General features: G+C 70.5%; 107 protein-coding genes, 1 tRNA gene, 4 pseudogenes and 1 riboswitch (1 of these 113 running past the window's edge). Of the genes and pseudogenes, 65 read left to right on the top strand and 47 right to left on the bottom strand.

Annotation, left to right across the window (positions count from 1 at the left end; genetic code table 11):
- The first annotated feature begins 88 nt into the window (after nt 1-88).
- From fdxA to Vau01_RS05045, 3 genes are read left to right on the top strand one after another with little or no spacing between them, the layout of a single operon-like run.
- Nucleotides 89-415 (top strand): ferredoxin, encoded by a 327-nt coding sequence (fdxA, locus tag Vau01_RS63175; protein ID WP_239151308.1) that lies wholly within the window; start codon nt 89-91, stop codon nt 413-415.
- Complete coding sequence (gene dapC / locus Vau01_RS05050) at nt 412-1,512, top strand: succinyldiaminopimelate transaminase (protein WP_239151315.1); 1,101 nt, start codon at nt 412-414, stop codon at nt 1,510-1,512. Before fdxA ends, dapC begins: the two co-directional genes overlap by 4 nt.
- Nucleotides 1,513-1,521: 9 nt before the next feature.
- Nucleotides 1,522-2,187, top strand: a complete 666-nt coding sequence (locus tag Vau01_RS05045; protein ID WP_203987726.1) for an SIMPL domain-containing protein — start codon at nt 1,522-1,524, stop codon at nt 2,185-2,187.
- Here Vau01_RS05045 and Vau01_RS05040 read toward each other — a convergent pair.
- Nucleotides 2,184-3,092, bottom strand: a complete 909-nt coding sequence (locus Vau01_RS05040) for a DapH/DapD/GlmU-related protein (protein ID WP_203987722.1) — start codon at nt 3,090-3,092, stop codon at nt 2,184-2,186. The two genes, Vau01_RS05045 and Vau01_RS05040, sit on opposite strands and share 4 nt — an antisense overlap.
- Before the next feature lie 36 nt (nt 3,093-3,128).
- On the opposite strand from Vau01_RS05040, the gene dapE reads away from it, so the two are divergent.
- Nucleotides 3,129-4,199, top strand: a complete 1,071-nt coding sequence (dapE, locus tag Vau01_RS05035) for a succinyl-diaminopimelate desuccinylase (protein ID WP_203987719.1) — start codon at nt 3,129-3,131, stop codon at nt 4,197-4,199.
- On the opposite strand, the gene Vau01_RS64525 is transcribed toward dapE, so the two are convergent.
- Nucleotides 4,196-4,330: a hypothetical protein gene (locus Vau01_RS64525; RefSeq protein WP_275423914.1), complete on the bottom strand. Its 135-nt coding sequence runs from the start codon at nt 4,328-4,330 to the stop codon at nt 4,196-4,198. The genes dapE and Vau01_RS64525 overlap by 4 nt on opposite strands.
- Nucleotides 4,331-4,427: 97 nt before the next feature.
- On the bottom strand, nt 4,428-5,192 hold the full coding sequence (locus Vau01_RS05030) for a DUF3152 domain-containing protein (protein WP_203987716.1): 765 nt from the start codon (nt 5,190-5,192) through the stop codon (nt 4,428-4,430).
- 80 nt (nt 5,193-5,272) lie between these two features.
- On the opposite strand from Vau01_RS05030, the gene Vau01_RS05025 reads away from it, so the two are divergent.
- Genes Vau01_RS05025 through Vau01_RS05005 form a run of 5 tightly spaced genes read left to right on the top strand, consistent with a single transcriptional unit; the run spans nt 5,273 to nt 13,480 of the window.
- Nucleotides 5,273-6,076: an LOG family protein gene (locus tag Vau01_RS05025; RefSeq protein WP_203987713.1), complete on the top strand. Its 804-nt coding sequence runs from the start codon at nt 5,273-5,275 to the stop codon at nt 6,074-6,076.
- Nucleotides 6,076-6,633: an LOG family protein gene (locus Vau01_RS05020; protein ID WP_203987711.1), complete on the top strand. Its 558-nt coding sequence runs from the start codon at nt 6,076-6,078 to the stop codon at nt 6,631-6,633. The genes Vau01_RS05025 and Vau01_RS05020 overlap by 1 nt, the downstream gene beginning before the upstream one ends.
- A complete protein-coding gene (locus tag Vau01_RS05015; RefSeq protein ID WP_203987708.1) occupies nt 6,630-7,031 on the top strand; it encodes a hypothetical protein in 402 nt (133 codons plus the stop codon). Before Vau01_RS05020 ends, Vau01_RS05015 begins: the two co-directional genes overlap by 4 nt.
- A gap of 45 nt (nt 7,032-7,076) precedes the next feature.
- A complete protein-coding gene (locus tag Vau01_RS05010) occupies nt 7,077-10,223 on the top strand; it encodes an ATP-dependent helicase (protein ID WP_239151314.1) in 3,147 nt (1,048 codons plus the stop codon).
- Entirely contained in the window at nt 10,220-13,480 is a 3,261-nt protein-coding gene (locus Vau01_RS05005) for an ATP-dependent helicase (protein ID WP_203987701.1), read from the top strand. The genes Vau01_RS05010 and Vau01_RS05005 overlap by 4 nt, the downstream gene beginning before the upstream one ends.
- On the opposite strand, the gene Vau01_RS05000 is transcribed toward Vau01_RS05005, so the two are convergent.
- Entirely contained in the window at nt 13,477-13,713 is a 237-nt protein-coding gene (locus tag Vau01_RS05000) for a hypothetical protein (protein WP_203987698.1), read from the bottom strand. The genes Vau01_RS05005 and Vau01_RS05000 overlap by 4 nt on opposite strands.
- 198 nt (nt 13,714-13,911) lie before the next feature.
- On the opposite strand from Vau01_RS05000, the gene Vau01_RS04995 reads away from it, so the two are divergent.
- Entirely contained in the window at nt 13,912-14,139 is a 228-nt protein-coding gene (locus Vau01_RS04995) for a hypothetical protein (RefSeq protein ID WP_203987695.1), read from the top strand.
- A 10-nt stretch (nt 14,140-14,149) separates the two neighbouring features.
- Here the strand turns inward: Vau01_RS04995 and yidD are convergent, their stop codons facing one another.
- On the bottom strand, nt 14,150-14,458 hold the full coding sequence (yidD, locus tag Vau01_RS04990) for a membrane protein insertion efficiency factor YidD (protein ID WP_203987692.1): 309 nt from the start codon (nt 14,456-14,458) through the stop codon (nt 14,150-14,152).
- A gap of 797 nt (nt 14,459-15,255) precedes the next feature.
- On the opposite strand from yidD, the gene Vau01_RS04985 reads away from it, so the two are divergent.
- Nucleotides 15,256-18,072: a helix-turn-helix transcriptional regulator gene (locus Vau01_RS04985; RefSeq protein WP_203987689.1), complete on the top strand. Its 2,817-nt coding sequence runs from the start codon at nt 15,256-15,258 to the stop codon at nt 18,070-18,072.
- Nucleotides 18,073-18,187: 115 nt separating this feature from the next.
- On the opposite strand, the gene Vau01_RS04980 is transcribed toward Vau01_RS04985, so the two are convergent.
- The gene (locus Vau01_RS04980) at nt 18,188-18,382 is read right to left on the bottom strand and encodes a hypothetical protein (RefSeq protein ID WP_203987686.1); all 195 of its coding nucleotides are present in this window, start codon (nt 18,380-18,382) and stop codon (nt 18,188-18,190) included.
- Nucleotides 18,383-18,615: 233 nt separating this feature from the next.
- Nucleotides 18,616-18,963, bottom strand: coding sequence for a hypothetical protein (locus Vau01_RS04975; RefSeq protein ID WP_203987804.1), 348 nt, complete (start codon nt 18,961-18,963; stop codon nt 18,616-18,618).
- Nucleotides 18,964-19,272: 309 nt separating this feature from the next.
- On the opposite strand from Vau01_RS04975, the gene Vau01_RS04970 reads away from it, so the two are divergent.
- From Vau01_RS04970 to nudC, 4 genes are read left to right on the top strand one after another with little or no spacing between them, the layout of a single operon-like run.
- Nucleotides 19,273-20,289, top strand: coding sequence for a hypothetical protein (locus Vau01_RS04970; protein ID WP_203987683.1), 1,017 nt, complete (start codon nt 19,273-19,275; stop codon nt 20,287-20,289).
- 36 nt (nt 20,290-20,325) lie between these two features.
- Complete coding sequence (locus Vau01_RS04965) at nt 20,326-21,618, top strand: M16 family metallopeptidase (protein WP_239151307.1); 1,293 nt, start codon at nt 20,326-20,328, stop codon at nt 21,616-21,618.
- On the top strand, nt 21,615-22,937 hold the full coding sequence (locus tag Vau01_RS04960; protein WP_203987680.1) for a M16 family metallopeptidase: 1,323 nt from the start codon (nt 21,615-21,617) through the stop codon (nt 22,935-22,937). Before Vau01_RS04965 ends, Vau01_RS04960 begins: the two co-directional genes overlap by 4 nt.
- Nucleotides 22,937-23,833, top strand: a complete 897-nt coding sequence (nudC, locus tag Vau01_RS04955) for an NAD(+) diphosphatase (protein WP_203987677.1) — start codon at nt 22,937-22,939, stop codon at nt 23,831-23,833. The genes Vau01_RS04960 and nudC overlap by 1 nt, the downstream gene beginning before the upstream one ends.
- Before the next feature lie 4 nt (nt 23,834-23,837).
- Here the strand turns inward: nudC and Vau01_RS04950 are convergent, their stop codons facing one another.
- Nucleotides 23,838-24,068, bottom strand: coding sequence for a mycoredoxin (locus Vau01_RS04950; RefSeq protein WP_203987800.1), 231 nt, complete (start codon nt 24,066-24,068; stop codon nt 23,838-23,840).
- A gap of 80 nt (nt 24,069-24,148) precedes the next feature.
- On the opposite strand from Vau01_RS04950, the pseudogene Vau01_RS04945 reads away from it, so the two are divergent.
- The 5 genes and pseudogenes from Vau01_RS04945 to Vau01_RS04935 all read left to right on the top strand — a co-directional run.
- Nucleotides 24,149-25,517: pseudogene (locus Vau01_RS04945) on the top strand (ATP-dependent helicase); the annotation flags it as partial.
- Nucleotides 25,496-25,841, top strand: a pseudogene (locus Vau01_RS65160) (3'-5' exonuclease); the annotation flags it as partial. The pseudogenes Vau01_RS04945 and Vau01_RS65160, both read left to right, overlap by 22 nt.
- 11 nt (nt 25,842-25,852) lie before the next feature.
- Complete coding sequence (locus Vau01_RS65155; RefSeq protein WP_373320172.1) at nt 25,853-26,230, top strand: HRDC domain-containing protein; 378 nt, start codon at nt 25,853-25,855, stop codon at nt 26,228-26,230.
- 174 nt (nt 26,231-26,404) lie between these two features.
- Complete coding sequence (locus Vau01_RS04940; protein WP_203987675.1) at nt 26,405-26,689, top strand: hypothetical protein; 285 nt, start codon at nt 26,405-26,407, stop codon at nt 26,687-26,689.
- Nucleotides 26,690-26,818: 129 nt separating this feature from the next.
- The gene (locus Vau01_RS04935; RefSeq protein ID WP_239151313.1) at nt 26,819-27,166 is read left to right on the top strand and encodes a WhiB family transcriptional regulator; all 348 of its coding nucleotides are present in this window, start codon (nt 26,819-26,821) and stop codon (nt 27,164-27,166) included.
- 316 nt (nt 27,167-27,482) lie between these two features.
- On the opposite strand, the gene Vau01_RS04930 is transcribed toward Vau01_RS04935, so the two are convergent.
- From Vau01_RS04930 to Vau01_RS04920, 3 genes are all read right to left on the bottom strand, one after another.
- A complete protein-coding gene (locus tag Vau01_RS04930) occupies nt 27,483-28,811 on the bottom strand; it encodes an ABC1 kinase family protein (RefSeq protein ID WP_203987671.1) in 1,329 nt (442 codons plus the stop codon).
- Nucleotides 28,811-30,202, bottom strand: a complete 1,392-nt coding sequence (locus Vau01_RS04925; protein WP_203987670.1) for a hypothetical protein — start codon at nt 30,200-30,202, stop codon at nt 28,811-28,813. The genes Vau01_RS04930 and Vau01_RS04925 overlap by 1 nt, the downstream gene beginning before the upstream one ends.
- A gap of 307 nt (nt 30,203-30,509) precedes the next feature.
- Nucleotides 30,510-30,662 (bottom strand): DUF5679 domain-containing protein, encoded by a 153-nt coding sequence (locus Vau01_RS04920; protein WP_203930114.1) that lies wholly within the window; start codon nt 30,660-30,662, stop codon nt 30,510-30,512.
- 506 nt (nt 30,663-31,168) lie between these two features.
- On the opposite strand from Vau01_RS04920, the gene Vau01_RS04915 reads away from it, so the two are divergent.
- Nucleotides 31,169-31,696: a M48 metallopeptidase family protein gene (locus Vau01_RS04915; protein WP_203987668.1), complete on the top strand. Its 528-nt coding sequence runs from the start codon at nt 31,169-31,171 to the stop codon at nt 31,694-31,696.
- A 3-nt stretch (nt 31,697-31,699) separates the two neighbouring features.
- A complete protein-coding gene (locus tag Vau01_RS04910; protein WP_203987666.1) occupies nt 31,700-32,293 on the top strand; it encodes a hypothetical protein in 594 nt (197 codons plus the stop codon).
- Here the strand turns inward: Vau01_RS04910 and Vau01_RS04905 are convergent.
- A complete protein-coding gene (locus Vau01_RS04905) occupies nt 32,290-33,585 on the bottom strand; it encodes a zinc-dependent metalloprotease (RefSeq protein ID WP_506018237.1) in 1,296 nt (431 codons plus the stop codon). The genes Vau01_RS04910 and Vau01_RS04905 overlap by 4 nt on opposite strands.
- 165 nt (nt 33,586-33,750) lie before the next feature.
- Here Vau01_RS04905 and Vau01_RS04900 point away from each other — a divergent pair, with 165 nt between their 5' ends.
- The 3 genes from Vau01_RS04900 (at nt 33,751) to Vau01_RS04890 (ending at nt 38,073) form a co-directional block, all read left to right on the top strand.
- Complete coding sequence (locus Vau01_RS04900; RefSeq protein ID WP_203987663.1) at nt 33,751-34,767, top strand: YlbL family protein; 1,017 nt, start codon at nt 33,751-33,753, stop codon at nt 34,765-34,767.
- A gap of 135 nt (nt 34,768-34,902) precedes the next feature.
- On the top strand, nt 34,903-37,887 hold the full coding sequence (locus Vau01_RS04895) for a UPF0182 family membrane protein (protein WP_203987660.1): 2,985 nt from the start codon (nt 34,903-34,905) through the stop codon (nt 37,885-37,887).
- A 112-nt stretch (nt 37,888-37,999) separates the two neighbouring features.
- Nucleotides 38,000-38,073, top strand: a tRNA-Met gene (locus Vau01_RS04890).
- Nucleotides 38,074-38,203: 130 nt separating this feature from the next.
- Here the strand turns inward: Vau01_RS04890 and Vau01_RS04885 are convergent.
- Together Vau01_RS04885 and Vau01_RS04880 are read right to left on the bottom strand one after the other, a co-directional pair.
- Nucleotides 38,204-39,175: a nucleotidyl transferase AbiEii/AbiGii toxin family protein gene (locus Vau01_RS04885; protein WP_203987658.1), complete on the bottom strand. Its 972-nt coding sequence runs from the start codon at nt 39,173-39,175 to the stop codon at nt 38,204-38,206.
- Nucleotides 39,172-39,969: a type IV toxin-antitoxin system AbiEi family antitoxin gene (locus tag Vau01_RS04880; RefSeq protein WP_203987647.1), complete on the bottom strand. Its 798-nt coding sequence runs from the start codon at nt 39,967-39,969 to the stop codon at nt 39,172-39,174. The genes Vau01_RS04885 and Vau01_RS04880 overlap by 4 nt, the downstream gene beginning before the upstream one ends.
- A gap of 262 nt (nt 39,970-40,231) precedes the next feature.
- On the opposite strand from Vau01_RS04880, the pseudogene Vau01_RS65150 reads away from it, so the two are divergent.
- Nucleotides 40,232-40,642: pseudogene (locus Vau01_RS65150) on the top strand (nucleotidyl transferase AbiEii/AbiGii toxin family protein); the annotation flags it as partial.
- 441 nt (nt 40,643-41,083) lie between these two features.
- On the opposite strand, the gene Vau01_RS04870 reads toward Vau01_RS65150, so the two are convergent.
- Nucleotides 41,084-41,746, bottom strand: coding sequence for a hypothetical protein (locus Vau01_RS04870; protein WP_203987644.1), 663 nt, complete (start codon nt 41,744-41,746; stop codon nt 41,084-41,086).
- A gap of 48 nt (nt 41,747-41,794) precedes the next feature.
- The gene (locus tag Vau01_RS04865; RefSeq protein WP_203987641.1) at nt 41,795-42,916 is read right to left on the bottom strand and encodes a serine hydrolase domain-containing protein; all 1,122 of its coding nucleotides are present in this window, start codon (nt 42,914-42,916) and stop codon (nt 41,795-41,797) included.
- Between the two features lie 25 nt (nt 42,917-42,941).
- On the opposite strand from Vau01_RS04865, the gene Vau01_RS04860 reads away from it, so the two are divergent.
- Nucleotides 42,942-43,505, top strand: a complete 564-nt coding sequence (locus Vau01_RS04860; RefSeq protein ID WP_203987638.1) for a hypothetical protein — start codon at nt 42,942-42,944, stop codon at nt 43,503-43,505.
- Nucleotides 43,506-43,515: 10 nt separating this feature from the next.
- Here the strand turns inward: Vau01_RS04860 and Vau01_RS04855 are convergent, their stop codons facing one another.
- Nucleotides 43,516-43,986, bottom strand: coding sequence for an Rv1352/Rv1906c domain-containing protein (locus tag Vau01_RS04855; protein WP_203987635.1), 471 nt, complete (start codon nt 43,984-43,986; stop codon nt 43,516-43,518).
- A 375-nt stretch (nt 43,987-44,361) separates the two neighbouring features.
- On the opposite strand from Vau01_RS04855, the gene Vau01_RS04850 reads away from it, so the two are divergent.
- Nucleotides 44,362-44,781, top strand: a complete 420-nt coding sequence (locus tag Vau01_RS04850) for a hypothetical protein (protein WP_203987631.1) — start codon at nt 44,362-44,364, stop codon at nt 44,779-44,781.
- Here the strand turns inward: Vau01_RS04850 and Vau01_RS04845 are convergent, their stop codons facing one another.
- Nucleotides 44,782-45,534 (bottom strand): hypothetical protein, encoded by a 753-nt coding sequence (locus tag Vau01_RS04845; protein WP_203987628.1) that lies wholly within the window; start codon nt 45,532-45,534, stop codon nt 44,782-44,784.
- An 85-nt stretch (nt 45,535-45,619) separates the two neighbouring features.
- Between Vau01_RS04845 and Vau01_RS04840 the strand changes: the two genes are divergently transcribed.
- The gene (locus Vau01_RS04840; RefSeq protein WP_203987625.1) at nt 45,620-45,802 is read left to right on the top strand and encodes an antitoxin; all 183 of its coding nucleotides are present in this window, start codon (nt 45,620-45,622) and stop codon (nt 45,800-45,802) included.
- Between the two features lie 167 nt (nt 45,803-45,969).
- Entirely contained in the window at nt 45,970-46,659 is a 690-nt protein-coding gene (locus Vau01_RS04835; RefSeq protein WP_203987622.1) for a hypothetical protein, read from the top strand.
- A 1-nt stretch (nt 46,660) separates the two neighbouring features.
- Here the strand turns inward: Vau01_RS04835 and Vau01_RS04830 are convergent, their stop codons facing one another.
- Both Vau01_RS04830 and hisN read right to left on the bottom strand, forming a co-directional pair.
- Complete coding sequence (locus Vau01_RS04830; protein WP_203987793.1) at nt 46,661-47,515, bottom strand: hypothetical protein; 855 nt, start codon at nt 47,513-47,515, stop codon at nt 46,661-46,663.
- 87 nt (nt 47,516-47,602) lie between these two features.
- A complete protein-coding gene (hisN, locus tag Vau01_RS04825) occupies nt 47,603-48,406 on the bottom strand; it encodes a histidinol-phosphatase (protein ID WP_203987619.1) in 804 nt (267 codons plus the stop codon).
- Nucleotides 48,407-48,444: 38 nt separating this feature from the next.
- On the opposite strand from hisN, the gene Vau01_RS04820 reads away from it, so the two are divergent.
- The gene (locus Vau01_RS04820; protein WP_203987616.1) at nt 48,445-48,984 is read left to right on the top strand and encodes a DUF2087 domain-containing protein; all 540 of its coding nucleotides are present in this window, start codon (nt 48,445-48,447) and stop codon (nt 48,982-48,984) included.
- On the opposite strand, the gene Vau01_RS04815 is transcribed toward Vau01_RS04820, so the two are convergent.
- The 3 genes from Vau01_RS04815 to aroA form a co-directional block, all read right to left on the bottom strand.
- Nucleotides 48,966-49,331 carry a nuclear transport factor 2 family protein gene (locus Vau01_RS04815; protein ID WP_203987614.1) on the bottom strand — a complete coding sequence of 122 codons (366 nt, stop codon included), beginning with the start codon at nt 49,329-49,331 and terminating at the stop codon, nt 48,966-48,968. The two genes, Vau01_RS04820 and Vau01_RS04815, sit on opposite strands and share 19 nt — an antisense overlap.
- The gene (rsgA, locus tag Vau01_RS04810; protein WP_239151303.1) at nt 49,324-50,214 is read right to left on the bottom strand and encodes a ribosome small subunit-dependent GTPase A; all 891 of its coding nucleotides are present in this window, start codon (nt 50,212-50,214) and stop codon (nt 49,324-49,326) included. The genes Vau01_RS04815 and rsgA overlap by 8 nt, the downstream gene beginning before the upstream one ends.
- A gap of 173 nt (nt 50,215-50,387) precedes the next feature.
- Nucleotides 50,388-51,692 carry a 3-phosphoshikimate 1-carboxyvinyltransferase gene (gene aroA, locus Vau01_RS04805; protein WP_239151302.1) on the bottom strand — a complete coding sequence of 435 codons (1,305 nt, stop codon included), beginning with the start codon at nt 51,690-51,692 and terminating at the stop codon, nt 50,388-50,390.
- Between the two features lie 189 nt (nt 51,693-51,881).
- Between aroA and Vau01_RS04800 the strand changes: the two genes are divergently transcribed.
- The 7 genes from Vau01_RS04800 to Vau01_RS04770 all read left to right on the top strand — a co-directional run bounded on the left by Vau01_RS04800 (nt 51,882) and on the right by Vau01_RS04770 (nt 55,883).
- Nucleotides 51,882-52,619 (top strand): SOS response-associated peptidase, encoded by a 738-nt coding sequence (locus Vau01_RS04800; protein WP_203987608.1) that lies wholly within the window; start codon nt 51,882-51,884, stop codon nt 52,617-52,619.
- Nucleotides 52,620-52,789: 170 nt separating this feature from the next.
- Entirely contained in the window at nt 52,790-53,224 is a 435-nt protein-coding gene (locus Vau01_RS04795) for a WhiB family transcriptional regulator (protein WP_203987605.1), read from the top strand.
- A gap of 16 nt (nt 53,225-53,240) precedes the next feature.
- A complete protein-coding gene (locus Vau01_RS04790; protein ID WP_203987602.1) occupies nt 53,241-53,861 on the top strand; it encodes an alpha/beta hydrolase family protein in 621 nt (206 codons plus the stop codon).
- A gap of 64 nt (nt 53,862-53,925) precedes the next feature.
- Nucleotides 53,926-54,705 (top strand): sigma-70 family RNA polymerase sigma factor, encoded by a 780-nt coding sequence (locus Vau01_RS04785; protein ID WP_275423912.1) that lies wholly within the window; start codon nt 53,926-53,928, stop codon nt 54,703-54,705.
- Nucleotides 54,702-54,986 (top strand): mycothiol system anti-sigma-R factor, encoded by a 285-nt coding sequence (rsrA, locus tag Vau01_RS04780; protein WP_203987599.1) that lies wholly within the window; start codon nt 54,702-54,704, stop codon nt 54,984-54,986. The genes Vau01_RS04785 and rsrA overlap by 4 nt, the downstream gene beginning before the upstream one ends.
- Before the next feature lie 196 nt (nt 54,987-55,182).
- A complete protein-coding gene (locus Vau01_RS04775) occupies nt 55,183-55,374 on the top strand; it encodes a biotin/lipoyl-binding carrier protein (RefSeq protein ID WP_239151312.1) in 192 nt (63 codons plus the stop codon).
- Nucleotides 55,371-55,883 carry a GNAT family N-acetyltransferase gene (locus Vau01_RS04770; RefSeq protein ID WP_203987594.1) on the top strand — a complete coding sequence of 171 codons (513 nt, stop codon included), beginning with the start codon at nt 55,371-55,373 and terminating at the stop codon, nt 55,881-55,883. Before Vau01_RS04775 ends, Vau01_RS04770 begins: the two co-directional genes overlap by 4 nt.
- On the opposite strand, the gene Vau01_RS04765 is transcribed toward Vau01_RS04770, so the two are convergent.
- Nucleotides 55,848-56,321, bottom strand: coding sequence for a hypothetical protein (locus Vau01_RS04765; RefSeq protein WP_203987593.1), 474 nt, complete (start codon nt 56,319-56,321; stop codon nt 55,848-55,850). The two genes, Vau01_RS04770 and Vau01_RS04765, sit on opposite strands and share 36 nt — an antisense overlap.
- A gap of 40 nt (nt 56,322-56,361) precedes the next feature.
- On the opposite strand from Vau01_RS04765, the gene Vau01_RS04760 reads away from it, so the two are divergent.
- The 5 genes from Vau01_RS04760 (at nt 56,362) to Vau01_RS65145 (ending at nt 62,546) form a co-directional block, all read left to right on the top strand.
- Entirely contained in the window at nt 56,362-57,861 is a 1,500-nt protein-coding gene (locus Vau01_RS04760) for a sensor histidine kinase (RefSeq protein ID WP_203987591.1), read from the top strand.
- A gap of 284 nt (nt 57,862-58,145) precedes the next feature.
- Nucleotides 58,146-59,867 (top strand): nitrite/sulfite reductase, encoded by a 1,722-nt coding sequence (locus Vau01_RS04755; protein ID WP_203987589.1) that lies wholly within the window; start codon nt 58,146-58,148, stop codon nt 59,865-59,867.
- A 154-nt stretch (nt 59,868-60,021) separates the two neighbouring features.
- The gene (locus Vau01_RS04750) at nt 60,022-60,717 is read left to right on the top strand and encodes a phosphoadenylyl-sulfate reductase (RefSeq protein ID WP_203987587.1); all 696 of its coding nucleotides are present in this window, start codon (nt 60,022-60,024) and stop codon (nt 60,715-60,717) included.
- A 2-nt stretch (nt 60,718-60,719) separates the two neighbouring features.
- Nucleotides 60,720-61,418, top strand: a complete 699-nt coding sequence (locus Vau01_RS04745; protein WP_203987785.1) for a sirohydrochlorin chelatase — start codon at nt 60,720-60,722, stop codon at nt 61,416-61,418.
- 303 nt (nt 61,419-61,721) lie between these two features.
- Nucleotides 61,722-62,546, top strand: coding sequence for a TFIIB-type zinc ribbon-containing protein (locus Vau01_RS65145; protein ID WP_203987585.1), 825 nt, complete (start codon nt 61,722-61,724; stop codon nt 62,544-62,546).
- A 57-nt stretch (nt 62,547-62,603) separates the two neighbouring features.
- Here the strand turns inward: Vau01_RS65145 and Vau01_RS04735 are convergent, their stop codons facing one another.
- Together Vau01_RS04735 and Vau01_RS04730 are read right to left on the bottom strand one after the other, a co-directional pair.
- Nucleotides 62,604-62,861: a WhiB family transcriptional regulator gene (locus tag Vau01_RS04735; protein ID WP_203987584.1), complete on the bottom strand. Its 258-nt coding sequence runs from the start codon at nt 62,859-62,861 to the stop codon at nt 62,604-62,606.
- Between the two features lie 319 nt (nt 62,862-63,180).
- Nucleotides 63,181-64,155 (bottom strand): diacylglycerol/lipid kinase family protein, encoded by a 975-nt coding sequence (locus tag Vau01_RS04730; protein ID WP_203987582.1) that lies wholly within the window; start codon nt 64,153-64,155, stop codon nt 63,181-63,183.
- A gap of 59 nt (nt 64,156-64,214) precedes the next feature.
- Here Vau01_RS04730 and Vau01_RS04725 point away from each other — a divergent pair, with 59 nt between their 5' ends.
- The gene (locus tag Vau01_RS04725; RefSeq protein ID WP_203987579.1) at nt 64,215-64,589 is read left to right on the top strand and encodes a hypothetical protein; all 375 of its coding nucleotides are present in this window, start codon (nt 64,215-64,217) and stop codon (nt 64,587-64,589) included.
- Here the strand turns inward: Vau01_RS04725 and Vau01_RS04720 are convergent.
- Nucleotides 64,582-64,986 carry an ATP-binding protein gene (locus Vau01_RS04720; RefSeq protein WP_373320171.1) on the bottom strand — a complete coding sequence of 135 codons (405 nt, stop codon included), beginning with the start codon at nt 64,984-64,986 and terminating at the stop codon, nt 64,582-64,584. The two genes, Vau01_RS04725 and Vau01_RS04720, sit on opposite strands and share 8 nt — an antisense overlap.
- 89 nt (nt 64,987-65,075) lie before the next feature.
- Complete coding sequence (gene sodN, locus Vau01_RS04715; RefSeq protein WP_203987573.1) at nt 65,076-65,492, bottom strand: superoxide dismutase, Ni; 417 nt, start codon at nt 65,490-65,492, stop codon at nt 65,076-65,078.
- Between the two features lie 88 nt (nt 65,493-65,580).
- Here sodN and Vau01_RS04710 point away from each other — a divergent pair, with 88 nt between their 5' ends.
- From Vau01_RS04710 to Vau01_RS04700, 3 genes are all read left to right on the top strand, one after another.
- Nucleotides 65,581-65,907 carry a S24/S26 family peptidase gene (locus tag Vau01_RS04710; protein WP_203987570.1) on the top strand — a complete coding sequence of 109 codons (327 nt, stop codon included), beginning with the start codon at nt 65,581-65,583 and terminating at the stop codon, nt 65,905-65,907.
- 172 nt (nt 65,908-66,079) lie between these two features.
- Nucleotides 66,080-67,225, top strand: a complete 1,146-nt coding sequence (locus Vau01_RS04705; protein ID WP_203987782.1) for an NAD(P)-dependent malic enzyme — start codon at nt 66,080-66,082, stop codon at nt 67,223-67,225.
- The gene (locus tag Vau01_RS04700; protein WP_203987568.1) at nt 67,225-68,178 is read left to right on the top strand and encodes a zinc-binding dehydrogenase; all 954 of its coding nucleotides are present in this window, start codon (nt 67,225-67,227) and stop codon (nt 68,176-68,178) included. The genes Vau01_RS04705 and Vau01_RS04700 overlap by 1 nt, the downstream gene beginning before the upstream one ends.
- Here Vau01_RS04700 and Vau01_RS04695 read toward each other — a convergent pair.
- Complete coding sequence (locus Vau01_RS04695; RefSeq protein ID WP_239151301.1) at nt 68,175-69,092, bottom strand: alpha/beta hydrolase family protein; 918 nt, start codon at nt 69,090-69,092, stop codon at nt 68,175-68,177. The genes Vau01_RS04700 and Vau01_RS04695 overlap by 4 nt on opposite strands.
- 57 nt (nt 69,093-69,149) lie before the next feature.
- On the opposite strand from Vau01_RS04695, the gene Vau01_RS04690 reads away from it, so the two are divergent.
- Nucleotides 69,150-69,323: a hypothetical protein gene (locus Vau01_RS04690; protein WP_203987566.1), complete on the top strand. Its 174-nt coding sequence runs from the start codon at nt 69,150-69,152 to the stop codon at nt 69,321-69,323.
- A gap of 4 nt (nt 69,324-69,327) precedes the next feature.
- Here Vau01_RS04690 and Vau01_RS04685 read toward each other — a convergent pair whose 3' ends face one another.
- The 5 genes from Vau01_RS04685 to Vau01_RS04665 form a co-directional block, all read right to left on the bottom strand.
- Nucleotides 69,328-69,507 carry a DUF6104 family protein gene (locus Vau01_RS04685; protein ID WP_203987564.1) on the bottom strand — a complete coding sequence of 60 codons (180 nt, stop codon included), beginning with the start codon at nt 69,505-69,507 and terminating at the stop codon, nt 69,328-69,330.
- A 59-nt stretch (nt 69,508-69,566) separates the two neighbouring features.
- Nucleotides 69,567-73,307 (bottom strand): multifunctional oxoglutarate decarboxylase/oxoglutarate dehydrogenase thiamine pyrophosphate-binding subunit/dihydrolipoyllysine-residue succinyltransferase subunit, encoded by a 3,741-nt coding sequence (locus Vau01_RS04680; protein ID WP_203987562.1) that lies wholly within the window; start codon nt 73,305-73,307, stop codon nt 69,567-69,569.
- Nucleotides 73,308-73,446: 139 nt separating this feature from the next.
- Nucleotides 73,447-74,304 carry a DUF2705 family protein gene (locus tag Vau01_RS04675; protein WP_203987560.1) on the bottom strand — a complete coding sequence of 286 codons (858 nt, stop codon included), beginning with the start codon at nt 74,302-74,304 and terminating at the stop codon, nt 73,447-73,449.
- On the bottom strand, nt 74,301-75,212 hold the full coding sequence (locus tag Vau01_RS04670) for an ABC transporter ATP-binding protein (protein WP_203987558.1): 912 nt from the start codon (nt 75,210-75,212) through the stop codon (nt 74,301-74,303). The genes Vau01_RS04675 and Vau01_RS04670 overlap by 4 nt, the downstream gene beginning before the upstream one ends.
- 46 nt (nt 75,213-75,258) lie before the next feature.
- Nucleotides 75,259-75,657, bottom strand: coding sequence for a DUF3052 domain-containing protein (locus tag Vau01_RS04665; RefSeq protein WP_203987555.1), 399 nt, complete (start codon nt 75,655-75,657; stop codon nt 75,259-75,261).
- A gap of 83 nt (nt 75,658-75,740) precedes the next feature.
- On the opposite strand from Vau01_RS04665, the gene Vau01_RS04660 reads away from it, so the two are divergent.
- The 7 genes from Vau01_RS04660 (at nt 75,741) to Vau01_RS04630 (ending at nt 84,847) form a co-directional block, all read left to right on the top strand.
- The gene (locus Vau01_RS04660; RefSeq protein WP_203987552.1) at nt 75,741-76,487 is read left to right on the top strand and encodes a GNAT family N-acetyltransferase; all 747 of its coding nucleotides are present in this window, start codon (nt 75,741-75,743) and stop codon (nt 76,485-76,487) included.
- 1 nt (nt 76,488) lies between these two features.
- Nucleotides 76,489-77,340, top strand: coding sequence for a lysophospholipid acyltransferase family protein (locus Vau01_RS04655; RefSeq protein ID WP_203987549.1), 852 nt, complete (start codon nt 76,489-76,491; stop codon nt 77,338-77,340).
- A gap of 294 nt (nt 77,341-77,634) precedes the next feature.
- Entirely contained in the window at nt 77,635-81,015 is a 3,381-nt protein-coding gene (locus Vau01_RS04650; protein WP_203987547.1) for a cyclic nucleotide-binding protein, read from the top strand.
- Between the two features lie 266 nt (nt 81,016-81,281).
- Complete coding sequence (locus Vau01_RS04645; RefSeq protein WP_203987545.1) at nt 81,282-82,232, top strand: Os1348 family NHLP clan protein; 951 nt, start codon at nt 81,282-81,284, stop codon at nt 82,230-82,232.
- 90 nt (nt 82,233-82,322) lie between these two features.
- Nucleotides 82,323-82,793 (top strand): hypothetical protein, encoded by a 471-nt coding sequence (locus tag Vau01_RS04640; RefSeq protein WP_203987543.1) that lies wholly within the window; start codon nt 82,323-82,325, stop codon nt 82,791-82,793.
- A gap of 87 nt (nt 82,794-82,880) precedes the next feature.
- On the top strand, nt 82,881-83,783 hold the full coding sequence (locus tag Vau01_RS04635) for an ABC transporter ATP-binding protein (protein WP_203987541.1): 903 nt from the start codon (nt 82,881-82,883) through the stop codon (nt 83,781-83,783).
- A complete protein-coding gene (locus tag Vau01_RS04630; RefSeq protein ID WP_203987539.1) occupies nt 83,783-84,847 on the top strand; it encodes an ABC transporter permease in 1,065 nt (354 codons plus the stop codon). The genes Vau01_RS04635 and Vau01_RS04630 overlap by 1 nt, the downstream gene beginning before the upstream one ends.
- Here the strand turns inward: Vau01_RS04630 and Vau01_RS04625 are convergent.
- From Vau01_RS04625 to Vau01_RS04610, 4 genes are all read right to left on the bottom strand, one after another.
- Entirely contained in the window at nt 84,844-85,383 is a 540-nt protein-coding gene (locus tag Vau01_RS04625) for a GNAT family N-acetyltransferase (RefSeq protein ID WP_239151300.1), read from the bottom strand. The two genes, Vau01_RS04630 and Vau01_RS04625, sit on opposite strands and share 4 nt — an antisense overlap.
- Nucleotides 85,384-85,436: 53 nt before the next feature.
- Entirely contained in the window at nt 85,437-87,305 is a 1,869-nt protein-coding gene (locus tag Vau01_RS04620) for a bifunctional metallophosphatase/5'-nucleotidase (RefSeq protein WP_203987537.1), read from the bottom strand.
- A 113-nt stretch (nt 87,306-87,418) separates the two neighbouring features.
- Complete coding sequence (locus Vau01_RS04615; RefSeq protein ID WP_203987534.1) at nt 87,419-89,443, bottom strand: prolyl oligopeptidase family serine peptidase; 2,025 nt, start codon at nt 89,441-89,443, stop codon at nt 87,419-87,421.
- Complete coding sequence (locus tag Vau01_RS04610) at nt 89,443-90,147, bottom strand: SDR family NAD(P)-dependent oxidoreductase (RefSeq protein WP_203987532.1); 705 nt, start codon at nt 90,145-90,147, stop codon at nt 89,443-89,445. The genes Vau01_RS04615 and Vau01_RS04610 overlap by 1 nt, the downstream gene beginning before the upstream one ends.
- A gap of 481 nt (nt 90,148-90,628) precedes the next feature.
- Between Vau01_RS04610 and Vau01_RS04605 the strand changes: the two genes are divergently transcribed.
- Nucleotides 90,629-91,573, top strand: coding sequence for a sigma-70 family RNA polymerase sigma factor (locus Vau01_RS04605; protein ID WP_203987530.1), 945 nt, complete (start codon nt 90,629-90,631; stop codon nt 91,571-91,573).
- 88 nt (nt 91,574-91,661) lie between these two features.
- On the opposite strand, the gene Vau01_RS04600 is transcribed toward Vau01_RS04605, so the two are convergent.
- The 3 genes from Vau01_RS04600 to Vau01_RS04590 are packed head-to-tail and all read right to left on the bottom strand — an operon-like array spanning nt 91,662 to nt 95,466.
- The gene (locus tag Vau01_RS04600; protein ID WP_203987528.1) at nt 91,662-93,692 is read right to left on the bottom strand and encodes an Hsp70 family protein; all 2,031 of its coding nucleotides are present in this window, start codon (nt 93,690-93,692) and stop codon (nt 91,662-91,664) included.
- Between the two features lie 9 nt (nt 93,693-93,701).
- Entirely contained in the window at nt 93,702-94,508 is an 807-nt protein-coding gene (locus Vau01_RS04595) for a methyltransferase domain-containing protein (RefSeq protein ID WP_239151299.1), read from the bottom strand.
- 4 nt (nt 94,509-94,512) lie between these two features.
- On the bottom strand, nt 94,513-95,466 hold the full coding sequence (locus Vau01_RS04590) for a C40 family peptidase (protein WP_203987526.1): 954 nt from the start codon (nt 95,464-95,466) through the stop codon (nt 94,513-94,515).
- 13 nt (nt 95,467-95,479) lie between these two features.
- Nucleotides 95,480-95,642, bottom strand: a riboswitch (cyclic di-AMP (ydaO/yuaA leader).
- A gap of 240 nt (nt 95,643-95,882) precedes the next feature.
- Between Vau01_RS04590 and Vau01_RS04585 the strand changes: the two genes are divergently transcribed.
- Nucleotides 95,883-97,130, top strand: coding sequence for an ABC transporter substrate-binding protein (locus Vau01_RS04585; protein ID WP_203987524.1), 1,248 nt, complete (start codon nt 95,883-95,885; stop codon nt 97,128-97,130).
- 1 nt (nt 97,131) lies between these two features.
- Here Vau01_RS04585 and Vau01_RS04580 read toward each other — a convergent pair whose 3' ends face one another.
- Nucleotides 97,132-98,001, bottom strand: coding sequence for a helix-turn-helix domain-containing protein (locus tag Vau01_RS04580; protein WP_203987522.1), 870 nt, complete (start codon nt 97,999-98,001; stop codon nt 97,132-97,134).
- Nucleotides 98,002-98,871: 870 nt separating this feature from the next.
- Here Vau01_RS04580 and Vau01_RS64520 point away from each other — a divergent pair.
- The 4 genes from Vau01_RS64520 (at nt 98,872) to Vau01_RS04560 (ending at nt 103,289) form a co-directional block, all read left to right on the top strand.
- Nucleotides 98,872-99,099, top strand: a complete 228-nt coding sequence (locus Vau01_RS64520; RefSeq protein ID WP_203987520.1) for a DUF397 domain-containing protein — start codon at nt 98,872-98,874, stop codon at nt 99,097-99,099.
- Nucleotides 99,100-99,171: 72 nt separating this feature from the next.
- A complete protein-coding gene (locus tag Vau01_RS04570; protein WP_203987518.1) occupies nt 99,172-99,390 on the top strand; it encodes a DUF397 domain-containing protein in 219 nt (72 codons plus the stop codon).
- A 94-nt stretch (nt 99,391-99,484) separates the two neighbouring features.
- Nucleotides 99,485-102,817 carry a S8 family serine peptidase gene (locus tag Vau01_RS04565; protein WP_203987516.1) on the top strand — a complete coding sequence of 1,111 codons (3,333 nt, stop codon included), beginning with the start codon at nt 99,485-99,487 and terminating at the stop codon, nt 102,815-102,817.
- Nucleotides 102,818-102,839: 22 nt separating this feature from the next.
- The gene (locus tag Vau01_RS04560) at nt 102,840-103,289 is read left to right on the top strand and encodes a hypothetical protein (protein ID WP_203987514.1); all 450 of its coding nucleotides are present in this window, start codon (nt 102,840-102,842) and stop codon (nt 103,287-103,289) included.
- Nucleotides 103,290-103,326: 37 nt separating this feature from the next.
- On the opposite strand, the gene Vau01_RS04555 is transcribed toward Vau01_RS04560, so the two are convergent.
- From Vau01_RS04555 to Vau01_RS04535, 5 genes are all read right to left on the bottom strand, one after another.
- Nucleotides 103,327-103,821, bottom strand: coding sequence for a CAP domain-containing protein (locus tag Vau01_RS04555; protein WP_203987512.1), 495 nt, complete (start codon nt 103,819-103,821; stop codon nt 103,327-103,329).
- Between the two features lie 75 nt (nt 103,822-103,896).
- The gene (glgB, locus tag Vau01_RS04550) at nt 103,897-106,002 is read right to left on the bottom strand and encodes a 1,4-alpha-glucan branching protein GlgB (RefSeq protein ID WP_203987510.1); all 2,106 of its coding nucleotides are present in this window, start codon (nt 106,000-106,002) and stop codon (nt 103,897-103,899) included.
- Nucleotides 106,003-106,037: 35 nt separating this feature from the next.
- A complete protein-coding gene (locus Vau01_RS04545) occupies nt 106,038-107,369 on the bottom strand; it encodes a maltokinase N-terminal cap-like domain-containing protein (protein WP_203987508.1) in 1,332 nt (443 codons plus the stop codon).
- A gap of 69 nt (nt 107,370-107,438) precedes the next feature.
- Nucleotides 107,439-109,274: a maltose alpha-D-glucosyltransferase gene (gene treS / locus Vau01_RS04540; RefSeq protein WP_203987505.1), complete on the bottom strand. Its 1,836-nt coding sequence runs from the start codon at nt 109,272-109,274 to the stop codon at nt 107,439-107,441.
- A gap of 29 nt (nt 109,275-109,303) precedes the next feature.
- On the bottom strand, nt 109,304-111,271 hold the full coding sequence (locus tag Vau01_RS04535; RefSeq protein ID WP_203987502.1) for an alpha-1,4-glucan--maltose-1-phosphate maltosyltransferase: 1,968 nt from the start codon (nt 111,269-111,271) through the stop codon (nt 109,304-109,306).
- Nucleotides 111,272-111,401: 130 nt separating this feature from the next.
- On the opposite strand from Vau01_RS04535, the pseudogene Vau01_RS04530 reads away from it, so the two are divergent.
- The 4 genes and pseudogenes from Vau01_RS04530 to Vau01_RS04515 all read left to right on the top strand — a co-directional run.
- A pseudogene (locus tag Vau01_RS04530) lies at nt 111,402-111,694 on the top strand (phosphofructokinase); the annotation flags it as partial.
- A complete protein-coding gene (locus Vau01_RS04525) occupies nt 111,690-112,058 on the top strand; it encodes a 5'/3'-nucleotidase SurE (protein WP_308440433.1) in 369 nt (122 codons plus the stop codon). The pseudogene Vau01_RS04530 and the gene Vau01_RS04525, both read left to right, overlap by 5 nt.
- Nucleotides 112,059-112,178: 120 nt before the next feature.
- Nucleotides 112,179-112,544, top strand: a complete 366-nt coding sequence (locus tag Vau01_RS04520; RefSeq protein WP_203987496.1) for a hypothetical protein — start codon at nt 112,179-112,181, stop codon at nt 112,542-112,544.
- A 9-nt stretch (nt 112,545-112,553) separates the two neighbouring features.
- Nucleotides 112,554-113,350: the 5' portion of a hypothetical protein gene (locus tag Vau01_RS04515; protein WP_203987494.1), read on the top strand. The gene runs 70 nt beyond the window's last position; only the first 797 of its 867 coding nucleotides appear in the window; its start codon is at nt 112,554-112,556; its stop codon lies off the right edge, out of view.

Below are 113,350 nucleotides of genomic sequence, written 5' to 3'. Positions count from 1 at the left end.
TCCCTGCACGATCGACCACCCCCGAACCGGGATACTAAGCTCCGGATGGGCGTAGCGGACTGGTAGCGCCCTGGGAGGAACAGCAGTCGTGACCTACATAATTGCCGAACCGTGTGTCGACCTGCTCGACAGGGCCTGCATCGAGGAGTGCCCGGTCGACTGCATCTACGAGGGCAACCGGATGCTCTACATCCACCCAGACGAATGCGTCGACTGTGGTGCGTGCGAGCCGGTCTGCCCCGTGGAGGCGATCTTCTACGAGGACGACGTGCCGGAGCAGTGGAAGGACTACACGGCGGCCAACTACGAGTTCTTCGAGGATCTCGGGTCGCCGGGTGGGGCGTCGAAGGTCGGAAAGCTCGACAAGGACGCCACCTTCGTCGCGGCCCAGCCGCCGCGGGAGACCGAGCACTGACCGGCTCGCCGGCCGGTCGGCGTCGCCGCCCGCTGCCCGACTTCCCGTGGGATCTTCTCGCCCCGGCGAAGAAACGGGCGGCGGAGCACCCGGGCGGCATCGTCGACCTGTCGATCGGCACACCGGTCGACCCGGTGCCGGCCGCGGTGCAGGCCGCGCTCGTCGGTGCCGCCGACTCGCCCGGCTACCCGCTCACCGCGGGTAGCCCGGCCCTGCGTGCGGCGATCACCGACTGGGTGGTCCGGCACACCGGCGTCACCGGGGGCTTCGCCGTGCTGCCCACGATCGGCTCGAAGGAGCTGGTGGCCGGGCTGCCGACGCTGCTCGGGCTCGGCCCCGGCGACGTGGTGGTGATCCCGTCGGTCTGCTACCCCACGTACGAGGTGGGGGTGCGGCTCGCCGGAGCCGAGGTGGTCCGGTCCGACCGGCCCCAGGTCGAGGTCGATCCGGCCGGGGTGCGGCTGGTCTGGGTCAACTCGCCCGGCAACCCGACCGGTCGGGTGCTGCCGGCCGCCGACCTGGCGGCGATCGTCGAGTGGGGCCGGGCCGTGGGTGCGGTGGTGGCCAGCGACGAGTGCTACCTCTCGCTGGGCTGGGACCCGGCGGCCCCGCCGGTGTCGGCATTGTCACTTGGCGGTGTCGAGGGCGTGCTCGCCGTCCACTCGCTGTCGAAACGGTCGAACCTGGCCGGGTACCGGGCCGGTTTCGTCGCCGGTGACCCGGAACTGGTCGCCGACCTGCTCGAGGTGCGCAAGCACGGCGGGCTGATCGTCCCCGCGCCCGTGCAGGCGGCGATGGCCGCCGCCCTCGCCGACGAGGAGCACGTCGGTGCCCAGCGGGCCCGGTACGCGGCCCGCCGCGAGGCCCTGTCCGGCGCGCTCACCGCCGCCGGGTTCACCATCGACGACTCCGAGGCCGGCCTCTACCTGTGGGTCACCGACGGCAACCCGTGCTGGGAGACCGTCGACCGGCTGGCGACGCTGGGGATCCTGGCCGCGCCCGGCGAGTTCTACGGCCCGGCCGGCGCCAAGCACGTCCGGGTCGCGCTCACCGGCACCGACGAGCGGGTGGCCGAAGCGGTGCGCCGGCTGCGCTAGCGTCGGTCCATGACCGAGCCAGTCGTCGCCGTGCGCGGAGAGATCAACCGCGAGGTACCGCCGGAGATCGCGACCGTCAGCGTCACCGTCGCCGCGCGCGACCGGGAGCGCCAGGCGGCGCTGACCCGCCTGGCCGAGCGGTCGGCGGCGCTCGGGACGCTGCTGGACGGCTACGCCGAGGCGATCGAGCGCCGCGAGACGAACGGCGTGCACGTGTACCCGGAGACCCGGGGGCCGGGCGAGCGGGTCGTCGGCTACCGGGGCAGCGTCACGCTCCAGCTGACCGTGGTCGACTTCGCGGTGCTCGGTGACCTGATGCTCCGGCTCGCCGACCAGGACCAGACGACCGTCGCCGGGCCGTACTGGGCGCTGCGTCCGGACAGCCCGGCCCACCGGCAGGCCCGGCACGACGCGATCGGCGACGCCCTCACCCGGGCCCGCGAGTACGCCGAGGCGCTCGGTGCCCGGATCACCCGGCTGCTGCAACTGTCCGACGCGGGTCTCTCCGGATCGGCTCCGACGGCCGACTACGGCGCCCCGCAGACGATGCGCGCGATGGCCTTCAGCGCGGCCGGCGACTCCAGCGCACCGTCGTTCGACCTGGAACCCCGCCTCCAGCAGGTGTACGCGTCGGTGGAGGCGAGGTTCGCGATGACGGAGCCGGTACTCGACTAGTTCGCGTGCAGGGCCGCGTTCAGCTCGATCTTTCCGCCGGCCCGGTTACGGACCTCCAGGGCACCGGTCTGCGAGTTGCGGATGAACAGCAGGCCCGGCTGACCCGACAGGTCACGCGCCTTCACCACCGTGCCGTCGGGCAGCTTCACCTTGGCGCCGGCGGTGACGTAGGTGCCGGCCTCGATCACGCAGTCGTCGCCGAGGGAGATGCCGCACCCGCCGTTGGCGCCGATGAGGCAGCGCTCGCCGATGCGGATGACCTCCTTGCCACCGCCGCTGAGCGTCCCCATGATCGACGCACCGCCGCCGACGTCGCTGCCCTCACCGACGACGACGCCGGCCGAGATGCGGCCCTCGACCATCGATGCGCCCAGCGTGCCGGCGTTGTAGTTGACGAAGCCCTCGTGCATCACGGTGGTGCCGGCCGCGAGGTGGGCGCCGAGGCGCACCCGGTCGGCGTCGGCGATGCGCACCCCGGACGGCACCACGTAGTCGACCATGCGGGGGAACTTGTCCACCCCGAAGATCGTCAGGTGCTGGCCGGCGGCCCGCTGCGCGGCGCGCAGGTCGTCGACCCGGTCGGGCGCGCACGGGCCGGCCGACGTCCAGGCGACGTTCGGCAGCACGCCGAAGATGCCGTCCATGTTCGCGTCGTGCGGCCGGATGACGCGGTGCGAGAGCAGGTGCAGCCGCAGGTACGCGTCGTACGTGTCGGCGGGCGGGTCGGCCAGCGACTCGATGACCACCAGCTTTGCCGTCGGCGCCGCACCGGCTACCGGTTGCGCCTCCGCCGGCGGCGCGCCGAGGCCCAGGCTTCCGCCCGGGTACCACGCGTCGAGGATCTGTCCGTCGGTCGTAACGGTGGCCTGGGCGAGCCCCCAGGCGGCGCTGACGTTGTGGCCCACGCTCGAAGACCCTACCGACCTCGTTAGGGTCGGCCCATGACCACCCTGACCCCGGCCGTGCTGGCCGACCCCGTGGAGCTGACGCGGGTGCTGGTCGACATCGAGTCCGTGTCGGGCGACGAGGACCGCATCGCCACCGAGGTCGTCGCCGCGCTGGAGCCGCTCGAACACCTCACCGTCACGCGGTTCGGCAACACGGTCGTGGCGCGCACCGAGCTGGGGCGGCCGCAGCGGGTGGTGCTGGCCGGGCACCTCGACACCGTGCCGATCGCGGGCAACCTGCCGTCCCGCACCGAGAACGGGATCATGCACGGCTGCGGCACCTCGGACATGAAGAGCGGCGTCGCGATCGCGCTGCACCTGGCCGCGACGGTGCCGGCGCCGCGGCACGACGTCACCTATTTTTTCTACGACTGCGAAGAGGTCGAGAGCGAGCGCAATGGGCTGCGACGGCTCGCCGCCGAGCGGCCCGACCTGCTCACCGACGCCGCGTTCGCGGTGCTGCTGGAACCGACGTACGGGCTGGTGGAGGCGGGCTGCCAGGGCACGCTGCGGGCACAGGTCACCACGACCGGCCGGCGGGCCCACTCGGCGCGGAGCTGGCTGGGTTCGAACGCGATCCACGCGGCGGGCGCGGTGCTCGCGCGGCTCGCGGCATATGAACCCCGCACGGTGACGATCGACGGCTGCACCTACCGGGAGGGCCTGAACGCGGTGCGCATCTCGGGTGGTGTGGCCGGCAACGTGATCCCCGACGAGTGCGACATCGAGGTCAACTTCCGGTTCGCTCCCGACCGGGACGGCGCGGCGGCGCAGCGGCACGTGCGCGAGCTGTTCGAGGGGTTCGACGTGCGGTTCGTCGACGTGGCGCCGGGCGCGCTGCCCGGGCTGGACGCGCCGGCGGCGAAAGAGTTCCTGGCGGCCGCCGGTGGAGCGCCGCAGGCGAAGCTGGGCTGGACCGACGTGGCGCGGTTCGCCGCTCTGGGCGTCCCGGCATTGAATTTCGGCCCGGGTGACCCGAACCTCGCGCACACGCGCGAAGAGCACGTGGAGACGGACAGGATCGTGCGGGGCGCCGCAGTCGTGCGCGACTGGCTGGCGCTCTAAGCGGCCGAAGACGTCTCCGGCGGGTTCTCGGCGGTCGGCTGGCCGCCGGCTGCCTTCCGGATCGCGATGAGATCGCGGATCTGGCGGTTGAGCTGGCGCCGGCGACGCGCCTGCTCCAGTGAGCTGGTCATGGCGCTCATACTCGGTTAGACGCCTGTGCCGGGGTGTCAGGTTGCAGTCCAAGTGGCGACAAGCACGAGGAAGTTGTAACCGTTCGGGTACCCCGGGTTACGCCGTATACGGCCCGGTGACGTAGTTCCGCTGATCCGGGAAGGGCCATGAGTTACGGGTGCAGCCTTCCAGCCCGAACGTCTGCCGTTGCATCACCGGTGCCGGCGTGCCCGCCTGCCCGCATTTGACGTGCCCGTGCCCCAGGAAGTGGCCAATCTCATGGTTGACCACCATGTGTCGGTAGTCGTCGAGGGCGTCGGCGTAGTGGGGGACGCCGGTGAGCCAGCGCCGCAGGTTGATGACGACGTTGCGGCCGCCGCGGCAGGAGACCTCGCCGCGGGTCTCGACCCCGGCCGCGTCACAGAGCCGGTCGGTGGTCGCCGGCGTGGCGAGATGCACGGTGACGTCGGACGCGCCGCTCGACACCCGCTGGAATCCCCACCTCTTGCTGGCCGTCCAGCCACGGGGTTCGGCGAGGGTCCGCTCGACGGCGGCCGCGAACTGCTCCGGCGGCACGCCGGCACCGTCCTCGACGACCACCTGGTACCGGTAGATGCGGCCGGTGCCCACCGGAGCACTCCCGCCGGGCGCCGTGACGAACCGGCCCGTCCCGGACGCCGGAACGGTCACCGCCGAGGCCGACGCGGATGCGGCGGGGATCTCGACCGTCCCCAGTGGGGGCAACTCTTCGACAGCGGCCGGTTGCGGATCGTGATTCTGCGGGGTGGCGAGTTCGGCGTGCGCGACGTATCCGACCGTTGCCACACCCAGCAGGATCGCGATCAGCGCGAACGACACCCACAGTCCCCGAGAAATGCTCATGACTATGGCGACGTTACATGCCGGCCCCAACGTTGCGTCCTGCACAGGATGGACCGGACAACCGGCTAACGTGTGGCGTTATGACCAACGCCAGCCGCAGGCCGGAGCGCCACAAGGGCCCGGTTACGTTGCGCGGTGAAGCGATTCCACCGAGCACCGCCGACGAACGGCTCCTCGACAGCCGCACCCGCGACGAGTGGAAGACCAAGGACGCGTGGCGCGCGCTGCGCATCCTGTCGGAGTTCGTCGAGGGCTTCGAGGAACTCAGCGACCTGCCGCCGGCGGTGAGCGTCTTCGGATCGGCCCGCAACAAGCCGGGCACGCCCGAGTGGGATCTCGCCGAACGCGTGGGTACCGCCCTGGCGCGGGCCGGTTACGCGGTCATCACCGGTGGCGGCCCCGGGCTGATGGAGGCCGCGAACAAGGGCGCGGTCGACGCCGGCGGCCTCTCCGTGGGGCTCGGCATCGAGCTGCCGTTCGAGCAGAAGCTCAACGACTGGGTGCAGATCGGCATCGACTTCCGGTACTTCTTCGCCCGCAAGACGATGTTCGTCAAGTACGCGTCCGGGTTCGTGGTGCTGCCCGGCGGGTTCGGCACCATGGACGAGCTGTTCGAGGCGCTCACCCTGGTGCAGACGCGCAAGGTGACCCGGTTCCCGGTGGTCCTGATGGGCATCGACTACTGGGCCGGGCTGCTCGACTGGATCCGCCGGACGATGATCCCCGGCGGCAAGATCGGCGCGAACGACCTGGACCTGATCTGCCTCACCGACGACCCGGACGAGGCCGTCCGGCACATCCTGGAGGCCGACCAGGCCATGGCCGACCGCGCCGCCGCGAAGGCCGCCGCGGACACCAAGGCGGCCGAGAAGGCCGCCGACTGATGGCCGCGATCTGTGTCTTCTGCGCCTCGTCGAGCCGGCTCGACGAGCGCTGGCTCAAGCTCGCCGCCGAGACCGGTACCGCGCTCGGCCGCCGCGGGCACGCGCTGGTCTCGGGCGGCGCCCGCGTCGGGATGATGGGCGCGCTCGCCGACAGCGCCCGGGCCGCCGGCGCGCATACGCTCGGCATCATTCCGCAGTCCCTGGTCGACATCGAGGTCGCCGACCCCGCGAGCGACGAACTCGTCGTCACCACCGGGATGCTCGAACGCAAGGCCATGATGATCGACCGGTCCGACGCGTTCCTCACGCTGCCCGGCGGGCTCGGGACGCTCGACGAGCTGTTCGAGGTGTGGACGACCGCGACGTTGCGCATCCACGCGAAGCCGATCGTCCTGGTCGACGCCGACGGGTTCTACGGCGGGCTCGTCGACTGGCTCGACGGGCTCACGCGGCAGAACTTCACCTACGAGGGCGCGATGCAGCGGCTCCACGTCGTGCCGACCGTCGACGCCGCACTCGACGTCATCGAAAACCGAATCGAAAGCACGCTGCCGTGATCGATCCCGTGGCGCGGCACGTCGCGCTGTTCAACGAGGGCGTGCGCACCGGCGACCTCGTCCCGTGGTTCAACACGTTCACCGCCGACGCGGTGCTGACGATCCACGTCGCCTCGGTCGGCGACAAATCAGCTGTTGCCAGCGTGCCGATGGCGCCCGCGCACGGACGGCCGGAGATCGAGGCCGTCTACAAGGGACAGCCGCCGGGTTCGGAGATGTGCCTGACCGCCGGCTCCCCGATCGACCCGGACGCCGAAACGGTGTTCGGCGAGTTCTTCTGGGTCGACGCACCCGACACCGGCGGCCGCTTCACGCTGCACCTGCGCGGCGGCCAGACGGAAAGGATCGACATCGACCTGAACGCCCCACCCCCAAGAGCCGCGTATGGCGCTCCTTAGGTGAGCGCGCCGGCCCGGACCGGGGCTTCTTCCCCGGCATACCGCCTGGTCCGACCGGCAGCCCCCACAGCAGCACCGATCACCCCCGATCCGGTGCAGCATCACGTCATCTCGCACACGGCCGGCCCGCTGCTGGTGATCGGCGCGCCCGGCACCGGCAAGACGACGACCCTGGTCGAGTCGGTCGCGGCCCGCGTCGAGGCCGGCGCCGATCCCGCGTCGGTGCTGGTGCTGACGTTCGGCCGCCGCGGCGCCCGGCGACTCCGCGACCGCATCGGCGCGCGCCTGGGCGGCCCCGGATCTGGTTTTGCGGCCAGCGGCGAGGCGGTCGTGCGGACGTTCCACGGCTACGCGTTCGGGATCCTCCGGCTCGCTGCGGCCCGTGCCGGCATGGAGACGCCGCGCCTGCTCACCGGTCCGGAACAGGACCTCGTCATCCGGGAACTGCTGCCCGACGACGAGGAGGTCGGCTGGCCCGACCCGCTGCGTCCGGCGCTGCCCACCCGCGCGTTCGCCGAGGAGCTCCGCGACCTGCTGCTGCGGGCGGCCGAGCGGGGGATCGGCCCGGCGGCCCTGGCCCGGCTGGGCGAGCAGGAGAGAAGACCGGACTGGCAGGCCGCGGCCCGGTTCTACAACCAGTACACCGAGGTGCTCGCGTTACGCGACGCGACCACCCGGTCGGGTGCCGCCTACGACTACGCCGAACTGGTGCGCGCCGCCACCGCGCTACTACGGGCCGACGACGACCTGCTCACCGAGCAGTTGCGCGCCGTCGAACACGTCTACGTCGACGAACTGCACGACACCGACCCGGCGCAGATCGACCTGCTGTCCACTGTGGCCGGTCGCGGCGCGCACCTGGTGGCGTTCGCCGACCCCGACTCGTCGACGTTCGGCTTCCGCGGCGCCGATCCGACCATCGTCAGCGGGTTCCCGATGCGGTTCCGCACCGCCACCGGCGCGCTCGCCGAGACCGTCACGCTCGGGACCAGCCACCGGTCCGGCACCGCGTTGCTCGCCGCCACGCGTCGGGTCGCGGCGCGGCTTGGCGGCCCGGCCCGGCACCGGATGATCGCACCGCGCCCGGGGTCCGACCCCGGGATCGTGGAGATCCGCACGTTCCGGTCGGCGACGAGCGAGTCGGCGTTCGTGGCGCACCGGTTGCGGGAGGCGCACCTCCTGTACGGGGTGCCGTGGTCGCGGATGGCGGTGCTGGTCCGCTCGACGCTCCTGCAACTGGCGCCGCTGCAACGCGCGCTCCAGCAGGTCGGCGTGCCGACGGTGACCCGCTCCGACGTGCTGCCGTTGCAGGCCCACCCGGCCGTGGCGCCGCTGCTGCTGTTGCTGCGCTGCGCGCTGGAGCCCGAGCGCCTCGACGAGGACGCGGCGGTCGCGCTGCTGCACTCGCCGCTGGGCGGCGCGGATCCGCTGGCCGAGCGCCGGTTGCGGCAGGGGCTGCGGTCACTCGCGCTCGCGGCGGGCGATCGGCGTCCGTCGGGGGTGCTGGTGGTGGAAGCGATCCAGGACCCGGCGGAGCTGGCCGCGGTGGAGCGGCGCTGGGCGCGACCGGCGCGCAACGTCGCCGGATTGCTCGACCTCGCCCGGAAAGAGGCCGCCCGGCCGGAGTCCACTGTGGAGGATGTGCTCTGGGCGGTCTGGAACGCGAGCGGCCTCAACGGCCGGTGGGCCGCGCAGTCGGCCCGCGGCGGCCCGCGCGGCGAGACGGCCGACCGCGACCTCGACGCGGTGGTGGCGCTCTTCGACACGGCCGCCCGGTTCGTCGACCGGTTGCCGGGCGCCCGCACCGAGGTCTTCCTCGACCACGTCTACGGGCAGGAACTGCCGTCCGACGCGATGGCCCCGGTCGCCGACCGGGGCGAGGCCGTCCGCATCCTCACCGCCCACGCCGCGAAGGGCCTGGAATGGGACGTGGTGGCGGTGGCCGGCGTGCAGGAGGGGCTCTGGCCCGACCTCCGGCTGCGCGGCAGCGTGCTCGGCTCCGAGGCGCTCGTCGACCTCGCCGCCGGCCGCGAACTGGGCCTGGCCGGACGCGTGACGTCGACCCTGGCCGAGGAGCGGCGGCTCTTCCACGTCGCCTGCGCCCGGGCGCGGGACTGGCTGCTCGTCACGGCCGTGTCGTCGGGCGACGCCGAGGAGCAGCCCAGCCGCTTCCTCGACGAACTGGCCGAGCGCGTCGAGGAGGTCGAGCGCCCGGCGACCCTGCCGCGGTCGCACACGCTGCCCGCGCTGGTGGCCGAGCTACGGGTCGAGCTGACCGCGCCCGACACGCCGGAGAGCCGCCGCAACGCCGCGGCGGCGGTGCTCGCCGACCTGGTGGAGGCCGGCGTACCCGGCGCCGACCCGGCCCAGTGGTGGGGGCTGCGCGAGCTCAGCGACGAGCGGCCGCTGGTCGACCCGGGCGAGGCGGTGACGGTCACACCGTCCACTGTCGACAGTGTGCGCCGGTGCAGCCTGCGGTGGCTGTTGGAGCGGCACGGCGGCGGCACCACGCCGACGCCGGAGCAGGGCATCGGCAACCTGGTGCACGCCGCGGCGATGCTGGCCTCCGGCGCGTCGGTCGACCGGGCCTCGCTGGTGTCCTACGTGGCCGAACGGTTCGACGCCATCGAGCTGTCGGCCCGGTGGCTCGCCGGCCGCGAGCGCGACCGGGCCGAGGCGATGCTCGACCGGCTGATCGGCTGGATCGCGAAGAACCCGCGCCGGCTCATCGCGATCGAGCAGGATTTCATCGTGCGGCTGCAGGATCCCGAGGCGCCGGTGGACATCAAGGGCCGGGTCGACCGGCTGGAGCTGGACGAGAACGGCCGGCTGGTCGTCATCGACCTGAAGACCGGGAAGTCCGCGCCCATCAACGCCGACGTCGTGGAGCACCCGCAACTCGCCGCGTATCAGGCGGCGGTCGAGGCCGGCGCGTTCGACGAGTCCACCGAGACCGGCGGCGCGGCGCTGGTGCAGCTCGGCATCGACGGGCTGGGCGCGCGCGAGCAGGTGCAGGAGCCACCGTCCACATCGGACGATCCACAGTGGGCGGTCAACCTCGTGCGCGGGGCCGCCAAGGCGATGGCGTCCTCGACGTTCGAGGCGGTGGCGAACAACCGGTGCCGCGTCTGCCCGGTGAAGACCTCGTGCCCGATCACCGGATCCGGCCGGCAGGTGACGGACCCGTCATGACCCAGCAGGAGCTCTTCGAGATCGGTGCGGTGCCGCATCCCCGGGCCGCCGCCGGTCCCCGGTTCACGCCGGTCGAACTGGCGAAGCTGCTCCACCGGCCGGTGCCCACCCGTCAGCAGGCCGAGATCATCGCGGCGCCGGTGGAGCCGCTGCTGGTGGTGGCCGGCGCCGGCTCGGGCAAGACGGAGACGATGGCCGCCCGGGTCGTGTGGCTGGTCGCGAACGCGTACGTGCGTCCGGAACAGATCCTCGGCCTGACGTTCACCCGCAAGGCGGCCGGTGAGCTGGCGCACCGCGTCCGCCAGCGGTTGTCCTTGTTGGTCAAGGCGTTGGGACGCGACGACCTCCTCGCCGGCGAACCCACCGTGGCCACCTACCACTCCTACGCCGCACGCGTCGTGCGCGAGCACGGCGTGCGGGCCGGATACGAGCCGGCGACCCGGTTGCTCACCGAGGCGACGTGCTGGCAGCTGGCCGACTCCGTGGTACGCACGTACGACGGCGACATGACCGACGTGTCGTCCGCACCGTCCACAGTGGTCGATGCCGTGCTGCACCTCGCCGGCGACCTCGCCGAGCACCTGCGCACCCCCGACGACGTGGCCGCCTGGACCGGGCGCTTCTACGGCGAGGTGCAGGCGATCCCCGGCGCCCGGGTCCCGGCACCGGTCAAGAAGATGCTCGACCGGCAGAAGGCCCGGCTGCAGTTGCTGCCGCTGGTGCGCCGCTACGCCGAACGCAAGGCGACGCTGGAGGCGATGGACTTCGGCGACCAGCTCGCCCGCGCCGCGACGGTGGCCGTCGCGCACCCGGAGGTGGGGCTGGTCGAGCGCGACCGCTACGCGGTGGTGCTGCTCGACGAGTACCAGGACACCAGCCACGCCCAGGTGACACTGCTGCGCGCGCTGTTCGGCGGCGGACACCCGGTGACCGCGGTCGGCGACCCGTGCCAGTCCATCTACGGCTGGCGCGGCGCCTCGGCCGGCACCCTGACCCGGTTCCCGGCCGAGTTCCCGCGGTCCGACCGGGAACCCGCGCGCGAACTCTCGCTGACCACGAGCTGGCGGAACCGGCCCGAGATCCTCGACGTGGCCAACGCGCTGTCCCGGCCGCTGCGCGAGCACGGCGCCCGGGTGGCCGAGCTGGCACCGGCCGACGTGCTGGCCGAGCCGGCGTCGGTGGCTACCGTCCACTGTGGACTGTTCCCGTCCTACCTGGACGAGGCCGACTGGATCGCCGGCCGGCTCGTCGGCGCCTGGCAGCACGCGGCGCAGGCGCCCGACGCGCTGCCCTGGGAGATCCCGGTCGAGCAGCGGCCCACCACGGCCGTCCTGGTGCGGACCAGGGCCCAGATCCCGCCGATCGAGGCGGCGCTGCGGTCGGCCGGGCTGCCGGTCGAGGTGGTCGGTCTCGGCGGCCTGCTCGACACCCCCGAGGTCCGCGACGTCGTGAGCACGCTCCGGGTGCTCGCCGACCCGGCCGAGGGGTCGGCGCTGCTGCGGGTGCTCACCGGCCCGCGCTGGCGGATCGGCCCGCGCGACCTCGTCGCCCTGTACCGCCGGGCCCGGTCGCTGGCCCGCGAACGCCGCCTGGCGGTGGACTCCGAACCCGATCTGGCCGACGCCCTCGACGAAGCGGTTCTCGTGGAGGCGCTGGACAACCTCGGCGCACCGGAGCGCTACTCGATCGAGGGCTGGAACCGGTTCACCGCCCTGCGCGACGAGCTGCGCGCCCTGCGGTACCGGCTCGACCAGGCGCTGCCCGACCTGATCGCCGACATCGAGCGCACCATCGGTCTCGACGTCGAGGTGGCCGCCCGCAGCGGCGACGCCGGCCTGGCCCGCGCCCACCTCGACGCGTTCGGTGACATCGCGGCCCGGTTCGCCACCGAGTCGGAGGGCCCGACGCTGTCGGCGTTCCTCGCCTACCTCGCGGCCGCCGAGAACGAGGAGCGCGGGCTGGCGCCGGGCGATGTCGAGGTCGTCGAGGGCGCCGTCCAGATCCTCACCGCCCACGCCGCGAAGGGCCTCGAATGGGACGTCGTCTCGGTGGTCGGGCTCGCCGAAGGCGTCTGGCCCGGGCGGACCATGGCCTCCGACCACTGGCTGCAGGGGCTCGGCGTCCTCCCGTTCCCGCTGCGCGGCGACAAGGCCGGGCTGCCCGCCCTCGACCTCTCCCAGGCCACCGACCAGAAGGCGGTGGTGCGCGCCCTCGACGGGTTCAACTCCGCCTGGCGCGAGCACGACGTGCGGGAGGAGCGGCGGCTGGCCTACGTCGGGGTGACCCGGCCCCGACGGCTGTTGTTGTGCTCCGGCTACTGGTGGAGCGAGGGGGTCAAGGGCAAGCGGGGTCCGTCGGTGTTCCTGGCGGAGATCCGCGAGCGGTGCCTGGCCGGTGCCGGCGCGGTCGACGTGTGGACGCCGGATCCGGGTCCCAACGCCGAGAACCCGACGCTGGCGCACGTGGTCCGGGCGAGCTGGCCGGGTGATCCGCTGGGTCACCGCCGCCCGGCCCTGACCGCGGCCGCTTCCCTTGTCCGCGGCCCGCGTGCGGAGGGCGTCGACGAGAACCCGGACTACCAGCGGTGGGCCTACGAGGCGGCGCTGCTGATCGCCGAGCGGGACCGGTCCGCGCCGTCGTACGACGTCGTGCTGCCGGCGCACCTGTCGGTGTCGCAGCTGGTGCTGCTCCGCCGCGACCCGGCCCGGCTGGCCCGGGTGCTGCGCCGGCCGCTGCCGCAGAAGCCGCAGCCGCTGGCCCGTCGCGGCACCGCGTTCCACCGCTGGATCGAGGAGCGGTACGGCGCCGCCCGCCTGCTCGACCTCGACGAGCTACCGGGCGCGGCCGACGAGGGTGCTGCGCCGGACGCGGACCTGGCGGCGCTGCAGGAGGCGTTCCTGGCGTCGGAGTGGGCGGAGCGGACGCCGGTCGCGGTCGAGGTTCCGTTCGCGGCCGTCGTGGCCGGGGTGGTGATCAGGGGACGCATCGACGCGGTGTTCGCGTCCGCTTCAGGCTTTGAAGTGATCGACTGGAAGACGGGCGCTCAACCGGTTTCCGCCGCGGAAGCCTCGGCGGTGGCGGTGCAGTTGGCCGCGTACCGGCTGGCCTGGGCGAACCTTGCCGGCGTGCCGGTGGCCGAGGTGGGTGCCGGGTTCTGCTACATCCGGTCGGCAACGACAGTGCGCCCGGCTGACCTGCTCGACGAGGTTGGTCTCGTCGAGCTGATCACCGGGCTTCCACCGTCTGAGGTCATTTAGTAGGCGGCGACCTCGACGTCGGCCTCGCCGTAGGCCCAGTTGCCGTCGGCGTCCTCGGCGTAGACCTCGGTGTGCGCCTCGGCCTCGACGTAGTCGACCGTGCCGTCGCCGTCGAAGTCGTAGGCGGTGGCCTCGACCTCGGTGGTCTGGGCGAAGGCGTTGCCGTCCTCGTCCACGGCCCAGGTGGTCTCCTCGTAGGTCACTTCGACCGCGGTACCCTCGACGTCGCTCATTTCAAAACCCTCCTCGGTTTCGTTTCCGTTGTCGCCGCTGTGTTCCGGCGCTGAAACCAAACTATGGGGGCCGTTGATCAAGCGAATCCCGTGATCGTGCCACCGCCTCCGAAGGTGGCGGCCGTCACGTCAGGTGGACGCTTTGTCCGTTCTTCATATTTATTGACGCGCGCCGTTGGGTGACGGGATCATCGCCGGGTGGACAAGCAGGGTCTGCTCGTCGGCATCGTCGTCGGGATCATCTTCGGCGTCACCTACGAGAAGTTCGCGCGGGCGCGGCGCGACCTCAAGATCGCCAAGGCGGGAACCGCCGGCCTCGGGCGGATCTACCGGCGCTACTTCGTTCCCCGCATGCTCGTCATCGGGTTCATCTGCGCGTGCGCCGGCATCGCCGCGTTCCGGATCCTGCTGGGCACGGCGGAGTAGTCGGGGTCGCCTACGGAACCGGGTCGACCGTGCCGTGCGGGGTGGGTGCCTTGCAGCGGCGGATGCGGTCGGCCGTGAGTTGCGAGCCGGCGAGGAGGCCGTAGCGCTCCACCGCCTCCATGCCGTACGCGGAGCAGTGCGGCGTGTGGCGGCACTTCGCCCGCAGTCGCGGCGACAGCCAGCGCTGGTAACCGCGAATGGCGACCATGCCGGCCCGGCCGGGCACCGTGGGCCGGGACCGCGGCGGCCGGGTGGGGCGCGCCGGCGTGCCCGGCGTGTGACGGAAGAGGCGGCCCAGCGCGAGGTAGCTCACCATCATGAGGCCCAGATCGCAGCCCGGAAGATCGCAATCGCAACTCGGCGACCCGCAGTCCCCGCAGTCGGGCAAGCAGTCCTCCCAGCGGTTCTTCTTCTCTTCGTCGTCTGCGGCTCGCCTAGCCATGGACGCCCCCTCAAGACCGGATCACAGTGCCCGGCAGCGTACCGACCGCTGGCCAGAGGTGTCCTGATCTTGCTTACAGTGATCGTCTTCCCACACTCCGAGACGAAAGCCGCCCATCATTCAGAAACTTTCACATCAGCCACGTGGCGGATGTCTACCTGTCTTCGCTGGTCACAATAGAAATGAGCGGCGACCGGATGCCGCCGCTCATGCAAGTTGCAGATTCAGTTGTGGTCTGCCAGTTCCAAAAGGGTCCTGGGGAGGGGAAACTAGAAGTCGTGATAGGTGGATAGCGAAACGAGGGAGTTGGCCGTAGGAGAAATCCCGCCCGCAAGTGTGCTGCCAGGCCCCAGTGTGGACGGGAGAATGATCGCGGTAAGCGTAAGAGCTGCCGCGATGATACGTGCGGCGCGTCGTTTCATGGCATGAAGATCCCTTCCGAGCCGGGTCGGTCGCCTCCAACACCCCTGGCCAGGTAGGTCGGTTGCATAGAGTATCAAGCTCGTCACCGGCGAGCGCGAGATTCTTGTGTGCCAATCTCTATGCCAAATTTTCGCCTATACGACGTGACGTCCGCGGCCGTGACCGACGGTCGCGGACGCTTTCGTCACTATGTCCGGCCTTAGTGAGATAAAGCAGGCGATTTATCGGCGTATAGCGATGGGCTGGTGCTCATGACCGACACGGTGCACTCGGCCTCCCGCGTGGGTCGACATTCGCTTGTCGCTGAGGTACGGGGTTATATCTCGGATCTCGCCGATGGGCGTGGCCGGGCGATCGTGGTGGAAGGCGAGCCGGGTATCGGCAAGTCCGAACTGATGCGGATCGCCAGAGCCGAGGCGGTGCGCCTAGGCTGCCAGGTCTTCTGGTGTAACTGCGAGGAGTTGAGCGAGGCATTTCCGCTGCTCCCGCTGCTTGACGCGTTCGCACCGAACGGCTCCTTGAGCCGTTATGCCGACGCCCATGCCCAGATCGCCGAGTGGCTGCGTGCCGCCGCGATCCCGGGCAATCAGGTCAACGGCGTCGGAGCGGCCACTACAAGCATGCTGTCGCTGATCTCCGACGTGTGCGGAGCCGGCCCGGTCCTCCTGGTCGTCGACGATCTTCACTGGGCAGATTCGGCCACGGTTGGCGCCCTGAGCCGGTTGTTCCGGTCGACGCATCGTCAGCCGCTGCTGGTCGCCGGGCTGGCCCGGCCGGCACCCCGGCGCGACGATCTGGCCGCTCTGCGGCGTGCAGCCGACGCTCAGATCGTTCTGTCCGGCCTGTCGAACGACGAGGTCATCGACATGGTCGTGAAGGCCGTCGGTGGCAGCCCAGGCGAACGGTTGCGCCGGCTCGCCGCCGAAGCCGGTGGGAACCCCCTGTACGTCCGCGAACTGATCGACGCGGTTACCCGTACCGGCACTATCACGGTCGACGGCGGCCAGGTGGAGATCACCGGCGGTCGCACCCCAGCCTCACTGCACGCGGCCATCGCCGACCGGCTCGAGTTCCTGTCGACGCCCGTCCGCGAAGTGCTGCGCGTCGCGGCTCTGCTCGGCGTCGCGTTCCCGGTGTCAAGCCTGGCGAGCGTGTCGGGGAAGGGAGTCAGCGATCTGACGCCCGTCCTTGACGAGGCGATCGCGATGGGCGTGCTGTGCGAGCACGGCGCGGAACTGGCGTTCCGGCATCCGCTGATCCGCGCGGCCCTGTATGAGGAGATGCCAGCATCACTTCGGGCTGCCTGGCACCTCGACGCCGCGCGCGCTCTGGTGCGTCAGGGCGCGTCAGCGGAGAAGGTGGCGCGGCAGGTCCTGCCGGCCGTCGACGGCGGAAGTGCCGCCGTCGACGAGACGCTCGTCGAGTGGCTTAGCGGCGCCGCCCACAAACTTGCCGGTCAGGCACCGAACGCCACGGTTCGGCTCCTACATTGGGCGCTGACCGACACACCGCCGTATGCCAAGCACTACCAACTGTTGACGTGTCGGTTGGCCGATGCGCTCTTCCGTGCCGGCGACACACCTCAGGCGGCCCGCGTCGCGCACGGCGCTCTCACGTACGTCAAACGGGCCGACCTTATGATCGACTTGCACCAGACGCTGCTGGGCTGCCGGGCCATCGAGGGGCGCCGGGAAGAGACGTTGCGCGTAGTCGAGGCCGCTCTTCAACTGCCCGGGCTGGATGAACTGCACCGTGCCCGGCTGCTCGTACTCGCCGCGCGAACGCACCGCGGCCTGGGGTGGGTCGACCGAGCCGAAGAGGTCGCCCAAGCGGCGCTCGCCGCCGCGACCGCCGCTCACGACCGCTGGGCTACCGGCTGGGCGCTCGGCGTTCTGACGCTCGTCCGCGGCATGCGTGGTGAGGAGGAGGCGGCCCTGCCGCTGTTCGAGCGGGCGCTCGCCGTCGCCGAGGGCGATCCGTCGCTTGCCGACCTGCGCCTCATGCTGCTGCTGAACCAGGCGGCCGCACTGGGCGATCTGGATCGCTACGACGAGGCGATCGAGTCAGCCGAAAGGGCCTGCGAACAGGCCGATGCCAGTGGCAGCATGGTGCGGTTGGCGCAGGCGACGAGCGTGCTCGGTGAGTTGCTGTTCGACGTCGGACAGTGGGACTACGCCTTGAAGCGGCTCGATCTCGGGGGCGACGTGCCCGCCGAAGCGCTGGCGAAGTGCTGCGACTACGGCGTCGTCGCGACGATCCGACTGCACCGCGGCGACCCGGCGGCAACCCAGAATCTGCTCGACGCCCGCGTTCACCTCGCGCGACTCGGCGACGATCGGATGGTCGGTTCACTGACGCTGGCCTTCAGCCTGGAGCGTGAGCAGGCCGACGCACCGGCTGAGGCCCTCGCCGTGTTGGTCGACGGGCTCGCAAAGTGCGAGGAGGAGATCGAGCAGACCACGGATCTGCTGGCCGACGCGGTACGGCTCGCGCTGATGATCGGTGACGTCGAGCGGGCTCGGGCACTGGCGTTGCGGGCCGAGGCCGTGGCCGAGCCGTCCGAGGTGTTCCACCGTAAGGCGGTCGGGCTGCACTGTCGCGGGTTGGTCGACAACGACCCCGCGAAGTTGGTGGAGGCGGCCGGGCAGTACGAGAAGGCGTCCCGACCGCTGCCGCGGGCACAGGCGCTGGAGGCGGCCGGAGTCGCGCATGCCGACAACGGTGACGTGCCGGCGGCGCGTAACGCGTTCACCGAGGCGTACGAGATGTACTCCGCGTTGGGAGCGGCCTGGGATCTGGCCCGCCTGCAGGCGCGGTTCCGCGCGTACGGGATCCGGCGCGGTCCGCGGTTCCAGCACCGGCGGTCGCAGCAGGGGTGGAGCAGCCTGACGCCCACCGAGGAGAAGGTGGTCGGCCTGGTGGCCAAGGGCTTGTCCAACCCGCAGATCGCGGCCCAGCTGTTCCTCTCCCGGCGCACCGTCCAAACGCACGTGTCACACGTGCTGGCCAAGCTTGAACTGTCCTCGCGGACCGAGATCGCCCGGGAGGCGAGCCAGCGCGGCATCTGAGAAATCCGTAGACCCCCCAACCGCACGAAGAGATCGCCGTCCGCAACCACGGGCGGCGATCTCCTTTGGACCTGTTTCGAACGTGGCCTCGAACCTGGCCGTTCGCTCCGTTACGTCAGTGCCCTGAGGGCTCGCGATCCTGGAGAAACTGGATCACCAGGATCATGATCACGAGAGTGGCGCCGAAGGCGCTTGCCCCCGCGAGAACGGAGTTTGCGGTGTTGAGGCCGCCAAGCCACGAAAGCCATCCACCCACCGCTCCGGCAAATGCCGAGGTGAGCAGCGAGATGGCCTGACCGTGTCCGGTCATTTGTCATCCTCCGATTCGAGAAGAACCGGGAGGCGATCGGTTCTTCGAGTGTCACTCGGAGGATCTTCATGCGGTGAATCGACGACTGCGCGTGCCGAGAATACTACGCCAAGTGTCGGTTCGCCAAGTGGCGTAGTGCCTCGTTCCTCGGCAAAGGAGATCGCCGCCCGTGGCCGCGGGCGGCGATCTCGGCTTGGGGGAAATAGCGGCCAAGTAGGTCCCGGGGGTCGGATCTACTTGGCCGCCGCCCTGTCGCGACCGGGGTCGCGAGTGGCGTCGCGGGCGGGTCGGCCGACCGCCACGACGCGTTGGCCGGCGGACGCCGCTGTCCGCGCCGGCCTGGTACGTCGCACCGGCGGCGCCGCCACGCCGCGGCCGACGTGCGCCGGGTAGAGCTGCCGCGGTGGAACGCAGGCGCGGCTCTCGGTCGGCGGGGGGCCACCCATCGTCACCAGGTGTTCCTGCATGTGGGCCCGGACCTGAGCCGCCCAGATGCGCTGCTCGATCTCCGGAGGAGCGATCCAGCGGTGCGAATTGTCGCAATAGTGCATGTCGTCGTCGCCGGGGTGCAAATGGCTCATGGGAGAAGACTTCACGAATCGGGTGGCCGAGATAACGGCCAACATGCGTAGAAACGAATGGTGGCGTTCTGCCGCTCGTCGATACGCCACCTGGCGGATGTACCGGCACCGCTCCCGGACCACCATCGATGTCATACCTCGCTTCTGTACCGCCGGAAGGGCTGCGGATGCGGGCGCGACGCGGGTGCGAACTCCGGTGAGACCGGGGCCGCACCCGCTTCAACGGTGGGTGACGTGCGGGTGCACAGTTGGTCGAGTGGCGCCGTGTGGCGGCGGATGCTTGGTCATCGCTGGCACACTGGAAGCGTCATGGCTGAGGATCGTTCACCCTGGGCACACCCGGACACCCCGATCGAGGTGCCCGTGGTGGCGTCGGTCGGCGTCCCGGCGCAGGCCACCCGCGGCGTACCAGAGGCGGCCGCGACGGATCTGCGCTCGGCGGGCGAGGTGCGCAGCGCGTCACCTCGATCTTCGATCTCGGTTCTCCCCGCGCGGTCCCTGGGCGGCGCCGTCACCCGGACCACCGACCGCCCGGCGCCCGATGTTCTGCAGTTCGGTGACGACGACAGCGACGACCCGGTCAAGCGCAACAAGCTGCTCATGCGCTGGTTCGGCGGCGCGGCGGCGCTGGTGGTGCTGATCGGCGTGATCGCCACCCTGATCATGGTGCTCGGCAACGGTGGCGGCCTGCCGCTCCCGCGGGTGTTCGACGACCAGGCCGCCCCGCCCGACACCCGGCCCGAGCTGGTCAAGGACTGCCCGCCGCCGTCGTCGTACCCCGACCCGCAGCCGGCGCCGGCGGTGCCGCCGGGCCCGCGCACGGTCGACGACGAGTCGGGTGTCTCCTACCGGGCCTACGGCGATCCGTGGGAACCGTGGCCGATGGTGTGGACGGGCGGCAGCCTCAAGGTCCAGTACAAGGTCGGACAACACTTCGTCACCGAGAAGTACAGCGGCGGCGACTACCACGCGTCGATCCTGTCGAGCAGCATCCCGGCCACCAACAACGACTCGCTCGCCGTCGACCTGAAGTGCACCGGGCGGGTGGTCGCCACCGACGTGCGGGACGAGTACTACCCGAAGCCGAACCGGCTCGAGCAGCTCGACGAGAAGCTCACCACGTTGGGTGGCCGGCCCGCGTGGGTCACCAAGTTCCGGCTCCACTTCAACAAGTCCGACCTTGACGCCAAGAGCGAACTCGTCGGCCTCGCGCTGATCGACGTCGGTCGGCCGGAGGCGGCGATCGTCTACATCTCGATCCCCGACACCCACAAGCAGTACGACCCGGTGGTCGACGAGGTGCTCGACTCCATAAGGCCCACGTGAAGGGTAGGCATACCGCGATCGGCTAATGTCGGGAGCGTGCTTCCGGTAACGCACTACCCTGTCGAGCGTTTCACGCTTCCCAACGGCCTCCGGGTGGTGCTGACCCCCGATTCCAGCGCGCCGGTCGTCGGCGTGGCGGTGATCTACGACGTGGGCATCCGGTCGGAACCCGAGGGGAGAACCGGGTTCGCGCACCTCTTCGAGCACCTGATGTTCCAGGGCTCGGCCAACCTGGAGAAGCTCGCGCACTTCCGGCACGTGCAGGGCAGCGGTGGCACCTTCAACGGGTCCACCCACTTCGACTACACCGATTACTACGAGACGCTCCCGGGCAACGCCCTGGAGCGTGCGCTGTTCCTGGAGGCCGACCGCATGCGCGGGCCGCGCCTCACCGAGGAGAACCTGCGCAACCAGGTCGACGTGGTGAAGGAAGAGATCCGGGTCAACGTGCTGAACCGGCCGTACGGCGGGTTCCCGTGGCTCAAGGTGCCACCGGTCATGTTCGACACGTACCCGAACGCGCACGACGGGTACGGCTCCTTCGACGACCTGGAAGCCGCCACCGTCGCCGACGCGGCCGAGTTCTTCGACAAGTACTACGCCGCCGGCAACGCGGTGCTCGGGGTCTCCGGCGCGTTCGATGTCGCATCGGCGAAAGCGCTGGTCGAGCGGCACTTCGGCGACGTGCCGGCCCGCCCGGCGCCGACCCTGCCCGACTTCGCCGAGCCCGACCTCTCCGCCGAGCGGCGCGAGAGCTACACCGACAAGCTGGCCCCGCTGCCGGCCGTCGCGAGCGCGTGGCGGGTGCCCGACCCGCTGAAGGACCTCGTCGGCTACCTGCCGTACGTGGTGCTCGCCGAGGTGCTCACCGACGGCGACGCGTCGCGCCTGGTCGAGCGGCTGGTGCTGCGCGACCGCGCGGTCACCAGCGTCGGCGGCTACATCGGGTTCATGGGTGAGCCGTTCGCGGTCCGGGACCCCACCGCCCTGCTGCTGCAGGCCCACCTGCCGCCGGGCGGCGACGTCGAGAAGGTGCTGCGCACCATCGACGAGGAGGCCGACCGGCTGGCCAACGATGGCCTCGCCGAGGGCGAGCTGGCCCGTACGCAGGCCCGCATGGTCACCCACCTGCTGCGCGACACCGACGCGGTGCTCGGCCGGGCGATGCAGATGGCGGTGCTGGAGGTCCAACGCGGCGATCCCGGGTTACTGAACGACCTGCCGCGCCTCGTCGGCGAGGTCACCGAGGAGCAGATCCGGGCCGCGGCCGCCTCGCTCACCGTCGCGCGCCGGGCCACCGTCGAGGTCATCCCGGGAGCGTCCTCATGACCGTCCACACCCTTCCCGACCTCGGGCCGGTCAACGAACTCCGGGTGCCGTCCACGGTGGAGCGGACGCTCCCCAACGGGCTCACCGTGCTGGCGATCCGGCGCGCCTCGGTGCCGCTGGTGGAGGTGCGGCTGCGCGTCCCGTTCGCGCGGACGGAACTCGCGTCCAGTTCGGTGCTCACCCAGACGCTGTTCTCCGGGACGGCCACCAAGTCGACGGTCGACATCGCCGCCGCCCTGCAGAGCGTGGGTGGTGCCCTGTCGGCCGGTGCCGACCCCGACCGGCTGCTGGTGTCCGGCAACGCGCTCGTCACCGGGCTCGACCGGCTGCTCGACATCATGGCCGACGTGCTCACCGGCGCCACCTACCCGGGCGACGAGGTCGAGACCGAGCGGGCCCGCCTCGCCGACCGCATCCGGGTGGCCCGCAGCCAACCGGCGCACCTGGCGCGGGTCGCCCTGCTCAGGCGGATCTACGGCGAGCACCCGTACGCCGTGCAGACCCCGGCGGCCGACGACGTGCTCGCCGTCGACCGGGAGGCGCTCGTCGCCCTGCACGCCCAGCGGCTGCAGCCGACCGGCGGCACGCTGGTGCTCGTCGGCGACATCGACCCGGAGACGGCGATCGGCGCCGCCGAGCGGGCGTTGAAGGGCTGGGCCGGCGAGTCGGAGCAGGTCGACCTGCCGCCCGCGCCGCCGCTCGAGTCCGGCCCGCTCACGCTGGTCGACCGGGCCGACGCGGTGCAGTCGTCGCTGCGCATGTGCCTGCCCGCGGTGCCGCGCACGCACGCCGACCACGCCGCGCTGCAGCTGGCCAACCTGATCTTCGGTGGGTACTTCTCGTCGCGGTGGGTGGAGAACATCCGCGAGGACAAGGGGTACACGTACGGGCCGCACTCGATGATCGAGCACTCGGTGGCCGGATCGGCGCTCACCGTCTCGGCCGAGGTGGCCACCGGGGTCACCGCGCCGGCGATGCTGGAGACGATCTACGAGCTGGGCCGGCTGGCGACCCTGCCGCCCAAGCCCGACGAGCTGGAGCAGGCCCGTCAGTACGCGCTCGGCACGCTGCAGCTCGGCATGTCGACGCAGAGCGGGCTCGCCGGGCTGGCGTCGACGTACGCGGGGTTCGGGCTGCGGCTGGACTACCTGGCCGAGCACGCGGCCCGGCTGGCGGCGGCCACCGTCGACGACGTGGCCGCGGCCGCCGCGAAGTACCTGGCCCCGGCCGGTGCGGTCGCGGTGGTGCTGGGCGACGCGTCGAAGATCGAGGACTCGTTGGCAACGCTCGGCCCGCTGGTGCGGGCCACCGTGAGCTGATGGACCCGGGGCCTCTGCTGTTCGGCGGCGGCCTGGACCGGGCCGCTCACCGGCGGACCGATCAGGCCTGGCTCGACGAGGCGTGGGCGAAGGCGCGGGTGCTCGTCGTCGACGAGGGCCGGGCGCTGGTGCGTGATGACGCCTTGGTCTATCTCGATGCCGCGCAGGCACCCGAGGGAGAGCGGTACTTCCTCGGCGTCGACACCGACGACACGCCGTACTTCGCCGTGGCCGCGGAGACGCCCGAGATCCCCGACGCCAAGAAGCGCGACCTGCGTGGCGTCGGCCTCACGCTGAACCAGCGTGACGTGGCGATCCTCGCCACGGCGGTGGCGCTGGCCAACTGGCACGTGCGGCACGCGTACTCGCCGTTGTCGGGCCAGCCGACCACGCTCGGCGAGGCGGGCTGGACCCGGCTCAGCGACGACGGCTCCGAGACGTTCTGGCCGCGCACCGATCCCGCCGTGATCATGCTGGTGCACGACGGGGTCGCCGGTCCGGAGGGGCGGTGCCTGCTCGGGCACAACGCCGCCTGGACCGCGCCGGGCTGGGAGAACCGGTACTCGTGCCTGGCCGGCTTCGTGGAACCGGGCGAGTCGGCCGAGGCGTCGGTGGCCCGTGAGGTGTTCGAAGAGGTCGGCGTCGAGGTCCACGACATCAGCTACGTGTCGAGCCAGCCGTGGCCGTTCCCGGGGTCGATCATGCTGGGCTTCCACGCGGTGGCCGACCCGGCGGCGGAGCTGACCTTCGACGAGACCGAGATCAGCCACGCCCGCTGGTTCACCCGGGCGGAGATCCGGGCGGTGCTGGCCGACGAGGAATCAGCCGACTTCGGCCTGCCGACCCCGATCTCCATCGCCCACTATCTGGTGAAGACCTGGGCCGAGCAGGCCTGATCGTTCAGACGATCGCCGCCAGCGCCGCGGTGAGCTGGGGCAGCGTCGGGTTGGTGAGCGCCGTCCCGTTGGGGAGCCGGACCGTCGGCACGGTCTGGTTGCCGCCGTTCACCGACTCGACGAACGCGGTCGAATCCGGGTCGTCGGTGATGTCGATCTCGGTGAAGGGGATCCCCGCCCGGTCGAGCTGCGACTTGAGGCGGCGGCAGTAGCCGCACCACGGGGTGGAGTACATGATCAGCTGATTGTCGGTTGCCACGTCCTCAGAAACGTCGGACCGGCCTGCCATGATTCCTAGCTGTGGCGAATTCGTCTGTGCCGTCCTCGGCGCGCGCCGTCCTGGCCGGTCTCGACGACGAGCAGCGGGCGGCGGTCACCGCGCCGGCTGGTCCGGTGTGCATCCTCGCCGGTGCCGGCACCGGCAAGACCCGGGCGATCACGGCCCGGGTGGCCTACCGGGCGCTCAGCGGCGAGGTCCGGCCGCAGCACGTGCTCGCGGTGACGTTCACCAACCGGGCGGCGGCCGAGATGCGGTCCCGGCTGACCGCGCTCGGCGTGCCCGGCGTCCAGGCCCGCACGTTCCACTCGGCGGCGCTGCGCCAGCTGCGGTACTTCGCGGCCCGGTTGTTCGAGGGGCGCGAGCTGCCCGAGCTGGTCGAGAGCAAGGGCCGCCTGATCGGACTGGCCGCCACCCGGGCTGGCCTGCGGCTCGACCGCACGATGGCGCGCGACCTGGCGGCGGAGATCGAGTGGGCCAAGTCGTGCCTGATCGAGCCCACCGAGTACCCGGTCGAGGTCGCGAAGGCCGGGCGCGAGCCGCCGCTCGACGCGGAGCAGGTCTCCCGGGTGTTCGTCGAGTACGAGCGGGTCAAGCGCGCCGCCGGCACGATCGACTTCGAAGACATGCTGCGCGCCGCCGCCTGGGGCATCGACCTGCACTCCGACGTGGCCGACCAGATCCGGGCGCAGTACCGGCACTTCGTCGTCGACGAGTACCAGGACGTCAACCCCGTGCAGCAGAAGCTGCTCGACGCGTGGCTCGGCCACCGCGACGACGTCACCGTGGTCGGCGACGCCAGCCAGACGATCTACTCGTTCACCGGTGCGTCGTCGGAGCACCTCGTCGACTTCCCGCGCCGGTTCCGGGGGGCCACCGTGGTGCGCCTGGTGCGCGACTACCGGTCCACTCCGCAGGTCGTTGGGCTGGCCAACGACGTCATCGGGCAGGCGCGGGGCGAGCTGGCCCGGTTGCGGCTGAAGCTGGTGGGGCAGCGGGCGCCCGGGCCGGAGCCCGACCTGCGCGGCTACGCCGACGAGCCGGCCGAGGCGGCCGCCGTCGCCCGGCGCTGTGCCGAGATGATCTCGGCCGGCACCTCGGCGAAGGAGATCGCGATCCTCTACCGGGCCAACTCCCAGTCGGAGGCGTACGAGGAGGCGCTGTCCGAGGCCGGCGTGCCGTACGTGGTGCACGGCGGCGAGCGGTTCTTCGAGCGCGGCGAGGTGCGGCAGGCGATGGTCGCGCTGCGTTCCGCGACGCGCTCCGCCGTCGCCGGTCCGTCATTGCGCGACGCGGTTGTGGCGGCGCTGGAGGCGGTGAACTGGCGGCCCGACCGGCCGCCCGGCGGCGGCGCCGCACGCGAGCAGTGGGAGGCGCTGGCGGCGCTGGTCGCGCTCGCCGACGAGCACGCCGACCTGAACCTCTCCGAGTTCTGCGTGGAGCTGTCCCGGCGGGCGGCCGCCCAACACGTCCCGGTGCTCGACGGCGTCACGTTGTCGTCGCTGCATTCGGCCAAGGGCCTGGAGTGGGACGCGGTGTTCCTGGTGGGCCTGGTCGAGGGCATGCTGCCCACGGCGTACGCGAAGTCGCCCGAGGCGCTGGAGGAGGAGCGGCGGCTGCTCTACGTCGGCATCACCCGCGCGCGGCAGTCGCTGTGGCTGTCGTACGCCGGAGCCCGGGCGCCCGGCGGCCGGCAGCGGCGGCCGTGCCGGTTCCTGCCGCACCTCGACCCGGACCGTCGCGTGACGCGGGCGGCCGGGGGTCGGGCCAAGCGCGATCCCGACGGCACCAGCCGCCGGGTGCTCGTGTCGTGCCGGGTGTGCGGTGCGGCGCTGCTCAGCGGTGGCGACCGCAAACTCGGCCGGTGCGCGGGCTGTCCGTCGGACATCGACGAGGAGTTGCTGGAGCGGTTGCACGAGTGGCGGGCCCACCGGGCCGGTGCGCAGAAGATCCCGGCGTTCGTGGTCTTCACCGATGCGACGCTCACCGCGCTCGCCGAGCGCCGGCCGGCGACCACCGAGGAGCTCGCCGTGATCGGTGGCATCGGGCCGCGCAAGCTCACCATGTACGGCCCAGAGGTGCTGGCCATCGTGAGTGGATCCGGGGTCGAAGACCTGTGACAGCCGCGTTCGGTTGCGTCTGGCCGCTGTCAGAAAAGTGTCTCCAAGTTTCCTCCGTAATTCGTTTGCCTTGATCGTGGGGCCGGGCTTAGCCTGCCAGTACGCCTTGCACCGCTGGTGCCTGGCGACCAGAGGAAGAAGTACTACGAGAGCGTTCGGAAGGGGGTGCCTCCCATGGAGAAGAACATGACAGAGATGAGCATGACGACTTGGGCGCGGGCGCTCCCATTGTCGCGCGCTCAGGTGCTCGAACTGTCGCTGGCTGCCGCCGGAAGGGCCCACAAGACCGTGGGTTACGGCGCGTTGGCCTTCGGCGGCGCGAGCGCTCCGCTGGCGCAACTTGCCCGGCCCCAGGTCCAGGTCCAGGGGACCAGTGTGCCGAATGGCAAGCAGAGCGTCATCGGAACGGACCCGGTTGGCGGAGTCCGCGGAATACCACCTCGAGGATGGCCGGTCTAAAAGACCGACAGCCGGCTCACCTCGAGGCCGCGGAACCCGATACCCGGGATCCGCGGCCTCTTTAGTTTTTGCACGACCTTCCGTCCACAAGAACGTAGGAAGCGAGGTGACCGGGTAATGAACCTGGTCATGACCCCTCTCGGCGCTGCCGGAGCGGGTGCTGGTGTGTCGGCGAAGTCGGCTCTTCCGTGCCGCAACTTCGACCCGGACCTGTGGTTCGCTGAGTCTCCGGCCGAGCTGGAGCTGGCAAAGGCGATGTGCGGGGACTGCCCCGTCCGCGTCGAGTGCCTGGCGGCCGCACTGGACCGGCAGGAGCCCTGGGGCGTCTGGGGTGGCGAGATCTTCGAGCGTGGTGCCGTGGTTCCGCGGAAGCGGCCGCGGGGTCGTCCGCGCAAGGAGGACGTCGCTCGTGACGCGGCTCTGCGTGTCGAAGCCACTGCCCGGGCAGCCGCGGCCGTCGCCATCGTGGCGGCCTGAGATGACCACCATTCCCAACACCGTTCAGCCCACTCACACCGTCACGATTCGATCGAAGGACTCCGTCATGAAGCTCGTCCGCTCCGTACAACTCCTCAACGAAGCTCTATCAAGAGCGCGAATGCGTTCGCCTCAGACCGCTAACTCTGAGGCGCACCGACCGGCCCGACGGATCATGATGGCTTCGCGCCGCGAACATGACCGCATGACCGGCCTGTAAGACATCACAACACTGGTAACCGCGATACTCGGGCGCCCCGCCTCTCCTTCTCTCGGAGGCGGGGCGCCCGCTCGCTTACTTCGAAAAAGCGGCCGCTTACTTCGACAGTGCGGGACCGCTGGCGAAGCCGGGCAGCCACTCCAGGAGGATGCCCCGGTACGGAGCCTTCGCCTCGAGCTGGCACAGCACCCCGATCGAGCCGAGCGTCACCCGGTGGATGAGCAGGTACGACGGGGGCAGGTTGAGCTGGCGGCCCAGCGCGTAGGCGGGACTCTTCGGGCTGGCGATCCGGGTGGCCTCGGCACGTAGCCAGGCGCGGGTGAGCCGGAACTCGTCGACCGCGATCGGGTCGAGCATCGGACGCAGGTACTCGAGCACCGCCTCCGCGTCGATCTCGAGGTCGGGCTTGATGAAGCCCTCGCCGCGCAGGCCACCGACGACGCCCTCCGCGTCACCGGCCAGCGCGAGCCGGGTGAGCCGGCCGATCACCTCGGGGTGCCCCTCGGGCAGCCGGGCGACCGCTCCGAAGTCGAGGACGCCCAGCCGGCCGTCGGCCAGGATGCGGAAGTTGCCGGGGTGCGGGTCGGCGTGCAGCATGCCGGTCTTGGCCGGCGCGGAGAAGTGCAGGTAGGCGAGCCGGCGGCCGGCGTCGTCGCGGGCGTCCTGCTCGCCCTCCCGGATGAGGGCCGACATCTGGACCCCGTTGACCCACTCCGTCACGAGCAACTGCGGCGCGGACGCGACGACCTCCGGCACGAAGATGTCGGGATCGTCGGCGTAAGCGACGGCGAAGGCCGCCTGCGCGGCGGCCTCCAACTCGTAGTCCAGCTCTTCGGTGATCCGGGTGCGTAGCTCGGCGATCAGCGGTTTCACATCGAGGCCCGGCTGGATGATCTTGAACATCGAGGCCAGCCGGCTGAGCTGATTGAGGTCGGAGACCAGCGCCTTGCCGGCACCCGGGTACTGCACCTTGACCGCGACCTCGCGACCGTCCTCCCAGATCGCCCGGTGGACCTGTCCGATGCTGGCGGCCGCGGCCGGCGTGTCGTCGAAATCGCGGAACCGCGTGCGCCAGTCCGGCCCCAACTGGCCCACCAGCACCTTGTGCACGGTGGCCGCCGGCAGCGGGGGAGCGGCCTCCTGCAGCTTGGTGAGCGCGGCGCGGTACGGCCCCGCCAACTCCTCCGGCAGGGCCGCCTCGAACACCGACAGCGCCTGGCCCATCTTCATGGCGCCGCCCTTGAGCTGACCCAGGACGCTGAACAGATGCTCGGCGGTGCGCTGCTGCACCTCGGCGGAAATGACCTCGGACGCGAGCCCGGTGACCCGCTTCCCCAACCCCCACGCGGCGCGCCCGGCGAAGCCCAACGGCAGGGCCGCCAACTTCGCGGTGCGGGTGACGGCACGGCGCGGGATGTCTGTCATTAAGAACCATTGTTACTCGGCAGGTCCGACTGCCGGCCCGAGCCGGAAGATCGACGTCGGCGAGAACAGTCACACCCGGGGTGTGCCGGCCAACTGCGGCGGCGTGCGGCACCCGGTCCGGAGATCTCGACGGTGGCACCCAGCGTGCGGACCGGTCGCCCGTCGGTGTGCCGGAGCACCTCCTCCACGGCGTACGCCGCACCGGCCAACGCGGTGGTGACCGCGCACGCCTCGACGGTGTCGCGGCCGGTCGCCAACTGCGCGGCAATGACCGGCCAATCGCGGTCGCGGTCGCGTCTGTGCAGCTCAAGGCACTGGCCGCAGGGGCTGGCGCCGGGCCGCACGAGCGGACCGACCACCACCACGCCGTCACGCAGGTAGACGTCGAGCCGCGGGGCGCCGCGCTCCCGGACCCCGCGGGTGGCCAGCGCCGTACCTGGCCGGGACCCGACCCGGACGACGAACGTGGCCGTCCCCTCACGCAACTGCGTCAGCACGGCCTCGGGCGCGACGCGGCGCACGGCGTCGGCGGCCGCGCTGGCCCGGGACCGGTGCGCGTCGGCGGGCAGGAGCCCACCCACCATGGCGTCGTCGATCCGGGTCCAGCCGTCGAGGGCGGGGTCGAGCCGTCCGATGCCGGCCGCACCGAGCGCGGACGCCACCAGAGCACCGAGCCACGCATGACCGGCGACGAGCACCCGCGCCGCCGCCCGCCGGCGGAGCATCTCGGCGGGGGTGCCGGGGTCGGGCGGGAGCGCCAGGGAGGTCGCGCCGGCCCGCGGACGGGACGACGGGCCCCGGCCGGCCCGCCCGGTACGGGACGGAGCCGGCTGCGTGGCGCGATCGGTCTGGGCGGCGTCGGGCAGGGCGGCCTTCGTGGCGCGACCGGTCAGGGCGGCGTCGGGCGCGGCCTTCGTGGCGCGGTCGGTCTGGGCGCCGCGCGGCGGCGGTGCCGGCTGCGTGGCGCGATTGGCCGAGTCGCCCGGAGAAGGGACCGGCCTGGCGGGCGTGGCTCGGGCAAGTGCCTCCGCCCGCGGAGGCGGACCGGCGCGCAGCCTCGCCAGCGCGAGCGCGCCCGCCTCGCGGGCCATCCGCTCGCGCTGGTTGTCGGTGAGCCCTACCGGCAGCAGCGCCCGTCCGGCCACGAGCAGCCCGCCGTCGTGGAGGGCGGCCAGGAGGGCCTCCGCCTCGTGGGCCTCGACCTTGTAGTCGGCCGCCGCGGCGATCACCACGGGCTCGCTGCGCGTGCCGTCGAGCAGGTCGAGCACCCGGGCCATGGCCGGGTTGCCGAGTTCGAGGACGGTGGCGAGGCTCGGGTCGGTGCCGAGTTGGAGCGTGTTGGGGTCGCGCCACAGGCGGCGCATGTGCGGGATGAGGAGGGGGCGTCGCATCGACGCACCCTGGCACGCCGGCGCCGGTAGCGGACGCGTTGTCCACAGCGGTACGCGCATGAATACCGGGGTTGTCCACAGATCATGCGGGGTTATCCACAGAACCTGTGGATCACGCCGGCAGGTCTGTCCGAGATCCGACACCAGCGGAGCCGGCGACCCCCACGAGGGTCGCCGGCTCCGCGCGATCTGTATGGCTGCGGGACGGCGGGCGTGCGTACCGGAAGCGTGTCGAAGCGGGCCTGCGAGGTTCGTTAGCCGGTACAGGTGGGCGGGCCCGCCGTCCCGCATCCGACGACGGGGGCGATCAGGCCTTGCCGAGGATCCGGTTGACCGTGGTGCCGCAGACGGGGCACTTGCCCTTCGCCATCCGCATGCCGGTCTTCGTCTCGGCGATGTCGCCCTCGAAGTCCCGCTTCTCCTTGCACTTGACGCAGTAGCCGTTGTAGGTGTCGGCCACTTCTGCCCTCCTTGAGTCGCGCCGGGCCGTCGTTGGCGCCGGCGTCGTTGACGGCCCGCACGTGCGTGTGACCGTTTCCAACGGATCGCGGGCGAAAAGCCCGACGAACCTGCCTGAACAGGCTGATCCCTGAGTGAGTGTGCCTTGTCCGACTGCTGTGGCAGTTGTGCTCAGCCGGGACACGCCGATCTAAGGTGCGTAAACCTCCGTTTCCACAACGTGTGGACGGTCGTGTGGGTACCGTGTGGGTGACCGGTGGACAACCGCCCTCTCAACCGCGGAAAACTGTGTAATCGACCAGACCACCGTCCACTCTGACCTGCGCGTCCTGCGTTCGCATCCCGGGAGCGGGCCGAATGGCGATCATCTGATGGCCGTCAGGGGAATCTTTCCGGCGATAAACCACCAACTGGCGCGAATCATCCGGGTGTCGGGATTTGACTCTTGCGGAACAAGGGCTGTCGAGCGCTAGGTTCCGTCCGTGGGCGGTTTCCAGGCCGGCCGGCATGGCGCGTAAGCCGGTCGTAGAAGTGCGGCGCAGTCAGCGTCGCAGGCGCACCGTGTCGGCCTATCGAGACGGCGAGCGCGTGGTCGTACTGATCCCGGCCCAGTTCTCGCGTGCCGAAGAGCGCGAGTGGGTCGACCGTATGCTCGAGCGGCTGGCCTCCCGAGATCAACGCGCCCGCCGGGGCGACGCCGATCTGCAGGCCAGGGCCACCAGGCTGGCGCTGCGCTACCTGCACGAGTATCCGGGCGCGGCCCGGCCGGCGAGCGTGCGCTGGGTCAACAACCAGAACGGCCGGTGGGGCTCCTGTACCCCGGCCGACCGCACGATCCGCCTGTCGCACCGCGTGCAGGACATGCCCGACTGGGTGCTCGACTACGTGCTCCTGCACGAGTTGGCGCACCTCGTCGTCCCCAGTCACAACAGTGCCTTCTGGGATCTCGTCTCCCGCTACCCGCGGGCCGAGCGGGCCAGGGGATTTCTGGAGGGGGTCAGCGCGGCCTCCGGACTGGAGATGTCAGACGATTGACCGGTGACCCGCCGCGTCGTGATCGTTCTGCTCGGGCCGGTGCCGTGGGCGCCGCCCGGTTCCGACCCGCCCACCTGGCGCCGGGCCCTGGCCGAGGACGTGGTCGATCTGGTCGCGGCGCTTGCGGCCGCGGATGGGGCAATAGCTATCGGACGCGGTGAGCACGCTCTCGCGGCCGCCGTCGCCTGGCCCCGGATGCCCGTGTACGAACTCGAGGTGCCGACGCCCCGGGCGGCCCTGGTCGCCGCCGCTGCTGACGGCTACGAGCAGGCGGCCGTTCTCGCCGGCGACGCTCCCGACGTGCCCGGCCTGCTCGTGGGCAAGCTGCTGCAACCGTTGACCACCCGGCACGCCGCCGTGGCGCCCTCGACCAGTGGCGGGCTGCTCGGGGTGGCCGCGCGCACGCCCGTCCCGGACTGGTTTCCCGATCTTGATCTCGACGACGCCGAACCCGCCGATGTGCGCGACGCGGCACCGCGCCGCGCGCTGGTGGCGGTGACGCCGGCCTGGCACCGCCTGCGCGGACCCGCCGACCTGGCCCGGCTGGACCCGGCGCTCGACGGCTGGGACACCACCCGGGCCCTCTTGGGCGGCTAGCCTTCGGGGTTCTCCTCGGGCGGGTCGTTCTTGCTGAGCTCCTCGAACAGCTCGTCGAAGTTCACGTCGGCGCCGCCCTCGTTGCGGGCGTAGGCCTCCGGGTCGCCGAACGCCTCGGCGTCGGGCATCAGGTCGGGGTGGCCCCAGAGGGCGTCGCGGCCGGCGATGCCGCGGTGCTCGGTGAGCGCGGCCCACAGCGCGGCCGCCTCCCGCAGCTTGCGCGGACGCAGTTCGAGGCCGACCAGCGCGGCGAAGGTCTGCTCGGCCGGGCCGCCCGCCCCGCGCCGGCGCCGGAACGCCTCGCCGAGCTTGACCACGTCGGGCAGCCGCTCGCCGGCGGCCCGGTCGACCACGTGGCTCACCCAGCCCTCGACCAGCGCCAGCGCGGTTTCCAGGCGGGCCAGCGCGGCCTGCTGCTGGGGGCTGTCGTCGGGCGTGAAGATGCCGTCGAGCGCGATCTCCTGCATGCCGCCGGGGTTGGTCGGGTCGAACTTGCCGATGGCGTCTTCGATCGCCTCCCGGTCGACCCGGATGCCGGCCGCGTACGCCTCGACCGCGGTGAGGATGTGGCCGCGGAGCCACGGAACGTGGCTGAAGAGGCGCTGGTGGGCGGCCTCACGCAGGGCCACGTAGAGGCGGACCTGGTCGGCCGGCAGCTCAAGCCCGTCACCGTAGGCCTTGATGTTGGCCGGGACGAGCGCGGCCGTGCCGGCCGGACCGAGCGGGAGCCCGATGTCGCTCGCCGAAAGGACCTCGGCGGCGAGCGAGCCGAGCGCGGTGCCCAACTGGCTGCCGAAGAGCGCGCCGCCGAGCGACGTGACCATCGCCGACATCGGCCCCATCTGGCCGCGCATCTCCTCCGGGACCAGCTCCGACATCGCGCCGACGATGCGGCCGGCGACCGGGTCGCACAGCTTGCGCCAGACGTCGAGGGTGGCGGCCAGCCACTCGCCGCGGGTCCAGGCGGTGGGGACGGTGAGCCCCGACGGAAGCTCGGACTCCGGCTCCAGCCACAGGTCGGCCAGCCGGAGCGCCTCGATGAGCTCGGCCTTCTCGGCGGCGCCGACCGGCGGGTCGCCGACCGGGGCCTCCTTCTCCTCGCCACCGGGCAGTTCACCCGCCTGCGGCATGCCGATGAGGTTCGGCAGGCCGAAGCCGAGAATGCCGCCGGGCATGCCCCGGCCGCCGGTGAGGTGGGCCTGCGCGACCTGGCGGGCCAGGTCCCAGTTCACCGGGCCGCCACTGGTGGGCGCGGTGAACATCTGCTGCAGCTGACTCATGAACTGCTGCATCTGCTGCGGGTCGTTCGGGTCGGGTGCGCCGCCGAATCCGAAGCCGAAGGGAGAGTCTGGCACGTGTCAACGGTACGCCGCCGACTTCGCGTCGGCTGTGCCGCGCCTGTGAATACGCTCAGGGCTTGACCATGTGTTGTGCGTGTGACGGATAGAGTCGCCGCCATGGGACGTCGCGGAGCCACCCTTCTGCTGGGGGCCGTGCTGCTGTTGCTGCTTATCTGGCAGGCCGGCACCGCGCCGGTCCCGTATGTGGAACTCGGCCCGGGGCCGACCGAGAACACGCTCGGCCAGCACGACGGTAAGCCGATCATCACGATCGAGGGCCGTGCGGAAACGTCGTCGGCCGGGCAGTTGCGGCTGACGACGGTCAACGTCCGCGACAATCTGACGCTGGTCGACGCGGTTCGCGGCTGGATCAGCGGCGACAGCGCGGTGGTGCCACGCGACCTCGTCTACCCGCCGGACAAGACCGAGGAGCAGGTCGACCAGGAGAACGCCAACTCGTTCAAGGCGTCGCAGACCAGTGCCGAGACGGTGGCGCTGCGCAAGTTGGGGTTCCCGGTGCTGGTCACGGTCACCGAGGTCGCGAGCGGCGTGCCGGCCGAACAGACGCTGAAGCCCGGCGACGTCATCACCTCGATCGACGGCACCACGGTGACCTCCAGCCAGAAGTTGCGTGATCTGGTGCGGGCCAAGCCGGCCGGCACGGTCCTCCAGGTCGGCTACACCCGTGACGGCGTGGCGGCGGTCGCGGGCGTGGCGACGGCGAAGGCGGAGGACGGCTCTCCGCGGCTGGGCGTCGTCATCGAGCACAAGCAGCCGGCGCCGTTCGAGGTGAAGTTCGACCTGGACCGGATCGGTGGCCCGTCGGCCGGGTTGATGTTCACGCTGGGCGTAATCGACAAGATCGACCCGGTCGACCTCACCGGCGGCATCCGGATCGCCGGCACCGGCACGATCGACGACGAGGGCAACGTCGGTGCGATCGGCGGTATCCCGCAGAAGTTGCGCGGAGCCAAGCGCGACAAGGCGACCGTGTTCCTCGCACCGGCCGCGAACTGCGCCGAGGCCAAGGCCAACGCGGTGCCCGGTCTGCCGATCTACCGCGTCGCGACGATCGACGACGCGCTGAGCGCCCTCCAGGCACTGCGGGAGAAGCGCACGCCGCAGCTCTGTTGAGACCGTTTTTCCGTCCTGATTTCTGGCGTTTTATGCACTTCCTCGACCATGCGTACCGGCACGGCCTCCCGCTGTCAGACTGGGTGGCTACGCTGGTGCCCGTTCGGGGAGCCTCTGCAGGGAGTCATCGTGGTAATGCGCACCCCCTTGTCCCGCGTCAGCCGGCGGGGCAGGGTCACCCTGGTCGTTCTCGCCGTGCTGCTCGTCCTCGTTGCGATCACCGATCGTGCTTTCGACATCTGGGCCGACTGGCTGTGGTACGACGAGACCGGCTACACCGATGTCTACAGCGGCATCCTCACCACCCGCGCCCTGCTACTGGCGACGTTCGGGCTCGGGGTCGGGTTGATCGTGGCGGTCAACCTGTACCTGGCGTACCGGATGCGGCCGTTGCTGCGTCCGCACTCGGCCGAGCAGCACGCGCTCGACCGCTACCGGATGTTCCTGCTTCCCCGCATGGGCACCTGGATCGCGGTCATCGCCGGGCTGGTCGGGCTGTTCGCCGGCATCGCCGCGCAGAACCGGTGGCAGCAGTGGCTGCTGTTCATCAACGGCGGCTCGTTCGGCGTCAAGGACCCGCACTTCGGCGTCGACGTCAGCTTCTACGTCTTCGAGTACCCGTTCTACCGGTACCTGCTGGGCGTCGGGTTCTTCGCGGTGGTCGTCTCGCTGCTCGGTGCCCTCGGCCTGCACTACCTCCTCGGCGGCGTGCGCCTGCAAGGTGCCGGCGACCGCATGACCCCGGCGGCCCGCGCCCACCTCACCGCGTTGGTGGCCGCGTTCGTCCTGCTGAAGGCCGCCGCGTACTTCCTCGACCGGCGCGGCCTACTGCTCGGGCAGAACCCGAGCGTCGACAACCTCAACGGCGCCTCCTACACGGCGATCAGCGCCCTGCTGCCGGCCAAGGAGATCCTGGCCTGGATCTCGCTGGTGGTGGCCGTCGCGATCCTCGTCTTCTCGAACGCGTTCGCCCGGAACCTGGTGTGGCCGGGTGTGGCGCTGGCGCTCCTCGGCATCTCGGCGGTGGTGATCGGCGGGATCATTCCGGCCGGTGTGCAGTCGTTCACCGTCAAGCCGAGCCCGCGCGAGAAGGAGAGCCCGTACATCCAATACAGCATCAACGGAACGCGGGCGGCGTACGGCATAGCCGACGTGAAGACGGAGCAGTACTCGTCCAACGTCACGGTGCCGCCGGGTGATCTGCTCACCGACACCTCCACCGTGCCCAATGTGCGCCTGCTCGACCCGGCGGTCGTCAACGACACCTACACGCAGAAGCAGCAGGTGCGCGGGTTCTACGAGTTCGCCGACAAGCTCGACATCGACCGCTACGAGGTCAACAAGACCACGCAGGACTACGTGGTCGGCGTCCGCGAGATCAACTACGACAAGCTCAGCCCGACGCAGTCGAACTGGCAGAACAAGCACACCGTCTTCACCCACGGCTACGGCTTCGTGGCGGCGCCGGCCAACCGGCTCGTCTGCGGCGGCCTGCCGTACTTCGTCTCCGGGTTCCTCGGTGAACAGCAACGGGCGGCTGGCGAGGAGTGCCAGTCGTCCACTGAGCAGATACCCACCTCGCAGCCCCGGGTGTACTACGGCGAACGCATGAGCGAGTACGCGATCGTCGGCAAGTCCGGCGGCAACGACTCCGAGTTCGACCGGCCGAGCGGCAACACCGACCAGTACTTCACGTACGACGGCAAGGGCGGCATCGGCGTCGGCTCGCTGTCGCGTCGCATCCTCTACGCCACCCACATGCGGGAGACCAACTTCCTGCTGTCGAGCGTGTTCAACGACGACTCGAAGATCATGTACGTGCGTGAGCCGCGGGAGCGGGTGGAGAAGGTCGCGCCGTTCCTCACGATCGACGGCGACCCGTACCCGGCCGTCGTGAACGGCCGCGTCCTGTGGATCGTCGACGGCTACACCACCGCCTCGACCTACCCGTACTCCACGAAGGTCGACCTGCGGGCCGCGACCACCGACGCCACCACCGGCGAGGGCACGTTCGCCCAGCAGCGGCAGGACATCAACTACCTCCGCAACTCGGTGAAGGCGACGGTCGACGCGTACGACGGCACCGTCACCCTGTACTCGTTCGACGACAAGGACCCGGTGCTGAAGGCCTGGAACAAGGCGTTCGGCGGCAAGCTGGTCAAGCCGAGCAGCCAGATTCCCCCGGATCTGCAGAACCACCTGCGGTACCCGGTCGACCAGTTCAAGGTCCAGCGCGACCTGCTGTCGCGGTTCCACGTCACGGCGCCGAACGAGTTCTTCTCGCAGCAGGACTTCTGGCAGGTGCCGGCCGACCCGGCCAACAGCGGCCAGGAGAAGCAGCCGCCGTACTACGTGCTCGCCAAGATGCCGGTGCAGGACGAGCTGAACTTCCAGCTGACCGCAGCCGTGGTGCCGCGCAACCGGGCCAACCTGGCCGCGCTCGTCAGCGGCTACTACGTCGACGGCAAGCCCGTGCTGCAGGTGTACGAGCTGCCCGACAACACCAACATCCAGGGCCCGGCCCAGGTACACCAGAAGATGGTCAACCAGGACCAGGCGCGGCAGGACATCACCCTGCTCGAGTCGAGCGATTCCAGACCGGTGTTCGGCAACCTGCTGTCGCTACCGATCGCCGGCGGCATGCTGTACGTCCAACCCCTGTACATCCGCTCGACGTCGCAGGACAACTCGTTCCCGTTCCTGAACAAGGTGCTGGTCAACTTCGGCGACTACGCCGCGTACGCCAACAACCTCCAACAGGGGCTGGAACAGCTGGTGGCCCAGGCCAACAACGGCCGAACACCGGGCGGCGCCCAACCGCCGACCGGCGTCACCCAACCACCGGGCACCGGCACCCAACCCGGCGCCAACGACGCCCTGATGGCCGCCGCCGCCAAGGTCCAGTCGGCGATCACCGAAGTGAGAGCCGCCCAACAGTCCGGTGACTTCGAACGCTACGGCCGCGCCCTGAAGGCCCTGGACGACGCGATGAAGGCCTTCGAAGACGCCCAGAAGGCCGCCGCGGCGGCGGGCGGCACCCAGCCCTCGACGAACCCGTCGGGTTCGCCACCGGCATCGGCACCACCGTCGGCGCCGGCCAGCTCCGCCCCGCCGGGCTGATCCTGGTCCTGGACCCCTGGACATGTGTTCCGGGGGTCCAGGCGGTCCGCTCACGTACGTGGCGAGGCCGGTTTGGCGTTGATCTGGCGGTGCGCTAGAGTTATCGAAGCGACGCGGGGTGGAGCAGCTCGGTAGCTCGCTGGGCTCATAACCCAGAGGTCACAGGTTCAAATCCTGTCCCCGCTACAAAGAAGTGCAGGTCAGAGGCCCTACTCAATCGAGTGGGGCCTCTTTCGTTTCTCGCGTTCAAATAGCGCGAGACGGCGCTTCTCCGGGGTGGGCAGGCGAATTCGGGATCCGGCTCGTGCTCCACGAGTCAGTACAGTCCAGCGTTAGCCAGCCGCCCGCCAGGCAGCGCGGCCAGGACATGTAGCGCGAGAGGCCGGTCCTGCTCGCGCGCCTGAGCGAGAGTGCGCTCATCGTCGTCGAGGTCAGCGAGGAACCGGAAGTGGATGCGCAGCGCATCGGATAGTTCACCAGCGGTTGGGACGGGAACGGCAAGTGCGCCGATGTCCTCCTCGTCGAACTCGCCGACGCCGCGATCGCGTAGCCATCTCTCGGGGTCGAAGGCTGGACCTTCGTGGCCGGGCTTCCAGAACGTGTCGCCAGCGTGGACCCCGTTGGCGTCGACCCAAATCTTCAAGACCGCGAGGCGCCGGATCAGGGCGTGATCCAGCGCGCCGGTGACGCGGGTGTTGGTCATCACCCAGCGCAGGTCGTACATGTCGCGGGCGGGGGTGGCGCGGTTCAGGCGGGCGATCTTCTCAGCGATGTTCTCTTCGAGGCGGATAACCTGCAACTCAGGCAGAGCGGGCGGTCCGTATCGGATGTGGACGGGCAGGGGCTGCCATCCGCGCCGCACGGGCGGCAGCCAGGGCGGCGGGTTCAGGTCGAGTTTGCTCTGCAGGGCGCCAGTGTCACCGCCGAACGAATGATCGTAGGTGAGCGTCCACTTGCTGCGCCGCTCGATGACGCCGTAGCGGAACGGGCCGACCACGAGGCCGTCGATCGCGGCGATCAGGTCGGTGAGTGCGTCGTCGGGATTGGCGCCGATATCGGTGCTGGAGAAGTCAAGGTCGAGGGAGAATCGACCTGCATTGCCGGCGTAGAGCTTGCGCAGTGCGGTTCCGCCTTTGAACGCCAGCGCGTTCAGCACGTTCGTGCCTTGCAAGTGACGCAGCAGCAAGTCTTGGGCGATGTCGACGATTGCGGCGTCCCGGCCCTGGGCGCCGGCGCCGCGCGGTGTGTGCCGGGCAATGTGCCCGACGGTGAGGGCGACGCCGCTCATGCGACCGCTCCTAGGGTGCGTGGGTCGAAGGGGAGGCTCGTGTCGGCGACCTGCCAGGCGTTGTCGTGGCGGCGTAGAGGCGCGCGCGGGCCGAACCAGGTCTTGCCGTGCGGCGGGCCGAGCTCTCGGACTGCGCCGGCTAGATCGGGCCGCATTCCCTGGATCAGGTAACCCGTGCGGGCGCGGATTGCAGCAGATCGGTCGGCGAGCTCGCGGGACAGCTGCTCCCAGGACAGCTCGGCGGCAAGGTCCGGGAGCCACTCGAGCGTGCTCGTCCAGGAGCGGACCGCGCGGGGACGCGCCGTCATATGCACAAGCAGGCTCTCTGGGGCGAGTACGGGCACACCGCGCAGGTGCTGGAAATCGAGGCGGGGATCGAACACGGATGCGGCGATGCTGGCGGGCAGCTGACGGGCGAGCTCAGGCGTGGCTGCGGCAACCTCGATGTGGGTCGGTGCACGGTCGGCGATGCCGTGCGCCCAGGCTGCGGCCTGGAAAGTCAGCGCGCAGCGCGCAGCCGGCTTCTGGGCGAGGAACGCCCGTAGGGGCGTGACTGGGTCGTTGCGCGAGTAGGCGCCAGCCACGGCAGCCGGCGCGAACTCCCAGACACCGCGCTGTCCGGTGGGCAGCAGCCAGCCTCGCTCACGCAGCCGCGCGGCGACGATCCGGGTGGGTGTATGCAGGCCGTAACGCTCGACGAGTTGCCCAAGCTGCTCACTAGTGACCAGCATGGGCTGTTCGAGTTCCAACTCCTCAAGAATTCCGGCCATCGAAGGCGGGATCGTCCGTGTCATTATGCACGCCTTTGTATCCGGATCAGTTACTGCTCTGTAAGAGTGACACCACCTCTCCGAAGTGTCAAACAGGGGCATTGGTTACTGATTCAGTTGCTTGGCTGCGAATTTGACACCGTCCAACCGTCCAACCGTCCAGGTGACGAGGTAGCGACGGCTCGCCAAGTCGGTGGCGCCACTTGCGCGGCGGTACCACGTGAGCGATGGCACGGTGCTCGCTGACCAACTGCTGGGTGATGTCGAGTGAAGGAATCATTTCCGTATGGATCGCCCGCGGCGTTGCGGGGCGGCCCTGACGAACCGGCTGAAGAACCTGGCTGCCTCATCTCCGTTCACGGTGACCGAATTGCATCGCCAGTTCGCCTGCGACCGGCTGTTGGCTCGGATATTCAGCGCGCCAGACGCAGATCGTTGGGTGCTCAAGGGCGCCGCCGCGCTGCTAGCCAGGTTGGACGTTGCGCGACATAGCAAGGACATTGACCTGTCTTGGCAGTCCGCTGTGGATCTCGACGAGGCGGAACAGGCTTTTCGTGCTGCTGCCAGGTGCAACGTCGGTGACTTCTTCGTGTTCGAGATCGGGCCGGCGGCTCCGCTTGTGGGCGGTAAGGGCCGACGGTTTGCCGTGGTGGCCGGGCTTGGCGGGCGGCCATTCGCGGCTTTCTCGGTCGACCTGGTCGCTGGGCAATCGATGACCGTTTCGCCGGAAGCTGTACCACCCTTGGTAGCGGTGGAGATTCCCGGTCTGCTCCGGGTGGACTATCGGGCATACCCGCTCGTGGTGCTGATCGCGCGAACTCAGCGGCCAGCGGCCTCTGAACTGCGGCGTGCGCTGCTGTCGGAGACCGGGCGCCGCGGTGTCGGACCACCGCTGGAGTTCGTCGCACCAGGTCCCTTATGGCCAGCCGGATACGAGGCGAAGGCCACCGAGGTGCCCCACTTGGGAGAGCTGGGTCGACACCCAGCAGCGTTGGCTCTGGTGAAACGATTCTCGACCCGGTGTTGGCGGGGACGGCGGTCGGGCGATGGGATCCGTCGCGGGCGGCGTGGGTCGCATAGGCGTGAGGTCGGCGTATCGGGAAGGATTGGCAGCGCAGCCGACGGGTGTGACAAGTCGCTATGTGCCGATGACTGGTCGCAGCAGCGGTCGCCCCGCTCGTGCCCAGCTCACCGCCCGCTCCGCGTCCACCCAACGGTTCTCGTCGTACAGGCCGTCGAGCAGAAGTGCCGGCACCTCGGCCCGGCTCAAGGTGATCGTCGGCTCGGGGGCGGGGCCTCCGCCGTCGAACCGGCTTTCGTGGACGCGGCACACGATGTAGCCGGTGCTGTGCAGGTTCAGGTCGCCCTCGTCGCAGATGAGCAGGGGGCAGTCGGTGGTTCCGGCGATCGACAGTGTTCCGTCGGTGGTCGTGAAGTCGATCAGGCGGGACACCTGGGCGCCGTTGACGACGAACAGCATCGTCGCGTCGAGGGTGAGGACCTGGGCTCGCAGGGTGCCGGTCACGATCAACGCGAAGCTTTCCTTGGCGCCCGCATCGAGGTCCAGGGTGCCGTCGACGGTGAGGTCGCCGTCGATCACGAACGCGGTGAGTTCGCCGAGGTAGCGGCCGTCCGGGTCGAGCCCGCACCGGCGGAACAGGTCGCCGCCGCTCCAGTCGCCGCCGACGTGGACGGAGCCGGTGTTGACGTACGCCGTGTCGAAGTCGACGTCGAACTCGAGTTCGCTCAGATCCAGCGCGGCGTCGGCCTCGTCGAACGGCATCCTGGACCACGCCGGCATGTCCGCTCCTGTCCCGTCAAGAAATCGAGCGGCGCCAGTGTACATAAGCTAGAGCAGGCCCTGCGCCTTCCATACCGCCATCGCCATCGCGAACCCGCGCAGGTCTCCCGTAGTGGCCCCGCCCATCCGGTTCATCGCATAGGCGATCGTCGTTCTCGCGTCCAAATCGATTATTACCAGCGATCCGCCCAGCCCGCCCCAATACATGGTGTTGGGATTGGGCATGATTCCGTCCGAGACGGCGAAACCCAACCCGAACCGCAGGTTCATGTCGAGAACCAGGTCCCGCCCGTCCACCTGCGGTTCCAGCGCCCGGCGGCACCCCGCCCCGGACATGAATCGGCGGCCATCGGCAACCCCGCCATTGGCGAGAATGGCGTGAATCTCGGCCATCGAGCGGGCATTTCCGGTTCCACCGGCAGCGGGGATCTCCGCGCCGCGCCAGGCCCGGGTCCGGGTTGCGGCCACATTCACCAAGGGATTATTTGACGCGTTTTGCTGTAACCGCGTCTGCGCAGATCCGTCGGGTGGGTGGTCCGGTGGGGGAATCAGGTCGGCCACGCGGGCGTCCTCGGACTCGGGGAGGCCGATGTGGAAGTCGGCGCTCATCGGGTCGGCGATTTCCTCGCGGAACACCGTGCCCAGCGAGCGGCCGGTGATGCGGCGGACGACCTCGCCGATCAGGTACCCCTGCGTCAGCACGTGGTAGCCCGACGCCGTGCCCGGTTCCCAGTCCGGCGCCTGCGCGGCCAGGAGGGCGGTGACCTTGTCCCAGTCGTACAGGTCGGTCGCCTCGATCGGCGCCGACCAGGCGGCCAGCCCCGACGAGTGGCTCATCAGGTGGCTGACCTTCACGGCGTCCTTGCCGTTGGCCGCGAACTCGGGCCAGTACCGGGCCACCGGCGCGTCGAAGTCGAGGTCGCCACGGTCGGCCAGCAACAGGGCGGTGAGCGCCGTCATGGTCTTGGTGGACGAGTAGACGTTGACGATCGTGTCGCGCTCCCACGGCCGCGTGCGGTCGGCGTCGGCGAAACCGCCCCACAGGTCCACGACCGTCTCGCCGTCGACGGTCACACAGAACGACGCACCGACGTCGGCACCGCTCGTGAAACTGTGCTCGAACGCGGCCCGCACCCGCGCGAACCGCTCGTGCGTGAAACCCTCGACCACCTATGCCCCATCTACGATTGTCGCTGTGGGCAGAGTGTGGGCGGAGCGGATCGTCGATGTAAAGCTGTTTCACTATCTCGACAGCAGCCACCAGGGCCCCCTCCGGACCGACCGCTACCGCACCCAGGCCCTCCAACTCACCCGGCCCCCGGGCGCCGTGTACTCGGCGAAGACCACGATCTCCTGCCGTACCTGCGGCCACCGCGTCTCCTACCAGGTCCTGAGCGTGCTCGCCGCTCGCCTCCGCTGGACCCTGTGGATACTGCTGGCCGTGGCGAGCACCGCCGCGGCGGTGTGGGGCCTGGTGCTGATGTTCGGCAACGACCAGCCGGTCGCCCGGGGCGAAGACCCGCCCGGCGTGTGGTCCCTGATGCTCGGCCTGGCCCTGCTGGCCGCGTTCAGCCTGCTGCTGATGACCGAGACCGGGATCAGCGGCCCCGGCGTCCGCCGCACCGCCCGTCCCCACAGCCTGCGCCCCGTCGCCGACGAACCCGACACCGGCGCCCTGACATGCCAACACTGCGGACACCAGGAACCCGTCGACGGCGATGGCTACCTACGGATGCGACAACACGAGTGCCGCACCTGATCGCAGGGGTCTACTTCTTGGACCAGGTGCCGCACCGCTGCGAGGTGAAGTCCTGGCCCGCTTTCAGCGTCACGGTCAGGTTCCCGCCGCCAATGTGGTTGTCGATGATGTCGGAGCCGTTGGTGCCGGACTTGGTGATCGCCCAGTAGCAGTCGGAGCCCGCGCCGATGGCCCGGTACGTTCCCGGCTGAATGTCGACGCCGACGGAGTAGGTGCCCTCCTCGATCGTCGCGCCGGCGCCGGCCGGTGGCGCGGCGTTCGCGGGCGGCGCGGCAGTAACGGTGACGGTCGAGGTGGCTGGTGCCGGTGCGGCCGCGGAGGCGGTCACCGTCTCCGTGACCGTGTTCCCGGCGGGGGACGGTGTCGCGGACGTCGCCTTGGCCGATGTGTTCTGGCTTCCCGCGGCGCCGATTCCGACACCGGCGAAACACGAGACGAGCACCGCGGCGATCCCGCCTCCGATCGCAAGAGGCAGCGGCACGCCACGACGGGATGGCCCCGGTGGAGGCGGCACCGGTGCGGGCGGCGGTCCCATCGGCGCCGGGCTGATCGGCAGGCCTGTCGGCGCCGGGCTGATCGGAAACTGGTGTGTGGTGGTCTGGTGGTCGTGGGCGGTCTCGCCGTATGCGTTCGTCACACGCGTCATCATTGCGATACGTGTTTTGACGATCACCCTACGTTCGGGCGTCGGTTCATCGTGCTCGGTTGATATTTTCCGGCCGACGGCCCGCCAGCCCCGCCTTCCGGTGAAGGGCGCGGGTGTCCGGTCGACCCGACATCGGGCGTCCACTGTGGACAGGTAACGAATCGGGTGGCTGAGTTGCCGAATCGTCCGATCGGGGTCACAGTGCCCGGCATGAACAGCTTTCTGGTGCTCCTCAGCCAGGTGAGCGCCGAGGTCGCCGTGGCGACCGATCCCGACGATGTCGGGCCTCGGCAGGCACTCCTGCTCGCCATCCACGCCGGGGTGAACGCCCCGCGCGGGCACGACTCCCGCGTCGGCTGGGACCAGTTCGCGTCGACGCTCGCGGAAGCCGACCGTGAACTGCAGGCCGGCCTCCGCGACCCGGTCGACCTGGTCACGGCCAACGTGCCGCCGATCGATCCGGTGGACGAGAACGGCGAACCCTTACGCACCAACGTGGTCGTGCTGACGCGTCAGCTCAGCGACCTCTTCGACGCGGCGGCCGTGGCCGGCCAGGGGGCGCCGTGGCGGCAGATCGTGTGGGCCAAGGTGGCCCAGTGCCTGGCCGATGCCGCCGACGACCTCGCCTAGTCAGGCCTTCCAGAAGTAGAGGTTGTCGAGGTCGCCGTGGAACTGGTCGGTGTCGACATCGGACTGGGCGGCGTTGATCCGTTTGCCGCCGATCACGGGCGACCCGGTCGGCACGATCGGACCCATGGCGAGCATCTGCCGGACCGGCGGCACCACCGGTCGGCCGGTCGCGGGACGGGTGACCCGCGTCTCGAACCGCGTCCCCGTCCGGGTGCACCGGATGCGGTACCACGTGTCCACCGACAGCGTGACGTCCGCGATCAGCAGCACCACGGCGGCTCCGTCGGACCAGCGGCATGACGGCCGGCCGGCGTCGACCTGCACCTTCCACTGGCTCAGACCCGCGGCCGCCGCTCCCAACTGGAACACGTTCATGCCGGCCGACGTGGGCGGCGGTTCGGTGAGCCGGACGTCGGCGCCGAAGCTGAACATCGCGTCGGCGGGCGTCAGCGGGACGCCGTCGACCGGGCGCACGATTCCCTGGGGACACGGCGCGACCGGGCACGACCCGCCGGGGAACCGCAGGAAGCGGGTGTTGCGGGGGCCGCGCACCGAGGTCACCGTGCCGCCGCCACCCGTCTCGATCGTGCCGTCGAGGCCGTGGCCGCTGCCGTCGGCGACGGTGCCGGGCGCCCGCAGGTCGCCCCGGTAGAGCAGCTCGGCCGTAGGGGCGCCGGCGGCCGGGGACGGCGCCGCCAACGGCAGCAGGACCATACCGAGAGTGACCGCGATCGCGGACAGGTTCCTTCTCACGCCGAAAAGTCAAGCGATGGCCACGCTTCGTGGTCAATCGCCGGATCGGGGTCGGCGCCCCGGTGGACTCCGTAGGCTTGACCCCATGAGTTTCATCGACCGCGTGAAGGACCTCGCCGACCGCCACGACGACAAGGTCGACCAGGCGCTGGACAAGCTCGGCGACGAGGTCGACAAGCGCACCGGCCACAAGCACACCGGCATGATCGACAAGGTCGTCGACGTGGCGCAGGAGAAGACCGGCGAGGGCGACACGACGCGGTCTTGACGGGCCCGCCGGGCATGGCGGAAGCTGTGCCCAGCGCGCACCAGGGCGCCTCCTGTCCGCGGCAAGCACCGAGTGCACCTGGAACACATCGACAACACTCCCGCACGCGTACCTTCCGTCGCGTCCGGTTGTCAGCGGACCCCGGGCGCGGTTACGGAGACGTCCCCATGACCATTGAACTTCCCGCCCGGGCCGACCTTGCCCAGCTGCGCGGCCAGGCCAAGGATCTGCGCCGCGCCGTCGTCGGAGGCAACCCCGCCGCGCTCAAGCGCATCGAGGCCCTCGACCGTCGGCCCGAGGATTTCACCCTCCGCGACGCCCAGCTGATCGTGGCCCGCGAGTACGGCTTCGCCGGCTGGCACGACCTCATGACCGAGGTCGGCAAGAAGCAGGTCGCCGAGCGCGATCTCCACCGCTGGTTCGGCGTCCACCTGAACAACGACACCTGGGACCTGCTGGAGCAGATCGGCCCGCACAGCCCGCTGGTCGACCGGGAGCGGCTGCTCTACGCCGCCTACGCGTCGACCTACCACTGGCTGGAGGCCGGCAACACGGCCAACCACGCCCGCGGCGAGCACCTGATCGCGTCGGTGGCCGTGCGGATCGGGGAGGGTGGGATCGCGCTGAAGCATGCCAGGAGGTGTGCCCAGCTCGTCGACGAGAACCCCGACGTGATCGCCGACTGGGACCGGCCGCTGGCGGCGGAGGTCATGGCCCGGGCGCTGGCCGCCACCGGCGACGGCGCGGCCGCCCGCACCTACTGGCAGCGGGCGAAGGACCTGACGGCGGAGGTGGCCGAGGAAGGCGACCGCAAGGCGGTGCTCGATCTGATGGAAACCGAGCCGGACTGGCCGTGAGTCAGCGGGCGTGCACCCGCTCGCGGAGCGGCGGCGCCGGGTGGCTGATCTCGTGGTGGTGCTGCGGCTCCGCGTAGAAGCTCAGCCCGATCACCGAGGCCAGGGTCGCCACGAAGCCCAGCGCCGCGATCCACTCGCGACCCGCGTGGATGCTGTCGCCCAGGAACAGCAGGCCGATCACCGCCGCCGGTACGGCGGCCGCCGCGTCCATGGCGGCCACGGCGGCGGTGGTCGAGCCGCGCTGCATCGCCAGCCCCAGCAGCAGCTGGCCCACCACCGAGTGGCCGACCAGCAGGTACAGCAGGGGGTCGGCCAGGAAGAAACCGTCGATGACGTGCACCGAGGCGAGCGGCCGCGAGGCCACCGCCGCGGCGCCGAACGCCAGCCCGGCGAGCGAGCCGAGCACCACGGAGCCCGGCGCGCCGTGCATCCGAACGGCGAAGAACCCGCCGACCGCGATCACGACCAGGGCGACGCCCAGCAGCGCCACGCCGATCGACCCCATCGGGCGCGACGGCATCGGTTGGGCCGAGACGATCAGCCCGGCCAGGCCGAAGCACAGCAGCGCGAGCAGCAGGATCTCGGTGGTGGGCAGCTTCCACTTCAGCACCAGCACGCCGAGGATGGCCGTGACGCCGAGCCCGGCCGCCACGGCCGACTGCACGAGGAACAGCGGAAGGTCGCGGCGGGCCAGGAACGCCAGCGCGAACGCGGCGAACTGGAAGCCGATGCCGAACAGGTACGCCCGGTGCTGCCCGAGCCGCCACAGCAGCCGCGGGCTGAAGCCCTGGTGGAGGTCGGTGTTCGCGGCCGCGATCGACTGCAGGAGGTTCGCTACGCCGTAGGCGACGACCATCGCCGCGAGGAAACCCCAACCACCGGTCACCGGGAGAGCTTAGAACGCGTGGGTAGCAGCCACCGCCCAGGCCACGAAACAGGGCCGTTAAACGGCGTCGAGCCCGATGCGGTCGAGCACCGTGGTGTGCAGTTTTCCGTTGGTCGCCACCGCGCTGCCGCCGCCGGGCCCGGGCCGCCCGGTGAGGTCGGTGAACTCGCCGCCCGCCTCCGACACGATCGGTACCAGCGCCGCGAGGTCCCACAGCGACAGTTCGGGCTCCACCATCACGTCGACGGCGCCCTCGGCGAGCAGCATGTAGCCGTAGAAGTCGCCGTACGCCCGGGTGCGCCAGGACGCCCGCATCAGGTCGAGCATCGCGTCGAGCTTGCCGACCTCTTCCCAACTGGTCAGCGACGAGTAGCAGAAGGACGCGTCGGCCAGCCGGGACACCCCGGAGACCTTGATCGGCGTCGCCGCCGCGGCGTGCCGGCCGGCGTAGGCGCCGTGCCCGACGCCGGCCCACCACCGCCGGCCGAGCGCCGGTGCCGACACCAGGCCGACCACCGGCTCCTCGTTGTCCATGAGCGCGATCAGGGTCGCCCAGATGGGCACACCGCGCACGTAGTTCATCGTGCCGTCGATGGGGTCGATCACCCACTGGCGGGAGCCACCGCCGGCGGCCGGCGCGGCGGCGCCGAACTCCTCGCCGAGCACCGCGTCGCGGGGCCGGGCGCGGCTGAGGGTCGCCCGCAACGCCTTCTCCACCGCCGTGTCGGCGTCGGTGACCGGCGTGAGGTCGGGCTTCTCGGTGACGTGCAGATCCTGAGCCCGGAACCGGGCCGATGAGATCGAGTCGGCGGTGTCGGCGAGCATGTGTGCGAGCGCGAGATCATCGGCGTACCGGGCCATACGTTAAAACGCTAGTCGACCCGGTTAGCGTGGCAACCATGAGACCGGACGTACTCTGCGGCCAGCTTGCCGAGCCAGACCGGTTACGCGTCTTCGCCGCCGTCGTTCTGGGTGCCGCCACGCCGGCCGATGTGGTCAACGCCACTGGCTTGCCGGTACGCACGGTGATGGCCGCGCTGCGCCGGCTGGAACAGGGCGGCCTGGTGGGGGCAGCCGGAGACGCGCTGGTCGCGGAGGTTTCGGCTTTCAAGGACGCGGTGCGGGAGCACGGGACGCCCGCGGCGCCGGCCGAGCCCATGGACCCCGACCGGCAGCGGGACGCCGTGCTGCGCACCTTCATCGTCGACGGCCGCATCCCGCACCTGCCCTCGGCGTGGGCGAAGCGGCGGGTGGTGCTGGAGCACATCGTGCTCGCCTTCGAACCGGGCGTGAAGTACCCGGAGAAGGACGTCAACGCGATCCTGCGGGCATGGCACGACGACCACGCGGCGCTGCGCCGCTACCTGGTCGACGAGTCGCTGCTGGACCGCGCCGACGGCGAGTACTGGCGCAGCGGCGGCTACGTCGAGGTCGAGTGAGCTCCGAACGTCACCTCGATCGCCGACACCTTCTCGTCGCGCCAGCGCAGCAGCATCAGCCCGTCGTCGCCGCTGGCGTCCCACATGAAGTGGGCCCGGGCGGTGTCCGGGCCGAGCGTCTCCACCGCTTCGAGCGTCATCGTGTCGGTGGGCGGCTGCTCGGCGTAGGCGACCGCGATCTGGTCGCGGCCGTGGAACGGGCCCACCGGCATGTTGGTGAACGCCATCTGGGCGTCGTCGGTGAGCGATGCCGTGAACGGCGCCCAGTCGCCGGTGCGGACGCACTCGTTGAACAGTTCGCAGTGCCGCTCGACGGCTCTCGTCAGGTCAGCGGTCAGGTCAGCCATGCGTCTTCTCCCCAGGATCAATGTCACCGGCACCGATATCCTCGCGGAACCGGTTCGGATCGTCACCCGCCTTCAGCGCCAGCAACCGGCGGTAAGACGCTAACCGGCGTGGATCCGCCCCGCCCTCCGCCACCAGCTTGTCCAACCCGCATTCGCCGCCGGCACCGGTGTGGTCGCAGTTCGGCGGGCACCGGGTGGACGCCTCGACCAGGTCCGGGAATCCGTGCAGGAGGCTGTTCTCGGTGACGTGGGCCAGCCCGAACGACCGCACGCCCGGCGTGTCGACGATCCATCCCACGTCGGCCGGCAACCGCAGCGCGACGGCGCTGGTCGACGTGTGCCGGCCCTTGCCGATCGCGCTCACCACCCCGACGGCCCGGTCGGCGTCGGGCACGAGCCGGTTCACCAGCGTCGACTTGCCCACCCCGGAATGCCCGACGAGCACCGACAACCGGCCTCTCAATTCCGCGAGGAGGGGGCCGAGCGGTTCGTCGGGGCGGCACAGCACGTACCGCGGGTCGAGTTCGGCGTAGTAGTCGATCAGCGCCTCGTGGCGGGCGAGGTCGGCCTTGGTGAGGCACAGCAGCGGGTCGACCCCGGCGTCGTACGCCGCCACCAGGCACCGGTCGATGAAGCCCGTGCGCGGCGGCGGGTCGGCCAACGCACTGACGATCACCATCTGGTCGGCGTTGGCCACCACCACGCGTTCCTGCCGGCCCTCGACCGTGCCCTCGACGTCGTCGGCGGTGCGGGTGAGTGTTGACGCACGTTCTTCTATACGCACGATGCGGGCCAGCGTGCCCGCGTCTCCAGTCGTGTCGCCGACAATATGGACCCGGTCACCGACGACGACGCCGTGCCGGCCCAGCTCGCGCGCCCGCATCGTGGTGATGCTGCGCCCCTCGTCGACCAGCCAGCAGGTGTAGCGGCCCCGGTCGACGGCGATGACGAACGCGGACAGGGCGTCGACGTGCTTCGGCCGTTGACGCGTGCGCGGTCGCGAGGACCGACCCGGCCGGATCCGTACGTCGTCCTCGTCGTACTCGCGTTTCCGAGTCAGTCGCTACCTCCCGCGGTTCCTTGCACCATTGCTGACCATAGTGCCGGAAACTGCGGAAGTGTCTTGGAGGTGCACGCGACATCGGTGAGGTCGACGCCCGGGACCGTCAGACCGATGACGGCGGCGGCGTGCGCCATGCGGTGGTCGTCGTAGGTTTCGAAGACCGAGCCGGTGAGCGGCCGGGGATGGATCTCCAGGCCGTCGGGCAGTTCGTGCACCTGGACGCCCAGCCGGCCCAGTTCGCGGGCCAGCGCCGCGAGCCGGTCGGTCTCGTGCGCCCGGATGTGGCCGATGCCGGTCAGGCGGGACGGCGAGTCGGCCAGCGCGGCGAGGGCGGCCAGCACCGGGGTGAGTTCACCGACCTCCGACAGGTCGGCGGTGAGCCCGTGGATGCGACCGGTGCCGCGCACCGTCAGGCCCTCGGGGGTCAGCGTCGCCTCGCCGCCCATGCCGGTGAGCAGTTCGCGGAGCTGGTCGCCGGGCTGGGTGGTGCCGATCGGCCAGTCCATGACGGTCACCGCGCCGCCGGTGACCAGCGCGGCGGCCAGGAACGGCGCGGCGCCGCTGAGGTCGGGCTCGATGTTCCAGGCCCGGCCGCTGAGGCGCCCCGGCTCGACCGTCCACACGTTCGGGGTGCTGTCGTCGACGGCGGCGCCGGCCAGGCGCAGCATCTGGGTGGTCATCCGCAGGTGCGGCGCGCTGGGCACCTTCGGCCCGTCGTGACGCACCACGATGCCGCGCTCGAACGCCCCCGCGGCGAGCAGCAGGCCGGAGACCAGCTGGCTGGACGCGGACGCGTCGATCGTCACCTCGCCACCGCCGACCCGGCCGGCGCCGTTCACCGTGAGCGGCAGCCCGCCGTTCGCCGACTCGATGTCGACGCCCAGCCCGCGCAGCGCCGTGATCAGCGGGGCCATCGGCCGCCGCCGGGCGACCGGGTCGCCGTCGAACGTCACCGGACCCTCGGCCAGCGCGGCGATGGCCGGCAGGAACCGCATGACGGTGCCGGCGAGCCCCACGTCGATCGCGGCCGGGCCGGACAATGCCCGGGACCGGACGGTCCACAGGTTGTCGTCGCGGGTCGAGACGTGCGTGCCGAGGGCGCGCAGGCCGCCGGACATCAGCTCGGTGTCGCGGGCCCGCAGCGGCGCCCGGAGCGTGCTGGTGCCCATCGACACCGCGGCGAGCACCAGCGCCCGGGCCGTCATGGACTTGGACCCGGGCAGGTGCACCGAGGAGGTCACCGGCCCGGACGCGGTGGGTGCCGGCCAGGGCACGGGGGTAGAGGTCGCTATCGCCACACCTACAGTCTGACGGCCGGGCGATCGCACCCAGATCGGCCGAGGGCCCTGCTCTTGGTAGCTGAGACGCGACTGCGTCGAACGGCGATCGCGTCCCCCGTCCGCTGGCGCGGCCGATGGACACGATCGGAGAAGAGCTGAACGGGTACCACAATTGGGTGACGATTTTGTCGGCGCTACCGTGAACATATGTGCGGTCGCTACGCCACCAGCCGGAGTTCGGCCGACCTGAGCGCGCTTTTCGACGCCGACGACGACACCGGTGACGGTCTGGAGCCCGACTACAACGTGGCACCCACCGATCCGGTGCCGATCGTGCGGATCTCCCGCAGCGCGGATGCCCGCGTGCTGTCGCGCGTGAAGTGGGGCCTGGTGCCCGCATACGCGAAAGACACCAAGGGTGCCGCCCGCCTGATCAACGCGCGTGCGGAGACCGTCACGAAGTCGGGTGCGTTCTCGCCGTCGTTCCAGAAGCGCCGCTGCCTCGTGCCGGCCGATGGCTGGTACGAGTGGTACAAGCGCGGCCCGAAGGACAAGCAGCCGTACTTCATGACCGATCCCGATGGCGACGTACTCGCGTTCGCGGGCCTCTGGGCGGTGTGGGGCCCCAAGGACGGGCAGGGTGACGAACGTGTGCTCAGTTGCTGCGTTCTCACCACCGCCGCGGTCGGCGATCTCGCGGTGGTTCATGATCGAATGCCACTGGTTCTTCCGCGCGACCGGTGGAACGACTGGCTGACGCTCGACCCCGCCGACGCGGAGGGTCTGCTGGAGCCCTCCGGGGCACTCGTGGAGCGCCTCGAGATCCGTCCGGTAGGTGCCCGAGTGGGCGATGTTCGCAATGACGGTCCGTCACTGACCGAACGGGTCGAGGCGCCGTTGCCGACCGCTTCCACCCCGGATCGCGCCGACCTAACACTATTTTGACCGCATTTATACACGTAAAGTTTTTGCTTTCTCTGCGTGAACCCTTGTATCGGGTGTCGCGAGTGCGATAGAACAACGCGCCGGGCGGGCTTTCATTCGTACGCCACGATGGCGTTTGCGAAACGAAGGTCCGCAATTCTGTTGTGCTTACCCACGGGGGAGGTGGGTGAATGACCCGGGCGCGGATGCCTCGCCCGCACGAGGTCGCTTCGGCACGGCGCGACCCACGTCTGCAACGAGCGGTTGCGGAGCGTGGTCTCGACCCTGCCTGGCGCACGCGCGGAGCGTGTCAGACCGTCGATCCCGAGACGTTTTTTCCGGCTCCGAGTGAACCGGCCGACGCCGCGGTTGCGCTGTGCCGCACCTGCGACGTACAGGGTTCGTGCCTGGCCTGGGCGCTCGAGGTTGGTGACTGTCACGGTGTGTGGGGGGCCACGACACCACGGGAGCGCCGCGCGATGCTGGTCGCGTGGCGTGGCGAGCAGCAAAACCAACCGGTTGATTCGCCGATCCGCGAAGAACCGTTGCTGCTGCCGTTGATTCAGCTGATCGCGCCGCCGAAACAGGTGGCGGTTCGCGATCCGGTGGGGGCAACGGCGGGGTAACCCGCAGACTTGTCACGTGCGTGAGATCGGCACGCCGGTGGGTCCGGCGCAGGTTCAGGTCGACGAGCCGCCGGCCGAGGTGCGGGCGGTGCTCGTGCTCGGTCACGGGGCGGGTGGTGGGGTCGACGCACCCGACATCCTCGCGGTCCGCACGGCCGCCCTGGCCGTGGGCGTGCGGACCGTGCGGGTCACCCAGCCGTACCGGGTGGCGGGTCGTCGAACGCCGGCTCCGGCCGGTCAACTCGACACGGCGTGGCTCGCCGTGCTCGAAGAACTGCGCCCTGAGTGGGGTGGGCTGCCGGTAGTCACCGGCGGTCGGTCCAGTGGTGCGCGGGTGGCCTGCCGTACGGCGGACGCCGCGGGGGCGGCGGGCGTGGTGGCACTGGCTTTCCCGGTGCACCCGCCGGGGCGTCCGGAGACGACGCGGCTGCCCGAACTCGCCGCGGTCGCGGTGCCGGTGTTCGTGGTCAGCGGCGAGCGGGACCCGTTCGGGGTGGCGCCGCGGGCGCGGGGTCGGAAGGTCCTGGTGCTGCCCGGGGCCGTCCACGATCTGCGCAAGGGTGTCGACACCATCGGCCCGGCACTGGTCACCTGGCTCGCGCGGCACGGGTGGGCCGGGAAGAGATCGCGGTCCTGACGTGTTGCATGCCCTGGGCGCCGGAGTGCCGGTGCCCGCGCATACATCGAAAGGAGCGCGGTCCTTGATCCCCACCCGGGAACGTGACCCGCGTTGGTTGGCCTCGGTGCTGGCCGGTCCGGAATGGCCGGTCACCGGCTCCTCCGGCCTGCCGGCGTTCACGTCAGAAGGAATGTCCCCCGGTACCGCAACGGCGGGGAGCGTATCCTCGCGGGAACGGTCGAAGGGGGTCTCCCGCGTGGTGCGTACTGAACGGTCCGACGAACGGCAGGCCCGCTTCGAGCGGGATGCCCTGCCCTTCCTCGACCAGTTGTACGCGGCCGGCCTGCGGATGACCCGCAATGCCGCCGACGCGGAAGACCTGGTGCAGGAGACCTTCCTCAAGGCCTTCGCGGCCTTCCACCAGTTCGAAGAGGGCACCAACCTCAAGGCGTGGCTGTACCGCATTCTCACGAACACCTACATCAACTCCTACCGGCGGCGGCAGCGGCAACCCGTGCAGGCCCCCACCGAGGAGATCACCGACTGGCAGCTCGCCGAGGCCGAATCGCACACGTCCAGCGGGCTGAAGTCTGCCGAGACCGAGGCGCTCGACCGGCTGCCCGACTCGGACGTCAAAGATGCGCTGCAGGAGCTGCCGGAGGAGTTCCGGCTGGCGGTGTACCTCGCCGACGTCGAAGGCTTCTCCTACAAGGAGATCGCCGACATCATGGGCACGCCGATCGGCACCGTGATGAGCCGGCTGCACCGCGGCCGGCGCAACCTGCGCCGTCAACTCGAGCAGTACGCCGTCGAGCGCGGGTTCACCCGTGCCCCGACGCCCGAACGCGAGGTCATGTCATGAGTTGTGGCGATCCGCACGATACGGACTGTCGTGAGGTACTCGCCGAGGTGTACTTCTACCTCGACCTGGAAAGCACCGACGAGCGACGCGATCTGATCCGCCATCACCTCGACGAGTGCTCGCCCTGCCTGCGGGAGTACGGCATCGAGCAGGAGGTGAAGGCGCTGGTGGCGCGCTGCTGCGGCGGCGAGACGGCGCCGACGGAGCTGAAGGCGCGGCTGCGCAGCAAGCTCGCCGATCTCGTCTTCGAGCAGGAGAAGCACGAGTTCCTCGCGGAGTAGGGGCCACCGCACCTCGAACACCGGCCCGCGCGGGCACCACCCGCGATCGGGTGCGTCACCGTGCCGAGCGAATGAATTTCGCTGCGCGCGTGATTGGATTGGTCCGAACGAGCTGCTGTGCTCGTTCGCTGGCCTTGCCGGGCCAGCTGCCCGCGACACAAGGGAGTGACGGGTGGCCGAGGAGATCCGGGCCGAGATGGTGGCCAATGTGTGGAAGGTCGAGAAGGCCGTGGGCGACACGGTCGCCGACGGCGACACGTTGGTGATTCTGGAGTCCATGAAGATGGAGATCCCGGTCGTGGCCGAGATCGACGGCGTGGTCGCGCAGATCGCCGTCAACGAGGGCGACGTCGTCCAGGAGGGCGACCTGATCGCGGTGGTCGAATGATCGTCGTCCGCCCGGCGGAGCCCGTCGACTATCCGGCCGTCGCCCGGCTGACCGTCGACGCGTACCAGGCCGACGGGCAGCTCAACGAGGCCGCCGCCAGCTACGCCAACACGCTCGCCGACGTCGCCGCGCGGGCCGAGGCCGGCGCGCTGCTGGTGGCCGTCGACGGTGGTGACGTCCTGGGTTCGGTGCTGTTCGTCGAGCCGGGCTCCCAGTACGCGGAGCTGTCGCGGGCCGGCGAGGCCGAGTTCCGGATGCTCGCGGTCGACCCGGCCGCGCAGGGACGCGGGGTCGGGCGGACGCTGGTGCAGGCCTGTGTCGACCGCGCCCGCACCACCGGGTGCACCGCCCTGGTGATCTGCGTGCGCGACTTCGCCCTTCCGGCGCAGAAGCTGTACCAGTCGCTCGGGTTCGTCCGGGTGCCCGACCTCGACTGGTCGCCGCTTCCCGACGTGAAGTTGCTGGCTCTGCGGTTAGACGTCCACCAGGATCACGGCGGGCTTGTCTGACCGCAGGTCGTGTGCGAGGAACGTGGCCGTGGCCCGGTTGCCGACCCCGATCACGTACCGGTCGACGCCGCCCGGCACGGCCTTGATCTGGAAGGCGAAGTTGCACCGACCGCCCTCTTCGACACCGGGCAGCAGGGTGCCCGCGGCGAGCGTGTGCCCGTCGGGGTCGGCGACCCGTACCGCGCCGCCCGCCTGAACGTCGTTCGCCTCGGGTGGCGCGGTGCACGGTATGCCCGCTGTCGGCGTCCCGCTGGCACTGGGAACCGCGGCGGGTGAGCCCGACGCGGCCGGGCCTGATCCGGCGCGGAGGCCGATGGACACGTAGCCGCGCAGGACGAACCCGTCGGGCTTGTTCGATCCGCGCTGCCCCGAGCTCAGGAACCCGCAGCCGGACAGGGCGAATCCGGCGACCAGGACGACTGCGACAATGCGGCGCACCGTGCGAACGCTACTCCCCGCGGCATGCGACGCTTGCTCCGTGTCCACCCTGCGCGACCTGGTAGAAGAGCACGCCACGCTGGCCTCGGCCGACGTCGAGCACCTGCACCGGCTGGCCGGCGACTGGCAACTGGTGTCCGACCTGTCGTTCGCCGATCTGCTGATGTGGGTCCCGGTCGGCCGGCGCGGCGAGTTCATGTGCGTGGCACAGGTCCGGCCGGTCACCGCACCCACCGCCTACCAGGACGACCAGGTCGGCCGGATCGCCGGTGGGCCCGAGGTCGCGCACCTCGCGGTGGCCCGGCACCAGGGCCGCATCTGGCGGGAGGGCGACCCCGTCTGGTACGGCGACACACCGGCGCGGCACGAGGCCATCCCGGTGCGGCGGGTCGCCGGCGGCACCGGCGGCGGCTCCGGCGAGGTCATCGCGATCATCGGCCGCGACACCAACCTCTCCACCGCGCGCACGCCCAGCCAACTGGAGCTGAACTACCTCACCACCGCCGACGACCTGGCCCAGATGATCACCGACGGCGCGTTCCCGCCGATCCGCCATCCGGGCGAGACCACCAGCGCGCCGCGCGTCGGCGACGGTCTGGTGCGGCTCGACGCCAGCGGCAAGGTCACCTACGCCAGCCCCAACGCGCAGAGCGCCTTCCGGCGGCTCGGCCTGAACGCGCACCTGGTCGGCGAGGACCTCACCGCGATCTTCGCGCGGCTGGCCACCGACCCGCTCGAGGGCAGCGACATGGGTGAGCGCATCGCGGCGGCGCTGCGCGGCGAGGCACCGGCCCGCAAGGAGATCGAGGCCCGCGGCGCGACCGTGCTCACCCGGTCGCTGCCGCTGATGCCGGCCGGCGTGCCGATCGGAGCGCTGGTGCTGATCCGCGACGTCACCGAGGTCCGGCGGCGGGACCGGCAGCTGATGACCAAGGACGCGACGATCCGCGAGATCCACCACCGGGTGAAGAACAACCTGCAGACGGTGGCGGCGCTCCTGCGGCTGCAGGCCCGCCGGGTCAAGCAGCCGGCGGCCCGGGAGGCGCTGGAGGAGTCGGTGCGGCGGGTCGCGTCGATCGCGTTGGTACACGAGACGCTGTCGCACTCGTCCGACGAGATCGTGGAGTTCGACGGGATCGTCGACCGGGTGGCCAAGGCCGCCGCCGAGGTGACGGCGTCCGAGGCCAAGGTGACGATGCGCCGCGACGGGACGTTCGGCGTGCTGCCGGCGGAGATCGCCACGCCGCTGGTGATGGTGCTCAACGAGTTGCTGATCAACGCGATGGAGCACGCGTTCGAGAAGGGCTCGCAGGGCGAGGTCGTGGTGCGGATCCAGCGCACCCGCAAGGAACTGACAGTGGTGGTGGCCGACACCGGCCGGGGTCTGCCGGAGGGCTTCGACCTGGCGTCCAGCGACCGCCTCGGGCTGCAGATCGTACGTACTCTCGCCACCGGTGAGCTGCGCGGATCCATCGACCTCCGGGCCGGTGGCGCGGGCGGTACCGAAGCGGTGTTGTCATTACCCCTAGCAAAACGGTAGGATTTATAGCTAGGCCCGAGGAATGAGACGAACCTCACCTTGTTCCGCCACTCCTGACTCGGTCATGGCACCATGGACCGCATGGTGCCAGGCTTGCGGCTGATCAGCCGTCGTCACGTCGACTTCGGTCGCGTGCGCAGCGCCATGTGTCCGGCCGTCTGATTGTCGCCCGCTCTCGGGCGCGCTGACGTGCCGCCTCCCTCGACACCGTAGTCGCCCCCATCGTTCGAGATGGGTGCTGGTTGGTGCCTCAGCGTCGTCCCAAACCGAAGGACGCCGCATCGATGACCGTCACAGAAAATCCACCAACCCCGCGATCACCCGGACGCACGCCGCCGGCGGCCCGGGCCGCGCGGAAGCCGCGCGGCGAAGGCCAGTGGGCGGTGGGCCACCGCGAGCCGCTGAACCCCAACGAGCGCATGAAGAAGGACGACGGGGGCCTCAACGTCCGCCACCGCGTCGAGACGATCTACGCGCACCGCGGCTTCGCCTCCATCGATCCGCAGGACCTGCGCGGTCGGCTGCGCTGGTGGGGGCTCTACACCCAGCGCAAGCCCGGGATCGACGGTGGGCGCACGGCCGTGCTGGAGCCGCACGAGCTCGAAGACGAGTACTTCATGCTGCGGGTGCGCATCGACGGCGGTCAGCTGTCCGTCGCGCAGCTCCGCACGATCGCGAGCATCTCGCGGCGGTTCGGTCGCGACACCGCCGACATCACCGACCGGCAGAACATCCAGCTGCACTGGGTCCGCATCGAAGACGTGCCGACGATCTGGCAGGAGCTCGAAGCGGTGGGCCTGTCGACCACCGAGGCGTGCGGCGACACGCCCCGCGTGATCCTGGGCAGCGCGGTCGCCGGCGTCGCGGAGGCGGAGGTCATCGACCCCACCGAGGCGATCGACGAGATCAACGAGCGCTTCATCGGCGACCCGTCGCTGGCGAACCTGCCGCGCAAGTTCAAGTCGTCGATCTCGTGGCTGCCCGACACGCCGTACGAGTCCAACGACATCGCGCTGCTCGGAGTGATCCACCCCGACCACGGCCCGGGCTTCGACCTGTGGGTCGGCGGCGGCCTGTCGACCAACCCGCGGCTCGCCGAGCGGCTGGGCGCGTGGGTGCCGTTGCACGAGGTCGCCGAGGTGTGGCTCGGCGTGGTGCAGATCTTCCGCGACTACGGCTACCGCCGGCTGCGGAACCGGGCCCGGCTGAAGTTCCTGATGGCCGACTGGGGCCCCGAGAAGTTCCGCCAGATCCTGGAGACCGAGTACCTCAAGCGGCCGCTGATCGACGGGCCGGCGCCGGAGCTGCCGGAGCGTCCCATCGATCATGTCGGTGTCCACAAGCAGTGGGACGGGAAGTTCTACGTCGGCGCGGCGCCGATCGCCGGCCGGGTCTCCGGCACGCTGCTCGACTCGATCGCCGCTCACGCCGAAGCCGCCGGCAGCGACCGGGTCCGGCTCACGCCGTACCAGAAGTTCATCGTCTGCGACGTCGATCATGATCGCGTGGAGACGCTGGTCCGTGCGTTGCGCTCAGAAGATCTTGAGGTGACGCCGTCAGCATGGCGCCGCGGCACGATGGCGTGTACCGGCATCGAGTTCTGCAAGCTGGCGATCGTCGAGACGAAGGCGCGGGCCGCCGAGCTGATCACCCACCTGGAGTCCCGGCTGGCCGACTTCGACGTCGACATCTCCATCCACCTCAACGGTTGCCCGAATGCCTGCGCCCGCACGCAGGTCGCCGACATCGGGCTCAAGGGCCAGCTGGTTCCCGGCCCGGAGGGCGAACTGGTCGAGGGCTTCCAGATCCACCTCGGTGGTGGGCTCGGCCTGGCCGCCGGTCAGACCGCCGGGTTCGGCCGCAAGGTGCGCGGCCTGAAGACGACGGCGGCAGAGTTGCCGTCGTACGTCGAGCGGATCGCGCGGCGGTACCTGGCCGAGCGCACGTCCCGCGACGAGTCGTTCGCCGTGTGGGTCTCCCGCGCCGACGAGGACTCGCTGAAATGAGCGAACGCGCGGCACCCATGTACTGCCCGTACTGCGGCTCGGAGGACCTCCGTCCCCACGAGGCTTCGCACGGCGCCTGGGAGTGCCGGTCGTGCGTCCGCGTCTTCTCCGTCAAGTTCATTGGACTCTCGCCCACCCTGTTGGAGGCAAAGCGATGAGCACCGTTGCTGTTGATTTGAAGTCCCTCGCCGTCGAGGCCGCCGCCCGGCTCGAAGGCGCATCCGCCGAGAAGATCGTCGAGTGGGCCGCCGGTGAGTTCGGCGAGCGGTTCTGTGTCACCAGTTCCTTCGCCGACGCGGTGCTCGCGCACGTGGTGTCGAAGGTGGTGCCCGGCATCGACGTCGTGTTCCTCGACACCGGCCTGCACTTCGCCGAGACGCTGCGGGTGCGCGAGATCGTGCAGCGGTCGCTGCCGGTGACCGTCCGCTCGGTCCGGCCCGACCAGACCGTCGCCGAGCAGGCCGAGGAGTACGGCCCGAAGTTGTGGGCCCGCAACCCCGACGAGTGCTGCGCGCTGCGCAAGATCGAGCCCCTGGAGCGGGCCCTCGACCGGTACGACGCCTGGGCCGCGGGCCTGCGTCGCGACGAGTCGCCGTCGCGGGCGAACACGCCGGTGGTGCAGTTCGAGGCCGCGCGCGGCAAGGTCAAGGTGGCGCCGCTCTACAACTGGACCCAGGCCGACGTCGACGCCTACATCTCGCGCCACAACGTGCCGGTGAACGCGCTGCTGCGGCAGGGCTACGCGTCGGTCGGCTGCTGGCCGTGCACGAAGCGGACGCCGCCCGGCTCCGACCCGCGCGCCGGTCGCTGGCCGATGTTCGACAAGTCCGAGTGCGGTCTGCACAAGTGACCCTGGTTCTGGTGGCGCACGGGTCTGCCGACCCGCGCGCCGCGTTGCAGACCCGGGCGCTGGCCCGTGCGGTCGGGGGAGTGGCCGCGTTCCTCGACCACGCCGGTCCGCGTCCGGCGTCGGTGCTGCGCGACCTGTCGCTGGCCGGCCACCGGTCGGCGGTGGTGGTCCCGTTGCTGTTGACGTCGGCGTACCACGGCCGGGTCGACCTCCCGGCGGCCCTGGCCGGCCTGGAGTTGGACGTCGCCCTGGCCGACGTGCTCGGCCCGGTCGACGGCGTGGTCCCGCCGGAGTTGCTCGACGCCCTCGCTCTTCGGTTGGGCAGCGCGCTCCGGTCGAGTGGCTCCTACGACGGCCTGGTGCTGGCCGCGGCGGGCACCCGCGATGCGGACGCCCGGGAGACGGTGTCGCTCAGCGCCCGCGCGCTGGGCGAGCGCCTGGGCGTACCGTGCACGGCCGCGTTCGCGACGTCCGACGGCATGCGCCCGGCCGAGGCCGTGGCCCGGTTGCGCGCGGCCGGCGCCCGGCGGGTCGCGATGTCCGCCTACTTCCTGGCGCCCGGCAAGCTCTACGACCTGGCCGCCGCCGGTGCCCGCGGTGCCGGCGCGGTGGCGGTGACCCGTCCGCTGGGCGCTTCTCCCGACCTGGCGAGGCTGGTGCGCCGCCGCGCCGCTTCGGCCCGGGTCCTCGTCCCCGCGTAACCCGCCGCGTTGCTCACTGCGCGGGCCAATCCCGCAAGGTAGCGGGTCCACAGTGGACCTGCGTCACCGATCTTGCAGTTGTGCTCGCCGAAAAACGGGCGAATTCCGGCGAAAGGGCGGGCACAACTGCAAGATCGAGAACCGAGAGGTGTCCCCGACGTCGATCTTGCAGTTGTGGTGCCTGGTTCGTACGTATCTTGCCCTGTTTGTGGCCCACCACAACTGCAAGATCGACTCGTTGGGGCCGACCAGACCTGGTCCGCGCGGCGTGGCCAGGTCGGCTCCTGGCGTTACGGTGTGGGGATGCGACAGCTGACGTGTCCCAAGTGCCGCGGCGAGATGCGCGTGCTCGACAAGGTGGGCGTTGCCATCGACGAGTGCATGGAGTGCCGGGGCATCTTCCTGGACCGGGGTGAGCTGCAGAAGCTCTTCGAGGCGGAAAAATCCTGGCAGGACGAGCAGTTCGGCCCCGCGCCCGGCGGGCCGCCACCGGTGAGTGGGGTACCGGCTCCGGGTGGGGCGCCGCCGTTCGGGCCTCCCGCGCCGGGCAGCCCGCAGGGCGGAGGCCCAGGGGGTTACGCACCGCCTCCGCCGCCGGGATCGCCGCCGGGTGCACCGCACGGCGGGCCATCGACCGGATCTCCCGGCTTCACCCCGCCCCCGCCACCGGGCGGGATCGCGCCGCCGCCTCCGCCGGGTTCGCCGGGTGGGTTCACGCCACCGGGGTCGCCCGGTCAGTTCCCCCCGCCACCGCCGGGGTCGCCGCCGGGTGGGTTCACGCCGCCGCCACCCCCGGGGTCGCCCGGTCAGTTCACCCCGCCACCGCCGGGGTCGTCGCCGGGTGGGTTCTCGCCCCAGCCACCACCGGGGTCGGCCGGTCAGTTCTCGCCGCCGCCTCCGCCCGGGCACTCGGGCGGGTTCACGCCGCCGCCTCCGCCGGGGTCGTCGGCCGGTGGGTTCCCGCCGGCTCCGCCGCCCGCGTCGGCGCCGGGCGGATTCGTACCGCCGCCGCCACCGCCACCCGGGTCCGGGGCGGCGTACGGATCGCAATCATATGGTCACTCGGGCCACAGCCAGCACGGCCGTTCACACCACCGGCGGAGCTTCCTCGAAGACATTTTCGACTAGGCGAGCATGAAGAAAGGCCCCCGGCGACCGCCGGGGGCCTTTCTTCATGCTCGCGATTCAGGCGGAGTGGGCACGCACACGGATACCGCCGCGACGCTTGAGGGCGCGACGTTCCTCTTCGCTCATGCCACCCCACACACCGGCGTCCTGCCCAGAGTCGAGAGCCCAGCGAAGGCACTCGTCGGCTACCGAGCAGCGGCGGCAAACCGCCTTGGCCTGTTCCACCTGGAGCAACGCAGGGCCGGACGTTCCAATGGGAAAGAACAGCTCCGGATCTTCGTCGCGGCAGGCGGCAACGTGGCGCCAGTCCGACATGACGGCAACACTCCTTGCTTCGCGGATTTACCAGATCATTTCTATGCATCTCGCGGTACCGGACCGTGTATTGGCGGTGTTGATGTGCCCGGCAGCGCGTGAGCAGGCGTCTTCGCTTGTGAATACTTTCACGAACTGCCGTGATGTCAAGGGGGCGACTGAGAAAAAATACGGCCGGTGAGCAACCTCACGTGCTCTTTGTCCGTATTTATCCGAAAAGCGTTGCCCCTGCTCACAACAGTCAGTAACCAATGTAGTACCGCAGCAGGTTAAACGACGGACCTTCGTTGAGGTGTCGCGCCATATCCTTTTGGGGGTCTCAAACCACGACGCGGATCGCCTCCGGAACCGCGACGAACTCAACCTTACCCCGCTCGCCGAGGTAGTCACCGTCAAGCTGGAACGCCATGGGACGTTGTGCCCGCAACCCGAACGAGTAAACGTCATGGATGGTCATGATCTGTTTCCCGTTGATCCGGGGCCGTCCGCGTAGCAACTGGGACGCGAGGCGCGCCGTGCTCGGCAGCCGCAGCACCTTCAGGCCGAAGACGTCGAGCGCCGTGTCGAACGAGGCCTCGGCCGACGCGTGGATCTCCCGGTCGCCGATGTAGGTCCAGGGTGCCGTGTTCTGCACGACCACGCTGGCCAACCCGATCTCGTCGGGAAAGCCGGAGCCCGACCGGTCCAGCGTGATCATGGGCGTGCTCCGGTCGGTCTCGGTGAGGTACTGCGCCATGGCTGACCGGACGTACAGCCCCGGCGTCGACGTACGACCCTTGAGCCGGGCCCGCTCGACCCGCCGCACCACCTCGGCGTCGAGCCCGAGGCCGGCGCAGAACGTGAAGTACCGGTCGTCGGCCCGGCCGACCCCGACGGTGCGGGTGCGGCCCTGGCGCAGTGCGGCCAGGATCACCTGGGTGGCCTCGGCCCAGTCGCGGGGCAGGCCGGCCGCGCGGGCGAAGACGTTCGTCGATCCGCCGGGCACAACCGCCAATATGGGACGCCGATGCGCACCGTACGCGGCACCCTCGGCGCCGTCCGGATCCGCCGACAGCAACCCGTTCACCGCTTCGTTGACGGTGCCGTCGCCGCCCAGCGTCACCACGAGGTCGAAACCCTCGCGGGCGGCGTCGTGGGCGAGCGACACGGCGTGCCCCCGCCGCGTCGTGTAGGCCACCCGGAGATCGATCGCCCGTCCGGCGGCGGTCGCGCCGCCCAACGCGCGGATCAGCAGATCCCGGTTGTACTCGCTGGTCGTCGTCGCCTTCGGGTTGACGACGAGAAGCGCCCGCATGGCGGCACTGTACTCCGGCGGCGAGGGCCGCCGACCGGCCACGGACTAGGGTTGCTCCCGTGCCGACCCCGCCTCCGGTCGCGAAACGACCGACGACGTTGCTGATCGCCACCGCGATCGTCCTGTTCGAAACGGTCGCGTTGTGGGGCTACATCATCCTGCTGGTCGCCACGGCGATCGGCGAGGAGGACATCTGGCGGGTCGCCGGCTTCATCGCGATGTGGACGGTCGCGCTCACATTTCTGAGCATGGGACTGTGGCGGCGACGGAAGTGGACCCGTGCGCCGCTCATCGTGCTGCAGCTGCTGCTGTCGGTGATCGGCTTCAGCCTGATCAACGGCGACGCGCCGGCGCCGGGTGCCGTGTTGGTGGTGCTGGCCGTGGGGTGTGTCGGCCTGCTGCTGGTGTCGCAGACCCGCGAAGCGCTCAGCTGAGGGAGGGGCGGCGCTTGGTCATCCTGATCGACGCGCGCCCGTCGGCGATCGCCGCGTCGATCTCGTCGGCGAGGGCGCTGAGCACCTGCCAGGAGAACGACTCGGCCGGCAGCCGCGGCCCGGTGGACGTCGTGGGCACGCTGGTTTCGACCATCAGCGCGTCGTCGGTGACCGTGAACAGGCACGACAGCTCGGCCTCGGGTGTCGCGATCGGCAGCAGCATCGCGCAGGCCTCGTCGACCGCGATGCGCAGGTCTTCGATCTCGTCGAGGGTGAACTGGAGGCGGGCGGCGAGACCCGCGGTCGCCGTGCGCAGGACGCCCAGGTATGCACCGGCGGCAGGCACGGAAAGGACTACGACATCGTCTGCCCAAGGCTCTTGAATCACCTGCGTCACACCCGTAATCCCGTCCATGCGTCCCACTGACGTCGCGGCCCCCACCCACTCGTTACCCGAGCGGTGAGGGCCGCAACCGCTTGAATCGATCAGGCCTGCTTGGTTTCCCAGAAGATCTTGGCGATTTCGTCGATCTTGCCCAGGAGCTGCTCGGCGACGGCCGCATCGACCGAGCCCTTGGCGCCGCTGGCGCCGGCGAGCTTGGTGGCCTCGTTGAACAGAGCGTGCAGGTTCGGGTACTTCTCGAAGTGTGGCGGCTTGAAGTAGTCGGTCCACAGCACCCACAGGTGGTGCTTCACGAGCTCGGCCCGCTGCTCCTTGATGATGATCGCCCGGGTACGGAACTCGGGGTCGTCATTGGCGGCGTACTTCTCGGCGATCGCCTTGAGCGATTCCGCCTCGATGCGGGCCTGCGCCGGGTCGTACACACCGCACGGCAGATCGCAGTGGGCACTGACGACGGTGCGCGGGGAAAGAACACTGGAGATGAGACGCGTCAACCGCATCGAACCCTCCCGGATGGTTTGCGATGATCCTCCGGTCTGACCCTACTCCGCCGTTCGGACGCCGGCACGGCAACCCCGAGGGGGTGTGATGCGGTTCTTTGCGGCGCGGGTGAGCGGTCCGTCGATGGTGCCGACGCTGCGTTCCGGCGACCTGATCCTGGCCCGGAGGACCACCTCCGCCCGGCCCGGCGACGTGGTTGTCGCCCGCTTCCGCAGCCGGCCCGATCTGCTGGTGGTCAAGCGCGTCGTGCGTGCGGAGGCCGGCGGGTGGTGGCTGGTGAGCGACAACGGGCTCACCTCCGACGACTCCCGCGCGTACGGCGTCGCCGACGTCGTGGGCCGGGTCATCGCTCGGTATTGGCCGTCACCACGTTCGGTAATGAGACATAAAGGGACGGGCGTGACCGAGCCGTGACGGGGTAAAGTGGTGCGCTACGTCGGCTGACGCAGGTAACCCCACGCTGCCGCCCTTTCGCTTCGACCCACCGGTCGCCTCCGCGAGATGTTCATTCAGAAAGCAGCAGTGTGTTCGCGCGCACCTGGAGGGCACCGTGTCTTCATTCGACCCCGACGATCCGATCTTCGCCATGCACAAGGGCGGCAAGCTCGCCGTCCACTCGACCGTTCCGCTCGCGACCCGCGACGACCTCTCGATGGCCTACACGCCCGGCGTCGCCCGGGTCTGCGAGGCGATCGCGGCCGACGAGTCATTGGTGCACGACTACACCTGGGTCGGCAGCACGGTCGCGGTGGTCACCGACGGAACGGCGGTGCTCGGCCTCGGCGACATCGGGCCGCGCGCCGCGATGCCGGTCATGGAGGGCAAGGCCGTCCTGTTCAAGCAGTTCGGCAACGTCGACGCGGTGCCGATCTGCCTGGCCACCAAGGATCCCGACGAGATCGTGGCGGCGGTCATCGCGATGGCGCCGTCGTTCGGCGGCATCAACCTGGAGGACATCTCCGCGCCGCGCTGTTTCGACATCGAGCGCCGGCTGATCGACGCGCTCGACATCCCCGTGTTCCACGACGACCAGCACGGCACGGCGATCGTGGTGCTGGCCGCCCTGCGTAACGCGGCCACCCTGCTCGACCGTCGGCTGGCCGACCTGCGGGTGGTCGTCTCCGGCGCCGGCGCGTCCGGCACGGCCGTCACGAAGATGCTCATCGCGGGCGGGGTCGACGCCGCGGAGGTGATCGTGCTCGACTCGCGCGGCACCATCCACAGTGGACGGGAAGACCTGAACCCGGCAAAGCGCGGCCTCGCCGAGCTCACCAACGCCCGGCGGGTCAGCGGCGGCATCCACGAGGCGCTGCGGGGTGCCGACGTGCTGATCGGCCTCAGCGGCGGCACCATCCCGGAAGACGCGCTGGCCGGCATGAAGCCCGGCGGCGTGATCTTCGCGCTGGCCAACCCGACGCCCGAGGTGCTGCCGGCGATCGCGCACAAGCACGCGGCCCTGGTCGCCACCGGTCGCAGCGACTTCCCGAACCAGATCAACAACGTCCTGGCGTTCCCGGGCGTGTTCCGCGGTGCGCTCGACGCCGGTGCCACCCGCATCACCGAGGGCATGAAGCTGGCCGCCGCCGAGGCGATCGCCGGTGCGGTGGCGTCCGACCTGAAGCCCGACGCGATCGTCCCGAGCGCGCTCGACCCGGGCGTCGCGGTCGCGGTCGCCCACGCTGTGGCCGACGCCGCACGGCGGGAAGGGGTCTGTCGCGGTAGCGTCGCCTGATGCGCGCCGCCTACGCCGTCACCGCCAACGACGAGGACCCACTTGCCGCCCTGGAGGTGGGTGAGCGTCCCGATCCCGATGCGTCGCTCGACGACTGGGTGACGGTGGAGGTGCGGGCGAGTTCCCTCAACCACCACGATCTGTGGTCGCTGCGCGGGGTCGGCCTGCCGGGCGACAAGCTGCCGATGATCCTCGGCTGCGACGCGGCCGGCATCGGCCCCGACGGCAACGACGTGGTGGTCAACTCGATCGTCCTCGGCGCGCCCGGCGCACCGCCGCTCACGATCCTCTCGGAGCATTTCCAGGGGACGTTCGCCGAGCGGGTCACCGTGCCCGCGGCCAACCTGCTGCCCAAGCCGCCACAGCTGAGCTTCACCGAGGCGGCGTGCCTGCCGACGGCGTGGCTCACCGCGTACCGGATGCTCACCACCAAGGGGCGGCTGCCGGAGGACGGGTCGGTGCTCGTACAGGGCGCCGGTGGCGGCGTGGCGACGGCGGCGGTGGTGCTGGGGCAGGCGCTCGGCGCGCGCGTCTACGCCACCAGCCGCGACGCCGGGAAGCGGGAGAAGATCGCCGCGCTCGGCGCCACGGCGCTGGAGCCCGGCGCCCGGTTGCCCGAACGGGTCGACGTGGTGATCGAGACGGTCGGCGCGGCGACGTTCGAGCACTCGATGAAGTGCGCCGGCTTCGGGGGTCGCATCGTCGTGTCGGGGGCGACCGCCGGCCACCTGCCCGAGGTCAACCTGCGGCGGGTGTTCGCGCTCCAGTTGGAGATCCTCGGCACGAGCATGGGCACCTCGGAGGAGTTGGGCGCGCTGCTGGCCCTGTGCGCGGAGAAGGGCGTCCGGCCGGTGATCGACTCCGAGTTCGGCTTCTCCGAGATCCGCGACGCGTTCGCGAAGCTCCACAAGGGCGAGGTCTTCGGCAAGATCGTCCTCGACCACAGCCGTTAAAGGCGGTTGTCGAGGACGCCGCTCGGCTTGACGTCGGTGGCGATGCGGGCCTTCGCCGCCGCGTCGCCGTAGAGGGTGTAGCGCAGGAAGTCCAGCGTCGACGTCGACACCGCCTTGTACGCCGCGCTCGACTCGCGTTGGTAGGGCGCCGAATGGTCCTGGCCGGGCAGCGTGAGGAGCGCCTTCGGCCACGGCAGGGCGTCGAACACCTGCTTGCCGGAGGCGTAGTCGACCACCGCGTCGGCGTCGCCGTGCACGAAGAACAGCGGCACGGCCGCCCCGATGAAGTTCGTGCCGACGCCCAGCGCGGTGCCGGCGAACACGACGCCCGACCGCAGGCGCTCGTCGCGGCCGATCGTGAACAGGCCGATCGTGGTCACCGCGCCACCGGAGTGCCCGGCCGCGCCGATGCGGGCCGGGTCGATCCGGTCCTTGACCGCCCCGCTCAGCGTCTGCGTGATCACGAACGACGCGTCGGCGGGCTGGTTCAGGACGTCGAGCACGTCGAACTTGGCGGCGCCGCGGCTGGTCTTCGGGTACGCGGGCGCCACCACCACGAAGCCCGCCGCGGCCCACTGCCGCAGCAGCGGCGCGAAGTCGGCGGGCAGCCCCTGCAGGCCGTGGCTGAACAGCACCAGCGGGTACTTCCCCGCGGTGCGCGGGTACCAGGTCGTGGTCTTCAGCACCCGGGCGCCGTCCCGGGTGAACGTGTCGGTGCGGGTCGCGACGTCGAACGCGCGCGACGGCGCCTCTCCCGCCGGTAACGGCGGCGCCGCGGACCCGGCACCGGCCGACGCGCTACCGATCGGCGCGGCCTCCGACGTGCGGCCGGCAACGCCGCAGCCGCCGGCGACCAGAGCGAGGGCCAGGGTCAGGGCCAGCGATACGGACGGGATCACGAACCGGGAACGCACGGCACCGAGGCTAGCGCGGTAAATCGAGAGCGGGCCGGACCGCTAAGGTGAAGCCTCATGCCAGACGAGTCGCAGGACCCCAGCGCGAATACCCAGGCATTCCGGGCATTCGCGCAGCAGAACGAACCCGCCGAGCCCGCGCGGAACAACCTTGTGCTGATCATCGGCGGCGCCGCGGCCGTCCTGGTGGTCGTGGTCGTGGTCGTGGTGGTCGCATTCCTGGTGATGTAGGTCGTTACTCGTCGTCTTCGTCGTCGAGGCGCGCCAGCCATGTGGCCAGGCGCTCCGTCGCCGTCTCGAACTCCGGGTTGATGTCGACGAAGTCGCGCAACCGCTCGGCGAGCCAGTCGAAGGTGACGGATTCCTGACCCCGCCGTGCGGCGAGCTCTTCGATGCCCCGGTCGGTGAAGTACACGCTTTTCTCCCGAAGACGACCGTGGACTCCCGTACGCACGGGAGTCCACGGTCAACGGATCACTGGGTCGGCAGTGCGGCCTCGACCAGAGCGGCCTGCTCCACGTCGTGCATCTTCGTGGAGCCGACCGCCGGCGCGGCCGCGGCGGGGCGGGAGATGCGGCGCAGCCGCACGCCCTCCAGGTGCTCGAGCAGGTTGAGGGCGATGAACGACCAGGCACCCTGGTTGGCCGGCTCCTCCTGCACCCAGGCGAAGTCTTCGGCGTTCGGGTACTGGCCGAGCGCCGCCCGCAGTTCGTCGACGGGCAGCGGGTACAACTGCTCCACCCGCAGGATCGCCACGTCGTCGGTCTTGCGGTCGTTCCGGGCCTGCAGCAGGTCGTAGAAGATCTTGCCCGAGCAGAGCAGAACGCGCTTCACCTTCGCCGGGTCGCCGACCGCCGGGTCGCCGAGCACCGGCCGGAACTCGTGGTCGGTGAAGTCGGCGACCGAGGAGACGCACAACCGGTGCCGCAGCAGCGACTTCGGCGTGAACACCACCAGCGGCTTCTTCTTCGTCGACAGCGCCTGCCGGCGCAGCAGGTGGAAGTAGTTCGCCGGCGTGGTCGGCACCGAGACCCGCATGTTGTCTTCGGCGCACAACTGGAGGTAGCGCTCCAGCCGGCCCGACGTGTGGTCGGGGCCCTGACCCTCGTGCGAGTGCGGCAGCAGCAGCGTCACCGCCGACCGCTGGCCCCACTTCACCTCGCCCGACGACACGAACTCGTCGACGATCGACTGCGCGCCGTTGACGAAGTCGCCGAACTGCGCTTCCCACAGCACCAGGGCGTCGGGGTTCTCGACCGAGTAGCCGTACTCGAAGCCCATCGCGGCGAACTCGCTGAGCAGCGAGTCGTAGGCGAAGAACCGGGTGGTGGCGTGGAGCGACTGCACCGGCAGGTAGTCCTTGCCGGTGACCGAGTCGACCACCGCGGCGTGCCGCTGCACGAACGTGCCGCGCCGCGAGTCCTGCCCGGCCAGGCGCACCGTGACGCCCTGACGGACCAGCGAACCGAACGCCAGGATCTCGCCGAAGCCCCAGTCGATGTTGCCCTCGACCGACATCTTCGCCCGGCGTTCGAGCAACTGCTGGACGCGTTTGTGCGGGGTGAACCCCTCCGGCAGGTTGACGTGCGCCTCGCCGATCTGGCGCAGCACGTCGGCGTCGACGTGGGTGTCGACCTCGGGCTCGGGCTCCGGGTCACGCAGCCGGGACCGGCGGGTCGACGGGCCCGACGTGTCGCGGGTCGCCTTGAACACCGTCTCCAACTGGGAGTTGAAGTCGCGGAGCGACTCCTCGGCCTCTTCCAGCGTGATGTCGCCGCGGCCGATGAGCTCCTCGGTGTAGATCTTCCGGACCGAGCGCTTCTGGTCGATGATCGCGTACATCAGCGGGTTGGTCATCGAGGGGTCGTCGCCCTCGTTGTGGCCGCGCCGCCGGTAGCAGACCAGGTCGATCACGACGTCCTTGTGGAACGCCTGGCGGTACTCGAACGCCAGGCGGGCCACCCGGACGACGGCCTCGGGGTCGTCGCCGTTCACGTGGAAGATCGGCGCCTGGATCATGCGGGCGACGTCGGTGGAGTACAGCGACGAGCGCGAGTACTCCGGCGCGGTGGTGAAGCCGACCTGGTTGTTGACCACGACGTGCACCGTGCCGCCGGTGCGGTAGCCGGGGATCTGCGACAGGTTCAGCGTCTCGGCCACCACGCCCTGACCGGCGAACGCGGCGTCGCCGTGCACCAGCAGCGGCAGCACCGTGTAGCCCTCGAGCTTGAGGTCGATGCGGTCCTGCTTGGCCCGCACGATGCCCTCGAGCACCGGGTTCACCGCTTCGAGGTGGCTCGGGTTCGCGGTGACGCTCACCGTGGTGGCGTGCTCGCCGTCGGGCGTCGTGAACTTCCCGGTCTGGCCCAGGTGGTACTTCACGTCGCCGGAGCCGTGCGCGCTCTTCAGGTCGAGGTGACCCTCGAACTCGGAGAAGATCTTCTCGTACGGCTTGCCGACGATGTTCGCCAGCACGTTGAGCCGGCCGCGGTGGGCCATCCCGATGACGACCTCGTCGAGGTCGGCCTCCGCCGAGTTCTGCAGGATCTCGTCGAGCAGCGGGATCAGCGACTCGCCGCCCTCCAGCGAGAACCGCCGCTGGCCGACGAACTTCGTCTGCAGGAACGTCTCGAACGCCTCGGCGGCGTTGAGGCGGCCGAGGATGTGCTTCTGCTCGTCGGTCGACGGCTTCTCGTACTTCTTCTCGACCCGGTTGGCGATCCAGCGCCGCTCCTCCGGGTCCATGATGTGCATGTACTCGACGCCGACCCGGCGGCAGTACGAGTCGCGCAGCACGCCGAGCACCGAGCGGAGCTTCATCTTCTCCTTGCCGGAGAAGCCGCCCACCGGGAACATGCGGTCGAGGTCCCACAACGTGAGGCCGTGCTCCAGCACGTCGAGGTCGGGGTGCTGGCGGATCTGGAATTCGAGCGGGTCGGTGTCGGCCATCATGTGACCGCGCACGCGGTAGGCGTGGATCAGCTCGATGACCCGGGCCGCCTTGTCGATCTGCCCCTCGGACGTGCGGGCGACGTCGCTGACCCAGCGCACCGGCTCGTACGGGATGCGCAGCGACGTGAAGATCTCGGTGTAGAACCGGTGCTCGCCGAGCAGCAGTTCGTGGATGACCTTGAGGAACTCGCCCGACTGCGCACCCTGGATGATGCGGTGGTCGTAGGTGCTCGTCAGCGTGATGATCTTGCTGACCGCGAGCTCGGCGAGCTGGTCTTCGCTCATTCCGGCGAACGGCGCCGGGTACTCCATCGCACCGACGCCGAGAATGCAGCCCTGCCCCGCCATCAGGCGGGGTTGGGAGTGGACGGTGCCGATACCCCCCGGGTTGGTGAGCGAGATCGACGTTCCCGCGTAGTCGGCCATGGTGAGCTCGTTGCGGCGGGCCCGCCGGACGACGTCTTCGTACGCGCTCCAGAACTGGCGGAAGTCCATCGACTCGCAGCCCTTGATGCTCGGCACCACGAGCGTGCGGGTGCCGTCGGGCTTGGCCAGGTCGATCGCGATACCGAGGTTGACGTGCCCCGGCTTCACCAGCGCGGGCTTGCCGTCGACCTCGGTGAACGAGTTGTTCATCTCGGGGTGGGTGGCCAGCGCCTTGACCATCGCGTAGCCGATGAGGTGGGTGAAACTCACCTTGCCGCCGCGACCGCGCCTGAGGTGATTGTTGATCACGATGCGGTTGTCGGCGAGCAGCTTCGCCGGCACCGCCCGCACGCTGGTGGCCGTGGGAACCTGGAGCGAGGTCTCCATGTTCTGCACGATCCGGGCGGCGACGCCGCGCAGCGGAACGGTCTGCGATTCTCTGGCCGCCGGCTGGTCGTCTTTCGGCTTCGCCGGCGCGATGGTCTTGGCCGGCGTCTTGGCGGGTGCGGCCTTGGCCGGCGCGGCGGCCTTTGCCGGCTCAGCCTTGGCCGGCTCGGCTTTCGCCGGCTCGGGCTTCGCCGCAGCGGCCTTGGGGGCGGCCGCGGCGGGCTTGTCTGCCGGTGGAGCGGCCGGGCCGGCGGTCTTCGCGCCGTCGGCGGCTGCCGCGTCGATGGTGTCTTCGTCGGTCGGCTTGTAGTCGGCGAAGAACTCGTGCCACGCCGGGTCGACGCTGCCCGGGTCGGCCAGGTAGCGCTGGTACATGTCTTCAACGATCCACTCGTTGGGGCCGAAGCCAGCGAGTGGGTTGTCTTGCGGGCTGGTCGCCTGGGTCGACACGGGAGGTATCGCCTCTTCCACGGTGACGGTTAGATCCGCGGTCCAGGCTACGCGCTCTTGTGGATCTTGGACTCCGGTACATGCCACCGTCGCCTCCCTCGGCGACAAATCAGCCGCTGCCGGAGTCCAAGATCGGTCGTTACGAGATGTCGCGGCTGCGCAGGATGAGCGTGCCGACCACGCCGCTGATCACGCCGTACGCGAGCATCACGAGACCGCCCACCCAGTACTCGGGTGCCTCCGGGAACGCCTCGGTGGCCGAGACGAACACCGTCGCGGCCGTCGCGGGCACGATCACCTGGGCGGTGAGCACCCAGTCCTCCTTGATCAGGTACTCGTGGATCAGGAAGAAGACGATCTGGCTCGCGAAGGTGCCGACGGTGTACACCAGCACGCCGGTGACCACCGCGCCGATCTGGCTACGGATCAGCGCGCCCAGCCCGACGCCAACGATCCCCCAGAGCATGAACACCAGCAGGTTGAAGATGATCGCCCGCTGCACCTCCCACTCGCCGAGACCGTTGGAGATGTCCTGCGCCTGGAAGAACAGCAGCCCCGTCGGCAGGCTGATGATCGTGGTGATCAGCCAGAACGTCGCCGCGAACACCATGCCGGTGACGAGCTTGGCGCCCATCACCGCCGACCGGTGCGGCGTGGTCAGGAACGTCGCCGTCGCCGTCTGGTGGTAGAACTCGTTCGTCACCACCAGCATCGCGAGCATCAGCACGAACAGGCCGCCGAAGAACTGGCCCGACGTGAAGATGTTCGCGGCCTGCGCGATCACCTGGCTCTGCGCGGCGAACTGCTGCTGCTGGCTGGCCGCGTCGTCGGCGTCCAGGCCGGACGTGTCCGGCGCTTCCTGGTTGAGGTAGTAGTCGGCCTGGAAACAGTTGACGAGCAGGGCCAGCGCGGTCATGCCGATCACGCCGATGCCGAACAGCCACCAGGTGTTGGTGGTACGGATCTTGAGCAGCTCGCCCCGGATCAGCTTCATCATCGGATGGCCGCCTTTCCCTGGGTGAGTTCGAGGAAGACGCCCTCGAGGTCGGGCCGCTCGGTGACGAGTTCGTGCAGCAACACGCCGGCACCGAGAGCCGCCGCGCCGACGGCCGGCGCGTCGACCCCGCTGATGAAGATCACCCCGTCGGGGCCGGGCTCGACGGTGGCCTCGCCACCGGCGAGCGCCTCGGTGAGCTTCTCGGTGTCGGGCGTGCGCACCCGCACCCGGGCGACGGTCGACATCGAGTCCATCACCGTGCTCACCGACCCCTGCCGCACCAACTGGCCGGCCGCGATGATCACGATGTCGTCGGCGAGGATCTGCATCTCCGAGAGCAGGTGGCTGGAGACCAGCACCGTGCGCCCGCCGGCGGCCAGACCCTTGAGCAGGTCACGCATCCAGCGGATGCCCTCGGGGTCGAGACCGTTGGCCGGCTCGTCGAGGATCAGCACCTGCGGGTCGCCGAGCAGGGCGGCGGCGATGCCCAGCCGCTGCCTCATGCCGAGCGAGTACCCCTTGAACTTGCGCTTCGCGGCCGGGGTGAGCCCGACCAGTTCGAGCACGTCGTCGACCCGGCTGGCGGGCAGGCCGGCCGACGCCGCGACCACCCGCAGGTGGTTGCGCCCCGTGCGGCCCTTGTGCGCGCTCGACGCCTCCAGCACCGCGCCGACGGTGCGGATGGGGTCGTGCAGGTCGGCGTAGCGGTGCCCGCCGATGGTGGCGGTGCCGGCGGTCGGCTTCACGAGGTTGAGCAACATGCGCAGCGTCGTGGTCTTGCCCGCACCGTTGGGACCGAGGAACCCGGTGACGCGGCCGGGTTGCACCTCGAACGACAGGTTGTCCACGGCTCTGACCCGTCTGTACTGCTTGGTCAGGCCGGAGACGACGATCTGTCCATCGGACATCGATCGGTCTCCTCATATTCTTCGTGGTGGATGAACGCACCAGAACCTACCGGTCAACCACCCGGATCACGTGTTTCAGCGCGGACCAGACATCGTCGACCGCGCAAACCTTCACATCTACCCGGCCGTGGGCCAACGCGTGGTCACGGACGGTGTTCTCGGACAGGTCGGTGGCGATGCCGGACGAGCGCTTCGGCCACATGATCCAGAGCGCGCCGGCCGGCGTGGTGAGCGGATGCAGCACCGGCCAGCGGTTCGCCAACCGTTCACGGTCCGGACAGAAACACAGCACCACGTCGTACGGGGCGTCGCGGCGTACCCGCCGATGCACCGTGACCCCGGGCGGCCAGTCGAGCTCGAAGTCGGCGGAGCCGTCGACGAGCACCCGCTGGTCGGGCGCGATGCCGAGCTTCCGCACGAGCGGCGTGGCGCTGTATCCGGCCATGTGCGACACGTTCTCATGCCCGCGCCGGCAACGCTTCATGGACGCGCCAACTGGGCGTCACTGGAGGCATTTACACAGGTCTCATGACCATTCTCGCGGCTACCGACGCACCGGCCGGCACCACCCGCCGGTACACGGTGCACGTCGCCTCGGAAGGTGCCCGGGTGCGGGACGCCCAGGCGCTGCGCCACCGGGTCTTCGCCGGTGAGCTGGGAGCGGTGCTGCACAGCCCGGAACCCGGGCTCGACATCGACCCCTTCGACGCCGACTGCGACCACCTCGTCATCCTGACCGAGGAGGACGAGGTCGTCGGCACCTACCGCATGCTGCCGCCGGGCCGGCGGTCCACCCTCTACTCCGACGGCGAGTTCGACCTGCGCGGCCTGGCCCAACTGCGGCCCGGCCTGGTCGAGACCGGCCGCTCGTGCGTCCACCCGGACCACCGCAACGGCGCGGTCATCAACCTCATCTGGCAGGGCATCGCCCGGTACATGCACCTGCACGACCACCGGTGGCTGGTCGGCTGCGCCAGCGTCCCGCTCGACGACGGCGGCGCCACCGCGGCCGGCGTGTGGGAGCTGACCCGGCGCCGGCACATGGCCCCGCCGGCCTGGCGGGTGACCCCGCGCAACCCGTGGCCGACCACCACGCCCGAGCTCACCGACCGGAAGGTGACGATGCCGCCGCTGCTCCGCGGGTACCTGCGGATCGGCGCGTGGGTGTGCGGACCGCCGGCGCACGACCCGGACTTCGGCGTCGCCGACTTCCTCGTCCTGCTGGGGCTCGACCGCGTCGACCCGCGCTACATGCGTCACTTCCTGGGCGTCTGACATGCTCTGGCGTCCGGCGTCCACCTGTACCACCGCGTGCCTGCCGCGGCCCGGCGCCGAACCGATCGCCCGGCCCACGACGGTGGCCGCCCGCGTGATCGCGGCGGCCGCGGTGGTGCTCTTCGCCGCGGTGGTGCTGCCGCTGCTGCCCTCCGCCCGGGTGCCGGGCGCGTCAAGGCGGGTGGCCCGGGCGCTGCTCGCCGCGCTCGGCGTGCGCCACCGGGTGGTCGGTCGGATCACCGACCGCCGGGCCCTCGTGGTGGCCAACCACGTCTCGTGGCTCGACGTGGTGGTGTTCGCGGCGCACCTGCCGGGCCGGGCGCTGGCCAAGACCGAGGTGCGCGACTGGCCGGTGATCGGTCGGTTGGCCGTCGCGATGGGCACGGTGTTCATCGACCGGGAGCGGCCACGGACGCTGCCGGCGACCGTCGCCGGCGTGGCCGACGCGCTGCGCGACGGCGGCTCGGTGGTGGCGTTCCCGGAGGGCACCACCTGGTGCGGCCGGGCCGGCGGCCCGCTGCGGCCCGCGCTGTTCCAGGCGGCGGTCGAGGCGGGCGCCGTCGTGGCGCCGGTGCGCCTCACGTTCGCGCTCGCCGACGGGTCACCGACCACGGTGGCCGCGTTCATCGGCGACGAGTCCCTGCTGACCTCGCTGCGCCGGGTGATCACGGCGCGCGGGCTGGCGGTGACGCTGCGGGCGCACCCGCCGATCCACCCCGGCCTCGGCGCCACCCGCCGCGGCCTCGCCGGGATGACGCAGTCCGTGCTCCAGGTCGAACCGACGACAAGAGTCCACATGACGGGAACTTCGCGACCGTTGCAACCCTCTGTCGCCGCACTGCGTCAAAGCTAGCGGTGACGTTCTTTTCTCCTCCCCAGTGACGGTGGGCGGGCCGGCTCCAAATCGAGGGTGGAGCCGGTTCGCCCACCGTTCTTCATCGGGGGACGGGTGGGGGGTACCCGGGGGCGGGTGGATGGTCGCCGGGGTCGAGCCGATCGGGGGGCGGCCCCGGCGCCTTCACGGGGGTCACCCATCGACCGGTCGGATCGACGACCTTGCCCGTTCGGATAGTCATCTGTCATTTTCCCGCTGCACCCTGTTACCGGCGTCGATCCGCACTTACCCTGCCACGGCGAGGTGGGGCCAATGACTGTTGTCGAAACGCGGGTCAGCGTCTGGGAGGCGCTGGCCGGGCGTGCTCCCGGTGTTCCCAGCGGTCCTGCCGACCCTGGGTTGTGGCATGCCGTCGTCGAGCGGCTGAACCCGGCGAAGGCCCGGCCGGTCCTGCGGAAGAACATCGAGGACGCGCAGCTGGTGAGCGCGCGCGGCGTGCCGTACGTGATGCTCCGCTCGCCCGACCGCGGGGAGGCCCGGTACCTGCGGCTCACGCCGGAGGAGTGGAAGCTCGCCCTGCTCTGCGACGGCAGCCGCACCGTGGCCCGCCTCGTCGCCGAGTTCGCGAGGCTCGCCGGCAAGCTCGCGCCCGACCAGGTCACCCGCGTCATCGCCGACCTCGCCGCCAACCGCATGCTCGAAGAGCTGCCGGTCGACGCGTTCCGCCCGATCCAGCACACCCACCGCAAGCCGTGGCCGGTGCGCCTCGGCCGCGGCCTGGTGGCGTTCGCGCAGGGCCGCCGGATGGTGCTGGCGAGCGTCGACCCGTTCGTCGGCGCGCTGTACAAGGGCGGCGGCCGGTTGCTGTTCACCCGCGTCGGCGCGATCCTCGCCGCCGCCGTCAGCCTGGCCGGGATCGGCCTCTTCTGCTGGACCTGGGCGCGCGGTGCGCAGTCGGTGTTCCTCACCGAGGACTCGTACATCGTCGGCGCGCTGGTGCTGCTCGGCCTCAACGTGGTGGCGCTCGCCTGTCACGAGCTCGGCCACGCGCTGGCCACCAAGCACGCGGGCCGGAAGGTGCCGGTCGCCGGCTTCCTGGTCTACTTCGGCATCCCCAGCGTGTTCGTCGACACCACCGACGTCTGGATGGCCGGCCGGAAGGCCCGCATCACCACCACCGCCGCCGGACCGGCCGCCGGGCTCGTGCTCGCCGGCTTCGCCATGATCGTGGCGACGGTCTACCCGCCGGCCGCGCCGTGGGCGTTCAAGCTCTGCTTCGCGTGGTACCTCAACGCGTTGTTCAACCTCAACCCGTTCCTCGCCCTCGACGGCTACTACCTCCTCATGGACTGGCTGGAGGTCCCGAACCTGCGGGCCCGCGGCCTGGCCTGGGTGATCGCGCGGGTGCGCCGCCGGCCGCCGCGGTTCGCCCACCTCGACCGCGAGGGCCGGCTGATCGCGTTGTACGGGATGCTCGCCGTGGTGTGGCTGGTGATCGCCGCGAACCTCGCGTATCGCATATACGTCGATCGCGTGGCCGGCCTGACCACGGGGCTGTGGCGGTCGGGGTGGCCGGCGCGCATTTTGTTGCTCGCGGTGGTCGCGGGGTTGCTCTCACCGGTTTGTTACGCGTTCGGCGGCTGGCTGGTACGACGGGTCCGTCGGCTACGTGGTGCCATGCACGAGCGGAGCCGGGCCGCCGACGAGCCGCGCCGGCTGGCCGCGCTGCGGGAATCGGCCCTGGGCCGGTTGCCCGCGCCGGTGCTCGCCGCGCTCGCGGAGCAGGCCCGCTGGGTGCACCCGCGCACCGGTCAGCACCTGGTGTTCGCCGGCGCCGCCCAGCCCGACGTGTTCGTCGTGGTCGACGGCGCGGTCGAGGGCCGGCGTCCGAACGACCCGTCCGGGCTGGTCCGCGAGCGGGTCGGCCCGGGTGGCCTGGTCGGCCTGGCCGGCGCGGTCACCGGCGCACCGGCGGCCCTCACCTGGATCACCGCCGGCACCACGCTGCTCGCCGTGCCGGCGCCCGCGATCGCCGCCGCGATGGGCCCGGTGCTCGGGCCGCCACCGGCCGAGCGGGAAGAGCTGGAGGCGCTGGTCATCGAGTCGCCGGCGCTGGCCGCGCTCACCGAGAGCGACCGGCTCGCGATGACCGCCCGCTCGAAGCCGTCGACGTGGGCGCCCGGCGCACCCGTGACCACCGCCGACCCGACCGACGCGGTCGTGGTCGCGGCCGGTGTTGTCACCCTCGGCGACGGCACCGCCCTGGGCCGCGGCGACCTGATCGGCCCGCGCGGCGAGGGGCAGCCGGCCGCACAGGCCACCGCCCGGACGCCGGTGCGCACCTGGACCCTGCCCGCCGTCAGCGGCACCACCCTGCTCCTGGGCGCCGTCGGTCCCCTGTCGACGGCCGGAGCCACGGCGCCCACGTTCGGCGCCCACCCACCCGCCGCCTACCCGCCGCTCGCCTCCCCACCGGGCGCGCCGCCGCCGGTCGACGAGGACGCCGACCGCCGGTTCGAGCGGAAGTTGTGGTGGCTGCTGCTCCTGTTGCTGGTGTTCGCGCTCGGCGTCACCACCAGCAACATCTGGCCCGGCCCGGCCTGGGCCGAGATGCCCACCGACCAGGCGATGCTCACCGGCCTGCGCGGCACCACCGTCGCCGTCGTCGACGGCAAGGAGATCAAACTCGGCGCGGGCGACGAGGTCTACGTGGGCGCCGGCGACTCGGTCACCGTGGCCCAGCGCTCCGGCGCCTGGCTGACGTTCCGGGGCGGCTCGCGCACCGTGCTGTGCGCCGGGTCGGCGGCCGGGGTCGGCGAGCTGGCCAGCACCGGTTCCGGCCCGATCAAGCCGACCGCCGCGCTGCGGCTCGACCGCGGCCGGATCCTGGTCGACACCGGCGCCTCGTCCGGCGCGTTCGCGCCGCTCGCGCTGGCGCTCGGCACGTCGGCCGGCCCCGTGGCCAACACCGGCGACGCCCGCTGGATCACCGAACCCCAGGCGACCGTGGCGTCGACCGGTGCGGTGCGCCTCTCCGACGACCTGCTGCCGACCACCGACACCACGCTCGACTGCGGTGACGGGGTGGCCCTGCCGGTCTCCGGCACGGCGGAACCGACCGCGGAACCGCCGCCCTCGTCGTCGTCACCGGTGCCGTCGCTGACCCCGGCGCCGTCGAGCTCGACCACCGAGGCCGCGCCCGACCCGACCCGCGACCCCACTCGCGGCCCGACGACGCGGCGCCCGAACCCGCCCCAGAACCCACCCCAGAACCCACCGACGACGGCGCCCACCACGCCGCCCACCACCCCACCGACGACGCCCCCGACGACATCGCCGCCGCCGCCGAGGGACACCACCCCGCCGGTGATCAGCGGAGCCGAAACGGGCGGCATGATCTACGACCCGCAGTGCTTCGAGAACACCTCGACCGCCGGCGTGTTCGCGAACGTGAGCGACTCGGCCTCCGGGGTGAGGTCGGTGGTCGCCCGCTACACGTTCGCGATCAGCGGCCGGAGCGGTCAGGTGACGATGAGCGGCAAGGGCGGGAGCTACTCCGGCACCATCGGCCCGTTCAGCGGAGGGCGCAGTGACCGGATCAACGTGACCATTGTCGCGACCGACGGGGCCGGCAATACTTCTTCCGCCGGAGCCGGCACGGTCTCGTACGTCGGCTGCCCGATCATCGGATAGACACCACCCGGACATAGAGGAGACCGAGTCGGATGTTGTGCTGGTTCTGCGCCAAGGCTGCGCGCGGTTCGTGCCGGTTCTGCGCGCGCGGGCTGTGCGAAGACCACGCGAAGTTCGGCCCGTACCTCCTCGAGGTGCACCGTAGCCAGGCCCGCGGTCGCGCCGAGGGGCTCGTCGTGGAGGACGCCGTGCAGTGTGGGACGTGCCGGCCCCGGCCGCAGCCCGTCCCCATGCCCGAACTTGACTGACCGAGGGACCTTTGGCTCATGACGGATTTCGACGCCGCCCTGGAACGCCTGGTCTCCGACCCGGCGTTCCGTGACGAGTTGGCCACCGACCCGGCCCGGGCGCTCGCCGGTTACCGGCTGTCGCCCGACGAGCTGGACCTGCTGCGGTCGCAGGTCGACACCGGCGCCGGCGACAGCCAGCGCCATGTCGAGACGCGCACCAGCAAGGCAAGCCTGTTCGGGCTGCTCTCGCCGATGGGCGGGCTGGGCGGGCTCGCCGACCCGGCCCCCGGCGGGCAGGGCGGCGGGCAGGGTGGCGGCTCCTTCCTCACCGATCACCCGACCGACCAGCCCACCGGTCCGGGGCGATCGGGCGCGAGTTTCGGTGCCGACGAGGCCCGGTCCGGTGCGAGTTTCGGAGTGGACGAGGGCAGGTCGGGCGCGAGCTTCGGGTCGGCCAGCCCCGGCCAGGGCGGCGGCGACGAGGTCCGGTCCGGTGCCAGCTTCGGCGACGACGGCTCGTCACAGGCGAGTTTCGGCAACGAGACGGACGGCACCGAGTACCGGCCCCGGCACGGCGGCGGTGAAGGGCTCGGCGCGGCGGTGAGCCAGGCCGGCGACTTCATGAGCGACGGCGGGGTCGAGGAGTCGCCGCGCGGAACCATCTACAGCAGCGCGGCCGCGCAGGAGTACACCACCCGGGTCGACGCCAACGGCGACGGCCGGTGGGACAACTTCACGGTGACCGACCGCGACGACGGCGGGGTCGACCTCAACGTCGACCGCGACGGCGACGGCAACGTGGAGTTCGTCGGCCACGACCTCGACCGGGACGGCCTGATCGACGAGGCGACCACCGACGAGGACGGCGACGGGACGCTCGACACCCGGTGGGTCGACAACGACGGTGACGGCTGGCTGGACGCCCGTCAGCAGCCGCCGGCGTACGAGGCCCAGCGCTCGGAGATGCGCGACCCCCAGGCGCAGTAGCCGCGAGCGCGGCACACTTTGGGGAGCACCCGCTGACCGCTGTTACCTACCGTTGAGCACATCACCAACGACGGCTGGGGAGCAGCGGCGATGAGCGAATACGAGTACTACGAGGGCCTTGAGGGGGCCGGCGACGACGGCACCCACAGCGCGCCCGACTCGCTCTGGGCCGATGAACCCACCGGCGCTGACCATAACGCGAACACCTTTACCCACGAGGACGCCGAGTGGGGCCCGTCCCACGATCCCGGTGACGTCGACGGCGCGACCTTCGCGCCCGTCGACGAGCCCGGGGACGCGACCGAGTTCGGGGAATCCGGATTCGGCGAGTACGACGACCAGAGCGCGACCGAGGAGCCCGGCGGACTGCTGGACGGCCTCGAATTCGACCTCTCCGGTCTCGATCTCGGCAGCCTTTCCGATATGAACTTTGATGCCACATATGACCTGATCGGCTCCAGCCCCGGTGAACAGGGCTGGTGGAGTGACCTTTCGTCCGATCACAACCACGACGGGGCGTACGAGACCGTTTCGGCCGACGATTCGTACCTGGCCCTATAGACGCCGCGAGGCGGGACAAACCCGGCGCGTCCGACGGATACTTTCGTCGGGCGCGCCGGTTGATGTTGGACCGCTAGGGTGCTTCCCGTGGCGGGGACGATTGAAGTAAATGACATCCACAAGCGGTACGGCGACACCAGGGCCGTCGACGGCGTGACGTTCGAGGTGCAGGCGGGGGAGTTCTTCGGAATTCTCGGCCCGAACGGCGCCGGAAAGACCACCACCCTGGAGATCATCGAGGGCCTGCGCGAGCCCGACAGCGGCACCGTGAGCGTGTTCGGCACGTCGCCGTGGCCGCGCAACAAGGGGCTGTTGACCCGCATGGGCGTCCAGTTGCAGGCGTCGTCCTTCTTCGAGCGGCTCACCGCGCGTGAGCAGATCCGCATGTTCGCGTCGCTGTACGGCGTCGCGGCCGGCCGGGCCGATGAGATGCTCGACACAGTCGGGCTCACCGACAAGGCCGACAGCCGCACCGAGAAGCTCAGCGGCGGCCAGATGCAGCGGCTGTCGATCGCCTGCGCGCTGGTGCACGATCCCGAACTGGTCTTCCTGGACGAGCCGACGGCCGCCCTGGACCCGCAGGCCCGGCGGAACCTCTGGGACCTGCTGCGGAAGATCAACGACGCCGGACGCACGGTGGTGCTCACCACCCATTACATGGACGAGGCCGAGGCGCTCTGCGACCGGGTCGCGATCATGGACCGGGGCCAGGTGCTCGAACTGGGTCCGCCGGCCACGCTGGTGCGCGGCCTGGAGGCGCCGACCCGCATCTCGGTCGAGAGCGGCGCGCTGCCGATGGCCGACGCGCAGGCGATCCAGCCGTCCGCGACCGTCGAGGACGACGGCGTCTCGCTGACGTTCGCGACCACCGAACCCGGGCCGGTGCTCGCCGCCCTGGCCGACCGCGACGCGCTGCACGGACTGTCCGTGAAGGCCGCGACGCTCGAGGACGTCTTCCTGAACCTGACCGGACGGGAGTACCGGGCCTGATGCTGGGTTTACGGAGCCTTTCGCGGGCGATGCTGCTCGGGTTCGTCCGGGACCGGGCGGCCCTGTTCTTCACGATCTTCTTCCCGCTGATGTTCCTGCTGCTGTTCGGCGGGCTCTTCAAGGACAGCGGGGTCTCCAAGGTCGACGTGCTGCAGGTCGGTGCCGTGCCGGTGCTCGACTCGCTGCCCGCCGACGCGCGGGCCGAACTCGACAAGGTGATGAAGGTCGAGCGCCGCGACGACGCCGCCTCGGCCCTGAAGGCCGTCAAGGACGGCGACGTGGCGGCCTCGGTCGAGCAGCAGGGCGACCAGGTCGTCCTGCACTTCTCCGCGGCCGACCAGGTGCGGGCCGGCACCGTCCGGTCGATCTTCAACTCGCTGGTCGAGGGCGCCAACCAGGCGCAGAGCGGGGTGCCGCCGAAGTTCTCCCTCGATACCCAACAGGTCGAGGACGAGTCGCTGAAGACCATCCAGTTCATCACGCCGGGCCTGCTCGGCTGGGCGATCGCGACCGGTGCGACGTTCGGCGCCGCGTTGACGCTGGTGACCTGGCGGGAGAAGAAGCTGCTCCGCCGTCTGCGGCTGGCGCCGGTGAGCCCGGGTGCGGTGGTGGCCGCCCGGGTGGGCATCAGCCTGCTGATCGCGTTCGCGCAGGCGGCCATCTTCATCGGCGTCGCGTCGCTGCCCTACTTCGGGCTGCAGCTCACCGCCTACTGGTGGATGGCCATACCCCTGATCATGGCCGGCACGCTGGCGTTCCTGTCGATCGGCCTGCTGGCCGGCTCGTGGGCGAGAACGCAGGAGGCCGCGAGCGCGATCGTCAACATCATCGTGCTGCCGATGGCGTTCCTCTCCGGGTCGTTCTTCCCGCTCGACAGCGCGCCGGCCTGGCTGCGCGCGGTCTCGGAGGTCTTCCCGCTCAAGCACCTGAACAGCGCGATGCTCGACGTGATGGTGCGCGGGCGCACCCCCGAGGCGGTGCTGCCGGAGATCGGCATCCTGCTGGGCTTCGCGGTGGTGCTGACGGCGATCTCCGCGAAGCTGTTCAAGTGGGACAGCATCTAACGGGGCCACTCGGTGGAGAGGATCGACATCGTGATCGCGTCGATCCACTCGCCGTCCCAGCGTAGGGCGTCGCGACGGACACCCTCGCGGACGAAACCGACCCTCTCGTAGACGGCCTGCGCCCGTGGATTGAAGGCGTACACCTCCAGTTCCACGCGGTGCAGGCCGACCTCCTCGATCGCGTACCCGACGACCAGCCGGGTGGCCTCGGTGCCCAGGCCGCGCCCGCGGGCGGCCGGGCCGAGGCTGATGCGGAAGCCGCACGCGAGGTTGGTCTCGTCGAGGTCGTTCAGAACCACCTCGCCGGCGTAGGAGCCGGTCCCGCGGTCGATCACGGCCAGGTCGAGCCGGTCGCACTGCTCGCCGCGGGTGGCGTACCAGGCGCGCAGTTGATCGTCGGTGAACGTGGCATGTGTGCCGGTGAGCCGGCCGCCCTCCGGGTCGGCCAGCATCGCGGCCAGGCCGGGCACGTCGTCGACCGTTACCGGGCGCAGGATCACGCGTTCGCCGGTGAGCGTCGGTTTGTGAGTGAACACGAGAGGACCCCCTGGCCCACAGCGTGCCAGGGGGTCCGTCGTAGCGGAACCGATTACACCGTGCGGGCGATCCGGTTGGCCGGACCCGGCGCGATCGGGCCGGTCGCCAGGTAGGCGACCAGGGCGTCGACGTCGAAGCCCGGCGCGGTGACGCGGTTGGTGCCACCGGTGAGGGCGGTGAAGCCGTCACCGCCGTTGGCCAGGAAGTCGTTCGTCGTCACCCGGTAGGTCGCCGCCGGGTCGATCGGCGTGCCGTTGAGCGCGATGTTCGAGATCCGGCTGCCGGCCGGCAGGGTGCTGTTGTAGGTGTAGCTGAACCCGGCCGAGACCTGCAGGATCCGCAGCACCTGTGCGCCGTTGACGGTCGGGAACTGCTGCTCCAGCACGTCCTTGATCTGGGCACCGGTGAGCGTCTGCGTCACCACGAGGTTGTTGAACGGCTGCACCGTGAACGCCTCGCCGTACGTCACCTGGCCGGGTGCTTCGCCACCCGGACTGTTGGCGTACGACAGCGACGCCCGGATGCCGCCCGGGTTCATCAGCGCGATCTGCGCGCCGGCCGAGGCCGCGGTGTACCGGAGTTGCGCGTCGGCGATCACGTCGCCGAGCGGGCTCTCCTGGTTGCTGGTCAGTGCCACGTCGCGGGTGATGTCGCCGCTGATCGAGCCGACGATGCGGTTCGCGATCGGCGCGACGGCGGTGCGGTACTTGTCGGCGACCGTCTTCACCTTCGGGTCGACCAGGGCCGGGTTCCGCACGAACACGCCGGGTGCGGTGGTCTGCCAGGTGCCGTCGGGGTTCCGCACGCCGTTCTCGGCGATCACGTTGCGCGCGCTGACCTCGACGAACTTCCTGGTCCGCCGGTCGAGCTTCATCGAGATGTCGGTGACCAGCTGGCCGTTGGTGCCGGCGCTGGTGACCACGCTCGTGCCGCCCGAGTTCGGCAGTTCGCAGGTGTAGAACCGGTGCGTGTGACCGGAGACGACCACACCGAACTCCGGCCGGAGACCGGCCACGATCGGGGTGATCGCGCCCGCGAAGTTCGCGCAGCTCGACGGGTCGATCACGGCCGGCGGCGGGTTCTGCGCGCCACCCTCGTGGATCGTCAGCACCATCGCCTTGATGCCCAGGAAGCGCTTGAGCAGGTCGGCGTACTTGTTCGCGGTCTCGATCTCGTCCTTGAACTCGACCGTGGTGATGCCGGCCGGGTTCACGATGCCCGGGGTGCCCTTGAGCGTCATGCCGACGAAGCCGACCAGCACGCCGCCGACCCACCGCAGGGTGATCGGCGACAGGTGCGGCAGCCCGGTGTTCTTGTTGACGACGTTCGCCGCGAGGTACTCGAAGTCGGCGCCGCGGTACGGGTCGCCGTCCTGGCAGCCGTCGGTGGGGTGGCACCCGCCGCGCTGCAGCCGCTCGAGCTCCTTGGTGCCCTCGTCGTACTCGTGGTTACCCACCGAGCTGATGTCGAGGCCGATCGCGTTGAGCACCTCGATCGACGGCTCGTCGTGGAACGCGGCGCTCACCAGCGGCGACGCGCCGACCAGGTCACCGGCCGCGACCGTGTAGACGTACGGCGTCTGCTGCCTGGCCTCGGCCCGCAGCTTCTTGACCCAGTAGCCGAGGTACTCCGAGCCGCCGGCGGGCGTGCCGTTGACGGTTGCGCCGCTGCCCGTGGGCGGGTCGAGCGCGCCGTGGAAGTCGTTGAAACCGAGCAGATGACTCTGCACCGTGGAACCGCCGCCGCCACCGTGTTCGAACGCGACCTTCACCGGCGACATCGGCGTCCAGGTGTCGCCGGTTCCGCCGGAGGTGCCGGACTTCGCGAGGGGCAACAACGCGACCACCGCGGCAGCCAGGACCGGGACGGCAAGATGCCGGGCCAGCCGTAACCGCCGTGGTGAGGCCACGGATTCAGCCATGGTCACTCCTTGATGGCTCGAAAACATGAGTCGGTCGCCATCTTTCGCCGCCCGGGCGGTCTACGCGAGCGATGCGATCTTTCGGTTTGGCATCGAGGGGGTAAATCGAGGGTTCAACTCCGCAGATACCGGTCGAAGAAGGCAAGCAGGTCAGCCTCCATGTCGACGGCCCGGGAGACCGCACGCGCGGAATGCCCCACGCCGGTCTCGCGGCGGATCAGGATCGGCCGGTCGCCGGTGGTGGCGTGCTGCACCGCCGCCGCCATCTTGCGGGCGTGCATCGGGTCGACCCGGGTGTCGCCCTCGAACACCACGAACATCGTCGCCGGGTAGTCGGTGCCGTCGGTGACGCGGTGGTAGGGCGAGTAGCCGAGCAGCCAGGCGAGCTGCTCGGGGTCGGACGCCGTGCCGTACTCGCCGGACCAGTTCGGCCCGAGCCCGAACTCCTCGTACCGCACCATGTCGAGCAGCGGCGCCGAGCAGACCACCGCGGCGAACCGGTCGGGCCGCTGGGTGAGCGCCGCACCGACCAGCAGCCCGCCGTTCGAACCGCCGTAGCAGCCGACCGACGAGGCCACGCCCTCCGACACCAGCCAGTCGGCCGCGGCGTGGAAGTCGTCGAACACGTTCTGCTTGTCGGCGAGCATGCCGGCCCGGTGCCAGGCCTCGCCCTCCTCGCTGCCGCCGCGCAGGTTGGCGACCGCGAACACGCCGCCCGCGGCGACCCACGCGAGGGCCAGCGGCCAGTACCGGGGACCCATCGAGACGTTGAAGCCGCCGTAGCCGTACAGGATCGTGGGCTTCGGGCCGGCGGCCGCGCCCACGCCGTCCACGATGAACATCCGCACCGGGGTGCCGTCGGCCGATGTGTAGACGACCTGGCGCACCGCGACGGGTGGCGGCGTCGGTGCGGGTGCGGCCAGGTCGAGGGTCGCCGTGATGGCGCCGGGCCGCCAATGGAGGACGTGCTGGGTGGCGTCGAACGTCTGGAACGCCAGCCACAGGTCCTGGCCGCCCTCGGGCCGCGAGCGCAGGTCGGTGACCGCGCCGACGGCCGGTAGCTCCACCGGGCCGACCAGCGCGCCGGTCAGCAGGTCGTGCACGGTGACCTCGGAGACCGCGTGCCGGGTCCGGTCGACCGCGATCAGGCCCGCGGTGTCGAGCACCGCGAAATCCGAGAGCACCGCCTCGGCGTCCTCTGGGATGAGCGTGGTCCAGACCCTCGGGTCCTCCGGCGACGCCGTGCAGAGGCGGCCGCGCGGCGCGTCGAGGTCGGTCCAGATGTACATCCGGCCGTCGCGCACGCCCGCGTAGGCGCGGGCGTCGCGCTCCGAGCCATCGAAGATCTGGACGAAGGTGAGCTGCTCCCTGTCCAGGTCTGCGAGCCACACGTCGTTGCGCGGGTCGGTGCCCCGGGACGCGGAGACGATCAGCCAGCGGCCGTCGCGGCTGGTGCTGACGCCGAAGTAGGTGGCCCGCTCGGCGCCCTCGCCGAACACGAGCGGGTCGCCGGCCGGATCGGTCCCTACCCGGTGCCGGTACACGCGGCGGTGGTGGACGCCCTCGTCGCCGGGCTGGTGCCGCTGGAAGAAGTACTCCTCGCCGCCGGGCAGCCAGCCGACCGAGCTGTGCCGGGCGCGGTCGATGGGCCCCTCGACGATCTCGCCGGTCGCCACGTCGAGCACGTAGAGCTCGGACTCCTCGGTGCCGCCGGTGGAGACGCCGTACGCGAGCCGGTCGCCCTCGACCGAGGGCTGCCAGACGTCGAGGGTGGTGGTGCCGGCCGGGTCGAGGGCGATCGGGTCGATCAGCACGCGTTCGGTGCCGTCGGCCTCGATCACCAGCAGCACCGAGTGCTCCTGGTGCGGCTCCCGGCGGCGGAGGAACCGGCGGTCGCCGCGCCACACCGGTGCGGTGACGACGCCGGCGCGCTCCAGCTCGTCGAGCGTGGTCCGGAACCGCTCCCGGGCCGGCGCCAGCTCCGCCATCCGGCCGGCGAACAGCTCGTCCTGGGCCGCCGACCACTCCTTGGTGCGCGGGTCGTCGGTGTCCTCGAGCCAGCGGTAGGGGTCGGCCACGCGGTGGCCGTGCAGGTCCTCGACCAGGTCGAGCCGGTCGGCGTCGGGGTAGTCGATCATCAGGCCCTCCCGTAGACGGGGACGATCGCCCCGCTGGTCGCGGCGGACCCGGGGCCGGCGAGGAAGAGGATCGCCGACGCGATGACCCCGGGTGGTACCCACGCGGCGTGGTCGGCGTCCGGCATGGCGGACCGGTTGGTGGGGGTGTCGATGACGCTCGGCACCACGACGTTGCACCGGACGTTGGCGCCGCGGTACTCGACGGCGACCGCCTGCGCGAACGCGGTGACCGCCGCCTTCGCGGTGATGTAGCCCGCCGCGCCCGGGAACGGCCGCTCGGCGGCCCGGCTCCCCACGCACACGATCGAGCCGCCACCGGCCGCGACCAGGTGCGGCAGCGCCGCTCGGGTGACGAGGAAGGTCGGGCGCAGGTTGACGGTGAGCTGCTGCTCGAAGTCCGCTACGGGCAGTTCGTGCACCTTTGGGCCACCCGAGTAGCCGCCGACGAGGTTGATCACGGCGCCGAGTGGGGCGTCCGGATTCCCGGCGGCGATTGATGTGACATCGGACACTGCTGCCTCGTCGGTGAGGTCGATGCCGGTGACGACCTCGACGCCGTCGACGGTTTCGGGCCCGTCGACGGGTTCGGGGCCCTTGCCCCGCGTCGGCAGCACCACCCGCCACCCGTCCTGGGCGAACGCGGCCGTGACGGCCCTGCCCAGCCCGCCGGTGCCACCAGTGATCAGGACGCTGCGATCCGCCATCCCGGCAACTTAACCCGTGACCCGCCGGGCGATTTCACTGGCCGGTCGACCGCCGACGTGGCACTCTCGGTGATGGCGCGCTCGTCCGGTTTCCGACGCCACCACCGGAATGGCGGGTTAATTCGCCGTGGGTGGCTCTCTGGATCTCGTTCTACCTCGGAAAATGCGGCGGATGTTCCTGTGAATATTCACAGGGAAAAGCGGCAATGTGCCGCTACCGGTTAGCAACCAAATTTGTGGTCATCCAAACCCGCCTCTGCGCCGAATAGCTCGGTAGCAGGGAGGTTGAACCTTCGGGGCCCTGGTTGCGTCTTAGTAGTAAGTGGCACAGGTCTCAGCGGTCGTAACCCGATTGGGGTGCGACCGGCGGAATCAAGCCCGTGCCCGTGCTGTTGTGAGTGGGGCCAGCCTTGCGTCGCGTCGGTTTCATCGACCGGAGTGCGGGTAACGCAGACAGACGGCGGGGGAGGGGTCGAAAGAAGTGGGGAACGTGGCGGTTCAGATTCGTACAGATGAGGTTGCCGAAGAGCGCGACCTGGTCGGTGTTTACCTGCACGAGATCTCGCGTACGCCGCTGCTCGACGCAGCGGCCGAGGTGAGGCTCGCAAAGGCGGTGGAAGCCGGGCTCTACGCCGAGCACCTACTCGGTCAGGATGCGCTTCCGTCCGATTTCACCCGCGACGAACTGGAACGGCTCGTCGCTGAGGGGGAACAGGCCAAAGACCAGTTCATCCGGGCCAACCTGCGCCTGGTGGTGTCGATCGCGCGCCGGTATGTCCGGTCCGGCATGCCGATGCTCGACCTCATCCAGGAGGGCAACACCGGCCTGGTGCGGGCGGTCGAGAAGTTCGACTACGTGCGTGGGTACAAGTTCTCCACGTACGCCACGTGGTGGATCCGCCAGGCGATCAGCCGGGCGATCGCCCAGCAGGAGCGCACCGTGCGGTTGCCGGTGCACCTGGTCGAAGACGTCAACAGGATGCGCAGCGCGGCGCGTCAGTACACCCGCGAGCACGGCGCCGACCCGGAACCCGAGCAGTTGGCGCAGGCCCTGCAGGTGCCGGTCGAGCGGGTGCTCGAACTCATCCGCTGGTCGCAGGACACGGTGTCGCTCGACACCCCGGTCGGCGACGACGGCGACACCAACCTCGGCGACCTGGTCGCCGACACCGACGCCCCGTCTCCGGAGGACGTCGTTCTGTCGATGCTGGAACGGCAGCGCATCGAAGGGCTGCTGAACCACCTCGACGACCGCTCGGCGGGCATCATGCGCGCCCGCTACGGCCTGGAAGACGGCCGCGAGCACTCCTTGACCGAGGTGGCCAGTCGGTTCTCGCTGTCGCGGGAGCGCATCCGCCAACTCGAGATCCAGGCGCTCGGCCGGCTCCGCGAGCTTGCCCGCGCCGAAGGCATGGCCGCCGCCTAAAGATCAACCCAGACGAGTTCTCCCTCCCCTCCTACAGAGGACGCCTGCCACAAGCGGGCGTCCTCTGTGCATGCGCGGGACGGTGCGGCTATCTGCCGACGTTGGGCCAGATCGCGGCCTCGAGGATGGTCACCACGCGACGCCAGGTGTCGCGGATGGTCTGCACCTCGTCGCCGTTCAGCCGGCGATCCTTCCACCACTGGCCGGACCGCCGGCCCCGGTGCGCGCGCATCGTGTCGTCGAGCTGGTCGAGCAGGTTTCCGCGCCCGAACGGCGCCAGCACCGGCCGCAGGTCGAGGGCGTTGCCCAGCTCGACGGCGAGGTCGCGGGCGGCCACCAACAGGTCGGGGCTCCACTCCTTGGTGCCGTGGCCGATGTTGGCCACGATCAGGTCGAGCTCGTACGCCTCGACGGTGTAGCGCTCGGCGGTGGCGGCGTCGATGCTGTGCTGCACCAGGTGCCAGTCGGCGAGGTCGGTGAGATCGTGCTGGTCGGGGCCGCGCAGGTAGTTGACCATCTCGGGCAGGTCGTCGAAGACCAGCATCTGGCCGTCGACGGTGAGGAACGCCGCGTCGGGGTCCTCGTCGGGGTCCTCGGCCGGGAGGTAGCAGCGCAGGGTGAATCCGGCGCTCTCGCCGATGGCGAGATCGAGGACCTGCACCAGCGAGGTCCAGGGCGGCTGCTGTTGGAGCGGCATGTACTGGGGCTGACCCGGCGGGCCCACGACCCGTGCCGGCCCGTACGCCGGTGGCTGAGCCGGGTGGTAGCCGGGCGGCCCGACCGGGGTGTAGGCCGCCGGCGCGGAGTTGTAGCCCGGCGGGGCCGGGCCGTACGCGGGGGCGGGTGGGCCGTAGCCGGCCGGAGCGGAGACGGGCGCGTATTGCGTGGCGCCGTAGCCCGGTGACACGGGGCTGTACGGCTGGGCCGGGAACTGGCCGCTCGGGCCGGACACCGGTGCCGCCGCGGGTCCGCCACCGGACACCGGTGCCGGGGTCGGCCCGGCCGGCCACGCCGACCCGGCGGGCCCGGCCACGCCTGCCGGCTGCGCCGACCCGGCGGGGTCGTCGGCAAGGCAGCCCTCGGCGACGGCGAGTTCCGGTTGCTCGATCGCCGTCGGCGCGACTCCGAGGGCGCGGTGCAGCAGCGTCGCGATCAGCGGGACCCGGCTCGCGCCGCCGACCAGGAAGACGTCGAGCGGCACCGACTCGGGCAGGGCCGCCCGGCGGATCGAGGACTTCGTGGTCGCCACGGTGCGTTCGAGCAGGGGCCGGACCAGCCGCTCGAACTGTGCCCGGCCCAGCGGCAGGTCCTGCTCCAGCAGCGGAACGAAGATGATCGTGGTCGCCGACCGGCTCAGCATCTCCTTGGCCGTGCGGACGTCGTCCCACAGCTGGCGGCGGGCCCGGCGGTCCTGCGTGGTGGTGGGCTGCTCCAGGCGGGCCCAGACCGACTCGGCGTTCTCGACGACGGCGCCGAGGAAACCGATGATGGCCGCGTCGATGTCGAGGCCGCCGATGTCGGCCAGGCCGTCGGTGACGCGCACCTCGAAGCCGCCGGTGGCGCGGGCCACCACGCTCACGTCGAACGTGCCGGCGCCCAGGTCGTACACGACGAGGTTTCCCGGCGGCCGGTTCCGGTCGCGCACCACGGCGTCGAAGTAGGACGCCGCCGCGATGGGCTCCGGCACCAGCCGGGGCTCGCGCAGGCCGGCGGCCGCGGCCGCGTCGAGCAGCGTGCGCTTGCGGTGCTCGCCCCAGGCGGCCGGGCACGCGATGGTGACGTCGAGCGGCGCGCCGCCGGCCACCGTCGAGGCCTCGATGGCGACCCGGCGCAGCACCTCGGCGATCAGCGCGGTGACCGGCACCTCGGTGGACCCGAGCAGCACGGTGCCCTCGTCGATGCGCTGCTTCGGGTTCGGCTCGAACCGGGCCGGATCGACGCGGGCGGAGTGCTGCGCGTCGCGGCCGACGAGGAGCCGCCCGTCGTCGGCGAGGAAGACCGCAGAGGGCAGCAGCGGCGAGCCGTCGAAGAGCATGGGTCGGGTGCGGCCGTCGGGCCAGCGTAGGCAGGCCACGGTCGTGGACGTACCGAAGTCGATCCCCAGGCGGTAGTCGGCCACCGCCTAACCCTATGCGCGGTGCGCGACCACGAAGATCCTGGGGAAGGGCAGGATCGTGCCGAACGCGGTCGGCGGGTACTCCTCCCGGAGGAGCGCGCCCACCTCGGCCCGGAAGTCGGCCTGTGCCGCCGGGTCGTCGCCCAGCGCGTCGAGGTACGGGCGGAGCCCGGTGCCGGCGAACCACTCCAGCACCGGATCGGGGCCGGGGAGCACGTGGTGGTAGGTCGTCTCCCACGCGTCGACGGTGAGGCCGGCGGTGGCGAGCACGTCGATGTACTCCGCGACCGGCCGCACCGGCGACCCGGCCGACCGCGGGCCGGTGCCGGCGGCCGCGCCGGCGAGCCGCGCCGCCCAGCGCGGTTGCGCGGCGACCGACTGGAACACCGCGCCGGAGCGCATGCCCGCACTGCTCGGCACCTGGAACGCGATCGCGCCGCCCGGCCGCACCGCCTTCGCCCAGGCGGGCAGCAGCGCGACGTGGTCGGGCACCCACTGCAGCGCCGCGTTCGAGACGATCACGTCGACCGGCGGCGCGTCCCAGTCCCCGATCGAACCGACCGAGAACCGTAAGCGGCCGGGACGCGCGTGCGCCCCGGCCGCCTCGATCATGTCGAGCGACGAATCGATGCCGAGCACGTCGGCCGCCGGCCAACGGTCGGACAATAGCGCCGTCGTGGGACCCGGCCCGCAGCCGAGATCGACCACGGTGACCGGGTTGGGGGTGTGGACCCGGCCGATCAGGTCGAGAAACGGGCGTGCCCGCTCATCGGCGAAGCGCTGGTACTGCGCCGGATCCCACGACGGCGAGTTCACCACCCGGTCAGCCCGGCCGGCTGTACGCGATCGGGCTCTGGATCGCCCGGATCGCCACCGGCTGGCCGGCCCGCGAGGCGTGGACGATCTGGTTGTTGCCGATGTAGAGGCCCACGTGCCCGAAGCCGTTGTAGTACACCAGGTCGCCCGGCTGCAGGTCACCCCGCGAGATGTGCCGGGTGCGCTGGTACTGCTGCGAGGCGTTGTGCGGCAGGCCGACCCCGGCCCGACTCCAGGCCGCCTGGGTGAGGCCGGAGCAGTCGTACCGGTCGGGACCGGCGGCGCCGTACAGGTACATCTTGCCCACCTGCGCGCGGGCGAAGGCGACGGCGATCGCACCCTTACCGCTGTTGGGCGGTGGCGGCTGGTAGTTCGACGAGGTGCCGGTGGACGTCTGGGACGACCCGGTGGACCGCACCGACTTTTCCAGCGCCTCGAGCCGCTTGATCTCGGCCTCGATCGCCGCCTTCTTGTCGCCGAGCAGCTTCTGCTGCTGCGTTGCCGCCGTGATCAGGTCGGCCAGGCGCTTCTGCTCGGCCACGAGCTGCGACTTGGCCTCGGCGAAGCCGGCGATGTCGCGCTGGCGGGAGCGGGACACCCGCTCCATGGCCTCCGCCTGACGGGCGAGCGAGGTGCTGTTCCGCGCACCGAGCAGGTATGCCGCGGTGGAGAGGCTGCCGCCGCTCTTGTAGGCGCTGACGGCGAACTTTCCGACGTCGCCCTGTGCCACGTCGACCCTGGCCTGCAAGCCGCCGAGCTTCTGCTCGATCTCGCCCGCCGCGGCCTGCGCGGCCTTGACCTCCTCGCCGATGCGGTTGAAATCCTCGATGACGTGTTCGAGATCGTCGTATGCCTTGTCGAGCTGCTGCTCGGTGGTGGGCTCGGCGTTGGCGACGGTGGCGGGAAGCATGATCCCGACCGCGACAGCCACGCACGCGAGCACCCGGAGGAGCCGCTGCACTGACAGCAAAACGGTGCCCTTCATCCGACGCCTACCGGGTTAGCTGACGGGTTCGGGCGGGAAGGCGGCCCTACCGCAAGGTGCTGCGGATTCACCCCTGACCATCTCCGTGGTGGAGACGGCCGGTGGTTCCCCGGCTCGGTGAAACGCCCCCATGTCTCGGGCGCCGCACAAGAATCGATTCGGCGGGCCGGCCCGGAGTCGCCCCGTCTGGACGACCGACGTCCGAACAGGCCGTCACCAAGTTAGCCAGATCATGCTGGGACGGAAAGCGGAGAGTCCAGTTCGATGGGTAAAGAGGCAAATGTTCAAATTACCCACTGTGATTGGCTGGGCACCCACCCCGGGGCGCGGCGGGCCGCGCTCACGTGCGTCCCATAATCTCTTTGTTCTTTCGTCGGTGCCCGGGGAGATTCATGAAACGGCATGTCATCGCCATTGCCCTGATCGGCGGCCTGCTCGCCGGATCGGTGACGGCCTGCCGCGACGGTGAGCGCCCGATCGACAACGGGGCCGGCGTGACCAGCGAACCCTGCCCGAAGGCGATTGACCGCAGCAAGGGCTGCATCTACCTGGGCATCATCTCCGATCTCACGGTCGGTCCGCGCTCGGCCGAGGCGGTGGCGGTCACCGAGGCGCAGCAGAAATTCTGGGACCGCGTGAACCGCGCCGGCGGCATCGGCGGTCATGAGATCGACGTCGTCACGTACGTGCGCGACAACAAGGCCGACCCGGCCACGCACGTGCGCGCGTACCGGGAGATCCGCGGCAAGGTTCTTGCGCTGGCGCAGACGATGGGCGAGCACGGCACGGCCGCGATCCTGAGCGACCTGCGCACCGATCCCATGCTGGCCGTTCCGGCATCGCGGACGTCGGCCTGGTCGTTCGAGCCGGACATGCTCGAATCCGGTGCCAACTACTGCGTGGAGGGCATCAACGCGGTCGACTACGCGCGTGCCACGGGCACGGTCCGGTCGATCATGTCGATCCACCTCCCCGGCGAGTACGGCGACGACGGTGCGGCCGGGGTGAAACTGGCGACGTCGCTGAACTCGATCACGTTCATCAACGTCAAGACCGATCCGGGCGCCGACCGCCAGGACGGCGCGGCGAGCGCCATCATCGCCCGGCGGCCCGACGTGGTCATCCTGGCGACGACGCCGGCCGAGACCGAGGTGATCGTGCGGAAGGCGGCCGAGGGCGGCTACCGCGGCCGGATCATCGGCGCCGGGCCGACCTGGGACCAGGCGCTGTTACGCGGACCCGCGGCGGCGGCGCTGAAGGCGTCGTACGTGCGCATCACGCCGTGGGGACCGTGGAACGCGGACACGCCCGGACACCGCGCCATGCGGGCGGCGCTGGGCTCGCTGGCCCCGCAGGACGGGCACGTGGGCGGGTGGGTCTCGTCGTACCCGCTGAAGGCGGCGCTGGAGACGGCGGCTGCGCGCGAGGACCTGACGCACTCCGGCCTCCAGGCGGTCGCCCGGGACCTGAAGACCGTGGACTACGAGGGCATGCTCCCGGCCGGCGCGGCGAACCAGAGCATGATCGTGAGCCCGGCCACGGGTACGGGCGCGGCCGACGTGCCGGTGGTACGCGGCTTCTTCGCCGGGCCGACGGTGGGCCGGACGGAGCTCGACCACCCCTGCTTCCAGGACCTGTGAACTACCGGAACTCGTCGGCGATCTTTCGGACCAACGCCTCGGAGTCGGCCGGGTTCAGGGCCCGCTGACGCAGGTTGGCGAGCAGCAACTGGTACTTCGACACCTGGTCGACCTTGTCGATCAGCATGTCGTACCAGGCGTTCTCGAGGTATACGACCGGCGGGTCGGAGGAACCGGCGAACGACAGCACCGCGAACGTGCCGGAGTCGACGTAGGGCCCCGCGGTGAACGGGATGACCTCGATCACGATGTTGGGGCGGGTGTTGAGGTCGGCCAGGTGCAGCAGCTGCTGGCGCATCACGGCCGGACTGGCGGCGACCCGGCGCAGGGTCGCTTCGTCGAGCACCACCCGGAACATGGGCGCGCCCTCGACCTCGAAGAGGGCTTTCTGGCGGCGCAGGCGCACCTCTTCGCGGACGTTGACGGACTCGGGCCCGGCCACGTCGTTGACGATGCCGCCGAGGACGTAGCGCATGTACGCCTGCGTCTGCAGCAGCCCGGGAATCAGCGTGGACTGGAACGTCTCGATCGACGACGCCTCGGCCTCGAGGCCGAGCAGCTTCTCGAAGTCGAGCGACGGGAGGTGGTCGCGGTAGGCCGCCCACCAGGGCCGCTCGCGCGAGGTCTTGGCCAGCCGGATGAGGCCGTTGATCTCCTCGGGGTCGCGGACGCCGTAGTGGGCGAGCAGCGAGCGCAGGTCGGTGGTGGAGATACCGACCGTGCCCTTCTCGATCCGGATCAGTTTGGACAGCGACCAGTCCATCGCCTCGGCGACCTGTTCCTGCGTCGCGCCCGTGTTGTCTCGGGCATGGCGGAGAGCCGCGCTCAGGCGCCGCCGCCCCAGGATTGGCCCGTGCAGTTCAGTGCTCATCATCCACCCGCGTCGAAACGCCACTTGGCATTTGGCACAGTCTAGGTCTGCCACGTGTCAGAGCGACAGACCCATTTGGGCCCTTTTTGCGGTTGGTGAACAGCGTGCGGCCATCGAACGTGCGCACCGTCATAACTTTAGCATTGCACCGGAAGTGCAAATTTAAACGTGGGGGGCGAAGCGGCGTGGAATTGCCGCCATTGGTGGATACGTCTGCGGCGGTGCTCGTGACCTCTGGTTATCACCTTTGGTGGCGTGGTGATCACCGGCTCGAAAACCAATTCCGAGGATGCGAACGCGCAATCATTGGAACCGTTCAGAATCACCTTCCGGGTTATCCGGATAACGCGTGCCGGGGTTACTCACGAGTTGCTGATCGCGGCCGGCCGGTGCGCCGTCGGCCGGCCGGTGGTGAAAGGTGAAAACGTGTGGTCTGCTCGGTGGGTAAGGGACTCGTCGGCCATCGCTGACGGTGGCGCCGACGTTCCGTTGGGTGCACTGCCGGTCGCCGCGGGACTTCGAATTACTCGGCGGGTCGGAAAACGGTCGGCCCGACAGGTAGCCGTCCGACACGTGTCGGACCGCCAAACCCCGAAAGTGCCCGTCTTGCAGGGGCTTCGGCCGTCGACTGTCCACAAGGGCCGGTCGTCTCCGTCGGTTACTGGTCAACTACAAAATAATCGCCGGAAAATGCGAGTTGCGGTTGTGACGAGAGTTGTCGATGCATCGTGAAGTGCGGGAATAACCGTTGGTGCATCGCACATCTGCAGACGGTATGGAAATGGTCCCCCGGGAGAGTGAATATCGGGAAGATAACAAATTCGATCATCACGTCTACGCATTTTCGTCGTTCGTGGCAACGTGTTGCCAATGAGCGCTGACGTCGCGGCGGAATCGTCGCCATCTGACCCAACGGCCGTCCCCCAGTGGCGGCGTAGTTCCTATTGTGCCAACGGGGCGTGCATTGAGGTGGCGACCGACGACCCGCACTACGTCGGTATACGCGACAGCAAGGCGCCCGCCGCAGGAGAGCTGTGGCTGACCCCCGTCGAGTTCCGGGCGTTCATCGCCGCGGTACGCGACGAAAATTTCGGCTAGACGGACACGGTCTTGTAAGCCTCCCCGGGCTCGCCTTCACTGTAGGTGAAACGGCGAGTTCGGGAGGTATCGGTGATCGACAACGCTGGTGCGCGGCAGCCCTCGGGCTGGCGGCGCAGTTCCCGGTGTTCCGACGCGGCGTGCGTCGAGGTCAACCCGGTGGGCGGCGAGGTGCTCGTCCGCAACACCGGTGACCCAGGCGTGCAGCTCAGGCTCACCGCCGAGCAATGGCGATCGCTGCTGGACACGGTGAAGTCCGACGGGTTCAGTCCGCCGGAGGCCACCACGTAGCCGCTGTTAATTCCCTCCTTTTGCCCCCTTTCCGGTTCAAACGGCGGATGATTGAAATGATCATCCGCCGACGACCGACGAATGGGGCTCAGGCGTGCTTCGACCCAGGGCGCTGCGTGCTGCCCTCGCGATCCTCGTCCTGCCGCCGCTGGCGCTGTTCACGGGTGCCCACCCGGGCATCGGCAATCCGAAACCCGCCGCGACGACGCTGCGGAAAGCGGCCGACCTCACGCCCGTCACCCGGTCGGTGGCCGCGAAGACGCCGTCCAGCCGCCTCGCCCGGTCCGACGAGAGCCTGCTCGCGCGCACCGACAGCGCGCCCGTGCAGGTGGTCGTCAAGCTCGACTACGAACCGGTCGCCATCTACGGCGGCACGCTGCCCGGCCTGCCCGCGACCGGCCCGGCGCACACCGGTCGCCAACTCTCCGGCAGCCCCGACGAGCACAAGTACGAAGAGCACATCAAATCCCGCGAGGACGCGTTCCTGGCCGCCGCCGCGAAGAAGGTCCCCACCGCGACGGCCGGACAGCGCCTGCGCACCGTCTACGGCGGCGTGACGTTCACCGCCCCCGCCAACCGCCTCCGCGACCTCGCGTCGATCCCGGGTGCCGTCGCCGTACAGGCCGACTCGGTCCGCGAACCGCTCACCGACTCCAGCGTGGATTTCATCGGTGGAGTCGACAACAGGACCGGTGGCGCCGGCGCGGACGGTGCCGGGGTGCTCGTCGGCGTCCTCGACAGCGGCGTGTGGCCGGAGCACCCGTCGTTCGCCGAGACGGCCGCCAGCCAGGCCCCACCGCTGAAGGCCGACGGCACGCCGCGCACCTGCGACTTCGGCCCGGATCCGACCGTCGACGGCGGCAAGGGCCAGCCGTTCCGCTGCAACCGCAAGTTGATCGGCGGCGCGCCGTTCCTGTCCGGCTACCTCGCCGACGCCAAGCGCGCCGCCGAGGAGAAGTACACGACCGCCCGCGACTCCAACGGCCACGGCACGCACACCGCGTCGACCGCCGTGGGCGATGTGGTCGCGAAGGCGCCGGTTCTCGGCGTCGACCGGGGACCGGTGCGGGGCGTGGCGCCGGGCGCCTGGCTCTCCGTGTACAAGGTGTGCGGCGCGCACGGGTGCTTCTCGTCGGACTCGGTCGCCGCGGTCGGGCAGTCGATCCGGGACGGCGTGCAGGTCATCAACTTCTCGGTCTCCGGCGGCACCGACCCGCAGACCGACCCGGTTGAGCTGGCGTTCCTCGACGCGTACGCGGCCGGCGTCTTCGTCGCCGCGTCGGCGGGGAACGACGGGCCGGGCGTGGGCACGGCCAACCACCTCGCGCCGTGGGTCACCACGGTCGGCGCGTCGACGCAGCGCCGCGAGTTCGTCTCCGCGCTCAAGCTCAGGAGCGGCGCCACCGAGGAGACGTTCGAGGGCGCGTCGATCACCGGCGGGGTCGGACCGGCGCCCGTCGTGCTGGCCGAGAGCGTCACCGGATACAAGGCGCTGTGCAGCACCAAGGCGGCCGCCAACTCGTTCACGGGGAAGATCGTCGCCTGCGAGCGCGGTGGTGGCATCGGACGCGTCGAGAAGGGCAACAACGTCAAGGCCGGCGGCGCGATCGGCATGATCCTCTACAACCCGACGCTGCAGGACGTGGAGACCGACAACCACTGGCTGCCCACGATCCACCTGGCCGACGGCACCAAGGCCAAGAAGTTCCTCACCGACCACAAGGACGTCACCGGATCGTTCACCGCCGGCACCAAGCGCGCCGGCCGGGGCGACGTGATGGCGGCGTTCTCCTCGCGCGGCCCGGCCGGTTCGTTCATCAAGCCCGACGTCACCGCGCCCGGCGTGCAGATCCTCGCCGGGCACACGCCGACCCCGGAGTCGCCGGCGGAGGGCCCGCCGGGCGAGCGGTTCCAGGCGATCGCGGGCACGTCGATGTCGTCGCCGCACGTCGCCGGCGGTGCCGCCTGGCTCAAGGCCCGGCATCCGGACTGGAGCCCGGGACGGATCCGGTCGGCGCTGATGACCACGGCGACCGCCGAGGTGGTCAAGGAGGACCTGAAGACGCCCGCCGACGCGTTCGACATGGGTGCCGGCCGGATCCGCCTCGACCGGGCCGACACGGCCGGGCTGGTGTTCGACGAGACGGCGGCCCGGCTCACCGCGATGGCGGGCGACGACGTCAACGCCGTCCACCTGAATCTTCCGTCCGTGAACGCGCCCGTCATGCCCGGGCGGGTGACCACCGTGCGGACCGCGACCAACGTCACCGGGCGGACCGTGACCTACCGGACCAGCGCGACCACCACGGCCGGAGCGACCCTGACCGTGCTGCCGGCAACGCTGACCGTGCTGCCCGGCCGCAGCGCCGAACTGTCGATCAGCATCCGGTCGGAGGCACCGACGAAGCAGTTCTTCGGCACCGTGGCGCTGGCACCGGCGACCGCGGCCGACGGGCCGGACCTGCACCTGCCGGTGGCGTTCGTGCCCAAGGCGGGGCCGGTGTCGGTGACCAGCGTCTGCAACCCCGACACGGTGGCGGTGAGCGCGACCAGCCTGTGCACGGTGAGCGCGACGAACACGACGTACGAGCCGGCCACCGTGGACCTGACCACGACGTTGTCGAACAACCTCACCGCGGACAGCGCCAACGGCGCGATGATCGTCGACCCGCACGCGGTCGAGGTGCGGCAGGCGGCGCTGGCCGGGATGGTGCCGGGCACGCCGTCGGTGGAGCCCGGGCAGATCTTCGGGTACCAGCCGCTGGACAGCTTCGGGATCGGTGCCGACGCGATCGGTGACGAGGAGATCGTCAACTACGACCTGCCCACGCCCACCCTGTACGGCGGGCAGGAGCATCGCCGGGTCGGCATCACGTCGAACGGCTACCTGATCCTCGGCGGCGGCGACGAGCGCGACGTGGTGTGCTGCGAACTGGGCCAGTTGCCCAACCCGGCGCGGCCGAACAACGTCCTCGCGCCGTTCTGGACCGACCTCGACGGCACCGGCGCACCGGGCGTGCTGGCCGGCGTGCTGACGGCGGCCGACGGCAGTTCGTGGCTGGCGGTGGAATGGCGGGTCAACGTGTACGGCACCACCAGCCAGCGCGTCTTCCAGGCCTGGTTGCGGCTCGGGAGCGAGGAGATCGGGTTCGCCTACCCGGCCGACAACATGCCGACCGACCCGGGCAAGCCGTTCCTGGTGGGCGCGGAGAACGTGAACGGGTCCGGTGGCGAGCAGTTGCCGACGGGCACGCTGCCGACCGGCGACCTGCTGGTCACCACGTCGAAGCCGGTGCCGGGCGGATCGGTGACGTACTCGGTGACGGTGCGCGGTGCCACGGCCGGCGACGGCACGGTGTCGACCCGGATGGACAGCCCGCAGGTGCCGGGGGTGACGACGGTGACGTCGAAGGTGAGAGTCTCGTGACCTCGCGGAGCGAGGCCCGGTCGTGACTCCGGAGTTGAAGGCGGGCGACCGCAACGTCATCGACGGGGAGGTGGTCGCGGCCAGGGTCGTCCGGCCGCCGGCCCGGCGCGGCGGGGTGCGGGTGCTGCCCACCGTCACGGCGGTGCTGCTCCTGGCCACGGCGATCTTCGGGACGCTGTTCGTGCGGGAGCGGTCCGCGCACGACGAGGACCGCCGCCACCTGCGGACCCAGACGGCCCGGTCGGCGCAACGGGCCGCCGCCGTCGCCGCGGAACTCGCGGTGGTGCGGGCCCAGCGCGACCGGCTTGCCCGCGCGGAGTCCATGGCGTTGAGCCCGGCGGCGGCCGCCGCCATCCGGGCCTGCGTGCGGCACTACGCCGACCTGGAACGGGCGCTGTCGGTGCCGGTCGGGCCGGTCCAACCCGTCGCCGGCGTCACGGCCTGCATAAACGCCGAACCGTACGTCCGCTGATCGCGGACGTACGGTTCGGGAACTCGGAACGGACGACTCAGACGGAACCGAAGACCTGGGTCCAGTACGGGGTGCCGTCGGTCTTCTTGGCGAGGCCGACGCCGACCGCCTTGGCCTTGCAGTTCAGGATGTTGGCCCGGTGCCCGGCGCTGTTCATCCACGCGGTGACGACCTGCTCGGGGGTGCGGTAGCCCCACGCGATGTTCTCGCCGATCGCACCGGTGTAGCCGGCGCTCTTGGCGCGCACGAGGAACGTGCGTCCGTCGGTGGAAGTGTGGCTGAAGTAGTTCTTCGTCACCATGTCGGCGCTGTGCGTGCGGGCCGCCGTGGTCAGCTTGACCTCGACGCGGACGGCCGCGCAGCCGTTCTTCACCCGGTTGTCGTTGGTGAGCTTGACGACCCTCGCCTCGAAGGTGGCGTCGGTGCTCGGGGCGGTGGCGGCGGACGCCGGGCCGGCGCCGATGAGGGCACCGCCAACGAGAGCCGTGGACATCGCAGCGAGGGCGGCGGCGCGCCGGAGGAGGTTGGTCATGCCACCGGAATCGGAGCCCCCGGCCGTCTCCCAAGGGAGAGACCCCGTTGGCACCGATGCGGCACCGACCTGGCTCTACTCCGGTTTCAGCCAGAGCGCGCCCAGGGGCGGGACCCGCAACGCGACGGAAACGGGCTGGCCGTGCCACTGCTGGTCCTCGGTGGTCACCCGGCCCAGGTTGCCGACGCCGGAGCCGCCGTACAGCTCCGCGTCGGTGTTGACGATCTCCAGCCAGGTGCCGGCCTTCGGGAGGCCGATGCGGTAGTTCTCGTGCGGCAGGGCGCTGAAGTTCACCACGCACGCCACCTGCTCGCCGTTCGGGGCGATGCGCAGGAACGAGAACGTGTTGTTCGCCGAGTCCTCGGCACTCAGCCAGCGGAAGCCGGCCGGCGTGGTGTCCTGGGTCCACAGCGCCGGCGTCGCCTTGTAGACGGCGTTGAGGTCGGCCAGCAGCCGGTGCACGCCGGCGTGCTGCGGGTCGCCGAGCAGATCCCAGTCGAGCCCGCGCGACTCGCTCCACTCCTGGAAGTCGGCCAGCTCGCAGCCCATGAACAGCAACTGCTTACCGGGGTGCGCCCACATGAACCCCAGCAGCGCCCGCACCTGGGCGAGCTTGCGCCACTTGTCGCCGGGCATCTTGCCGGCCAGCGACCCCTTGCCGTGCACGACCTCGTCGTGGCTGATCGGCAGGACGAAGTTCTCGCTCCACGCGTACACCAGCGAGAACGTCATCTGGTGGTGGTGCCATTGGCGGTGCACCGGGTCCTTGGACATGTACAGGAGCGAGTCGTGCATCCAGCCCATGTTCCACTTGAAGCCGAAGCCGAGCCCGTCGAGGTAGGTGGCCCGGGTGACGCCGGACCAGCTGGTGGACTCCTCGGCGATCGTCACCACGCCGGGGTGGTGCTTGTAGACCGTCGCGTTCATCTCCTGCAGGAACGAGATCGCGTCGAGGTTCTCGCGGCCGCCGTGCTTGTTCGGGGCCCACTCGCCGTCCTTACGGGAGTAGTCGAGGTAGAGCATGCTCGCGACGGCGTCGACGCGTAGCCCGTCGGCGTGGAACTCCTCGCACCAGAAGAGCGCGTTCGCGACCAGGAAGTTGCGGACCTCCGGCCGGCCGTAGTCGAAGACGTACGTGCCCCAGTCGGGGTGCTCGCCCAGCCGCCAGTCGCCGTGCTCGTACAGCGGCGTGCCGTCGAACCGGGCCAGCGCGAACTCGTCCTTCGGGAAGTGCGCCGGAACCCAGTCCAGGATCACGCCGATGCCGGCCTGGTGCAGCCTGTCGACCAGGTACCGGAAGTCGTCGGGCGTACCGAACCGCGACGTCGGCGCGTAGTAGCCGGTGACCTGGTAGCCCCACGAGCCGCCGAACGGGTGCTCCATCACCGGCATCAGCTCGACGTGGGTGAAGCCCATCGCCACCACGTACTCGGTGAGCTGCTCGGCGAGCTCCACATAGGACAGTCCGGGCCGCCACGAGCCCAGGTGCACCTCGTAGACGCTCATCGGTTCCTGGTGGGCCGACGTCTCGGCGCGCCGCCGCATCCAGTCGGCGTCGTTCCATTGGTAGCCCGAGCGGAACACCATCGACGCGGTCTGCGGCGGTACCTCGGTGTGCTGCGCGTACGGGTCGGCCTTCTCCCGCCACACGCCGTCGGGGCCGAGGACGCGGTACTTGTACCGCTGCCACTCCTGCACCCCGGGTACGAACAGTTCCCACACGCCACTGGCGCCGAGCGACCGCATCGGCCAGCCCTCATGCGGTCCCCAACCGGCGAAATCACCGATCAGCCGCACGCCGCGGGCGTTCGGCGCCCACACGGCGAAGCTCGCGCCGCCGTCGCGGAGCTGGGAACCGAGGACCTTCCAGAGGCCCTCGTGCCGACCCTCACGGATGAGGTGCAGATCGAGTTCGCCGACCGTCGGCGCGTGCCGGTACGGGTCGTCGGCCTCGACGCCGTCGACTTCGAGCCGGTAGTCGAGCACCGTTCCCGGCACGACCGCCTCGAAGACGCCCTCGTCGTGGATCCGCTTCATCGGGTGCCGGTCCTCCCGGCCGAGGACGACCGAGACGTCGGCGGCGCCGCGGCGCAGCGTGCGGATGACGGTGTTGCCACCGGACGGGTGCGCGCCGAGTACCGCGTGCGGGTCGTGCGTGTTGCCCGCGACGAGAGCGTCCATCATGAAGTCCTTCCCAGGGGCCTTACGCGGAAACGCTAGCGGAGCAGCCGATCGACCGATTTCAGGGGGATCCGCATCCACGCCGGCCGGAACTTCGCCTCGTAGGCCACCTCGTACAGCGCCTTGTCGAGTTCGTAGGCGCGTAGCGCCATACCCCGTTCGCGCGGGTCGTACCCGGTTACGGCGGCATATCCCTCGCAGAACGCGTTCTGGTTGCGGTCGATCCACTCGCGGGCGCGCTCGTTCAGCTTCTCGTCGTCGCCGTCCTCGCGACCCACCAGCACCTGGTAGGCGGCGTACTCGTACGAGCGCAGCATGGCGGCGACGTCGCGCAGCGGCGAGTCGGGCCGCCGCCGCTCCTCGACCGGTTGCCCCGGCTCGCCCTCGAAGTCGATCAGCAACCAGCCGGCCGGTGTGCGGAGCACCTGGCCCAGGTGCAGGTCGCCGTGCACGCGCTGCAGGTCGATCTCGACGTCGCCGGCCGCGCGCAGGGCCGCCTCGGCCCGGTCGGTGTACGGCGCGAGCTCGGGGACGGTCTTCACGGCCTCGGCGAGCCGGTCGCACATCGCGTCGACGGAGATCCGGCCGGTGGTGACGCCCAGTTCGCCGGCGAGCGTGCGGTGCACGGTCGCGACCGCCTCGCCGAGGCGGAACGACTCACCGGCCAGGTCGCCGCCCACCTCGTCGGCGTGCTTGTCGAGGTCGTTGAGCAGGTCGCGGGCGCTGGTGGCGGCCATCGCCCAGCCCTCGACCGCGTTCCGGGCGTACTCGCTCACCATGCCGAGCGTGAGCGGCTGCCCGTCCGGATCGGTGCTCTCGATCGCGCCGAGCAGCGTCGCGACGTGCCGGCTGCCGGCCCGGGCCAGCACCCGGTTGAGCTCGAGGTCGGGGTTCAGGCCCGGTGGCACGCGGCGGAACAGCTTCATCACCGCCGCGCTGTCGAAGACCACGCTGGTGTTGCTCTGCTCGGCGTCACCGACCCGGGCCGGCGCGTCGACGGGCAGCGTCGCACCGGGCTCGGACGCGAACCGCAGCGTCCCCACGCTCTTGTCGTCGGCGATCAGTTGGAGGATCTCGCGGGCCGCGCTCTCGTCGTAGAGCGCGTCGAAGCCGACGCGGGTGCCGCCCTCCATTTCGGCCTCGCCGATGCGGGCTCCCGTCGCCCGTTCGGCGGCCGGCGGCTGCGGGTCGCCCCACCGGACGAACACCTGGTAGCGGTCGCTGCCGCCGTCGACGTAGGTGACGTTGAGCAGCATGTGGTCCATGCCGGGCAGGGCAGTGACCGCTTCCGGCCGCACGGCCTGGATCCGCCGGTGGCGGCCCGCGTACCAGCGCTGCCGGGGGAGCCAGTCTACGAATGGAAGCATCGCCGTTTCCTCGCTGGGGGGCTCGGGGGGTCGGCCAGGAACAGTGGGCTGGGGGTGGTGGTCGTCGGCTCAGTCGGGCTCCGGCGGGCAGAGCTGGAACCAGTAGAACCCGTGCCCGGGAATGGTGAGCAGATACGGAAGCTCGCCGATCGCGGGGAACGGCACCCGGCCCGACAACTCGATCGGCGTGTAGCCGTTCCAGTTGTGCAGGTTCAGTTCGATCGGCTGCGGGAAGCGGGACAGGTTGTTGACGCACATCACGACGTCGTCGTCGTGCTGTCGCGCGAACGCGAGGACCGACGGGTTGGAGCCGCCCAACTCGCGGAACTCGCCGACGGCGAACGCGGTGTGGCGGCGGCGGATTGCGAGCATCATACGGGTCCAGTTGAGGATCGACATCGAGCTTTCCTGCTGAGCCTCGACGTTGATCGACTGGTAGCCGTACACGTGGTCCTGGATCGGGGGCAGGAAGAGCCGGCCCGGGTTGGCGCGGGAGAACCCGGCGTTGCGGTCGGGGCTCCACTGCATCGGGGTGCGGACGCCGTCGCGGTCACCGAGCCAGATGTTGTCGCCCATGGCGATCTCGTCGCCGTAGTACAGCACCGGCGAACCGGGCAGCGAGAGCAGCAGCGCGGTGAACAGTTCGATCTGGTTGCGGTCGCCCTCCAACAGCGGCGCGAGCCGGCGCCGGATGCCGACGTTGGCCCGCATCCGCGGGTCCTTGGCGTACTCCGCGTACATGTAGTCGCGCTCTTCGTCGGTGACCATCTCGAGCGTCAGCTCGTCGTGGTTGCGCAGGAAGATGCCCCACTGGCAGTTCTTCGGGATCTCCGGGGTGTTGGCCAGGATCTCCGAGATCGGGAACCGGCTCTCCCGGCGCACGGCCATGAAGATGCGCGGCATCAGCGGGAAGTGGAACGCCATGTGGCACTCGTCGCCGACGTCGGGGTCACCGAAGTACTCGACCACGTCGGCCGGCCACTGGTTGGCCTCGGCGAGCAGCACCCGGCCGGGGAACTCGTCGTCGATGATCTTCCGCGCCTGCTTGAGGAACGCGTGCGTCTCCGGCAGGTTCTCGCAGTTGGTGCCCTCCCGCGCGAACAGGTACGGCACCGCGTCGAGCCGGAACCCGTCGATGCCGAGGTCCAGCCAGAACCGCATGACGTCGATCATTTCCTGCTGGACCTTGGGGTTGTCGTAGTTCAGGTCCGGCTGGTGGGAGAAGAACCGGTGCCAGAAGAACTGGCGACGCACGGGGTCGTACGTCCAGTTCGACTCCTCGGTGTCGACGAAGATGATCCGCGCGTCGGGGTACTGCTCGTCGGTGTCGCTCCACATGTAGTAGTCGCCGTACGGGCCGTCGGGGTCGGAGCGGGACTCCTGGAACCACGGGTGGCTGTCCGACGTGTGGTTCACGACGAGGTCGGTGATGACGCGGATCCCGCGCTTGTGCGCCGCGTCGAGCAACTGGACGAAGTCGTCGACCGTCCCGAACTCGGGCAGCACCTTGTAGTAGTCCCGGATGTCGTAGCCGCCGTCGCGCAGGGGCGAGTCGTAGAACGGTGGCAGCCAGAGGCAGTCGACGCCGAGCCACTGCAGGTAGTCGAGCTTGCTGATCAGGCCCTGCAGGTCGCCGGAGCCGTCGGCGTTCGAGTCGTGGAACGCGCGCACCAGCACCTCGTAGAACACCGCGCGCTGGAACCACGTGGTGTCGGCCGGCAACGCCCGGGCGTGCCCGTAGTCGTCGGCGCTGGGGTGCTCGACCGTTCCGTCGGCCGCCACGTGGCTGCCCTCGCCGGCCGCCGCCGCGGACGCCGCGGCACTGTCCGCGTTCCGGGCGGTGGCGACGTTCGGGTCGTGGGGTTCGTTCGGGTTGTGCACGCTTTGCGCTTGCCCGGTGCCCATGGCTCTAAACTGCCATCTTGATCAGTGGATTACGCCTGGCGATGCACCGTGAAGATGTGTGCCGGTTCCAGATACGGATCGAGCAAGACCGCATTATGCTGCCCCCAATCGTACGTAGCGCCGGTAAGTTGGTCCCTTACCGTGAAGCGCTCATGCCAATCGAAGCCGAGCGCGGGCATGTCCAGGGTCGTGTTACCCCACTGCTGATGTGCCGAGTCGAACGTGCAGATCACGAGCACCGTGTTCCCGGTCTCGGGATCGCGCTTCGACCAGCACAGCAGGGCCCCGTTGTCGACGTCGTGGAAACGCAGGTTGCGCAACCAGTGCAGGGCCGGATTCTCGCGTCGGATCTGGTTGAGCCGGGTCAGATACGGCGCGAGCGAACGCCCGGCCCTCTCCGCACCGGACCAGTCGCGGGGGCGCAACTGGAACTTCTCGTTGTCGAGGTACTCCTCCGCGCCCGGCCGCGGAAGGTGCTCGAACAGTTCGTAACCCGCGTACATCCCCCACGACGGCGTGAGCATGCTGGCCAGTACGGCACGGAGCTTGAACATCGGCGGGCCGCCGTGTTGCAGCGTCTCGTGCAGGATGTCGGGCGTGTTCGGCCAGAAGTTCGGCCGCATGTAGTCACTCGCCTCGATCAGTTGCTCGCAGTACTGCCGCATCTCCCAGGCCGTCGTGCGCCAAGTGAAGTAGGTGTACGACTGGGTGAAACCGATCTTGCCGAGGCCGTGCATCATCGCCGGACGCGTGAACGCCTCGGCGAGGAACAGCACGTCCGGGTCTACCTTCTTGACCTGCCAGATCAACCACTCCCAGAAGTTGACCGGCTTGGTGTGCGGGTTGTCGACCCGGAAGATCTTCACGCCGAGACTCACCCAGTGCAGCACCACCCGCAGCACCTCGGCCCGGATCCCGGCGGGGTCCTTGTCGAAGTTGATCGGGTAGATGTCCTGGTACTTCTTCGGTGGGTTCTCGGCGTACGCGATCTGTCCGTCGGGCCGCACCGTGAACCACTCGGGGTGCGCGGTGACCCAGGGGTGATCGGGCGCGCATTGCAGCGCCAGATCCATCGCGACCTCCAGGCCGACCTCGGCGGCGGCCTTGATGAAGGTCTGGAAGTCCTCCTCCGTTCCGAGTTCGGGATGGATGGTGTCGTGGCCGCCCTCGGCCGAGCCGATCGCCCACGGTGAGCCGACGTCCGTCGGCCCGGCGACCAGCGCGTTGTTGCGGCCCTTGCGGTTGACCCGCCCGATGGGGTGCACCGGTGGGAGATAGAGGATGTCGAATCCCATCGCCGCGACGGCGGGCAGCCGTTCGGTGGCCGTGGCGAACGTGCCGTGCTTCACCGGCGCGCCGTCGGCCGCGATGACCGCGCCCTCCGAGCGGGGGAAGAACTCGTACCAGGCCGAGAAGTTCGCCAGCTTGCGGTCGACCCAGATGCCGTACGTGGCCGACCGGCTGACGAACTCGCGCACCGGGTGGTCCCACAGCAACTCGCGCAGGCCGAGGGCGGGGGACACCCGTTCGAACAGGGCCCGGTCCTTGTCGGCGAGGGCCTCGCCCGCCGCGTCGAGTTCCGGCCGCCGCTCCGGCGGGACGCCCGCGGCGGCGATCCGCAGGATCTCGACGCCCTCGGCGAGGTCGTTGGCGAGGTCCTCGGTGCCCTGGCCGGCGTCGATCTTCTTGGTGACGGCGTTCCACCACGTGAGGTACGGGTCGCCCCACGCCTCGACGGCGAACGTCCAGCGACCGGTGGCGTCGGGCCGGATGGCGCCGTGCCACCTGTCGGTTCCCGGCTCGCCGGCGCGCAGCCGGGTGAACGGCCGGGGCTCGCCGTCGGGGCCCTGCCAGACCACGTTGACGCCGAGGGCGTCGTGGCCTTCCCGGTAGGAGGTTGCGGACACGGGCACGACCTCGCCGACCACGGCCTTGGCCAGGTGGCGACCGCACGAGACCGCTGGGGTCACGTCTTCGATAGGGATTCTGCCGACCATCCTCTCTGACGTTAACGGCACAGCGGCCGATCTTCACGGTGACGAAGCAAACTCGCGTCGTTGTTCGCTTGTTCGGCGGCCCACGGTCACCTACGTCGGGTAGTTCTGGGGAATGTCAACCCCGAACGCGATGGTCTTCGCTCCGGCACCGCAGTTGACCGTGACCGTCGAGCGGTTCGGCGAGCACGACGAGTTGCACGTGCACCCCGGCGGCCAGGGCATCTGGCAGGCCCGCGAGGACCTGACCCTGCGGGTGTGCCGCGGGAGAGCACGTCGGGGTGGTACGTGCACGACCGGCGCGCGGGCTCGCGCGACGAGGTCGCCGCGTACGAGGGGCATCCGCTGACCCGGCACGAGGTCGACGAGTTGTACGGGCTGGCCCTCGCCGAGGGGCTGCGCGCCACGGTGTCCGTCCTCAGTGGAACCCGTCGCCGCCTCGCCCGCCTACATCGTGGTGCTGGGCAACCTCGGCGCGTTCGGCCCGCCGCCCGACGTCGTGGTGTCGGGCATCAACCGGGGCGCGAACGCGGGCCACGCCGTGCTGCACTCCGGCACCGTCGACGACGAGACGCGCAACTGGGCGACGGCGGCCGACCTGGCGGTGACACTGCTGTCTCAGCTCTCCCGCGCGCCGGCCGGAACCGTGTTCAATCTCAACGTGCCGGACCTGCCACCCGACAAGGTGGCGGGTCTGCGTCGCGGGTCACTGGCGTCTTTCGGACAGGTGCAAGTTGCAATCGCGGAAGCGGGTGAAGGGTTCGTGCTGCCGATGGTTACGCGAGCGTGACGCCGATAAGGGCGGTGGGTGAGGATCCCGAAATCGTCATCGAAAACGCACGTGCAGATGCATGATCGATTTTTCGGGTCGACTGTCGACGCTGGCCAGCGGTATGTAGCCTGCCGATCTATGACCGGCAATATCGACATGCGGCGGGATGCTCTCATCTCGTTGCTGGGGGGCCCTGGGCCGGCCGAGACCGCGTGCCGTCAGGCGTTGCACGGCGAAGCCGAGTACGTGGTGTATGCGGAGAAGATGGCAGCGGAGCAACTGGCGAACTCGTACGCGCGGCGGATGCGCGCGATGGAACGTGTCGGCACGCCGACCGTCGGGTTCCCGGAGGCGGTGGCGGCGCTGCGGGCGCACGCGCCGGGTGAGGTGGTGATCGGTTCGGTGACCGTGGAGAATCCGCCGGTCCATTTCCAACTGTTCTTCACGGCTGACGCCGACCGGTTGGTGGCTTGCCTGGGGGTCGACCAGAGCCCCGCGCTCTAAGGTTTCGGTATGTCGGTCTCCGGGGTCGTGCAGGAAATGCTGGTGCGCTACCTCGACGTGTGGACGCCGACCGCGTTGCACGCCCGGCGCGCGACGTTCGCGTACGCGTCCCACTCGTCGGCGCCCGCGTTGCCCGAGGCGGCGCTGCGGGTGTTCGCCGAGTTCTCCGACCGGTTCCGGGGGCGCCGGTTGGGCTTCGTCGTGGTCACCCCCGAGCCGGTGGGCGGCCTGGCCGGGGACCTCGACGTGTATCCCGTCGCCGGTCCGCCGGTGGAGCGCCTGCCGGTCGCGCTGAAGGCCGCCGGGTCCGCGAAGGCCCCGCTGCTCGCGTTCCTCGACCTTCCCGACGGCCCGTCCGCCGACCTGCTCGCGGCCGTCATCGCGGGGAAGCCGGCCGAGCTGATGCTCGCCACGACGCCCGGCACGTGGCCGCTCCGGCGGGGCGAACTGCGCGCGGCCGGGTTCACGCTCACGTCGGGCGTCGAACTGGTCGACGGCGATTCGCGCCTGGTCGCGTTCGCCTCGTCGCAGGACCGCAGCCTGGAGGCGTTCAAGAACGCGATGTGGGCGGTGGACGAGTACGCCGGGGTCCGGTACCGCGATCCCGGCGACCCCGACGGCCACCTGCTCGACATCTCCCTCAAGCCGCACCCCGGCCCGCTGCGCCGCGAACTGCTCGCGTACCTCGCGTCCTCTCCGGAGACCGCGACCGGTGGCCGGACCGTCACCGAACTCCGCCGGTTCACGCTCACCGACACCGTGTACCGCAGCGCCGACACCACCGCGGCGATCACCTCGCTGCTCAC

The organism is Virgisporangium aurantiacum (assembly GCF_016863635.1).
Classification (GTDB): Bacteria; Actinomycetota; Actinomycetes; order Mycobacteriales; family Micromonosporaceae; genus Virgisporangium; species Virgisporangium aurantiacum.
This window is presented reverse-complemented; position numbering and strand designations above follow the sequence as displayed.

Coding starts and splice junctions, on each gene's coding strand:
- Vau01_RS04615 (WP_203987534.1), bottom strand. CDS start 89,443: ATGATCGACTACCCCGACGCCGACCGGCTCGACCTGGTCGAGGACCTG.
- dapE (WP_203987719.1), top strand. CDS start 3,129: ATGACCACCCTGACCCCGGCCGTGCTGGCCGACCCCGTGGAGCTGACG.
- Vau01_RS04895 (WP_203987660.1), top strand. CDS start 34,903: ATGCGCACCCCCTTGTCCCGCGTCAGCCGGCGGGGCAGGGTCACCCTG.
- yidD (WP_203987692.1), bottom strand. CDS start 14,458: ATGATGGTGAGCTACCTCGCGCTGGGCCGCCTCTTCCGTCACACGCCG.
- Vau01_RS05020 (WP_203987711.1), top strand. CDS start 6,076: ATGGCCGCGATCTGTGTCTTCTGCGCCTCGTCGAGCCGGCTCGACGAG.
- Vau01_RS04885 (WP_203987658.1), bottom strand. CDS start 39,175: ATGAGCGGCGTCGCCCTCACCGTCGGGCACATTGCCCGGCACACACCG.
- Vau01_RS04935 (WP_239151313.1), top strand. CDS start 26,819: ATGACCCCTCTCGGCGCTGCCGGAGCGGGTGCTGGTGTGTCGGCGAAG.
- Vau01_RS04775 (WP_239151312.1), top strand. CDS start 55,183: ATGGTGGCCAATGTGTGGAAGGTCGAGAAGGCCGTGGGCGACACGGTC.
- rsgA (WP_239151303.1), bottom strand. CDS start 50,214: ATGCGGGCGCGCGAGCTGGGCCGGCACGGCGTCGTCGTCGGTGACCGG.
- Vau01_RS04930 (WP_203987671.1), bottom strand. CDS start 28,811: ATGACAGACATCCCGCGCCGTGCCGTCACCCGCACCGCGAAGTTGGCG.
- Vau01_RS04870 (WP_203987644.1), bottom strand. CDS start 41,746: ATGCCGGCGTGGTCCAGGATGCCGTTCGACGAGGCCGACGCCGCGCTG.
- Vau01_RS64525 (WP_275423914.1), bottom strand. CDS start 4,330: ATGACCAGCTCACTGGAGCAGGCGCGTCGCCGGCGCCAGCTCAACCGC.
- Vau01_RS04850 (WP_203987631.1), top strand. CDS start 44,362: ATGAACAGCTTTCTGGTGCTCCTCAGCCAGGTGAGCGCCGAGGTCGCC.
- Vau01_RS05005 (WP_203987701.1), top strand. CDS start 10,220: ATGACCCAGCAGGAGCTCTTCGAGATCGGTGCGGTGCCGCATCCCCGG.
- glgB (WP_203987510.1), bottom strand. CDS start 106,002: ATGGACGCTCTCGTCGCGGGCAACACGCACGACCCGCACGCGGTACTC.
- Vau01_RS04960 (WP_203987680.1), top strand. CDS start 21,615: ATGACCGTCCACACCCTTCCCGACCTCGGGCCGGTCAACGAACTCCGG.
- Vau01_RS04815 (WP_203987614.1), bottom strand. CDS start 49,331: ATGGCTGACCTGACCGCTGACCTGACGAGAGCCGTCGAGCGGCACTGC.
- Vau01_RS04545 (WP_203987508.1), bottom strand. CDS start 107,369: ATGCTTCCATTCGTAGACTGGCTCCCCCGGCAGCGCTGGTACGCGGGC.
- Vau01_RS04650 (WP_203987547.1), top strand. CDS start 77,635: ATGACTGTTGTCGAAACGCGGGTCAGCGTCTGGGAGGCGCTGGCCGGG.
- Vau01_RS04915 (WP_203987668.1), top strand. CDS start 31,169: ATGGCGCGTAAGCCGGTCGTAGAAGTGCGGCGCAGTCAGCGTCGCAGG.
- nudC (WP_203987677.1), top strand. CDS start 22,937: ATGGACCCGGGGCCTCTGCTGTTCGGCGGCGGCCTGGACCGGGCCGCT.
- Vau01_RS04980 (WP_203987686.1), bottom strand. CDS start 18,382: ATGACCGGACACGGTCAGGCCATCTCGCTGCTCACCTCGGCATTTGCC.
- Vau01_RS04620 (WP_203987537.1), bottom strand. CDS start 87,305: ATGGCTGAATCCGTGGCCTCACCACGGCGGTTACGGCTGGCCCGGCAT.
- Vau01_RS04820 (WP_203987616.1), top strand. CDS start 48,445: ATGAGACCGGACGTACTCTGCGGCCAGCTTGCCGAGCCAGACCGGTTA.
- Vau01_RS04900 (WP_203987663.1), top strand. CDS start 33,751: ATGGGACGTCGCGGAGCCACCCTTCTGCTGGGGGCCGTGCTGCTGTTG.
- Vau01_RS04645 (WP_203987545.1), top strand. CDS start 81,282: ATGACGGATTTCGACGCCGCCCTGGAACGCCTGGTCTCCGACCCGGCG.
- Vau01_RS04690 (WP_203987566.1), top strand. CDS start 69,150: ATGCCAGACGAGTCGCAGGACCCCAGCGCGAATACCCAGGCATTCCGG.
- Vau01_RS04520 (WP_203987496.1), top strand. CDS start 112,179: ATGACCGGCAATATCGACATGCGGCGGGATGCTCTCATCTCGTTGCTG.
- Vau01_RS04735 (WP_203987584.1), bottom strand. CDS start 62,861: ATGTCGGACTGGCGCCACGTTGCCGCCTGCCGCGACGAAGATCCGGAG.
- hisN (WP_203987619.1), bottom strand. CDS start 48,406: ATGGCCCGGTACGCCGATGATCTCGCGCTCGCACACATGCTCGCCGAC.
- Vau01_RS04795 (WP_203987605.1), top strand. CDS start 52,790: ATGACCCGGGCGCGGATGCCTCGCCCGCACGAGGTCGCTTCGGCACGG.
- Vau01_RS04750 (WP_203987587.1), top strand. CDS start 60,022: ATGAGCACCGTTGCTGTTGATTTGAAGTCCCTCGCCGTCGAGGCCGCC.
- Vau01_RS04705 (WP_203987782.1), top strand. CDS start 66,080: ATGCACAAGGGCGGCAAGCTCGCCGTCCACTCGACCGTTCCGCTCGCG.
- Vau01_RS04580 (WP_203987522.1), bottom strand. CDS start 98,001: ATGAGCACTGAACTGCACGGGCCAATCCTGGGGCGGCGGCGCCTGAGC.
- Vau01_RS04840 (WP_203987625.1), top strand. CDS start 45,620: ATGAGTTTCATCGACCGCGTGAAGGACCTCGCCGACCGCCACGACGAC.
- Vau01_RS04640 (WP_203987543.1), top strand. CDS start 82,323: ATGAGCGAATACGAGTACTACGAGGGCCTTGAGGGGGCCGGCGACGAC.
- Vau01_RS04880 (WP_203987647.1), bottom strand. CDS start 39,969: ATGACACGGACGATCCCGCCTTCGATGGCCGGAATTCTTGAGGAGTTG.
- Vau01_RS04940 (WP_203987675.1), top strand. CDS start 26,405: ATGGAGAAGAACATGACAGAGATGAGCATGACGACTTGGGCGCGGGCG.
- Vau01_RS04710 (WP_203987570.1), top strand. CDS start 65,581: ATGCGGTTCTTTGCGGCGCGGGTGAGCGGTCCGTCGATGGTGCCGACG.
- Vau01_RS04675 (WP_203987560.1), bottom strand. CDS start 74,304: ATGATGAAGCTGATCCGGGGCGAGCTGCTCAAGATCCGTACCACCAAC.
- Vau01_RS65145 (WP_203987585.1), top strand. CDS start 61,722: ATGCGACAGCTGACGTGTCCCAAGTGCCGCGGCGAGATGCGCGTGCTC.
- Vau01_RS05030 (WP_203987716.1), bottom strand. CDS start 5,192: ATGAGCATTTCTCGGGGACTGTGGGTGTCGTTCGCGCTGATCGCGATC.
- Vau01_RS64520 (WP_203987520.1), top strand. CDS start 98,872: ATGAGCGCTGACGTCGCGGCGGAATCGTCGCCATCTGACCCAACGGCC.
- Vau01_RS04730 (WP_203987582.1), bottom strand. CDS start 64,155: ATGCGGGCGCTTCTCGTCGTCAACCCGAAGGCGACGACGACCAGCGAG.
- Vau01_RS04985 (WP_203987689.1), top strand. CDS start 15,256: ATGACCGACACGGTGCACTCGGCCTCCCGCGTGGGTCGACATTCGCTT.
- Vau01_RS04835 (WP_203987622.1), top strand. CDS start 45,970: ATGACCATTGAACTTCCCGCCCGGGCCGACCTTGCCCAGCTGCGCGGC.
- Vau01_RS05000 (WP_203987698.1), bottom strand. CDS start 13,713: ATGAGCGACGTCGAGGGTACCGCGGTCGAAGTGACCTACGAGGAGACC.
- Vau01_RS04555 (WP_203987512.1), bottom strand. CDS start 103,821: ATGACCAACCTCCTCCGGCGCGCCGCCGCCCTCGCTGCGATGTCCACG.
- Vau01_RS05025 (WP_203987713.1), top strand. CDS start 5,273: ATGACCAACGCCAGCCGCAGGCCGGAGCGCCACAAGGGCCCGGTTACG.
- Vau01_RS04630 (WP_203987539.1), top strand. CDS start 83,783: ATGCTGGGTTTACGGAGCCTTTCGCGGGCGATGCTGCTCGGGTTCGTC.
- Vau01_RS05045 (WP_203987726.1), top strand. CDS start 1,522: ATGACCGAGCCAGTCGTCGCCGTGCGCGGAGAGATCAACCGCGAGGTA.
- Vau01_RS04535 (WP_203987502.1), bottom strand. CDS start 111,271: ATGGTCGGCAGAATCCCTATCGAAGACGTGACCCCAGCGGTCTCGTGC.
- Vau01_RS04970 (WP_203987683.1), top strand. CDS start 19,273: ATGGCTGAGGATCGTTCACCCTGGGCACACCCGGACACCCCGATCGAG.
- Vau01_RS04660 (WP_203987552.1), top strand. CDS start 75,741: ATGACCATTCTCGCGGCTACCGACGCACCGGCCGGCACCACCCGCCGG.
- Vau01_RS04925 (WP_203987670.1), bottom strand. CDS start 30,202: ATGCGACGCCCCCTCCTCATCCCGCACATGCGCCGCCTGTGGCGCGAC.
- Vau01_RS04770 (WP_203987594.1), top strand. CDS start 55,371: ATGATCGTCGTCCGCCCGGCGGAGCCCGTCGACTATCCGGCCGTCGCC.
- Vau01_RS04700 (WP_203987568.1), top strand. CDS start 67,225: ATGCGCGCCGCCTACGCCGTCACCGCCAACGACGAGGACCCACTTGCC.
- Vau01_RS04800 (WP_203987608.1), top strand. CDS start 51,882: ATGTGCGGTCGCTACGCCACCAGCCGGAGTTCGGCCGACCTGAGCGCG.
- treS (WP_203987505.1), bottom strand. CDS start 109,274: ATGGGCACCGGGCAAGCGCAAAGCGTGCACAACCCGAACGAACCCCAC.
- Vau01_RS04905 (WP_506018237.1), bottom strand. CDS start 33,585: ATGCAGCAGTTCATGAGTCAGCTGCAGCAGATGTTCACCGCGCCCACC.
- Vau01_RS04830 (WP_203987793.1), bottom strand. CDS start 47,515: ATGGTCGTCGCCTACGGCGTAGCGAACCTCCTGCAGTCGATCGCGGCC.
- sodN (WP_203987573.1), bottom strand. CDS start 65,492: ATGCGGTTGACGCGTCTCATCTCCAGTGTTCTTTCCCCGCGCACCGTC.
- Vau01_RS04755 (WP_203987589.1), top strand. CDS start 58,146: ATGACCGTCACAGAAAATCCACCAACCCCGCGATCACCCGGACGCACG.
- Vau01_RS04610 (WP_203987532.1), bottom strand. CDS start 90,147: ATGGCGGATCGCAGCGTCCTGATCACTGGTGGCACCGGCGGGCTGGGC.
- Vau01_RS04975 (WP_203987804.1), bottom strand. CDS start 18,963: ATGAGCCATTTGCACCCCGGCGACGACGACATGCACTATTGCGACAAT.
- Vau01_RS04655 (WP_203987549.1), top strand. CDS start 76,489: ATGCTCTGGCGTCCGGCGTCCACCTGTACCACCGCGTGCCTGCCGCGG.
- rsrA (WP_203987599.1), top strand. CDS start 54,702: ATGAGTTGTGGCGATCCGCACGATACGGACTGTCGTGAGGTACTCGCC.
- Vau01_RS04665 (WP_203987555.1), bottom strand. CDS start 75,657: ATGGCCGGATACAGCGCCACGCCGCTCGTGCGGAAGCTCGGCATCGCG.
- Vau01_RS04950 (WP_203987800.1), bottom strand. CDS start 24,068: ATGTACTCCACCCCGTGGTGCGGCTACTGCCGCCGCCTCAAGTCGCAG.
- Vau01_RS04670 (WP_203987558.1), bottom strand. CDS start 75,212: ATGTCCGATGGACAGATCGTCGTCTCCGGCCTGACCAAGCAGTACAGA.
- Vau01_RS04585 (WP_203987524.1), top strand. CDS start 95,883: ATGAAACGGCATGTCATCGCCATTGCCCTGATCGGCGGCCTGCTCGCC.